This is a genomic window from Pseudomonas sp. F01002 (assembly GCF_004402115.1).
Classification (GTDB): Bacteria; Pseudomonadota; Gammaproteobacteria; order Pseudomonadales; family Pseudomonadaceae; genus Aquipseudomonas; species Aquipseudomonas frigoris.
The window spans coordinates 1-115,096 of the sequence record NZ_SOPU01000013.1 but is presented as its reverse complement, the minus strand read 5'-3'; the positions used below and the strand labels follow the sequence as shown (position 1 = coordinate 115,096).

105 protein-coding genes and 1 pseudogene are annotated in these 115,096 nt (G+C 59.5%); 60 read left to right on the top strand and 46 right to left on the bottom strand.

Features of this window, described 5'->3' with window-relative positions; translation table 11 throughout:
- Window positions 1–204: 204 nt before the first annotated feature.
- On the top strand, window positions 205–462 hold the full coding sequence (locus tag E3W21_RS07640) for a hypothetical protein (RefSeq protein ID WP_007943495.1): 258 nt from the start codon (window positions 205–207) through the stop codon (window positions 460–462).
- A 142-nt stretch (window positions 463–604) separates the two neighbouring features.
- Entirely contained in the window at window positions 605–1,744 is a 1,140-nt protein-coding gene (locus tag E3W21_RS07635) for a transporter substrate-binding domain-containing protein (RefSeq protein WP_134418955.1), read from the top strand.
- Window positions 1,745–1,804: 60 nt separating this feature from the next.
- Here E3W21_RS07635 and E3W21_RS07630 read toward each other — a convergent pair whose 3' ends face one another.
- The 5 genes from E3W21_RS07630 to norR form a co-directional block, all read right to left on the bottom strand.
- Window positions 1,805–2,554 (bottom strand): YkgJ family cysteine cluster protein, encoded by a 750-nt coding sequence (locus E3W21_RS07630; protein WP_134418954.1) that lies wholly within the window; start codon window positions 2,552–2,554, stop codon window positions 1,805–1,807.
- 83 nt (window positions 2,555–2,637) lie between these two features.
- Window positions 2,638–2,964 carry a hypothetical protein gene (locus E3W21_RS07625; RefSeq protein ID WP_134418953.1) on the bottom strand — a complete coding sequence of 109 codons (327 nt, stop codon included), beginning with the start codon at window positions 2,962–2,964 and terminating at the stop codon, window positions 2,638–2,640.
- 157 nt (window positions 2,965–3,121) lie between these two features.
- A complete protein-coding gene (locus E3W21_RS07620) occupies window positions 3,122–3,580 on the bottom strand; it encodes an N-acetyltransferase (protein ID WP_134419038.1) in 459 nt (152 codons plus the stop codon).
- A gap of 27 nt (window positions 3,581–3,607) precedes the next feature.
- Window positions 3,608–4,510 (bottom strand): chemotaxis protein CheV, encoded by a 903-nt coding sequence (locus tag E3W21_RS07615; RefSeq protein WP_008147551.1) that lies wholly within the window; start codon window positions 4,508–4,510, stop codon window positions 3,608–3,610.
- Between the two features lie 272 nt (window positions 4,511–4,782).
- Window positions 4,783–6,333, bottom strand: a complete 1,551-nt coding sequence (gene norR / locus E3W21_RS07610; protein WP_134418952.1) for a nitric oxide reductase transcriptional regulator NorR — start codon at window positions 6,331–6,333, stop codon at window positions 4,783–4,785.
- A gap of 156 nt (window positions 6,334–6,489) precedes the next feature.
- Here norR and hmpA point away from each other — a divergent pair, with 156 nt between their 5' ends.
- A complete protein-coding gene (gene hmpA, locus E3W21_RS07605) occupies window positions 6,490–7,671 on the top strand; it encodes an NO-inducible flavohemoprotein (protein WP_129441405.1) in 1,182 nt (393 codons plus the stop codon).
- 52 nt (window positions 7,672–7,723) lie between these two features.
- Here the strand turns inward: hmpA and E3W21_RS07600 are convergent, their stop codons facing one another.
- The 5 genes from E3W21_RS07600 to E3W21_RS07580 all read right to left on the bottom strand — a co-directional run bounded on the left by E3W21_RS07600 (window position 7,724) and on the right by E3W21_RS07580 (window position 13,064).
- On the bottom strand, window positions 7,724–8,380 hold the full coding sequence (locus E3W21_RS07600) for a transcriptional regulator (protein ID WP_129441407.1): 657 nt from the start codon (window positions 8,378–8,380) through the stop codon (window positions 7,724–7,726).
- Between the two features lie 92 nt (window positions 8,381–8,472).
- A complete protein-coding gene (locus E3W21_RS07595) occupies window positions 8,473–9,600 on the bottom strand; it encodes an FAD-binding oxidoreductase (protein WP_134418951.1) in 1,128 nt (375 codons plus the stop codon).
- A gap of 147 nt (window positions 9,601–9,747) precedes the next feature.
- On the bottom strand, window positions 9,748–10,695 hold the full coding sequence (locus tag E3W21_RS07590) for an ornithine cyclodeaminase family protein (protein WP_134418950.1): 948 nt from the start codon (window positions 10,693–10,695) through the stop codon (window positions 9,748–9,750).
- 126 nt (window positions 10,696–10,821) lie between these two features.
- A complete protein-coding gene (gene rhlB / locus E3W21_RS07585; protein WP_134418949.1) occupies window positions 10,822–12,309 on the bottom strand; it encodes an ATP-dependent RNA helicase RhlB in 1,488 nt (495 codons plus the stop codon).
- Window positions 12,310–12,407: 98 nt separating this feature from the next.
- Window positions 12,408–13,064 (bottom strand): alpha/beta hydrolase, encoded by a 657-nt coding sequence (locus E3W21_RS07580; protein ID WP_134418948.1) that lies wholly within the window; start codon window positions 13,062–13,064, stop codon window positions 12,408–12,410.
- Window positions 13,065–13,530: 466 nt separating this feature from the next.
- On the opposite strand from E3W21_RS07580, the gene E3W21_RS07575 reads away from it, so the two are divergent.
- The 4 genes from E3W21_RS07575 (at window position 13,531) to E3W21_RS07560 (ending at window position 17,690) form a co-directional block, all read left to right on the top strand.
- Window positions 13,531–14,559 carry an amino acid ABC transporter substrate-binding protein gene (locus tag E3W21_RS07575; protein ID WP_123365710.1) on the top strand — a complete coding sequence of 343 codons (1,029 nt, stop codon included), beginning with the start codon at window positions 13,531–13,533 and terminating at the stop codon, window positions 14,557–14,559.
- A 65-nt stretch (window positions 14,560–14,624) separates the two neighbouring features.
- A complete protein-coding gene (locus tag E3W21_RS07570) occupies window positions 14,625–15,806 on the top strand; it encodes an amino acid ABC transporter permease (protein ID WP_134418947.1) in 1,182 nt (393 codons plus the stop codon).
- 10 nt (window positions 15,807–15,816) lie between these two features.
- On the top strand, window positions 15,817–16,914 hold the full coding sequence (locus tag E3W21_RS07565) for an amino acid ABC transporter permease (protein ID WP_134418946.1): 1,098 nt from the start codon (window positions 15,817–15,819) through the stop codon (window positions 16,912–16,914).
- A gap of 11 nt (window positions 16,915–16,925) precedes the next feature.
- Complete coding sequence (locus tag E3W21_RS07560; protein WP_129441418.1) at window positions 16,926–17,690, top strand: amino acid ABC transporter ATP-binding protein; 765 nt, start codon at window positions 16,926–16,928, stop codon at window positions 17,688–17,690.
- Between the two features lie 64 nt (window positions 17,691–17,754).
- Here E3W21_RS07560 and E3W21_RS07555 read toward each other — a convergent pair whose 3' ends face one another.
- On the bottom strand, window positions 17,755–18,243 hold the full coding sequence (locus E3W21_RS07555) for a type II toxin-antitoxin system MqsA family antitoxin (RefSeq protein WP_134418945.1): 489 nt from the start codon (window positions 18,241–18,243) through the stop codon (window positions 17,755–17,757).
- Complete coding sequence (locus E3W21_RS07550) at window positions 18,240–18,551, bottom strand: type II toxin-antitoxin system MqsR family toxin (protein ID WP_134418944.1); 312 nt, start codon at window positions 18,549–18,551, stop codon at window positions 18,240–18,242. The genes E3W21_RS07555 and E3W21_RS07550 overlap by 4 nt, the downstream gene beginning before the upstream one ends.
- Window positions 18,552–18,716: 165 nt before the next feature.
- Between E3W21_RS07550 and E3W21_RS07545 the strand changes: the two genes are divergently transcribed.
- From E3W21_RS07545 to E3W21_RS07525, 5 genes are all read left to right on the top strand, one after another.
- Window positions 18,717–19,376, top strand: a complete 660-nt coding sequence (locus E3W21_RS07545; protein ID WP_134418943.1) for a FadR/GntR family transcriptional regulator — start codon at window positions 18,717–18,719, stop codon at window positions 19,374–19,376.
- On the top strand, window positions 19,366–20,673 hold the full coding sequence (locus E3W21_RS07540) for a CynX/NimT family MFS transporter (RefSeq protein ID WP_134418942.1): 1,308 nt from the start codon (window positions 19,366–19,368) through the stop codon (window positions 20,671–20,673). Before E3W21_RS07545 ends, E3W21_RS07540 begins: the two co-directional genes overlap by 11 nt.
- A gap of 127 nt (window positions 20,674–20,800) precedes the next feature.
- A complete protein-coding gene (locus tag E3W21_RS07535; protein ID WP_129441428.1) occupies window positions 20,801–21,271 on the top strand; it encodes a nuclear transport factor 2 family protein in 471 nt (156 codons plus the stop codon).
- Between the two features lie 39 nt (window positions 21,272–21,310).
- Window positions 21,311–21,631: a GIY-YIG nuclease family protein gene (locus E3W21_RS07530; RefSeq protein ID WP_129441430.1), complete on the top strand. Its 321-nt coding sequence runs from the start codon at window positions 21,311–21,313 to the stop codon at window positions 21,629–21,631.
- Between the two features lie 88 nt (window positions 21,632–21,719).
- Window positions 21,720–22,658, top strand: a complete 939-nt coding sequence (locus E3W21_RS07525) for a glutathione S-transferase family protein (RefSeq protein ID WP_134418941.1) — start codon at window positions 21,720–21,722, stop codon at window positions 22,656–22,658.
- A gap of 105 nt (window positions 22,659–22,763) precedes the next feature.
- Here the strand turns inward: E3W21_RS07525 and E3W21_RS07515 are convergent, their stop codons facing one another.
- Window positions 22,764–23,114, bottom strand: coding sequence for a glutaredoxin family protein (locus E3W21_RS07515; protein WP_134418940.1), 351 nt, complete (start codon window positions 23,112–23,114; stop codon window positions 22,764–22,766).
- Window positions 23,114–24,118, bottom strand: a complete 1,005-nt coding sequence (yejK, locus tag E3W21_RS07510; RefSeq protein WP_008147593.1) for a nucleoid-associated protein YejK — start codon at window positions 24,116–24,118, stop codon at window positions 23,114–23,116. The genes E3W21_RS07515 and yejK overlap by 1 nt, the downstream gene beginning before the upstream one ends.
- A 395-nt stretch (window positions 24,119–24,513) precedes the next feature.
- Between yejK and E3W21_RS07505 the strand changes: the two genes are divergently transcribed.
- Window positions 24,514–24,795 carry an HU family DNA-binding protein gene (locus E3W21_RS07505; protein WP_007905514.1) on the top strand — a complete coding sequence of 94 codons (282 nt, stop codon included), beginning with the start codon at window positions 24,514–24,516 and terminating at the stop codon, window positions 24,793–24,795.
- Between the two features lie 182 nt (window positions 24,796–24,977).
- On the opposite strand, the gene rlmF is transcribed toward E3W21_RS07505, so the two are convergent.
- The 5 genes from rlmF to E3W21_RS07470 form a co-directional block, all read right to left on the bottom strand.
- The gene (rlmF, locus tag E3W21_RS07495; protein ID WP_129441436.1) at window positions 24,978–26,000 is read right to left on the bottom strand and encodes a 23S rRNA (adenine(1618)-N(6))-methyltransferase RlmF; all 1,023 of its coding nucleotides are present in this window, start codon (window positions 25,998–26,000) and stop codon (window positions 24,978–24,980) included.
- A gap of 267 nt (window positions 26,001–26,267) precedes the next feature.
- Complete coding sequence (locus E3W21_RS07490; RefSeq protein ID WP_134418939.1) at window positions 26,268–29,114, bottom strand: valine--tRNA ligase; 2,847 nt, start codon at window positions 29,112–29,114, stop codon at window positions 26,268–26,270.
- Between the two features lie 217 nt (window positions 29,115–29,331).
- On the bottom strand, window positions 29,332–29,727 hold the full coding sequence (locus tag E3W21_RS07480) for a DNA polymerase III subunit chi (protein ID WP_129441440.1): 396 nt from the start codon (window positions 29,725–29,727) through the stop codon (window positions 29,332–29,334).
- A gap of 8 nt (window positions 29,728–29,735) precedes the next feature.
- Window positions 29,736–30,164 (bottom strand): DNA polymerase III subunit chi, encoded by a 429-nt coding sequence (locus tag E3W21_RS07475; RefSeq protein ID WP_134418938.1) that lies wholly within the window; start codon window positions 30,162–30,164, stop codon window positions 29,736–29,738.
- Between the two features lie 60 nt (window positions 30,165–30,224).
- Entirely contained in the window at window positions 30,225–31,715 is a 1,491-nt protein-coding gene (locus E3W21_RS07470; RefSeq protein WP_134418937.1) for a leucyl aminopeptidase, read from the bottom strand.
- A gap of 305 nt (window positions 31,716–32,020) precedes the next feature.
- Between E3W21_RS07470 and lptF the strand changes: the two genes are divergently transcribed.
- The 8 genes from lptF (at window position 32,021) to pdxJ (ending at window position 40,597) form a co-directional block, all read left to right on the top strand.
- Window positions 32,021–33,139 (top strand): LPS export ABC transporter permease LptF, encoded by a 1,119-nt coding sequence (gene lptF, locus E3W21_RS07465; protein WP_134418936.1) that lies wholly within the window; start codon window positions 32,021–32,023, stop codon window positions 33,137–33,139.
- The gene (gene lptG, locus E3W21_RS07460) at window positions 33,132–34,193 is read left to right on the top strand and encodes an LPS export ABC transporter permease LptG (RefSeq protein WP_129441446.1); all 1,062 of its coding nucleotides are present in this window, start codon (window positions 33,132–33,134) and stop codon (window positions 34,191–34,193) included. The genes lptF and lptG overlap by 8 nt, the downstream gene beginning before the upstream one ends.
- A 171-nt stretch (window positions 34,194–34,364) precedes the next feature.
- Window positions 34,365–36,164 carry a translation elongation factor 4 gene (gene lepA, locus E3W21_RS07455; RefSeq protein WP_129441448.1) on the top strand — a complete coding sequence of 600 codons (1,800 nt, stop codon included), beginning with the start codon at window positions 34,365–34,367 and terminating at the stop codon, window positions 36,162–36,164.
- 5 nt (window positions 36,165–36,169) lie between these two features.
- Window positions 36,170–37,024 carry a signal peptidase I gene (gene lepB, locus E3W21_RS07450; RefSeq protein WP_134418935.1) on the top strand — a complete coding sequence of 285 codons (855 nt, stop codon included), beginning with the start codon at window positions 36,170–36,172 and terminating at the stop codon, window positions 37,022–37,024.
- Window positions 37,025–37,208: 184 nt separating this feature from the next.
- Window positions 37,209–37,898, top strand: a complete 690-nt coding sequence (rnc, locus tag E3W21_RS07445; protein ID WP_033053426.1) for a ribonuclease III — start codon at window positions 37,209–37,211, stop codon at window positions 37,896–37,898.
- Window positions 37,891–38,793: a GTPase Era gene (gene era, locus E3W21_RS07440; protein ID WP_008151577.1), complete on the top strand. Its 903-nt coding sequence runs from the start codon at window positions 37,891–37,893 to the stop codon at window positions 38,791–38,793. The genes rnc and era overlap by 8 nt, the downstream gene beginning before the upstream one ends.
- 167 nt (window positions 38,794–38,960) lie before the next feature.
- A complete protein-coding gene (gene recO / locus E3W21_RS07435; RefSeq protein WP_129441452.1) occupies window positions 38,961–39,644 on the top strand; it encodes a DNA repair protein RecO in 684 nt (227 codons plus the stop codon).
- A gap of 209 nt (window positions 39,645–39,853) precedes the next feature.
- Window positions 39,854–40,597, top strand: a complete 744-nt coding sequence (pdxJ, locus tag E3W21_RS07430; RefSeq protein ID WP_129441454.1) for a pyridoxine 5'-phosphate synthase — start codon at window positions 39,854–39,856, stop codon at window positions 40,595–40,597.
- A 126-nt stretch (window positions 40,598–40,723) separates the two neighbouring features.
- On the opposite strand, the gene mltF is transcribed toward pdxJ, so the two are convergent.
- Complete coding sequence (gene mltF / locus E3W21_RS07425) at window positions 40,724–42,184, bottom strand: membrane-bound lytic murein transglycosylase MltF (RefSeq protein WP_134418934.1); 1,461 nt, start codon at window positions 42,182–42,184, stop codon at window positions 40,724–40,726.
- A 274-nt stretch (window positions 42,185–42,458) separates the two neighbouring features.
- On the opposite strand from mltF, the gene purL reads away from it, so the two are divergent.
- Together purL and E3W21_RS07415 are read left to right on the top strand one after the other, a co-directional pair.
- Entirely contained in the window at window positions 42,459–46,355 is a 3,897-nt protein-coding gene (gene purL / locus E3W21_RS07420; protein ID WP_134418933.1) for a phosphoribosylformylglycinamidine synthase, read from the top strand.
- Window positions 46,356–46,375: 20 nt separating this feature from the next.
- Window positions 46,376–46,687 carry a YqfO family protein gene (locus E3W21_RS07415; protein WP_129441460.1) on the top strand — a complete coding sequence of 104 codons (312 nt, stop codon included), beginning with the start codon at window positions 46,376–46,378 and terminating at the stop codon, window positions 46,685–46,687.
- 197 nt (window positions 46,688–46,884) lie between these two features.
- Here E3W21_RS07415 and nagE read toward each other — a convergent pair whose 3' ends face one another.
- The 7 genes from nagE to E3W21_RS07380 all read right to left on the bottom strand — a co-directional run bounded on the left by nagE (window position 46,885) and on the right by E3W21_RS07380 (window position 55,624).
- Window positions 46,885–48,600: an N-acetylglucosamine-specific PTS transporter subunit IIBC gene (nagE, locus tag E3W21_RS07410; protein ID WP_134418932.1), complete on the bottom strand. Its 1,716-nt coding sequence runs from the start codon at window positions 48,598–48,600 to the stop codon at window positions 46,885–46,887.
- A 46-nt stretch (window positions 48,601–48,646) separates the two neighbouring features.
- Window positions 48,647–51,163: a phosphoenolpyruvate--protein phosphotransferase gene (gene ptsP / locus E3W21_RS07405; protein ID WP_134418931.1), complete on the bottom strand. Its 2,517-nt coding sequence runs from the start codon at window positions 51,161–51,163 to the stop codon at window positions 48,647–48,649.
- Window positions 51,164–51,334: 171 nt separating this feature from the next.
- Window positions 51,335–52,357, bottom strand: coding sequence for an SIS domain-containing protein (locus tag E3W21_RS07400; protein ID WP_134418930.1), 1,023 nt, complete (start codon window positions 52,355–52,357; stop codon window positions 51,335–51,337).
- Window positions 52,338–53,444, bottom strand: a complete 1,107-nt coding sequence (gene nagA / locus E3W21_RS07395; protein WP_134418929.1) for an N-acetylglucosamine-6-phosphate deacetylase — start codon at window positions 53,442–53,444, stop codon at window positions 52,338–52,340. The genes E3W21_RS07400 and nagA overlap by 20 nt, the downstream gene beginning before the upstream one ends.
- A 21-nt stretch (window positions 53,445–53,465) precedes the next feature.
- Window positions 53,466–54,197 (bottom strand): GntR family transcriptional regulator, encoded by a 732-nt coding sequence (locus E3W21_RS07390; RefSeq protein WP_134418928.1) that lies wholly within the window; start codon window positions 54,195–54,197, stop codon window positions 53,466–53,468.
- A 307-nt stretch (window positions 54,198–54,504) separates the two neighbouring features.
- Window positions 54,505–55,008, bottom strand: coding sequence for a murein L,D-transpeptidase family protein (locus E3W21_RS07385; RefSeq protein ID WP_129441472.1), 504 nt, complete (start codon window positions 55,006–55,008; stop codon window positions 54,505–54,507).
- A 64-nt stretch (window positions 55,009–55,072) separates the two neighbouring features.
- The gene (locus E3W21_RS07380) at window positions 55,073–55,624 is read right to left on the bottom strand and encodes an NUDIX hydrolase (protein ID WP_033056401.1); all 552 of its coding nucleotides are present in this window, start codon (window positions 55,622–55,624) and stop codon (window positions 55,073–55,075) included.
- Window positions 55,625–55,928: 304 nt separating this feature from the next.
- Between E3W21_RS07380 and E3W21_RS07375 the strand changes: the two genes are divergently transcribed.
- From E3W21_RS07375 to purT, 5 genes are all read left to right on the top strand, one after another.
- Entirely contained in the window at window positions 55,929–56,528 is a 600-nt protein-coding gene (locus tag E3W21_RS07375; protein WP_134418927.1) for a CoA pyrophosphatase, read from the top strand.
- 68 nt (window positions 56,529–56,596) lie between these two features.
- A complete protein-coding gene (locus E3W21_RS07370) occupies window positions 56,597–57,121 on the top strand; it encodes a gamma carbonic anhydrase family protein (RefSeq protein WP_007954617.1) in 525 nt (174 codons plus the stop codon).
- Window positions 57,118–57,333, top strand: coding sequence for a DUF1289 domain-containing protein (locus E3W21_RS07365; protein WP_129441480.1), 216 nt, complete (start codon window positions 57,118–57,120; stop codon window positions 57,331–57,333). The genes E3W21_RS07370 and E3W21_RS07365 overlap by 4 nt, the downstream gene beginning before the upstream one ends.
- A 135-nt stretch (window positions 57,334–57,468) precedes the next feature.
- Window positions 57,469–57,936 (top strand): preQ0 transporter, encoded by a 468-nt coding sequence (locus E3W21_RS07360; RefSeq protein ID WP_134418926.1) that lies wholly within the window; start codon window positions 57,469–57,471, stop codon window positions 57,934–57,936.
- A gap of 99 nt (window positions 57,937–58,035) precedes the next feature.
- Window positions 58,036–59,217 (top strand): formate-dependent phosphoribosylglycinamide formyltransferase, encoded by a 1,182-nt coding sequence (gene purT, locus E3W21_RS07355; protein ID WP_134418925.1) that lies wholly within the window; start codon window positions 58,036–58,038, stop codon window positions 59,215–59,217.
- 115 nt (window positions 59,218–59,332) lie between these two features.
- Here purT and E3W21_RS07350 read toward each other — a convergent pair whose 3' ends face one another.
- The 3 genes from E3W21_RS07350 to E3W21_RS07340 form a co-directional block, all read right to left on the bottom strand.
- Window positions 59,333–60,649 (bottom strand): MFS transporter, encoded by a 1,317-nt coding sequence (locus E3W21_RS07350; RefSeq protein WP_056743381.1) that lies wholly within the window; start codon window positions 60,647–60,649, stop codon window positions 59,333–59,335.
- 243 nt (window positions 60,650–60,892) lie between these two features.
- Entirely contained in the window at window positions 60,893–62,137 is a 1,245-nt protein-coding gene (locus E3W21_RS07345) for a transporter associated domain-containing protein (RefSeq protein ID WP_129441488.1), read from the bottom strand.
- A gap of 12 nt (window positions 62,138–62,149) precedes the next feature.
- The gene (locus E3W21_RS07340) at window positions 62,150–62,962 is read right to left on the bottom strand and encodes an inner membrane protein YpjD (RefSeq protein WP_046053341.1); all 813 of its coding nucleotides are present in this window, start codon (window positions 62,960–62,962) and stop codon (window positions 62,150–62,152) included.
- Window positions 62,963–63,172: 210 nt separating this feature from the next.
- Here E3W21_RS07340 and ffh point away from each other — a divergent pair, with 210 nt between their 5' ends.
- The 11 genes from ffh to E3W21_RS07285 all read left to right on the top strand — a co-directional run bounded on the left by ffh (window position 63,173) and on the right by E3W21_RS07285 (window position 73,729).
- Window positions 63,173–64,549: a signal recognition particle protein gene (gene ffh / locus E3W21_RS07335; protein ID WP_134418924.1), complete on the top strand. Its 1,377-nt coding sequence runs from the start codon at window positions 63,173–63,175 to the stop codon at window positions 64,547–64,549.
- A gap of 249 nt (window positions 64,550–64,798) precedes the next feature.
- On the top strand, window positions 64,799–65,050 hold the full coding sequence (rpsP, locus tag E3W21_RS07330; protein ID WP_007944872.1) for a 30S ribosomal protein S16: 252 nt from the start codon (window positions 64,799–64,801) through the stop codon (window positions 65,048–65,050).
- A gap of 5 nt (window positions 65,051–65,055) precedes the next feature.
- Window positions 65,056–65,592 (top strand): ribosome maturation factor RimM, encoded by a 537-nt coding sequence (gene rimM / locus E3W21_RS07325; protein WP_008014731.1) that lies wholly within the window; start codon window positions 65,056–65,058, stop codon window positions 65,590–65,592.
- Window positions 65,574–66,347: a tRNA (guanosine(37)-N1)-methyltransferase TrmD gene (trmD, locus tag E3W21_RS07320; RefSeq protein WP_154503229.1), complete on the top strand. Its 774-nt coding sequence runs from the start codon at window positions 65,574–65,576 to the stop codon at window positions 66,345–66,347. The genes rimM and trmD overlap by 19 nt, the downstream gene beginning before the upstream one ends.
- A 45-nt stretch (window positions 66,348–66,392) precedes the next feature.
- The gene (rplS, locus tag E3W21_RS07315) at window positions 66,393–66,743 is read left to right on the top strand and encodes a 50S ribosomal protein L19 (protein ID WP_063322826.1); all 351 of its coding nucleotides are present in this window, start codon (window positions 66,393–66,395) and stop codon (window positions 66,741–66,743) included.
- Window positions 66,744–66,940: 197 nt separating this feature from the next.
- The gene (xerD, locus tag E3W21_RS07310) at window positions 66,941–67,837 is read left to right on the top strand and encodes a site-specific tyrosine recombinase XerD (RefSeq protein ID WP_008151625.1); all 897 of its coding nucleotides are present in this window, start codon (window positions 66,941–66,943) and stop codon (window positions 67,835–67,837) included.
- Between the two features lie 303 nt (window positions 67,838–68,140).
- Window positions 68,141–68,872, top strand: coding sequence for a bifunctional protein-disulfide isomerase/oxidoreductase DsbC (gene dsbC, locus E3W21_RS07305; protein ID WP_129441493.1), 732 nt, complete (start codon window positions 68,141–68,143; stop codon window positions 68,870–68,872).
- Window positions 68,873–69,006: 134 nt separating this feature from the next.
- Window positions 69,007–70,311 (top strand): homoserine dehydrogenase, encoded by a 1,305-nt coding sequence (locus E3W21_RS07300; protein WP_134418923.1) that lies wholly within the window; start codon window positions 69,007–69,009, stop codon window positions 70,309–70,311.
- A gap of 66 nt (window positions 70,312–70,377) precedes the next feature.
- Complete coding sequence (gene thrC, locus E3W21_RS07295) at window positions 70,378–71,787, top strand: threonine synthase (RefSeq protein ID WP_134418922.1); 1,410 nt, start codon at window positions 70,378–70,380, stop codon at window positions 71,785–71,787.
- 133 nt (window positions 71,788–71,920) lie between these two features.
- Complete coding sequence (locus E3W21_RS07290) at window positions 71,921–73,279, top strand: transporter substrate-binding domain-containing protein (protein ID WP_134418921.1); 1,359 nt, start codon at window positions 71,921–71,923, stop codon at window positions 73,277–73,279.
- A 162-nt stretch (window positions 73,280–73,441) separates the two neighbouring features.
- Window positions 73,442–73,729 carry a DUF3509 domain-containing protein gene (locus E3W21_RS07285; RefSeq protein WP_129441500.1) on the top strand — a complete coding sequence of 96 codons (288 nt, stop codon included), beginning with the start codon at window positions 73,442–73,444 and terminating at the stop codon, window positions 73,727–73,729.
- Window positions 73,730–73,899: 170 nt separating this feature from the next.
- On the opposite strand, the gene E3W21_RS07280 is transcribed toward E3W21_RS07285, so the two are convergent.
- Both E3W21_RS07280 and E3W21_RS07275 read right to left on the bottom strand, forming a co-directional pair.
- Window positions 73,900–74,841 (bottom strand): TIGR02285 family protein, encoded by a 942-nt coding sequence (locus E3W21_RS07280; protein ID WP_371927049.1) that lies wholly within the window; start codon window positions 74,839–74,841, stop codon window positions 73,900–73,902.
- Complete coding sequence (locus tag E3W21_RS07275) at window positions 74,822–76,021, bottom strand: CaiB/BaiF CoA-transferase family protein (RefSeq protein ID WP_129441504.1); 1,200 nt, start codon at window positions 76,019–76,021, stop codon at window positions 74,822–74,824. Before E3W21_RS07275 ends, E3W21_RS07280 begins: the two co-directional genes overlap by 20 nt.
- Window positions 76,022–76,168: 147 nt before the next feature.
- Between E3W21_RS07275 and E3W21_RS07270 the strand changes: the two genes are divergently transcribed.
- The 3 genes from E3W21_RS07270 to E3W21_RS07260 all read left to right on the top strand — a co-directional run bounded on the left by E3W21_RS07270 (window position 76,169) and on the right by E3W21_RS07260 (window position 79,873).
- Complete coding sequence (locus E3W21_RS07270; protein WP_007897614.1) at window positions 76,169–76,711, top strand: YaeQ family protein; 543 nt, start codon at window positions 76,169–76,171, stop codon at window positions 76,709–76,711.
- A gap of 66 nt (window positions 76,712–76,777) precedes the next feature.
- A complete protein-coding gene (recJ, locus tag E3W21_RS07265) occupies window positions 76,778–78,487 on the top strand; it encodes a single-stranded-DNA-specific exonuclease RecJ (protein WP_134418919.1) in 1,710 nt (569 codons plus the stop codon).
- Window positions 78,488–78,766: 279 nt separating this feature from the next.
- Window positions 78,767–79,873 (top strand): NADH:flavin oxidoreductase/NADH oxidase, encoded by a 1,107-nt coding sequence (locus tag E3W21_RS07260; RefSeq protein WP_134418918.1) that lies wholly within the window; start codon window positions 78,767–78,769, stop codon window positions 79,871–79,873.
- A gap of 140 nt (window positions 79,874–80,013) precedes the next feature.
- On the opposite strand, the gene E3W21_RS07255 is transcribed toward E3W21_RS07260, so the two are convergent.
- Window positions 80,014–81,639 carry a glucan biosynthesis protein D gene (locus E3W21_RS07255; RefSeq protein ID WP_134418917.1) on the bottom strand — a complete coding sequence of 542 codons (1,626 nt, stop codon included), beginning with the start codon at window positions 81,637–81,639 and terminating at the stop codon, window positions 80,014–80,016.
- A gap of 391 nt (window positions 81,640–82,030) precedes the next feature.
- Here E3W21_RS07255 and E3W21_RS07250 point away from each other — a divergent pair, with 391 nt between their 5' ends.
- Window positions 82,031–82,216 carry a hypothetical protein gene (locus E3W21_RS07250; protein ID WP_129441512.1) on the top strand — a complete coding sequence of 62 codons (186 nt, stop codon included), beginning with the start codon at window positions 82,031–82,033 and terminating at the stop codon, window positions 82,214–82,216.
- Between the two features lie 10 nt (window positions 82,217–82,226).
- Here E3W21_RS07250 and E3W21_RS07245 read toward each other — a convergent pair whose 3' ends face one another.
- Together E3W21_RS07245 and E3W21_RS07240 are read right to left on the bottom strand one after the other, a co-directional pair.
- Entirely contained in the window at window positions 82,227–82,430 is a 204-nt protein-coding gene (locus E3W21_RS07245) for a hypothetical protein (RefSeq protein WP_134418916.1), read from the bottom strand.
- Window positions 82,431–82,527: 97 nt separating this feature from the next.
- The gene (locus E3W21_RS07240) at window positions 82,528–83,034 is read right to left on the bottom strand and encodes a Bro-N domain-containing protein (RefSeq protein ID WP_129441515.1); all 507 of its coding nucleotides are present in this window, start codon (window positions 83,032–83,034) and stop codon (window positions 82,528–82,530) included.
- A gap of 439 nt (window positions 83,035–83,473) precedes the next feature.
- Between E3W21_RS07240 and E3W21_RS07235 the strand changes: the two genes are divergently transcribed.
- Both E3W21_RS07235 and E3W21_RS07230 read left to right on the top strand, forming a co-directional pair.
- Window positions 83,474–84,727, top strand: coding sequence for an ATP/GTP-binding protein (locus tag E3W21_RS07235; protein WP_134418915.1), 1,254 nt, complete (start codon window positions 83,474–83,476; stop codon window positions 84,725–84,727).
- Between the two features lie 2 nt (window positions 84,728–84,729).
- Complete coding sequence (locus E3W21_RS07230) at window positions 84,730–85,356, top strand: RloB family protein (protein WP_134418914.1); 627 nt, start codon at window positions 84,730–84,732, stop codon at window positions 85,354–85,356.
- 44 nt (window positions 85,357–85,400) lie between these two features.
- Here E3W21_RS07230 and E3W21_RS07225 read toward each other — a convergent pair whose 3' ends face one another.
- The 8 genes from E3W21_RS07225 to E3W21_RS07185 form a co-directional block, all read right to left on the bottom strand.
- The gene (locus E3W21_RS07225) at window positions 85,401–86,885 is read right to left on the bottom strand and encodes an APC family permease (protein WP_134418913.1); all 1,485 of its coding nucleotides are present in this window, start codon (window positions 86,883–86,885) and stop codon (window positions 85,401–85,403) included.
- Between the two features lie 226 nt (window positions 86,886–87,111).
- Complete coding sequence (locus E3W21_RS07220) at window positions 87,112–88,536, bottom strand: gamma-aminobutyraldehyde dehydrogenase (RefSeq protein ID WP_129441521.1); 1,425 nt, start codon at window positions 88,534–88,536, stop codon at window positions 87,112–87,114.
- 179 nt (window positions 88,537–88,715) lie between these two features.
- Complete coding sequence (locus E3W21_RS07210) at window positions 88,716–89,558, bottom strand: ABC transporter permease (RefSeq protein ID WP_134418911.1); 843 nt, start codon at window positions 89,556–89,558, stop codon at window positions 88,716–88,718.
- The gene (locus E3W21_RS07205) at window positions 89,548–90,495 is read right to left on the bottom strand and encodes an ABC transporter permease (protein WP_134418910.1); all 948 of its coding nucleotides are present in this window, start codon (window positions 90,493–90,495) and stop codon (window positions 89,548–89,550) included. The genes E3W21_RS07210 and E3W21_RS07205 overlap by 11 nt, the downstream gene beginning before the upstream one ends.
- Window position 90,496: 1 nt before the next feature.
- On the bottom strand, window positions 90,497–91,534 hold the full coding sequence (locus E3W21_RS07200) for an ABC transporter ATP-binding protein (RefSeq protein WP_129441529.1): 1,038 nt from the start codon (window positions 91,532–91,534) through the stop codon (window positions 90,497–90,499).
- 183 nt (window positions 91,535–91,717) lie between these two features.
- Entirely contained in the window at window positions 91,718–92,869 is a 1,152-nt protein-coding gene (gene ydcS / locus E3W21_RS07195; RefSeq protein ID WP_134418909.1) for a putative ABC transporter substrate-binding protein YdcS, read from the bottom strand.
- Window positions 92,870–92,951: 82 nt separating this feature from the next.
- Window positions 92,952–94,439 (bottom strand): gamma-aminobutyraldehyde dehydrogenase, encoded by a 1,488-nt coding sequence (locus E3W21_RS07190; RefSeq protein ID WP_129441532.1) that lies wholly within the window; start codon window positions 94,437–94,439, stop codon window positions 92,952–92,954.
- 100 nt (window positions 94,440–94,539) lie between these two features.
- On the bottom strand, window positions 94,540–95,454 hold the full coding sequence (locus tag E3W21_RS07185) for a LysR family transcriptional regulator (RefSeq protein WP_008151654.1): 915 nt from the start codon (window positions 95,452–95,454) through the stop codon (window positions 94,540–94,542).
- 187 nt (window positions 95,455–95,641) lie between these two features.
- Here E3W21_RS07185 and E3W21_RS07180 point away from each other — a divergent pair, with 187 nt between their 5' ends.
- From E3W21_RS07180 to E3W21_RS07105, 15 genes and pseudogenes are all read left to right on the top strand, one after another.
- The gene (locus E3W21_RS07180; protein WP_134418908.1) at window positions 95,642–96,361 is read left to right on the top strand and encodes a tellurite resistance TerB family protein; all 720 of its coding nucleotides are present in this window, start codon (window positions 95,642–95,644) and stop codon (window positions 96,359–96,361) included.
- 237 nt (window positions 96,362–96,598) lie between these two features.
- Entirely contained in the window at window positions 96,599–98,221 is a 1,623-nt protein-coding gene (locus E3W21_RS07175; protein ID WP_134418907.1) for a methyl-accepting chemotaxis protein, read from the top strand.
- Window positions 98,221–98,757 (top strand): chemotaxis protein CheW, encoded by a 537-nt coding sequence (locus E3W21_RS07170; protein WP_134418906.1) that lies wholly within the window; start codon window positions 98,221–98,223, stop codon window positions 98,755–98,757. The genes E3W21_RS07175 and E3W21_RS07170 overlap by 1 nt, the downstream gene beginning before the upstream one ends.
- Window positions 98,754–100,025 carry a protein-glutamate O-methyltransferase CheR gene (locus E3W21_RS07165; protein ID WP_134418905.1) on the top strand — a complete coding sequence of 424 codons (1,272 nt, stop codon included), beginning with the start codon at window positions 98,754–98,756 and terminating at the stop codon, window positions 100,023–100,025. Before E3W21_RS07170 ends, E3W21_RS07165 begins: the two co-directional genes overlap by 4 nt.
- The gene (locus tag E3W21_RS07160; protein ID WP_134418904.1) at window positions 100,022–100,705 is read left to right on the top strand and encodes a chemotaxis protein CheW; all 684 of its coding nucleotides are present in this window, start codon (window positions 100,022–100,024) and stop codon (window positions 100,703–100,705) included. Before E3W21_RS07165 ends, E3W21_RS07160 begins: the two co-directional genes overlap by 4 nt.
- Window positions 100,702–102,990 (top strand): hybrid sensor histidine kinase/response regulator, encoded by a 2,289-nt coding sequence (locus tag E3W21_RS07155; protein WP_134418903.1) that lies wholly within the window; start codon window positions 100,702–100,704, stop codon window positions 102,988–102,990. Before E3W21_RS07160 ends, E3W21_RS07155 begins: the two co-directional genes overlap by 4 nt.
- Window positions 102,987–103,997 carry a chemotaxis response regulator protein-glutamate methylesterase gene (locus tag E3W21_RS07150; protein ID WP_134418902.1) on the top strand — a complete coding sequence of 337 codons (1,011 nt, stop codon included), beginning with the start codon at window positions 102,987–102,989 and terminating at the stop codon, window positions 103,995–103,997. The genes E3W21_RS07155 and E3W21_RS07150 overlap by 4 nt, the downstream gene beginning before the upstream one ends.
- A gap of 47 nt (window positions 103,998–104,044) precedes the next feature.
- A pseudogene (locus E3W21_RS07145) lies at window positions 104,045–105,047 on the top strand (diguanylate cyclase domain-containing protein).
- Between the two features lie 239 nt (window positions 105,048–105,286).
- Window positions 105,287–106,382 (top strand): peptide chain release factor 2 gene (prfB, locus tag E3W21_RS07140; protein WP_129441551.1). Its coding sequence is split into 2 segments (ribosomal slippage): window positions 105,287–105,358 and window positions 105,360–106,382, totalling 1,095 coding nucleotides; the frame shifts between segments, so codons are not numbered across the junction.
- A gap of 71 nt (window positions 106,383–106,453) precedes the next feature.
- Window positions 106,454–107,956: a lysine--tRNA ligase gene (gene lysS, locus E3W21_RS07135; RefSeq protein ID WP_134418901.1), complete on the top strand. Its 1,503-nt coding sequence runs from the start codon at window positions 106,454–106,456 to the stop codon at window positions 107,954–107,956.
- A gap of 102 nt (window positions 107,957–108,058) precedes the next feature.
- Window positions 108,059–108,775: a TetR/AcrR family transcriptional regulator gene (locus E3W21_RS07130; RefSeq protein WP_046048164.1), complete on the top strand. Its 717-nt coding sequence runs from the start codon at window positions 108,059–108,061 to the stop codon at window positions 108,773–108,775.
- Between the two features lie 137 nt (window positions 108,776–108,912).
- Window positions 108,913–109,467 (top strand): hypothetical protein, encoded by a 555-nt coding sequence (locus E3W21_RS07125; RefSeq protein ID WP_134418900.1) that lies wholly within the window; start codon window positions 108,913–108,915, stop codon window positions 109,465–109,467.
- Between the two features lie 37 nt (window positions 109,468–109,504).
- Entirely contained in the window at window positions 109,505–110,782 is a 1,278-nt protein-coding gene (locus E3W21_RS07120) for a flavohemoglobin expression-modulating QEGLA motif protein (protein ID WP_129441557.1), read from the top strand.
- Window positions 110,783–110,930: 148 nt separating this feature from the next.
- The gene (locus E3W21_RS07110) at window positions 110,931–111,845 is read left to right on the top strand and encodes an alpha/beta hydrolase (protein ID WP_134418899.1); all 915 of its coding nucleotides are present in this window, start codon (window positions 110,931–110,933) and stop codon (window positions 111,843–111,845) included.
- The gene (locus tag E3W21_RS07105) at window positions 111,842–112,171 is read left to right on the top strand and encodes a hypothetical protein (protein ID WP_033056344.1); all 330 of its coding nucleotides are present in this window, start codon (window positions 111,842–111,844) and stop codon (window positions 112,169–112,171) included. The genes E3W21_RS07110 and E3W21_RS07105 overlap by 4 nt, the downstream gene beginning before the upstream one ends.
- Before the next feature lie 165 nt (window positions 112,172–112,336).
- Here the strand turns inward: E3W21_RS07105 and E3W21_RS07100 are convergent, their stop codons facing one another.
- From E3W21_RS07100 to E3W21_RS07090, 3 genes are all read right to left on the bottom strand, one after another.
- Window positions 112,337–113,125: an OmpA family protein gene (locus tag E3W21_RS07100; RefSeq protein WP_134418898.1), complete on the bottom strand. Its 789-nt coding sequence runs from the start codon at window positions 113,123–113,125 to the stop codon at window positions 112,337–112,339.
- Window positions 113,126–113,173: 48 nt separating this feature from the next.
- Window positions 113,174–113,587, bottom strand: coding sequence for a DUF4398 domain-containing protein (locus tag E3W21_RS07095; RefSeq protein WP_129441563.1), 414 nt, complete (start codon window positions 113,585–113,587; stop codon window positions 113,174–113,176).
- A 273-nt stretch (window positions 113,588–113,860) separates the two neighbouring features.
- On the bottom strand, window positions 113,861–114,205 hold the full coding sequence (locus E3W21_RS07090; RefSeq protein WP_129441565.1) for a pilin assembly protein: 345 nt from the start codon (window positions 114,203–114,205) through the stop codon (window positions 113,861–113,863).
- Between the last annotated feature and the right edge of the window lie 891 nt (window positions 114,206–115,096).

Sequence of the window (115,096 nt, the reverse complement as noted above, 5' to 3'; positions counted from 1 at the left end):
GTTGGACCTCTGCGGATCGACGCCTATCCCCCCGTAGTTGCCGGAGGCTGCGATCTTTTGATCTTGGCGCCAGGTAGCCGACCAAGACACAAAACCCGACGGACTCGCTTGCGGCGTGAAGCTTGCGGCTCCCGACACAGGTATACTGCCGCCTTTCGCGGCTCGCTGACCGGGCCCGACTCTATGGCATCACCCGGAGCTTTCATGACTTCCCCGACACAACCGCCGGTTGCCGACGCTTTGAGCGACGACCAGGCAGACCTGCCAGACAGCGTCGACTCCAGCGCAGACAGCGAAACCAAGGCCGCGATCCCGGCGTTCAAGTTCCCGTTCAAACCGGGTGACCTGGCCGCTGCCAAGAACGCCAGCCAGCCTTGGTACAAGAATGGTGCCAAGAATGGCCATACCAAGACGCCGGGGGCGGCGCCTCCCGGCACTCGTCGCTCCATGGGTAAACGCTGACTGTCAGGTATTTTGTTGAGCGGTAATTGTCCTTCCTGTCATTGAGACATTTCCCACAAGGATGAGCGATTCGTCCTCTGGGAAGGTCGGCGGCCACTCGTCAAAGATTCATACCCCTGAATTTTTGATGAAGGCCGCCAAAATGTCTCTTGTAAAAACCCTCTCTCTCCTTTCGCTAGTGGCCCTAACCACCGGCTGCATGTCGTTTGTGCCCGATCCGCAGATCCGTTTCGGTGTCGAAGCCCTGGTTCCACCGTTCGAGAGTCGTAACGACAAGGGTGAGCTGGTCGGATTGAATATCGAGTTGGGCAATGCACTGTGTGCCGAACTCAAATCCCGCTGTGTCTGGGTTGATCAGGATTACGCGACCAACATTCACGCCCTCGAATCCAACCTTTTCGACGTGATCATGCCGATGACGGCAACATCGGCGCGTCGAGAGCGGGTCGATTTCACCGATAATCTTTACCCCCTGAGCAGCCGTCTGGTGGCGCGCAAAGGGGCGAATCTTCAACCGGATGTGCAATCGCTCAAGGGTAAGCGTGTCGGCGTCCTGACAGGCACCAGCCGCGAAGCGTTCGCCAAGTCCCGTTGGGCCCCGGCCGGAGTGACGGTGCGCAGTTTCGATTTCAACAACCAATTGGTCGCCAGCCTGCTGGCGGGTGAGCTCGACGCGACCCTGCAAGACTCGATTGAAATCACCCAGGCGCTTTTAAGTCAGCCTCAGGGGCAAGGTTTCGATTTTGTCGGTCCGGCGCTCAAGGACCCCATGCTGGGCAGTGGCGTGGCCATGGCTGTGCGAAAAACCGACACCCTGCTGCGCGATAACCTGAATGCGGCGCTTGAGCGTCTTAAGCAAAATGGCCAGTACCAGGCGATTACCCAGCGTTATTTGCCACCCGCAGCACCAGACTCACCACGCTACTTTCCGAATGAGGAAGGTCTGCCATTCTCCGATGCGGTGCAGGTCGGCGAGACCCTTTACTTTTCCGGGGTGATCGGCCTCGGGGCTGATGGTGAACTGGTGAAGGGCGGCATAGGCCCGCAGACGACGCAGGCCATGGAGAACTTGCGTACCGCGCTGCAACGCAACGGTTCGTCCCTGGCTCAAGTGGCCAAATGCACGGTCATCCTTGCCGACATAAGGGATTTTTCCGCCATGAGTGCTGTGTATCGCAGTTTCTTTCCGGCGGATCGTTTGCCCGCACGTACGACGTTTGCCGGCAAGTTGGTCGAGAACGCGCGGGTAGAAGTGGAATGTCTGGCGGTGACGGCCAGCTAATTTTTTTGACGACGGGCCACTGCGCAACGGGATTGCGCAGTGGTTCCGAAGTCTTGCGTCTTAGGCTGCCCGCAACGAAATGAACGCGTAATTCTCGGGAGCATCAGTCGCCACGTGCGCCCCGGCCGCCTGCACTTGCCCGGCAATGTCCTCGCCCGACACATGAAACAACCAGTCAGCGCCTGACTCAGCCAATGGCTGCGCCGCAACCTGGTCGATGACCCTCGCAAACGCCGTCATGTCCGGCAGATAAGCGGTAAAGCCATCGCCCTTCAGTGCTGTAGTCCGAATCCCCAACAGCGCGCAAATCGCATCCTTGGTCCGAATGTCATCGCGATCCGCCTGGCGGGAGCGCTGGATTAATCCGACCAGTTCCTGATCCACCAATTCACCCCCCACAATCAGATCCGGTCCCTTTTCCCACGACTCGGACGGACATTCCTTTACGGCAGTGTTCAGGGGAATGTGTGGATTGATTTCCATCGGGTAGATGCGGCACACCAGCGGCCGGCGTTCGTAGATGCGGCAGAGGTTGTCTTCGTCAAGATTCCGGCAAGGACCGACGTTGTAGGCAGCAAAGGTGATGGCTATGTACGCGTCGGAGGCGCCGCTTCGAACACTCACCGAGCGGCGTTCGGCGTGTTCGCGTTGCTGCACTGGCAGGCCCAGGCCATTGCCCAGGAAACCTTCCACCAGCACGATCACCTGACCGCCATCGGCCGCCCACATCCGGGCTTCGGGCAGGGTCAGGGGCACGTGGTGGTCGTTGCAGCATTTGCCACAGCCTACGCAGGAAAACGTCGTATTCATTGAACGGCCAGTCGCATAAAAGGACATGAAACGGCGACAGAATGCCGCCGCAAAGGCCGCTATCAAAGCAAGTTATGCGCCAGTCACTGTGCCTTGGTGGTTGGGCGGATGGAGTCCCATTCGGTGACGTAAGCGGTTTTGCTTTTCTTGTTGTAGATACACAGTTCGGTGCCTTGCTGGCCTTTCATGTGTTTTTGCGGGTATTGGCCTTGCAGCAGAAGTGCGGTGTAGCCAACCCGGTCATCAAACTGCGCGGCGTTGCCCACGGGTTTGGCATTCTTCAAGCCGCTGGCGTTGGTGCAACTGGCGAGCACGGCTTTGTCGTAAGCGGCCCAGGCGTCGGGGCTGGATGCGTGGGCTTGGGTGGCGAGGGCGGTGAGGCAGAGGAGGGTCAGGGTGACAGCTTTCATGGGACAGGCATCCTTGGGCTCGTGTTGGCCGAGGTTGGAGTATGCCTCAAGACGTTTGGTTTGGCCGATATCGCCAAAAGATCGCAGCCTTCGGCAGCTCCTACGGTTGGAATGCGTTCTCCTATAGGAGCTGCCGAAGGCTGCGATCTTGGCGATGTCAGGCCGGAACCGGTTCCCGGCGGATCACACGCATTCCGGCGTTTTCATACAAACGCTGCGCCCGAAGGTTGTCTTCCAATACCTTCAAATCCACAAAACCTTCGCGCCGTTGCTGAAATATGTTGAAAGCATGTAGCAGCAACGCGCGTCCTAATCCTTGCCCCTGAGCCCGTGGATGCACCACCAGGTTCTTGATATAGGCGCTGGTCCAGCACTGGCACACGCCGACGATACCTTCGGCATCCAGAGCGATAAAGCACAGGCTCGGATCATATTCAGGATCGGTTTCAAAACGCTGTTGCCAGACATCCAGTGCCGGCACGCGACCGCCACCTTGCTGATAACCCAGTTCCATCAAATGATGAACGGCTTCTGCCCGTTCGGGGCGGTATTCGCTGAGGACAATTCCCTGAGGCCAAGTGATCGCAGGCACAACTTCAGCGAGGTTGCGCCGCATCAGAAAGCAGAACTTCTCGGCCAAGACTCAATGACCTTGTTCAGCGACAGCCTTGGCTGCTTCGATCAGGCACTTGGTCAGTTCCGGAGAGGAGAACTTGGTCAATACCGCGTTCGCGCCGGCAAGACGGGCCTTTTCGCTGTTCATCGCACTGTCCAAAGAGGTGTGCAGCAGAACATAAAGGTGCGAAAAGTCCGGGGTTTCGCGCAGGGTTCGAGTAAATGCGTAGCCGTCCATCTCCGACATTTCGATGTCCGAGACGATCAGGTTGATCTGCTGGGCCGTGCCTTGCAGGTCCAGCAGGCAGTCGATGGCTTCCTTGGCACTGCGGGCGGTGTGGCATTGCAGGCCGAGGTTGCGCAGCGTGTGCACTGATTGCTGCAACGCCACCTGGCTGTCATCGACCACCAGAATCCGCGCGTTGCCGAGTACTTCGGCGTCTTCCATGCTCAGTTCGGTCGGGGCCGTTTCGATTTGTGCCGGGGCGATGCCATGAATCACTTTTTCGATGTCCAGCACCTGTACCAACGTGCCGTCGACCGAGGTCACGCCGGTGATGTACGAACGCACGCCGCCAGAGCCAAAGGGCGGCGGACGGATGTCGGTGGTCAGGCAGTGGACGATCTTGCTCACGGCTTGAACGTGCAAACCCTGCTTGGAGCGGCTGACATCGGTGACGATCAGGCAGCCACCGTTCGGGTCTTCCAGCGGCCGTTCACCGATGGCACGGCTGAGGTCGATCACCGACAGCGAGGCACCGCGCAGGGTGGCGATGCCTTTGACGTGGGGATGTGACTCCGGCAGCTTGGTCAGCGGCGGGCAGGGAATGATTTCACTGACTTTCAGCAGGTTGATCGCCATCAGCTTGCCGCTGCGCAAGGTAAACAGCAGAAGCGAAAGTGAATCTGCGCGGGCTTTGTTTGAAGACATAAAAACCTTCTGTGGAAAAAGGTGATGGGCGACCGCGAGGATCGCCAACAGCTATCGATGCCGGGTTATCGACTTGTTGCGGGCAGGCTTTAGGGTTATTCCCCGGTATTGCCGACCAACGCGATCCTGTGTAGCAGCTGCCGAAGGCTGCGTCCGGCTGCGAAGCAGTCGTAAATCCCGATCCCTCGGTGCACCAGATATAGCGCGGTGAATGGTTTGGCGAAGACTTCGTCCTCGGACGCAGCCTTTGGCAGCTGCTACAAGGGATCGCGTTATTTCATTCCCAGGCGTTTGGCCATCCGCCCAAGATTCGCCCGATCCAAGCCTAGCTCACGCGCCGCACTTGCCCAATTGTTATGGTGCCGTTCCAGACAGGCGTTGATCAGTCGACGCTGATAGTCCTCGGTCGCGGCCCGCAAGTCTCCCGAGACCAAAGCAGCAGGGCTGACAGGGACTGGCTCGGTTGCAAGCTCAACGCTGCCATTGGGCAAATCCAGATCCGCCGCGCTCAAACTCAGAATCTTCGGCCGCGCCTTGCAATTACCCAACGCCTTCAAGGCGCTGCGGCCAATCAAGTGCTCCAGCTCCCGCACGTTGCCCGGCCAACCATATGCCAGCAACGCCGCCTGCGCATCGCTGTTCAGGCGCAGGCTGTTGAGGCCCATGCGAGAACGGTTTTGCTCCAGAAAATAGCCGCTGAGCAGCAACACATCCCGCCCACGATCACGCAGTGCTGGCACCAGCAACGGATAAACGCTCAGGCGGTGATAGAAGTCGGCACGGTAGTGGCCGCTGCGCACTTCCTCGGCCAGGTCGCGATTGGTCGCGGCGATCAGACGTACGTCCACCTGATGTTCTTTATCCGAACCCAACCGCTGCAATTGACCGCTTTGCAGGACTCGCAACAATTTGGCCTGGACGGTCAGGGACAGCTCACCGACTTCATCGAGAAACAGCGTGCCGCCATTGGCCAGTTCAAACTTGCCGCGCCGATCGTTCATCGCGCCGGTGAAGGCGCCGCGAACGTGGCCGAACAATTCGCTCTCCACCAGCGTGTCCGGCAGCGCGGCACAGTTGAGGCTGATGATCGGCTTGTCGGCCCGGGGCGATGCGGCGTGGATGGCTTGGGCGACCAGTTCCTTGCCGACCCCGGTTTCGCCGGTGATCAGCACGGTAAGATCGCTGCCGCCCACCAGATTGATTTCTTCCACCAGCCGTTTGTGGGCCTTGCTCTGGCCAATCATCTCGCGGTTCTGCTGGCCGCTGGCTTGTCGGTAAACCTCGGCACGCTGATGTTCGTCTTCGACACGATTGGCCAGGCGTTCGATGCGCTCGGCGGCGTTGACGGTGGCGGCGGCGAGGCTGGCGAAGGCTTCCAGGGCGTCCAGCTCGATCGAATCGAAGCGCTCCGGATCGAGTGCGTCGAGGGTCAGCAAACCCCATGGACGCTCGTCGATAAACAGCGGGCAACCCATGCAGTCGTGGACTTCCAGATGATCGTCGAGGCCATCGACCAGTCCGTCGTAAGGGTCGGGCAAGTCGCTGTCGGCGGCGAAACGAGTCGGGCCGGGACTGCTGAGCAGCGCTTCGAAACGCGGGTGTTCGCTGACTTTGAAGCGTCGACCGAGGGTGTCGGTGCTCAACCCGTCGACGGCCAGTGGCACCAGCCATTCGCCATCAAGGCGCAGCAGGGCAGCAGCGTCGCACGGGAGCAAGGCGCGCATGGCTTCGAGCAAGCGCCGATAACGCTCGCCTTCGGGGAGTTCGCGGGACAGGTCGGAGACCAGTGGCAGCAGGGTGGTGAGCAAGGCTTTTGCAGTCATAGTGACTCCATGTAGTCGGTAGGACTATAAGTCAGTCTTTGTCGATATGACTATAAAGAATTTAACTAATTGATTTATAAGGTTTTATTTTGTGGCATGGAAACTGATAAGTACAAGGCAGTCAGTTAGCAATCCAAGTAGATCAGGAGTCGCCTTATGCTTAGCGTTCAAGACCGTGCAATCGTCAAATCCACCGTGCCCTTGCTGGAAAGCGGTGGCGAAGCATTGATCACTCATTTCTACCGCATGATGCTGTCCGAGTACCCGGAAGTCCGCCCGCTATTCAACCAGGCTCACCAGGCCAGCGGTGATCAGCCGCGCGCCCTGGCAAACGGTGTCTTGATGTATGCGCGGCACATCGACCAGCTCGATCAGTTGGGCGACCTGGTGGCCAAGATCATCAACAAGCACGTGGCCCTGCAAATCCTCCCGGAACATTACCCGATTGTCGGCGCCTGCCTGCTGCGAGCCATCTCCGAAGTGCTGGGCGATGAGATCGCCACACCTGAAGTGATGGCCGCCTGGGGGGCTGCTTACGGTCAATTGGCCGACATCCTGATCGGTGCCGAAACCAGCATCTACGACCAGAAGGAACAGGCACCGGGCGGCTGGCGCGGGGCGCGGGAATTCATCGTGGTGGCCAAGGTCGAGGAAAGCGCGGAAATCATCTCGTTCTACTTCGAACCGGCGGACAAAGGCCCGATTCTGGCGGCAGAACCCGGCCAGTACATCGGCATGAAACTGATCCTCGATGGCGAAGAGATTCGTCGTAACTATTCGCTGTCGGCCCTGGCCAACAAGGGTCAATACCGGATCAGCGTCAAACGTGAAACCGGTGGCCGCGCCTCCAACCATCTTCACGATCAATTGCATGTGGGCTCCAGCATCCAGCTGTTCCCGCCATCGGGTGAATTCACCCTGACCGACAGCGACAAACCGTTGGTGCTGATCAGCGGCGGCGTCGGCATCACTCCGACGCTGGCGATGCTCGAAGCGGCGCTGGCGACCGAACGGCCTGTGCACTTTATCCACTGCGCGCGTAACGGTAGCGTTCATGCTTTCCGCGACTGGATCGATGGCTTGGCCGAGCGTCATCCGCAGCTCAAACGCTTCTATTGCTATGACGAAGATGATGGCGTGAGCCCGGCGGCGCACCAGGTTGGCCTGTTGAGCCAGGAGCAACTGGGCGAGTGGTTGCCGCAGCAGCGTGACCTGGACGCTTACTTCCTTGGACCAAAAGGCTTCATGGCGGCGGTCAAGCGTCACCTGAAAGCGTTGGGTGTGCCGGAGAAGCAAAGCCGTTACGAATTCTTCGGGCCGGCTTCGGCGCTGGAGTAACGCTAACGCCGGGTACTCTGTGGCGAGGGAGCAAGCTCCCTCGCCACAGGTTTCAGCCCTTCAGTTCTTTCAAATGTTTGTACACCGTTGCCCGCCCCATGTTCAGCACGTTCGCCACATAGTTGGAGGCGCTTTTGCCTTTGAAGGCGCCCTCGGCGTGCAGTGCCAGCACCAGTTCGCGTTTATGGTCACGGGTCAGCAGGTTCAGGCTCAGCTGACGTTCGCGCAGCCAGGCGTGGAGGAAGGTGTTGATGCGCTCCTGCCAGTCATCGCGAAACAGCGAGTCCGGTTGCGGAATCAACTTGCTCGGCGACAGGAACAGGTCCAGCGCGGCTTTGGCATTTTCGAACAACGAAATATTCAAATTAATGCACAGCACCGCCAGCGGATGACCTTCGCTGTCGCGCAGCACGCTGCTCAGGCTGCGAATCTTCTGGCCATCCCAGTTGAGCTTTTCGTACGGCCCGATGTTTCGTTCGCTGATATCGTCGCTGAGCATGTCCTCCAGCGCCGAGTCGTCACCGATTTCCCGTTTGGACAGGTTGTTGGCGATGTAGTCGACCTTCTGGGTACGCAGGTCGTGCAGCACCACCTCGGCGTGAGGAAAGAACAACGTGGCGATGGCATCGGCGATCGCGCGGAAGTTATCCAGCGGTGAGCTCTTCAATGCAGAGTCATCACCGGCCGGTTCTTGTTCTTGGGCGTTCATAAAGTGGAGCTCCAGACAGCATCAGCGCCCCGTCAAAAAAGGGCGCTGGAAGTTTGCCGCAATCGTGTCGACACGTCACCTGCGTCCAAAGGTCAGCCCAGTCGCGAAGGGGAGAGCATTTGGGTGTTCAGACCGAAGCGAGTCAGTTGCTCGGGCAAGGCTTCACCGCGCACCAGTGCGGCGCTGGCCTGGCCCATGGCCGGCGAGGTCTGGATGCCATAACCGCCTTGTGCCGCTACCCAGAATAACCCCGGCACCTGCGGATCGAAACCGGACAGCAAATCACCGTCGCTCACAAAACTGCGCAAGCCGGCCCAGGTGCGGGTCGGACGGCGGATGGTCAGGGTGGTGGCTTCTTCGATCTGGTAGATGCCCATCGCAATGTCCAACTCTTCGGGCTGCACGTCGTGCGGTTCCACCGGGTCGGCGTTGGCTGGCGAGCCGAGGAACATTCCGGCATCGGGCTTCATGTAGAAGGATTCGTCGAGGCTGACCAGCATTGGCCAATGGTGGATGTCCACGCCCTCGGGACCGGCGAAGATGAACGCCGCGCGGCGCTTGGGTTGCAGGCCCAGTGGTCTGGCACCGGCCAGCTCGCCGATTTTGTCGGCCCAGGCGCCTGCCGCGTTGATGATGATCGGGGCGCGGAAGGTTTGACCGTTGGTTTGCACGTGCCACACACCTTCGGCGTCACGGGTCAGGCTCAGGACTTCGCTATCGGTATGAACTTCGCCCTTGTTGCGTCGGATACCGCGCAGGTAGCCCTGATGCAAGGCATCGGTGTCGATGTCGCTGGCGGTCGGGTCGTAAATCGCACCATGGACTTTTTCCCGGCGCAGGATCGGCAGGCGCACGCAGGCCTCGTCGGCGCTGAGTCGCTGCATCTCCGGCACCGTGGCTTTGGCGCTCAGGTATTGATAGTTCAGCTCGTCCGGGTCGCCGGTGAAGTCCACGGTCATCTCGCCACGCGGGGTCAGCAGCGGGTGTTCGCAGAAACCAGGCGGCGGTGCGTCGAAGAAGTCGCGACTGGCTTGGGTCAGCGCCCGAACCTGCGGTGTGCCGTAAGCGGCGGTGAACAATGCGGCCGAACGTCCGGTGGAGTGGTAAGCCGGATGGGATTCGCGTTCGAGCACGATCACTCGGGCGTGCTGCGACAACCAGAAACCGGTGGAAGCGCCGGCAATCCCGCCGCCGATGATGATGAAATCTGCCTGGCTCATGAACGTCTCCTGTGGGGCGTAAATGCCGAATGTGTGGATGACCCTTGTGGGAGCGGGCTTGCTCGCGAAAGCGGTGTGTCAGTCGACGTCGTCGGTGAATGTCAGACCGCATTCGCGAGCAAGCCCGCTCCCACAGGGTTCGTGGTGTCAGGGCTGCAAGCGGTAAAGGGCATTGGCCAGTGCGATGTCTTCCAGGCCCAGGCCAATGGAGCGGAAGAACACATGACGGTCGTAGCCAGGGCGCTGGACTTTTTCGCTGAGCAGGTCAGGCAGGTCGCCGATGATCGCGCCCTTGTCCCAACCATGCTGTTCACCGGCAATCAGCATCTCGCCGGCCGAGCCCGGGGTGGTCAGACGATAGTCGCAGAACACTTGCATGTCATTGAGGCTCTGCGGCGGCACTTCGTGGGCACGCGGTGCGTTGGTGCTGATGGAGGTGATCAGTGCCGGTTTGCTCAAGCTTGACGGGTCGATCACCGGGGCTGCGGACGAGGTGCAGAGCATGATCACGTCGGCGTCTTGAACCGCTGCTTCACGACTGTCGACGATGGTCAGGCGTGGATCGAGACTTTGGAGCTGTGCCAATACTTCGGGATTCTTGTCGCTCAGGCTCGGCGAGTAGAGGCTGATGCTCTGCCAGTCGCGCAGGCCTTTGACGTAGTGCAAATGCGCCTGGGCGACCTTGCCGCTGCCGATGATCGCCAGGTGTCGGGCCTTCAGCGGGGCGAGGGCGTCGACCGCCACTGCGGTTGTTGCGGCGGTGCGTGCCGTGGTCAGTTCACCGGCATCGCAGAGCAGCAACGGCTGGCCGGTCTGCATCGACATTAGCAGCGTCCAGGCGGTCACCAGCGGGCCTTGTTCTCGAACGATGTACGGCGAGGTCTTGACCCCGTACACGCCGTCTTCGGCCAATACGCCCAAGTAGTTGATGAAATCGCCAGCGCCCTGCGGGAACTCCACCAGTTGCTGCGCCGGTTGCACAGCTTGCCCGGCGGCCAAGTCGCGGAACAGTTTGCGCAGGATCTGCGGCACGTCGACCTGCACCAGCAACTCGCTGGCCTGGGCTTGGGTGATCACGTAAGGCGTACTGGTCATGGTCGGCTCCGGGAGCTGGAAGTAAACTAATTTGTCCATTATGGACTTTTAGTTGTCTTGATCAATGTCCGGACGAAAAAAAAGCGCAGTCCGTTTCCGGCTGCGCCTCTTTTAGTGCGACCCGCGTTACGGGCGCTTGCGCTCAACCGCCCGCAGCAGATGCGTCGGTGGCGTTTCACAGCTGATCTTGCGACCCAGCAGCGCCTCGATGGACGGTAGCTGGTAGGAGTCGTCTTCACCGGCAAAACTGATGGACACGCCATCGGCGCCGGCACGACCGGTGCGGCCGATACGGTGCACGTAATCGTCCGGGACTTCCGGCAGGGTGAAGTTGATCACGTGGCTGATGCCGTCGATGTGAATGCCGCGACCGGCCACATCGGTGGCGACCAGTACGCGGATCTTGCCTTCGCGGAAACCTTCCAGGGTCTTGATGCGCTTGTGCTGCGGCACGTCGCCGGACAGTTGCGCGGCGTTGACGCCATCACGCACCAGGCGTTCTTCGATGCGCCGCACTTCATCCTTGCGGTTGGCGAACACCATCACCCGCTCCCAACCGTTGTCGTTGACCAGGTTGTAGAGCAGTTTGTATTTGTCGGCACCGGCGACGGCGTAGATGTGTTGCTCGACGTTTTCGCTGGCCACGTTCTGCGACTCGATCTCGACGATCGACGGGTCGGTGGTCCATTGCTTGGCCAGGTTCATCACGTCTTCGGTGAAGGTCGCGGAGAACAGCAGCGTCTGACGCTCGTTTTTCGGCGGGGTCTGGCGAATGATCTGACGCACTTGTGGGATGAAACCCATGTCGAGCATTCGGTCGGCTTCGTCCAGGACCATGACTTCGACCATGTCCAGGTGCACGTCGCCGCGCTGGTTGAAGTCCAGCAGACGACCCGGCGTGGCCACGAGGATGTCGCAATGACGAGCTTCGAGGTTTTTGAGCTGCTTGTCGAAGTCCATGCCGCCGACAAACGTCATGACGTTGAGGCCGGTGTATTTGGTCAGGTCGGCTGCGTCCTTGGCGATCTGCACCACCAGTTCACGGGTCGGTGCAATGATCAGCGCCCGTGGCTCGCCCATGTAACGCTCTTTCGGCGGCGGGGTTTCCAGCAACTGAGTGATGATCGAAATCAGGAACGCTGCGGTTTTGCCGGTGCCGGTCTGGGCGCGGCCAATGGCATCTTTGCCGGCCAGGGTGAAGCCGAGGACTTGTGCCTGGATCGGTGTGCAATACGGGAAGCCCAGGTCCTGGATGGCGTGCATCAGTTCGGGGGCGAGTTTGAAATCGTGGAAACGGGTTTTGCCTTCCTGGGGTTCGACGGCGAAGTCTTCGAGTTTCCAGGGGATAACCGGTGCTTTTGGCTTGGGTTCGCGACGCGGTTTGGCAGGTTTCGCAGCTTCGCTGCTCGGTTCTTCAGAGGCCTGAGCCTCAACGGGTTGGACGGCCGGTGTGGTCATCGGCTCGTACTTCGGTACCGCTACGGTTGCGGTCCGGCCAGACTGATTACCGTCGGTGCGGTGGCTGGGATGGTGAGACGGAGCGCTGGAGACTGGCGCGAGCTGCTCAGTCTCGCTTTTACCGAACATTTTCTTGAGTGCTTTGAGCACGGTCATCTCATCAATTGGTTAAGGAATATACGCCGGCCAGTGTAATGCAAGAATCGGGCGCGGCGTAGTGGGATGGATCAATGGGCTGCTTTTCACATAAACAGTTAACGCAAGCGCTCGGCGAGCCAGACACCAATGTCGCGAATTTCCTCGGGTAACACTTCGTGGCCCATTGGGTATTCCTGCCATGTGACGGTGACACCATGCTGCTTTAAATACTCGTAGGCGGTTCGGCCCATGGAGTTTTGAACGACGTCATCGTACTGGCCGTGTAAAGACAGAACGGGAATGCGCTGCTGGCTGGCGGAAAGCTCCAGTTCATCGCTGAAGGTCGGTGCATAGGTCGAGAGGGCAAGTACGCCACCCAACGGCCCCTGCCATTTCAGAAAAGCGGCGTGTAACGCCACCGCGCCACCTTGGGAAAAACCTGCCAGAAATATCCGCGAGGCGTCTATTCCGCTGGCGCGCTGCACGTCGATCAATTTAATGATCCTGTCTGCCGACTCTTCCAGCTGCTCGCGGTTGATCGCGCGCGCGGGGCTCATGGCCAATATGTCGTACCAGCTCGGCATCTCGTAACCACCATTGATGGTCACGGCGCAGGTCGGTGCCTGAGGGAGAACGAAGCGGGTGGTCAGCAGGCTTTCCTGCAACGCCTCGGCCACCGGCAAGAAGTCGTAGCGATCGGCGCCCAGGCCGTGCAGCCAGATAACGCAGGCGTCTGCAGGCTTGACGGGCTGAAGAATCAAGGGCTCGGTCATGGTTGCTCCAATGTTGTGCAGGCGCTCTCATTGAGTGCGAGGTCTGAGGGCGTGCCTGGTTGATCAGTTAAGAAGATGTCGCAAGGCTACAAGTTTTGCTATTGACCTGTAGCGCAATCGCTTCAGCGAGCGGTCTGGTACGGGCTTTGCTATGGGAAAACGGTGCAACCCATCTCGCGCCTTGCGGTAACACTATCAGTGTACTGCTGGCGATGGGATAGCAAAGAATCCGGTGATGGATGTTCGCCAGTGGCCGCTACGGGCTTCGCGAACGTGAAAGGGCTACAGCCCGTTCGGCCGATTGGTGAGAAGTGAGTTGTCCATGATGTGGATTTTCTCCTAATAGACTCATAGCGCAGGTCTTACGTCGGTTGACCCCAAAAAAAGCCAACACGGGTCAACAACGCCTCATAAGGGTGCGACTGGACTCAGCTCCGACACAACAAGAGCAAAACTGGAGGTTTGAATGAAGATGTTGAAATCCACCCTGGCTATCGTGACTGCAGCCGCAGTACTCGGTGTCAGTGGGTTCGCTCAGGCGGGTGCAACCCTGGATGCAGTGCAGAAGAAAGGTTTCGTACAGTGCGGCGTAAGTGATGGTCTGCCGGGCTTCTCGGTTCCGGACTCCACTGGCAAGATCATCGGCATCGATGCTGACGTCTGCCGCGCTGTGGCCGCTGCCGTTTTCGGCGACGCGACCAAGGTCAAATTCAGCCAGTTGAACGCCAAAGAGCGTTTCACCGCGCTGCAGTCCGGCGAAATCGACGTGCTGTCGCGTAACACCACCTGGACCAGCTCCCGCGATTCGGGCATGGGCCTGGTGTTTGCTGGCGTGACGTACTACGACGGCATCGGCTTCCTGGTGAACAACAAGCTGGGCGTGAAGAGCGCGAAAGAGCTCGACGGCGCCACCATCTGCATTCAAGCCGGTACCACGACCGAGCTGAACGTTTCCGACTACTTCCGCGGTAACGGTCTGAAATACACCCCGATCACCTTCGACACCTCCGATGAAAGCGCCAAGTCGCTGGAATCCGGTCGTTGCGACGTGCTGACCTCCGACAAATCCCAGCTCTACGCACAGCGCAGCAAGCTGGCGACCCCGACCGACTACGTCGTTCTGCCGGAAACCATCTCCAAGGAGCCTCTGGGCCCGGTCGTGCGTAAAGGCGACGAAGAGTGGTTCAGCATCGTCAAGTGGACCCTGTTCGCGATGCTCAACGCTGAAGAAATGGGCATCACCCAGAAAAACGTTGAAGCTGAAGCCAAAGCCACCAAGAACCCGGACGTCGCTCGTCTGCTGGGCGCTGACGGTGAATACGGCAAAGACCTGAAAGTGAAGAAAGACTGGGTCGTGCAGATCGTCAAGCAAGTGGGTAACTACGGTGAAGTGTTCGAGAAAAACCTCGGCAAAGGCACTCCACTGGCCATCGACCGCGGGCTGAACGCTCTGTGGAACAACGGCGGCATTCAATACGCACCACCAGTGCGCTGATGGTTCTATCACCCGGTGGGCCAACCGCCGGGTGATGTTCTGTTCCATTATTTGCGGGGCACTTCATGCAAAATTCAATCGGCGAACCAAAGCAGAGGCTCAGCCTCAGCGATCCAAAAGTGCGTGCGTGGCTATTTCAGATCATCACCATTGTGGCGGTGGTCTCGATGGGCTGGTATCTGTTCGACAACACACAGACCAACCTTCAACACCGGGGCATTACCTCCGGCTTCAGCTTTCTGGAGCGCAGTGCCGGTTTCGGCATCGCTCAACACCTGATCGACTACACCGAATCGGACACGTATGCCCGGGTGTTTGTCATCGGCTTGCTCAACACCCTGCTGGTGACCTTCATCGGCGTGATCCTGGCGACGATCCTCGGGTTCATCGTTGGTGTGTCACGGCTGTCGAAGAACTGGATCATCAGCAAGCTGGCGACTGTTTATGTGGAAGTCTTCCGCAACATTCCGCCGCTGCTGCAAATCCTGTTCTGGTACTTCGCGGTGTTCCTGACCATGCCGGGGCCACGCAACAGCCATAACTTCGGCGACACTTTCTTCGTCAGCAGCCGTGGCCTGAACATGCCGGCCGCGTTGACGGCGGACGGTTTCTGGCCGTTTGTGGTCAGCGTCGTCGTGGCCATTGTCGCCATCGTGCTGATGAGCCGCTGGGCCACCAAACGCTTCGAAGCGACCGGCGTACCGTTCCACAAGTTCTGGGTGGGCCTGGCGCTGTTCCTGGTGATCCCTGCGCTGTGCGCATTGATCTTCGGCGCGCCACTGCACTGGGAAATGCCGAAGCTGCAAGGCTTCAACTTCGTCGGTGGCTGGGTGCTGATCCCGGAACTGCTGGCGCTGACCTTGGCCCTGACGGTGTACACCGCGGCGTTTATCGCCGAGATCGTGCGTTCGGGCATCAAGTCGGTCAGCCACGGCCAGACGGAAGCGGCGCACTCGTTGGGATTGCGCAACGGTCCGACGCTGCGCAAGGTGATCATCCCGCAAGCCCTGCGCGTGATCATTCCACCGCTCACCAGCCAATACCTGAACCTGGCGAAGAACTCCTCGCTGGCGGCCGGTATCGGTTATCCGGAAATGGTCTCGTTGTTTGCCGGTACGGTGCTGAACCAGACCGGGCAGGCGATCGAGGTGATTGCCATCACCATGAGCGTGTACCTGGCGATCAGTATCAGCATTTCCCTGCTGATGAACTGGTACAACAAGCGCATTGCGCTGATCGAGCGGTAAGGAAAAGCGCATGACGACTCATACTTTCAAACCTGACATGCCACCCCCGAGCCGCAGCATCGGTGTCGTGGCGTGGATGCGCGCGAACATGTTCTCCAGCTGGCTCAACACCCTGCTGACCCTGTTCGCGTTCTACCTGATCTACCTGGTGGTGCCGCCGATCCTGCATTGGGCGATCCTCGATGCCAACTGGGTCGGCACCACGCGCACCGACTGCACGAAGGAGGGCGCCTGCTGGGTGTTCATCCAACAACGCTTCGGCCAGTTCATGTACGGCTATTACCCGACAGACCTGCGCTGGCGCGTGGACCTGACCGTGTGGCTGGCGGTCATCGGCGTGGCACCGTTGTTTATCTCGCGCTTTCACCGTAAAGCGGTGTATGGCCTGAGCTTCCTCTTCCTGTACCCGATCATTGCCTACTTCCTGTTGCATGGTGGTCTCTTCGGTCTGAGCACCGTGGCGACCAGCCAGTGGGGCGGGCTGATGCTGACTCTGGTGATCGCCACCGTCGGTATTGCCGGTGCGTTGCCGCTGGGTATCGTCCTGGCGCTGGGCCGTCGTTCGAACATGCCGGCGATTCGGGTGGTCTGTGTGACCTTCATCGAATTCTGGCGCGGCGTGCCGCTGATCACGGTGCTGTTCATGTCCTCGGTGATGCTGCCGTTGTTCCTGCCTGAAGGCATGAACTTCGACAAACTGCTGCGGGCACTGATCGGCGTGATCCTGTTCCAGTCGGCCTACGTCGCCGAAGTGGTGCGTGGCGGTCTGCAAGCGATTCCCAAAGGTCAGTACGAAGCGGCTGCAGCGATGGGCCTCGGTTACTGGCGCAGCATGGGCCTGGTAATTCTGCCGCAAGCCCTGAAGCTGGTGATCCCCGGTATCGTCAACACCTTCATTGCGCTGTTCAAGGACACGAGCCTGGTGATCATCATCGGCCTGTTCGACTTGCTCAACAGCGTCAAACAAGCCGCCGCCGACCCGAAATGGTTGGGCATGGCCACCGAAGGCTATGTGTTCGCGGCCCTGGTGTTCTGGATTTTCTGTTTTGGTATGTCCCGCTACTCCATGCATTTGGAACGTAAGCTGGACACTGGCCACAAGCGTTAGGAGCGTAGTTTATGAGTGAAGCGATCAAACAGCCTGTGAGCCCTGAAGGCATTATTCAGATGCAGGGCGTGAACAAGTGGTACGGCCAGTTCCACGTGTTGAAAGACATCAACCTGAACGTTAAACAGGGCGAGCGTATCGTCTTGTGCGGCCCGTCGGGTTCCGGCAAATCCACCACCATTCGTTGCCTCAATCGTCTGGAAGAGCACCAGCAAGGTCGCATCGTGGTCGATGGCGTGGAGCTGACCAACGACCTCAAGCAGATCGAATCGGTTCGCCGTGAAGTCGGCATGGTGTTCCAGCACTTCAATCTGTTTCCGCACCTGACCATCCTGCAGAACTGCACCCTGGCGCCGATGTGGGTACGCAAGATGCCCAAGCGCCAGGCCGAAGAAATCGCCATGCATTACCTTGAGCGCGTACGCATTCCGGAGCAGGCGCATAAATTCCCGGGGCAACTGTCTGGCGGTCAGCAACAGCGTGTGGCGATTGCCCGCGCCCTGTGCATGAAACCGAAAATCATGCTGTTCGACGAACCGACCTCGGCACTCGACCCAGAGATGGTGAAAGAAGTTTTGGACACCATGATCGGCTTGGCTGAAGACGGCATGACCATGCTCTGCGTGACCCACGAAATGGGCTTCGCCCGCACCGTGGCCAACCGTGTGATCTTCATGGACAAGGGCGAAATTGTCGAACAGGCCGCGCCAAACGACTTCTTCGATAATCCGCAGAATGAGCGTACCAAGCTGTTTTTGAGCCAGATTTTGCATTGATCCTGCGTAGGCGTTGAAATGAGCCCGGACTTGATCCGGGTTTATTTTTGTCTGGGGTTTGAGGTCAGGAGGTTAATGCCGCTTCCAGTTCCGGATGGCGGGTGGCCAATAGTTGTTTGAGGGCGGCACCTTCGTTCAACACCTGAATTTCCGCCAGCAAATAGGGATGACGATCCAACAGCTGCATCAGTGTTAGTAACGGTTTGGGCGCAGGCAGCTCTCCACGCTCATACCGCGAAAAGGCATTGTTCCCACCGCCGGACAGCAACTTCACTGCGTTTTTTTGCGTGAGGTGGAGTTTGCGGCGGATACGCTTGATCTCCGCGCCGATCAGTTGCAGGCAGTCCTGAAGCAATTGATCGCTGGCATCTGCATAACGCTCGGCGCTGTCGGTGTCATGATCGAATTCGATTTCACCGCAAACTCTGCATTCCCAACCCGCAAGCTCGTCAACAAATCGCGACATCTGTTTGTAATTGACTGAGAGTGTGCGGCCTTCGAAGTGCCCCATCCCATCGTGTGTGCCACAGTTGACGCATTGCTGCGTTCTCATAGGTCTTTCTCCTTGAAGGAGACTACTGGATGTCCACCGCCGGGGCGGTAAGACACTTTTATGTAAATCTCCAATCCGTGAAATGTTGTGTGATAAACGTCCTGCCAAACCCGGTGGTCGACATAGGTGGTCATGGATTTGAAAAGCATTCGGCGTTCCAGTGCACAGATCACCTCGATCATTTGCCGGACGTTGAAACCCATGTAGCTGCCCGATTCCACAGCCCGTCGGGTGAATGCCTTTCTACCCAGCCTGACCACCTCAGCCTTGATCACCGCCAAGTCGTAATGGGGTGTGCTCTTTTCCATAAGAAACCAAAACCCTGCCCCTGAAATTACCCTTAAAGGGTAATTTTGACTAATCGAAAATCCCGCTTCATTCCCTCTCTCTGACCGTAGGCGGTTGCCGTCCTACTTGAAGCTGACTAACATGTCAGAAAATTCATCCTATGATTGGATGAAAGGGCGAATCCTATGTCAGACATTTCTCCGCTAGTTAAACGGTCCCTGGTCGACCAGGCACTGGACCAGCTACGCCTGCGCATCACCGAAGGCGTCTGGACGGTCGGCCAGCGTTTACCGACCGAGCCTGAGCTGTCCGCCGAGCTGGGCATCAGCCGCAATACCGTGCGTGAAGCCATGCGTGTATTGGCGTTTTCCGGGTTGATCGAAATCCGTCAAGGCGACGGCAGCTATTTGCGGGCGGTGGTCGATCCGCTCGACACCATGAAGGCGTTGTCCCGCTGCTCCCATGAACAGGCCCGGGAAACTCGGCACATTCTGGAAGTCGAGGCCATCGGCCTGGCCGCGTTGCGTCGTACCGACGAAGACCTGGTGGCATTGCGTGAGGCGTTGGGCGTCAGTGGCAGTCACTACCACGGCGATCTCGACACGTATATCGCCTGCGATCTGGTGTTCCACCGCCGCTTGGTTGACGCCGCACACAACCCGACCCTCAGTGAGTTGTACCGCTATTTTTCCAGCGTCATCGGGGCGCAGTTGCGCGAGACCCTGAACATTTGCCCTCGACGCCAAGAGGTGTTCGACCTCCATATCGAACTGCTTGATGCCGTCGAGCAACGCGACCCGGAACGGGCCAAAGCCCTGTCGAGGCAGTTGATCAATGAACCTTGAAACCGAGAAGTCCATGTCCAGCAGCAACAGCAACATCACTCAGCCCAAGCGCACGGCGGAACTCGAAGAGCTGCTGATCGACGCGGAGGCGGATGACGAACAGGTCCAGCAAAGTCACCCGATCCTGCGGCGGCCGTGGCTGCTGTTGCTGGGCCTGATTCTGGTGGCGCTGAACCTGCGTCCGGCGCTGTCGAGCATGGCGCCGATGCTCAGCGAGGTGTCGAAAACCCTCGGTTTGTCGGCAGCCCAGGCCGGTTTGTTGACGACGTTGCCGGTGCTGTGCCTCGGCTTGTTTGCACCGCTGGCGCCCGTGCTGGCACGACGTTTTGGCGCCGAGCGAGTGGTGCTGGGCATTCTCTTGATGTTGGCCGGCGGGATCATCCTGCGCAGTTCGTTCGGCGAGATCGGCCTGTTTGCGGGCAGCGTGCTGGCCGGCGCGAGCATCGGTGTGATCGGCGTATTGCTGCCCGGCATCGTTAAGCGCGACTTCGCGAAACACGCGGGCACCATGACCGGCGTCTACACCATGGCCCTGTGCCTGGGCGCGGCGATGGCCGCGGGTGCGACCGTGCCGTTGAGCGAGCATTTCGACAAGAGCTGGGCCTTGGGCCTCGGCTTCTGGGTGGTTCCGGCATTGGTCGCGGCGATTTTCTGGTTGCCACAGGTCGGGCAGAAACACGGAGCGCACAACGTCGCGTATCGGGTTCGCGGTCTGTTGCGTGATCCACTGGCCTGGCTAGTGACGCTCTACATGGGCCTGCAATCTTCTCTGGCCTACATTGTGTTCGGCTGGTTGCCGTCGATCCTGATCGGTCGCGGCCTGACGCCGACCCAGGCGGGTCTGGTGCTGTCAGGCTCGGTCATTGTTCAGTTGGCGAGTTCACTGGCGGCGCCATGGCTGGCGACGCGTGGCAAGGATCAGCGTCTGGCGATCGTCATCGTCATGCTGCTGACCCTTGGCGGTTTGTTCGGTTGTCTTTACGCACCGATCGAAGGCTTGTGGGGCTGGGCGATCCTGCTGGGTCTGGGGCAGGGCGGTACGTTCAGTCTGGCGTTGACCCTGATCGTGCTGCGTTCGCGGGACGCCCATGTCGCGGCGAACCTGTCGAGCATGGCCCAAGGCTTCGGTTACACCCTGGCGTCCATGGGGCCGTTCGCGGTCGGCATCGTGCATGACTGGACCGGTGGCTGGAACGCCTTGGGCTGGATTTTCGGCATCATCGGCCTTGGGGCGATCATCGCCGGTCTCGGCGCCGGCCGTTCGCTGTACGTCCAGGTCGAAAGCGAAAAGGTCTGACACCCGCGCACTGTCGGTATTCGGCTCACGAATGCCGATAGTGTTTCGCGCCTTTGTTGACTATCGTGCAGGCAATCTTTTGAAACCACTTTGCGCATCTATTTGCACATCCAGAGGGAGCCTGCCCATGAGTGATGCCCACAACGCATTGATCACCCAGTTCTACCAAGCCTTCCAGCGTCTGGATGCCGAGGCCATGAGTGCCTGCTATACCGACGACGTGGTGTTCAGTGATCCGGCGTTCGGCGAGTTGCACGGCCGCGATGCAGGCGATATGTGGCGGATGCTTACCACTCGGGCCAAGGATTTTTCCCTGACGTTCGATAACGTGCGCAGTGATGAGCGCACAGGTGGCGCCCATTGGGTGGCGACGTACCTGTTCAGCCAGACCGGCAATACCGTGGTCAACGACATTCAGGCACGCTTCGTTTTTCGCGACGGCAAAATCTGCGAGCATCACGACAGCTTCGATATGTGGACCTGGTCCCGACAGGCGCTGGGTTTCAAGGGGCTGTTGTTGGGCTGGACGCCGGCGGTGAGAAACGCCGTGCGCGCTCAAGCCTTGAAGGGGCTCAAGGCATTCCAGGCCAGTCGCTGATAAGATCGCGGCTTGTTTCCTACAAGCCTTGATCGTCACGTGAACACCGCCAGCGAATCTTCCGTCATTGCCGCCGAACCGACGCTGCCTGTCAGCAAACCCTGGTTCGTCTATCTCGTTCGCGCGGCCAATGGTTCGCTCTACTGCGGGATCAGCGATGATCCCGTGCGCCGCTTCGCCACCCACCAGAGTGGCAAGGGCGCGCGCTTTTTTCTCTCCAGCCCTGCCGTGGCATTGGTTTACACCGAAGTCTGCCGCGATAAAAGCGAAGCGCTACGTCAGGAACGGCTGATCAAAAAACTCAAGAAAAGCGCCAAGGAATGCTTGGTAGCGAGCGCCGCTGCGGGCTTATCAATCTGATTGATAAGTGCCCATCAGGCAGATCGGTGGGATGCACATGGAATGCGCGCTAAGCTGCGGATTCCCTATCCGTGCGGCGGAGCCGAGCATGTCAGAGTTAATTCTTCATCATTACCCGACGTCCCCTTTTTCTGAAAAGGCCCGCTTGCTGCTGGGCTTCAAGGGGCTGTCCTGGCGCTCGGTGAAGATCTCGCCGGTGATGCCAAAACCCGATCTGACCGCGCTGACCGGCGGCTACCGCAAGACGCCGGTGTTGCAGATTGGCGCGGATATCTATTGCGACACGTCGCTGATCGCCCGTCGTCTGGAACAGGAAAAAGCCTTGCCGGCGTTCTTCCCGGAAGGTCAGGAAATGATCGCCGCGACCTTTGCCGCATGGGCGGATTCGGTAGTGTTCCAGCACGCGGTCAGCTTGGTGTTTCAACCGGAATCGATCGCCGTGCGCTTCGGCAATATGCCGCCGGAAGCGATCAAGGCGTTCATTGCCGATCGCGCGGAGTTGTTCAGCGGTGGCAGCGCCACACGGCTGCCGGCAGAGCAAGCCCGGCATCAATGGCCGACTATCATGGCGCGTCTGGAGCAACAGCTTCAGCGCGAGCAGGGCGACTTCCTGTTCGGCGAGCCGTCGATTGCCGACTTCGCCCTGGCCCATCCGTTGTGGTTTCTCAAGGCTACGCCCGTCACTTCACCGTTGGTCGATGCTTATCCGGCGGTTTCGGCGTGGCAGGGGCGCGTGTTGGGCTTCGGTCATGGCGCGTTCAGCGAGATGAGCTCCGAAGAGGCGCTGGAGGCGGCGCGCAATGCCACACCGGCCGCATTGCCGGATGAGCAATTCGACGAGCCAAATGGTTTTGAGGCTGGCCAGCAGGTGGTCATTGCCGCCATCGATTACGGCGTTGACCCGGTGGCGGGTGAGTTGCTGTTTGCAGGCAGTGAAGAATTGATTCTGCGTCGTGAAGACGAGCGGGGCGGTGTGGTGCATGTGCACTTTCCGCGATTGGGCTTCCGCATCGAAAAGCGCCGATGAACCCCTGTGGGAGCGGGCTTGCTCGCGAAGAGGCCATTACATTCAACATTGATGTTGACTGACAGGCCGCTTTCGCGAGCAAGCCCGCTCCCACAGGGTTTGTGTTTATTTCAGTGCGGCCAGGATTTCATCCGGGTCATACCCGCGAATCAACGTCCCGTTCACATCGATGATCGGAATCCCGCCGCCACCCAGCGCCTCGTAGTCCTTGCGCGCCTCGGCATCCTTCTCGATATCGAACTCCTTGTACGGAATGCCCTTCTGATCGAGAAAGCGCCGAGTCAGTTTGCAGTAACCACACCATTCAGTGGCGTAGAGCACGACGTTGGCCTTGGCCTGAGTCTGCTCCGACACCACCTGCGCCGGATGGAACACCCGCTCGATCTTGCCCCAGTTCTGGTAGATCACGACCACCAGCAGGATCAGCAGGAATTTCTTCAGTACGCCGCCGAGCATCAGTTACGCCGCTTGAGCTGATCGGTGAGTTGGGTCGGCAGACCTTTGATGATCAGCGTGCCGGCTTCTTCGTCGTATTCGATCTTCGAGCCCAGCAGGTGCGCTTCGAAGCTGATGGACAGGCCTTCTGCGCGACCGGTGAAGCGACGGAACTGGTTGAGGGTACGTTTATCTGCCGGAATCTCCGGCGACAAGCCGTAGTCCTTGTTGCGGATGTGGTCGTAGAAGGCTTTCGGGCGTTCTTCGTCGATCAGCTCCGAGAGTTCTTCCAGGCCCATGGGTTCGCCCAATTTTGCCTGGCTGCTGGCGTAATCCACCAGGGTCTTGGTCTTCTCGCGGGCGGACTCTTCCGGCAGGTCTTCGCTTTCGACGAAGTCACTGAAGGCCTTGAGCAGGGTGCGGGTTTCGCCGGGGCCGTCGACGCCTTCCTGGCAGCCGATGAAGTCGCGGAAATACTCCGAAACCTTTTTGCCGTTCTTGCCTTTAATGAACGAAATGTACTGCTTGGACTGCTTGTTGTTCTGCCACTCGGACACGTTGATCCGTGCCGCCAGGTGCAGTTGGCCCAGATCCAGGTGCCGGGACGGGGTCACGTCCAGTTGATCGGTCACTGCAACGCCTTCACTGTGGTGTAGCAGGGCGATCGCCAGGTAGTCGGTCATGCCTTGCTGATAATGCGCAAACAGCACGTGGCCGCCCACAGAGAGGTTCGACTCTTCCATCAGCTTTTGCAGGTGTTCCACCGCCACACGGCTGAACGCTGTGAAATCCTTGCCGCCATCGAGGTATTCCTTCAGCCAGCCGCTGAACGGGTGTGCCCCGGACTCGGCATGGAAGAAACCCCAGGCCTTGCCTTGTTTGGCGTTGTAGCTCTCATTGAGGTCGGCAAGCATGTACTCGATGGCGCTCGACTCGGCCAGTTCGGAGTCGCGGGCGTGGAGAACTGCAGGTGTACCGTCGGGTTTTTTGTCGATCAGGTGGACGATGCAATGACGGATCGGCATGGGCTTCTCGGCTGATTGAAGAGAGGAGGGCGTGCTCCCCCGAAAAAGCGCTCAGTGTACCGCAACCACTGGTTTTGGCGCGGCACGAAGGGCAATTCGCAGGTGTCCGACAGCGCTTATGCTGTTTTTTACAGTTTTAGAGCAATAAAGCTGACCAAATGGGTAGCTAGAGGCGGATATTTCCCCGTCTCTGTGCTAGTTTTGCCCGGTCTTACGCGAAGTCACTGCGTTAAGCGTGCATTCAGCATTTGTCAGGTCGAACCAAACCCAGATTTCGGTATCTATAACCCCGATCCCGTGGTTATTGGCCGAGGGTGCCAGATCCAGAAGATCGGGCTCGATGGCTGACACTGCACTCTGCAATCCATATGAATTTGATAGGGAAGGAACACTACATGGCTCTTACTAAAGACCAACTGATCGCCGACATCGCTGAAGCTATCGACGCGCCAAAAACCACCGCGCGTAACGCTCTGGACCAACTGGGCCAAATCGTTGCCGATCAGCTGGAAAACGGCGGCGAAATCACTCTGCCAGGTATCGGCAAACTGAAAGTGACTGAGCGTCCTGCCCGTACCGGCCGCAACCCTTCGACTGGCGCTGCCATCGAAATCGCTGCCAAGAAAGTTATCAAGCTGGTTGTGGCCAAAGGCCTGACCGACGCTGTTAACAAGTAAGACGCAGTAAAAAAAGCCGTGCTCCGGAGTGATCCGGGCACGGCTTTTTTGTGTCTGCGATTTACCACCTACACCGCTAAACCAATGTGGGAGCGAGCTTGCTCGCGATGGCGGCCTGTCAGTCAACACTTGTGCTGAATGTTATGGCCTCATCGCGAGCAAGCTCGCTCCCACAGGGTCACTCAGCTTTTGCGAGCCCAACGTTCGCGCCAGACCTGCTGCTCGGATTTGGTCTGGAAGGTCCAGGCGACGAAACGGCTTTGCTTCTGCCCCTGAGACATTTCCACGACCTGGCTTTCCAGTACGCCGGCCTTTTTCAGCGCAGTCTGGATCGCCGGCAGGTTGGAGGCTTTCGAGACCAGGGTGCTGAACCAAAGCACTTTGTGTTGGAAATGCGCGCTCTCGGCGATCAGTTGCGTCACAAACCGTGCTTCGCCACCTTCACACCACAATTCTGCCGATTGACCGCCAAAGTTCAGCACAGGCAGTTTGCGTTTTGGATCAGCACGGCCCAGCGCGCGCCATTTACGTTCGCTGCCCTTGGTCGCTTCGTCCATCGAGGCGTGGAACGGCGGGTTGCACATGGTCAGGTCAAAGCGTTCGCCGGGTTCGAGCAGGCCCAGCAGAATGTGCTTGGGATTGCTTTGCTGGCGCAACTGGATGGCTTTGTTTAGCCCGTTGGACTGGACGATGGCTTTGGCGGCGGCCACGGCCGTCGGGTCGATTTCCGAGCCGAGGAAGTGCCAGCGGTAGTCGCTGTAGCCGATCAACGGATAGACGCAGTTGGCGCCCATGCCGATATCGAGCACCTTGACCGGCGCACCGCGAGGGATCTCGCCGTCGTTGACGCTGGCCAGCAGGTCGGCCAGGAAGTGCACGTAATCGGCACGGCCCGGAACCGGAGGGCAGAGGTAGTCGGCCGGGATGTCCCAATGGGCGACGCCGTAGAACGACTTGAGCAACGCACGGTTGAACACCCGCACTGCGTCCGGGCTGGCGAAGTCGATACTTTCCTTGCCGTACGGATTGATGATCACGAACTTCGCCAGTTCCGGCGTGGTTTTGATCAGCGCCGGGAAGTCGTAACGACCCTGATGGCGGTTGCGCGGATGCAGGCTGGCCTTCTCGCGGGGCTCCACGGCTTTGGCCGGGGTGGCGGTGTCAGGCTTCTTGCGCGCGGGGCGGGGTGTGCGGGGGGCGTTCATGGGCGTGGTCGATTCGGGTATGGCTAAAAGTGGCGGGTATTGTCCCACATCCAGCCGTTGTGAACGCAATTGTGACAAACACCGCCATCCCCCCTGTGGGAGCGAGCTTGCTCGCGATAGCGGACTGTCAGCCAACGTCGATGTTGAATATTATGACCTCATCGCGAGCAAGCTCGCTCCCACAGGGGGGTGGGGTGTTTGGGAGAAAGCGTCGGGCATAAAAAAGGGAGGCCGTTTCGGGCCTCCCGTTTTCATTGCGATGTGCCGTTACAAACTGGCAATCCGCGCATGCTGCTCGGCCAACTTGCCCAAAGCCTGTTCTGCTTCAGCCAGTTTGGCGCGTTCCTTCTCGATGACTTCGGCCGGGGCCTTGTCGACGAAACCGGCGTTAGACAGCTTGCCGCCAACCCGCTGAACTTCGCCCTGCAGACGCAGGATTTCCTTGTCCAGACGGGCCAATTCGGCGTCTTTGTCGATCAGGCCGGCCATCGGCACCAGCACTTCCATCTCGCCGACCAGTGCGGTGGCGGACAGCGGTGCTTCTTCGCCAGCAGCCAACACGGTGATCGATTCGAGGCGAGCCAGCTTCTTCAGCAGGGCTTCGTTCTCCGTGAGACGACGCTGATCTTCGGCGCTGACGTTTTTCAGGAACAGGTTCAACGGCTTGCCTGGTCCGATGTTCATCTCGGCGCGAATGTTGCGCGTGCCAAGCATCAGCGTCTTCAGCCACTCGATATCGTCTTCGGCGCCCTGGTCGATGCGTGCTTCATTGGCCACCGGCCAAGGTTGCAGCATGATCGTCTTGCCTTCGATACCGGCCAGCGGCGCGATGCGCTGCCAGATTTCTTCGGTGATGAACGGCATGAACGGATGCGCCAGACGCAGCGCGACTTCCAATACCCGAACAAGGGTGCGGCGGGTGCCACGCTGACGTTCGACCGGCGCGTTTTCGTCCCACAGCACAGGCTTGGAGAGTTCCAGGTACCAGTCGCAATACTGGTTCCAGATGAACTCGTACAAGGCTTGTGCGGCCAGGTCGAAGCGGAACTGATCGAGTTGACGGGTCACTTCAGCTTCGGTGCGTTGCAGCTGCGAAATGATCCAGCGGTCCGCCAGCGACAGCTCGTAAGCCTCGCCGTTCTGACCGCAGTCTTCGCCCTTGTCCAGCACATAGCGCGCGGCGTTCCAGATCTTGTTGCAGAAGTTGCGATAGCCTTCGACGCGGCCCATGTCGAACTTGATGTCGCGACCGGTGGACGCCAGCGAGCAGAAGGTGAAGCGCAGAGCGTCGGTGCCGTAGCTGGCGATGCCGTCGGCGAACTCGTCGCGGGTCTGCTTCTCGATCTTCTTCGCCAGTTTCGGCTGCATCATGCCGGAGGTGCGTTTCTGCACGAGGTCTTCGAGCTCGATGCCGTCGATGATGTCCAGCGGATCCAGGACGTTGCCCTTGGACTTGGACATCTTCTGGCCCTGGCCATCACGCACCAGGCCGTGAACATAAACAGTCTTGAACGGAACCTGCGGCGTGCCGTCTTCGTTTTTCACCAAGTGCATGGTGAGCATGATCATCCGGGCAACCCAGAAGAAAATGATGTCGAAACCGGTCACCAGCACGTCGGTGGAGTGGAATTTCTTCAGGAATTCGGTCTGCTCAGGCCAGCCGAGCGTGGAGAAGGTCCACAGGCCCGAACTGAACCAGGTGTCGAGAACGTCGTTGTCCTGTTGCAGTGCAACGTCCGGGCCGAGGTTGTGCTTGGCACGTACTTCGGCTTCGTCGCGACCGACATAGACCTTGCCCGACTCGTCGTACCAGGCCGGAATCCGGTGGCCCCACCACAGCTGACGGCTGATGCACCAGTCCTGGATGTCGCGCATCCACGAGAAGTACATGTTTTCGTACTGTTTCGGCACGAACGCGATGCGACCGTCTTCAACGGCAGCGATGGCTGGCTCAGCCAATGGCTTGGTCGACACGTACCACTGGTCGGTCAGCCACGGCTCGATGATAGTGCCGGAACGGTCGCCTTTCGGTACTTTCAGGGCGTGGTCGTTGACGCTGACCAAGAGGCCGGCGGCGTCAAACGCAGCAACGATCTGCTTGCGCGCTTCGAAGCGATCCAGACCGGCGTATTCGGCCGGGATCTTGCCGTCGATGCTTTCGTTGAGCGTGCCGTCGAGGTTGAACACCTGACAGGCCGGCAATACGGCGGCGTTCTTGTCGAAGATGTTCAGCAGCGGCAGGTTGTGGCGCTTGCCGACTTCATAGTCGTTGAAATCGTGGGCCGGGGTGATTTTCACGCAGCCGGTGCCGAATTCTGGGTCGCAGTAATCGTCGGCGATGATCGGGATGCGGCGGCCGACCAGCGGCAGCTCGACAAATTTGCCGATCAGGGCATGGTAGCGTTCATCGTTCGGGTTAACCGCTACGGCGGCGTCGCCGAGCATGGTTTCCGGGCGAGTGGTCGCGACGATCAGGTAATCGTTGCCTTCAGCGGTCTTGGCGCCGTCGGCCAGCGGGTATTTCAGGTTCCACAGGAAACCTTTCTCGTCATGGTTTTCCACTTCGAGGTCGGAAATCGCCGTGTGCAACTTGGTGTCCCAGTTGACCAGACGCTTGCCGCGGTAGATCAGGCCGTCTTCGTGCAGACGCACGAAGGCTTCTTTAACGGCTTCCGAGAGGCCGTCGTCCATGGTGAAGCGCTCGCGGCCCCAGTCCACGGACGAGCCGAGACGGCGGATCTGACGGCTGATGTTGCCGCCGGACTGATCCTTCCACTCCCAGACTTTCTCGAGGAATTTTTCGCGGCCCAGATCGTGACGATTCTGGCCCTGAGCTTCGAGTTGACGCTCCACCAGCATTTGCGTGGCGATACCGGCGTGGTCGGTACCCGGCTGCCACAGGGTGTTACGACCCTGCATGCGACGGAAACGGATCAGGGCGTCCATGATCGCGTTGTTGAAGCCGTGACCCATGTGCAGGCTGCCGGTGACGTTCGGCGGCGGGATCATGATGGTGTAGGACTCGCCCGCGCCTTGCGGGGCGAAGTAACTCTCTGACTCCCAGGTGTTGTACCAGGAAGTTTCAATGGCGTGCGGCTGGTAGGTCTTATCCATGCGCGGCGGGACCCTATTGGCATTTATTCAGGAAAAGCCGGCAAGTATAGCGGGGCATGGGGCGCAGGGCGAGCAGGGGCAGACCGGGCGCATCATCAAAAACGACGCCAATCAAATGTGGGAGCGGGCTTGCTCGCGAAGGCGGTGTGTCAGTCAGCATTAATGTTGAATGTTGGACCGCATTCGCGAGCAAGCCCGCTCCCACAAGGAGGGTGGGTTATTCGTACTGGCTGAGGAGGCGTTCCATCCGCGCGCTGAGGCGGCGTTTGATTTCGGTTTCGATGTGCGGGGCGAAGTCGTCGATCACGTCTTGCATGATCAATTGCGCGGCGGCACGCAGTTCGCCATCCAGGTGCAGCAGCTCGTCGGGGCCCTTGCTGGCGACGGGCGCCGGTTGGGCGGCAGGGGCAGCAGGGGCGGGTGGCGCCGGTTCGAGGGTTGGCGGGCTGGCGCCGACCGTATCGAACAGCATCGGTATCTGTTCCTGATCACCTTCCTCGACCGTGTCGGTGAGCAAGGGCGGTTGCAGGTTGTCATCGCCGAGCAATTGACGGATCGACTCAAGGTCGTCCAGCAGATGCGCGGACTTTTGCAGCGGTTTTGGAGTGTCCATCGGAATGCTCAGAGTCGCTGTAAACGGTGATCTTGCAGAGGATAGCCCTGTTCGCGGTAGAAACGGAAACTCTCCCGCGCAGCCGTACGAATCGTCGGATCTTCCACCACCACTTCCGCCACGCGGGCGAACTTGTTGGCGAATGCCGGGACTTTCAGGGCGAGATTGACCAACAGGTCCTGATGCGGGCCGCAGTCATCGCCAAGACCCAACACAATCAAACCGTCCGGCTCATTTTCAGCAGGGCCGTGGGGCACGAAGCTTTCGCCCTTGAAGGTCCACAAACGCGCATCGAGATCGTCACGCTGGGCGGCATCGCTGCAATGCAGATAGATGCGGTGGCCCATGCGCCAGGCTTTTTCGGTGAGCTTGCAGGCAAAATCCAGCCGCGCTGAAGGATCTGCGCTGGGCAGGATATAGAAGTCGACTTTGGTCATTGCGGTTCCTGAGCCAAGGGCGGCGTCACCCGAAAGCAACGCCGCCCTGGGTCATCGGTTTCAGGCTTTGGCGCGGTCCAGCAGGTATTGGGTCAGCAATGGAACCGGACGGCCAGTGGCGCCCTTGTCCTTGCCGCCGCTGGTCCAGGCCGTGCCGGCGATGTCCAGGTGCGCCCAGTTGAGGTTCTTGGTGAAGCGCGACAGGAAGCAGGCGGCGGTGATGGTGCCGGCTTTCGGGCCACCGATGTTGGCCATGTCGGCGAACGGGCTGTCCAGCTGTTCCTGGTACTCATCGAACAGCGGCAGTTGCCAGGCGCGATCGTCAGCCGATTGGCCGGCGCTCAGCAGTTGGCCGATCAGTTCGTCGTTGTTGCCCAGCAGGCCCGACGTGTGGGAACCCAGCGCAACGACGCAAGCGCCGGTCAGGGTCGCGATGTCGATTACTGCTTGTGGCTTGAAGCGCTCGGAGTAGGTCAGGGCGTCGCACAGCACCAGACGGCCTTCGGCGTCGGTGTTGAGGATTTCCACGGTCTGGCCGCTCATGGTGGTGACGATGTCGCCAGGACGCGAAGCGTTGCCGCTCGGCATGTTCTCGGCGCAGGCCAGGATGCACACCAGGTTGATCGGCAGTTTCAGCTCGAGCACGGCGCGCAGGGTGCCGAATACGCTGGCAGCGCCGCCCATGTCGTACTTCATTTCATCCATGCCGGCGCCCGGTTTCAGGCTGATGCCGCCAGTGTCAAAGGTGATGCCTTTGCCGACCAGTGCATACGGCTTCTCGGATTTCTTGCCGCCGTTGTATTGCATGACGATCAGGCGCGGTGGCTGGGCGCTGCCCTGGCCCACGGCGTAGAACGAGCCCATGCCCAGGTCCTTGATCTTCTTCTCATCAAGGACTTCGACTTTCAGGCTCTTGAATTCTTTGCCCAGGTTCTTCGCTTGCTCACCGAGGAACGTCGGGTGGCAGATGTTCGGCGGCAGGTTACCCAGGTCGCGGGTGAACGCCATGCCGTTGGCGATAGCGGTGGCGTGGGCCACGGCGCGCTCGACTTCAGCCTGTGCAGCCTTGATGGTCACCAAAGTGACTTTCTTCAGGGTGCGAGGCTCGGCTTTCTGGCTTTTGAACTGGTCGAACGTGTATTCGCCGTCCACCAGGGTTTCCGCCAGCAGGCGGGTCTTGCCGTAGCTGTCGCGGCCTTTGACCACGACTTCGTCGAGGGCCAGCACCGCATCGCTGCCGCCCAGGCCTTTAAGGGTGTTGAGGATGCCGGCAATGATTTTACGGAACGGGCGGTCGCCCAGCTCTTCGTCCTTGCCAACGCCGACCAGCAGCACGCGCTCGGCCTTGAGGTTCGGCAGGCTGTGCAGCAACAGACTCTGACCGACTTTGCCAGCCAGGTCACCGCGCTTGAGCACGGCGCTGATGGCGCCACCGCTCAGTTCGTCGAGTTGCTTGGCGACGGCGCCGAGCTTGCGGCCTTCGCCGACGGCGACCACCAGAGTGGCGGTTTTCAACGTTTCTGGGCTAACGCTTTTTACAACCAGTTCCATGTCCGGGTCCCTGAATTAATGGTCAAAGGCAAGTGTTCGACGGCATGCGTTCGAGCTTGCTTATAAATAGAAAGACGCAGGTCACGGCCCGCGACAAAGGCCGCAGTTTGAACCTCGTGCCCCGAGCCTGACAACCCTCGGTTGTACGATCTTCAGCGCATTACCCGCCTGCTTGAGCATGCGCAGTGACAGGCGCACCCAATCACAGGATAATGCGCCATCTTTTTCGGCGGCTCTGCCCTGCGGGCTGTCTGATACGTTTGCTTGTTTGGCCGCCTTAGCCTGACAACCCTGGAGTGTCTGGTTTGATCGTCTTCCGTTATCTATCCCGCGAAGTCCTGTTGACCTTGAGCGCCGTCAGCGCCGTGCTGTTGGTCATCATCATGAGCGGTCGCTTCATTAAATACCTCGCCCAGGCGGCCTCTGGTCTCCTGGATCCGGGCTCGCTATTCCTGATCATGGGTTTCCGTCTGCCGGGCTTCCTGCAACTGATTCTGCCGTTGGGCCTGTTTCTCGGGATCCTGCTGGCTTACGGTCGCTTGTACCTCGAAAGCGAAATGACCGTGCTGTCGGCCACCGGCATGAGCCAGCAGCGTCTGTTTGCCATGACCCTTTTTCCGGCCACCCTCGTCGCACTGGTGGTGGCATGGCTGAGCCTGAGCCTGGCGCCACAAGGCGCCAATCAATTCCAGTTGCTGTTGAACAAGCAGGATGCCCTGACCGAGTTCGACACCCTCGAGCCGGGTCGCTTCCAGGCGCTGCGTGACGGGACACGGGTGACCTACACCGAAACGCTGTCGGATGACCGCATCAACCTTGGCGGCGTGTTCATTTCGCAGAAGAACGTCAATTCCGATAACAAGGATCGCGGGATTTCCGTGCTGGTGGCCGAGAAGGGCCGTCAGGAAATTCGCCCCGACGGTAACCGTTACCTGATTCTCGACAACGGCTATCGCTATGACGGCAATCCGGGACAGGCTGATTACCGGGCGATCAAGTACGACGAGTACGGCGTATTGCTGCCCAAGCCGGACGTCAGCGATGAAGTGACCGACCGTGACGCGATGGCCACCAGTACCCTGATCGCCAGCGATGACATCCGCTCCCGCACCGAACTGCAATGGCGTCTATCCCTGCCGTTGCTGGTGTTCATCGTGACCCTGATGGCGGTGCCGCTGTCGCGGGTCAATCCGCGTCAGGGCCGTTTCCTCAAGCTGCTGCCGGCGATTCTTCTTTATATGGCTTATCTGAGCATTCTGATTGCCGCTCGTGGCGCCCTTGAAAAAGGCAAGATTCCGCCTGTTCTGGGGTTGTGGTGGGTTCACGCGATCTTCCTGGCGATTGGCCTGGGCTTGCTCTATTGGGAGACAATGCAATTGAAGTTGGCGAGTCGCCGCAGCGCGCTGGAGGTGGCTCGTGGATAAGCTCGATCGCTACATTGGTAGCAGCGTTTTCGTGGCAATTCTGGCGGTACTGGGGATCATTCTCGGTCTGGCGACGCTGTTCGCGTTCATCGATGAGATGAGTGAGGTCAGCGATACCTACACCTTGATGGACGTGTTGAGCTACGTCTTGCTGACCGCGCCACGTCGGTTGTACGACATGTTGCCGATGGCGGCGCTGATCGGTTGCCTGATCGGCCTCGGCAGTCTGGCCAGTCACAGCGAGCTGACCATCATGCGCGCTGCGGGCGTGTCGATCGGGCGAATCGTCTGGGCGGTCATGAAGCCAATGCTGATCCTGATGGTGGTGGGTGTGCTGATCGGCGAATACGTCGCGCCGGCCACCGAAGTCACCGCTCAGGCCAATCGCTCGCTGGCCCAGGGCAGCGGCGATGCGCAAAGCGCCAAGCATGGCCTGTGGCACCGTCAGGGGGACGAGTTCATTCACGTCAACTCCGTGCAGCCAAACGGTTTGCTGTATGGCGTGACCCGTTATCGCTTCGACGATCAGCGCCACATGCTGTCCTCAAGCTTCGCCAAGCGCGCCGAATTCGACAAGGATCACTGGCAGCTCAGCGATGTCACGACCACGTTATTCCATGACAAGAACACCGAAGTGGTGACCGCTCCGGTCGAGCGCTGGAACGTGGCGTTGAGCCCGCAACTGCTGGATACCGTGGTGATGTCGCCCGATTCGCTGTCGATTAGTGGTCTGTGGGGGTACATCCACTACCTGGCTGACCAAGGCTTGAGCAATGGTCGTTACTGGCTGGCATTTTGGGTCAAGGTGTTGCAACCGCTGGTCACCGCCGCGCTGGTACTGATGGCGATTTCCTTCATCTTCGGTCCGCTACGCTCGGTGACCCTTGGTCAGCGAGTGTTCACCGGTGTGCTGGTGGGCTTCACCTTCCGTATCGTTCAGGATTTGCTCGGTCCTTCGAGCCTGGTCTTCGGTTTCTCGCCGCTGTTTGCGGTGCTTATTCCGGCGGGTGTTTGTGCCTTGGCCGGGGTCTGGTTGTTGCGCCGGGCCGGTTGATCAAGGGTTTCTCCTGACCTTGCAGGTCACTCAAAACGCCCCTGTCGCAAGACCGGGGCGTTTTTGTAGGCGCCGTCTGACCTGCGAACGTGACGCTTGCGCCGTGGATCAGGTACAATTCCCGGCTATTTTTCGGCGGGCTATGCCTGCAGCCTTTTTGAGTGTTGATCCGTGAGTGATTTGAGTCATATCCGCAATTTCTCCATCATCGCCCACATTGACCATGGCAAGTCGACGCTGGCCGATCGCTTCATCCAGATGTGTGGCGGCCTTGCCGAGCGCGAAATGGAGGCCCAGGTTCTGGACTCCATGGACCTGGAACGTGAACGCGGGATCACCATCAAGGCCCACAGCGTCACCCTGTATTACACCGCTCGCGATGGCATCAAGTACCAGCTGAACTTCATTGACACCCCGGGCCACGTCGACTTCACCTATGAAGTCAGTCGGTCGCTGGCGGCCTGTGAAGGCGCGTTGCTGGTGGTCGATGCCGGTCAGGGCGTTGAAGCGCAGTCGGTAGCCAACTGCTACACCGCGATCGAGCAGGGCCTGGAAGTGATGCCGGTCCTGAACAAGATCGACCTGCCTCAGGCCGATCCGGACCGCGTGAAAGAAGAAATCGAAAAAATCATCGGCATCGATGCCACCGACGCGGTCGAGTGCAGTGCCAAGACCGGTCTGGGCGTCGACGAAGTGCTGGAGCGTCTGGTCAAGACCATTCCTGCGCCGACCGGCAACTATGAAGATCCGCTGCAAGCGTTGATCATCGACTCCTGGTTCGACAACTACCTGGGCGTTGTTTCCCTGGTGCGCGTGCGCCACGGTCGCGTGAAGAAGGGCGACAAGATCCTGGTCAAATCCACCGGCAAGATCCACCTGGTGGACAGCGTCGGTGTCTTCAACCCTAAACACTCCGCGACCGTTGACCTGAAGGCCGGCGAAGTGGGCTTCATCATTGCCGGCATCAAGGACATCCATGGTGCACCGGTCGGTGACACCCTGACCTTGAGCTCCACGCCGGACGTCGACGTGTTGCCTGGTTTCAAGCGCATTCAGCCGCAGGTTTACGCCGGTCTGTTCCCGGTCAGTTCCGACGACTTCGAAGATTTTCGTGAAGCCCTGCAAAAGCTCACGCTCAACGACTCGTCCCTGCAGTACACCCCGGAAAGCTCCGACGCCCTGGGCTTCGGTTTCCGTTGCGGGTTCCTCGGCATGCTGCACATGGAAATCATCCAGGAGCGCCTGGAGCGCGAGTACGACCTGGACCTGATCACCACGGCGCCGACGGTAATTTTCGAGCTGCTGCTGAAAACCGGTGAAACGATTTACGTCGACAACCCGTCGAAGCTGCCAGACCTGTCCTCGATCGAAGACATGCGCGAACCGATCGTGCGGGCCAATATTCTTGTGCCGCAAGAGCACCTGGGCAACGTCATTACCCTGTGCATCGAGAAACGTGGCGTACAGCACGACATGCTGTTCCTCGGTACCCAGGTTCAAGTGACCTACGATTTGCCGATGAACGAAGTGGTCCTGGACTTCTTCGACCGTCTGAAATCCACCAGTCGTGGCTATGCTTCGCTGGATTACCATTTCGATCGTTATCAATCGGCTAATCTGGTGAAACTGGATGTGCTGATCAACGGTGACAAGGTCGACGCCCTGGCGTTGATCGTGCACAAGGATAACGCGCACTACAAAGGTCGCCAGTTGACCGAGAAGATGAAAGAACTGATTCCACGTCAGATGTTCGACGTCGCGATCCAGGCCGCCATTGGCGGGCAGATTATTGCGCGGACCTCTGTCAAGGCACTCAGAAAGAACGTATTGGCCAAATGCTACGGCGGTGACGTTAGCCGTAAGAAGAAACTGCTTGAAAAGCAGAAGGCCGGTAAGAAACGCATGAAGCAAGTCGGTAACGTGGAAATTCCACAAGAAGCCTTCCTTGCAGTGCTCAGGTTGGATAGTTAGGTCCTATGTCACTAAATTTCCCGCTGTTGCTGGTCATCGCCGTGTTCGTCTGCGGCCTGTTGGCGTTGCTCGATCTGGTTTTCCTGGCGCCGCGTCGGCGTGCCGCCATTGCCTCCTATCAGGGCAGTGTCAGTCAGCCTGATGGGATGGTGGTCGAGAAACTGAATAAAGAGCCGCTGCTGGTCGAATACGGCAAGTCGTTCTTCCCGGTGTTGTTCATCGTGCTGGTACTGCGTTCGTTCCTGGTGGAACCGTTCCAGATTCCTTCAGGCTCGATGAAACCGACCCTGGACGTTGGCGACTTCATTCTGGTGAGCAAGTTTTCTTACGGGATCCGCTTGCCGGTGATCGACAAGAAAGTCATCGAAGTGGGTGATCCACAGCGCGGCGATGTGATGGTGTTCCGCTATCCGAGCGATCCGAACGTCAACTACATTAAACGTGTGGTAGGCCTGCCGGGTGACCAGATTCGTTACACCGCCGACAAGCGTCTGTTCGTCAACGGTGAGTCGATTGCCGAACAACTGGTCGGCTCCGAGCCGGGCACGTTGGGCAGCGCCGAGCTCTACAAGGAAAAACTCGGCGCCGCCGAGCACCTGATCCGCAAGGAAATGAGCCGTTACCGCGCAACGCCGGACCATTCGTGGACCGTGCCTGCCGGGCACTACTTCATGATGGGCGACAACCGCGACAACTCGAATGACAGTCGCTACTGGGATGATCCGAGCATTCCCAAGGATCTGCTGGGCATGGTTCCCGACAAGAATATCGTCGGCAAGGCCTTCGCAGTCTGGATGAGCTGGCCGGAACCTAAACTCAGTCACCTGCCGAATTTCTCGCGGGTTGGCCTGATCAAGTAATCACACACGGCGCTGTTGAACACAGCGCCGAATGCATTTCTGGAGTCGGCACAATCGGCCCCGAAAGCATGAAGCCAATGATATTCAGGACGTTATTTTTGAACACAGCGTTAATTGTCCCAAGCCTGCGCCGCATCACGGCGATGGCGGTGGAATCCAACCACGAACTCAGCGTGGGTAAACCGTGAGCGTCTCCTTAAGCCGTCTCGAGCGTCAGCTCGGCTACACCTTCAAGGACCAGGAACTGATGGTCCTTGCCCTGACTCACCGCAGCTTTGCCGGGCGTAACAACGAACGCCTGGAATTCCTCGGTGATGCCATCCTTAACTTTGTCGCTGGCGAGGCGCTGTTCGATCGCTTCCCGCTGGCCCGCGAAGGCCAGTTGTCGCGGTTGCGCGCACGCCTGGTGAAAGGCGAGACCCTGGCCGTACTGGCTCGCGGTTTCGATCTGGGTGAATACCTGCGCCTGGGTTCCGGTGAATTGAAAAGCGGCGGGTTCCGTCGCGAGTCGATTCTGGCCGATGCCCTTGAAGCGCTGATTGGTGCGATCTACCTGGACGCCGGCATGGACATGGCACGCGAACGCGTACTGGCCTGGCTGGCCGGGGAGTTCGAAGGCCTGACGCTGGTCGACACCAACAAAGATCCAAAAACCCGCCTGCAAGAGTTCCTGCAGTCGCGGGGTTGTGAACTGCCGCGTTACGAAGTGGTGGATATCCAGGGTGAGCCGCATTGCCGGACGTTCTTCGTCGAATGTGAAATCACCTTACTGAATGAAAAAAGCCGAGGTCAGGGTGTGAGCCGTCGTATTGCCGAACAGGTAGCGGCCGCCGCAGCACTGATTGCCCTGGGCGTGGAGAATGGCCATGACTGATTCAACTGCAACTCGCTGTGGCTATGTCGCCATCGTCGGCCGTCCCAACGTGGGCAAGTCCACGCTGCTGAACCACATCCTCGGTCAGAAGCTGGCGATCACCTCGCGCAAGCCTCAGACCACTCGCCACAACATGCTCGGCATCAAGACCGAAGGCGCCGTGCAGGCGATCTACGTCGACACCCCGGGCATGCACAAAGGTGGCGAGAAAGCCCTGAACCGCTACATGAACAAGACCGCTTCGGCGGCGTTGAAAGACGTCGACGTGGTGATCTTCGTGGTTGACCGCACCAAGTGGACAGACGAAGACCAGATGGTCCTCGAGCGCGTTCAATACGTGACCGGCCCGCTGATCGTGGCGCTGAACAAGACCGACCGCATCGAAGACAAAGCCGAGCTGATGCCGCACCTGACCTGGTTGCAGGAACAGTTGCCGAACGCGCAGATCATGCCGATCTCGGCCCAGCACGGGCATAACCTCGAAACGCTGGAGCGCGTGATTGCCGGTTACCTGCCGGAAAACGATCACTTCTTCCCGGAAGACCAGATCACCGACCGCAGCAGCCGCTTCCTCGCCGCTGAACTGGTACGTGAGAAAATCATGCGCCAGATGGGCGCCGAGCTGCCGTACCAGATCACCGTTGAAATCGAAGAGTTCAAGCAACAGGGCAAAACCCTGCACATCCATGCCTTGATTCTCGTCGAGCGCGACGGCCAGAAGAAAATCATCATTGGCGACAAGGGCGAGCGGATCAAACGCATCGGCACCGAGGCGCGCAAGGACATGGAGCTGCTGTTCGACTCCAAGATCATGCTCAACCTTTGGGTCAAGGTGAAAGGCGGCTGGTCCGACGATGAACGCGCCTTGCGTTCGCTGGGTTACGGCGACCTGTAAGTCTCGGTTCCAGATACACCAGTGAGCCCCTGTGGGAGCGGGCTTGCTCGCGAATAGGATGTAACATTCAGCATTGATGTTGACTGTTACGTCGCATTCGCGAGCAAGCCCGCTCCCACATTGGTTTTGGGTTGTTTGTAAAATTGCGTTTCTCCATTGAGAACTCCATGTCCCAACCCATCGGCCAACCCGCCTTCGTGCTCCACAGTCGCGCCTACCGCGAAAATAGCGCGCTGGTGGATTTCCTCACGCCGCAAGGTCGGCTGCGGGCGGTGTTGCGTAGTGCTCGGGGCAAGGCCGGGACCCTGGCGCGGCCGTTCGTGCCGCTGGAAGTCGAGTTCCGTGGGCGTGGTGAGTTGAAGAACGTCGGTCGCATGGAAAGCGCCGGTGTTTCAACCTGGCTCAATGGTGAAGCGCTGTTCAGTGGTCTCTACCTCAATGAGCTGTTGATTCGGCTGTTGCCGTCCGAAGACCCGCATCCCGCTGTGTTTGACCACTACGCCGCGACCCTGCTTGCGCTTGCCGAAGGTCGTCCGCTGGAACCGTTGTTGCGTTCCTTCGAGTGGCGGCTGCTCGATGATCTCGGTTATGGCTTCGCCCTGGCCACCGACATCCATGGCGATCCCATCGCGCCGGACGGTCTCTACCGTTTGCAAGTGGATGCGGGGCTCGAACGGGTCTACCTGCTGCAACCCGGTCTGTTCAACGGCACCGAACTGTTGGCCATGGCCGATGCAGATTGGTCAGCCCCTGGCGCACTATCGGCAGCCAAGCGATTGATGCGCCAGGCACTGGCCGTTCATCTGGGCGGTCGTCCCTTGGTGAGTCGCGAGTTGTTTCGCAAGCCATAGGGTCTGTTGATGCTTGGCAGCGGCCGCGACGGATGACCACTTGGCGCAGGGCTGCGTTGCTCGGAACTTATTTGGAACAACCAAACTACGTTCCTCGCGCCTTGCCCTGCACCAAGTGGTCATCCGTCGCGGCCGCTGCCAAACATCAACAGACCCTATCTCCCCGTGTATGCTGTGCGCCGAACTTTTCCATTTTCAGGAGCGCTTCCGTGACCACCAGCAATCGCATTCTTCTTGGCGTGAACATCGACCATGTTGCCACCCTGCGTCAGGCCCGGGGCACGCGCTATCCGGATCCGGTCAAGGCAGCACTGGACGCGGAAGAGGCGGGCGCTGACGGCATTACCGTGCACCTGCGCGAAGACCGTCGGCACATTCAGGAGCGCGACGTGTTGCTGCTCAAGGATGTGCTGCAAACCCGCATGAACTTCGAAATGGGCGTAACCGAAGAAATGATGGCGTTCGCCGAACGCATTCGTCCGGCGCACATTTGCCTGGTGCCGGAAACCCGTCAGGAGCTGACGACCGAAGGTGGTCTGGACGTGGCGGGGCAGGAAGCGCGGATCAAGGCTGCGGTGGATCGCCTGGCGAAAATCGGCTGTGAAGTGTCGCTGTTCATTGATGCTGACGAGCGGCAGATTGAAGCGTCCCATCGTGTTGGTGCGCCGGCTATTGAGCTGCATACCGGTCGTTATGCCGATGCCGAGACGCCGACCGATGTGGCTGAAGAGCTCAAGCGTGTGGCGGATGGCGTGGCGTTTGGTCTGGCTCAAGGTTTGATCGTCAACGCTGGCCACGGTCTGCACTATCACAACGTTGAAGCTGTCGCGGCGATCAAAGGCATCAACGAACTGAACATCGGCCACGCGCTGGTGGCTCATGCGTTGTTCGTCGGGTTCAAGTCGGCGGTGTCGGAGATGAAGGCATTGATCCTGGCCGCCGCAAAAGCCTAAAGCCAAACACCAAACCCTGTGGGAGCGGGCTTGCTCGCGAATGCGGTTTAACATTCAACATCTTCGTTGACTGATACACCGCTTTCGCGAGCAAGTCCGCTCCCACATTGGATCTAGGTTGTTCTGTTAGAGCTGTGGGGTGTCCTGATTCGGTTTGGTCTTGTCGACCCCCGGCACATGCAGGTTGCCCTCGGCGACCTGATTGCCTTCCAGCTGCGGCTGCGTCACCCACGTCAGGATGTCGTAGTAGCGGCGGATGTTCGCCACAAAGTGAACGGGTTCGCCGCCACGGGCATAGCCGTAACGGGTTTTGCTGAACCACTTCTTCTCGGACAGGCGCGGCAGGATTTTTTTCACGTCCAGCCACTTGTCCGGGTTCAGTCCTTCCTTGGCCGCCAGTTTGCGCGCGTCATCCAGGTGACCGCTGCCAACGTTGTAGGCCGCCAGTGCAAACCAGGTGCGATCCGGCTCCTGGATCGACTCATCCAGCTGATCCTTCATGTAGGCCAGGTACTTGGCGCCCCCCATGATGCTTTGTTTGGGGTCCAGTCGATTGGACACGCCCATGGCCTGCGCGGTGTTCTGGGTCAGCATCATCAGGCCGCGCACGCCGGTCTTCGATGTGACGGCCGGTTGCCATAGCGATTCCTGATAGCCGACCGCTGCCAGCAGGCGCCAATCGACTTTCTCTTTCTTGGCGTACGCCTTGAAGTGCTGCTCATATTTGGGCAGACGTTGCTGCAAGTGTTGGGCGAAGGTGGTGGCGCCCATGTAACCCAGTACATCGACATGCCCGTAATAGCGGTCTTTGAGACGTTGCAGGGTGCCGTTTTTCTTCACCTTGTCTAGGTAGTCGTTGATCTCGTTGAGCAAGCTGTTGTCGTCGCCAGCGGCCACTGCCCAGCTCTGGTTGCTGGCGTCACCGAGGTCGAAGGCTACCCGTACGTTGGGGAAGTAGACCTGGTTCATCGCGACTTCGTTTGAATCGACCAGGGTCAGGTCTATCTGATCTTCATCGACCATCCGCAGCAAGTCGACGACTTCAACGGCGTCGGACTCTTCGTATTCAATGCCGGGATATTTCTTTTTCAGCTCCGCCAATTGCTCGGCGTGGGTGCTGCCCTTGAGCACCATGATCTTCTTGCCCACCAGATCCTTCGCTTCGGTGGGCCGCGATTGGCCGTTGCGATAGATGATCTGCGGGGTGACTTCGAGGTAAGAGTGGGAAAACCGCACCTGCTGTTTGCGTTTGTCGCTGCTGACCAGGCCGGCAGCAGCGATCACCGGGCCGTTGGGTTTGCCCACCTGATTAAACAAGTCGTCGAGGTTGTCCGCGGTTTCGATTTTGAGTTCCACCCCCAGATCTTCGGCGAAGCGCTTCACCAGCTCGTATTCGAAGCCGGTTTCACCGTTGCGATCCTGAAAGTAGGTGGCGGGGCTGTTACGGGTAACCACCCGCAGCACGCCATCCTCCTTTACGCGCTCCAGCGTGTTGGGTTTATCAACACAGCCACTGAGCATCAGGAAGAGTCCGGTTGCGATCAGCCATTTGGCGTACCGCGGACGCAAAGCCGTTGGGGAAAACATCTGCGCAGTATACGCAAAGGACCACGAGCGCCATATCTCGACAGCGAAGGGCTTGTCTGCTAGGCAACTGAAAACCGCTCCGGAGCCCGCAGGAATGGGCCCGAGCAGCATTTTGTGACAGAAAAAATAACGCTCGGCGCGCACCGGTTTGCTGTCCGAACACCCGGCCCGACGCCCGGGTGCAGCCGCCCGTACCGTTTCGGGTGATGTCGCGGCCTGTTTAGGCTAGAATGCACGGCCTCAAAGCACACCCCTTCCCGAGGCTGTCCCGAAGATGTTGATCCTGCGCGGCGCTCCTGCCCTTTCTGCCTTTCGCCACAGCAAACTCCTTGAGCAACTGAGCCAGAAGGTCCCGGCTGTCAGCGGCTTGTATGCTGAATTCGCTCACTTCGCCGAAGTTACCGGCGTCCTGACCGGCGACGAACAGCAGGTGCTCGCGCGCCTTCTGAAGTACGGCCCAAGTGTTCCGGTACAAGAGCCAACCGGTCGTCTGTTCCTGGTGTTGCCGCGGTTCGGCACCATCTCGCCATGGTCCAGTAAAGCCAGCGACATCGCTCGCAACTGCGGCCTGACGAAAATCCAGCGTCTTGAACGCGGTATCGCCTTCTACGTCGCCGGCCAGTTCAGCGACGCCGAAGCGCAGCTGATCGCAGGCGCGCTGCACGACCGCATGACCCAGATCGTCCTCGGCAACCTTGAACAAGCCGCCGGCCTGTTCAGCCATGCCGAGCCAAAGCCCCTGACCGCGATCGACGTGCTGGGTGGCGGCCGCGCCGCGCTGGAAAAAGCCAACACCGAGCTGGGCCTGGCCCTGGCCGAAGACGAGATCGACTACCTGGTCAACGCCTTCGTCGGCTTGAAGCGCAACCCGCACGACATCGAACTGATGATGTTCGCCCAGGCGAACTCCGAGCACTGCCGTCACAAGATCTTCAACGCCAGTTGGGATATCGACGGTCAGAGCCAGGAAAAAAGCCTGTTCGGCATGATCAAGAACACCTACGTGATGCACAGCGAAGGCGTTCTGTCGGCTTATAAGGACAACGCTTCGGTGATCGTCGGCAACGTCGCCGGCCGTTTCTTCCCGGACCCTGAAACCCGCCAATACGGTGCGGTGCAGGAGCCGGTGCACATCCTGATGAAAGTCGAAACACACAACCACCCGACCGCGATTGCCCCGTTCCCGGGCGCATCCACCGGTTCCGGTGGCGAGATTCGTGACGAAGGCGCAACCGGTCGCGGTGCCAAGCCAAAGGCTGGCCTGACCGGTTTCACCGTGTCCAACCTGCAAATCCCGGGCTTCGAACAGCCGTGGGAAGTGCCGTACGGCAAGCCTGAGCGCATTGTCACCGCGCTGGATATCATGATCGAAGGCCCACTGGGTGGCGCCGCGTTCAACAACGAATTCGGTCGTCCGGCCCTGACCGGTTACTTCCGTACCTTCGAACAGTCGATCACCACCCCGCGTGGCGACGAAGTTCGCGGATACCACAAGCCGATCATGCTGGCCGGCGGTATGGGTAACATTCGTGCCGAACACGTACAGAAAGCCGAAATCACCGTTGGCTCCAAACTGATCGTCCTCGGCGGCCCGGCAATGCTCATCGGCCTGGGCGGCGGCGCCGCTTCCTCCATGGCCACCGGCACCAGCTCGGCAGACCTGGACTTCGCTTCCGTACAGCGCGAAAACCCTGAGATGGAGCGTCGCTGCCAGGAAGTCATCGACCGTTGCTGGCAACTGGGTGACAAGAACCCGATCAGCTTCATCCACGACGTCGGCGCGGGCGGTCTGTCCAACGCCTTCCCGGAACTGGTCAACGACGGCAACCGTGGCGGTCGCTTCGAACTGCGCAACATTCCAAACGACGAGCCGGGCATGGCCCCGCACGAAATCTGGAGTAACGAATCCCAGGAACGCTACGTTCTGGCGGTCGGCCCGGCCGACTTCGAACGCTTCCAGGCGATCTGCGAGCGCGAGCGTTGCCCGTTTGCCGTCGTCGGCGAAGCCACTGCCGAGCCGCAACTGACCGTCACCGACAGTCACTTCGGCAACAGCCCGGTGGACATGCCACTCGAAGTGCTGCTGGGCAAAGCCCCGCGCATGCACCGTTCGGCCGTTCGCGAAAACGAACTGGGCGACGATTTCGATCCGTCGACCCTCGAGATTGCAGGCTGCGTCGAACGCGTTCTGCATCACCCGGCCGTGGCGAGCAAAAGCTTCCTGATCACCATCGGCGACCGCACCATCACCGGCCTCGTGGCCCGTGATCAGATGGTCGGCCCGTGGCAGGTTCCGGTAGCCGACGTTGCCGTCACCGCCACCAGCTTCGATGTTTACACCGGTGAAGCCATGGCCATGGGCGAGCGCACTCCGCTGGCTCTGCTGGACGCTCCGGCGTCGGGCCGTATGGCCATCGGCGAAACCCTGACCAACATCGCGGCTTCGCGCATCAACAAAATCTCCGACATCAAACTGTCGGCCAACTGGATGTCCGCTGCCGGTCACCCAGGCGAAGACGCGCGTCTGTACGACACCGTTAAAGCGGTCGGCATGGAACTGTGTCCAGAACTGGGCATTACCATTCCGGTGGGCAAGGACTCCATGTCCATGGCCACGCGCTGGAACGATGAAGGCGTCGACAAGACCGTGACCTCGCCGATGTCCCTGATCGTGACCGGTTTCGCGCCAGTGGCTGACATCCGTCAGACCCTGACGCCGGAACTGCGCATGGACAAGGGCACCACCGACCTGATCCTGATCGATCTGGGCCGCGGCCAAAACCGCATGGGCGCCTCGATCCTGGCCCAGGTTCACGGCAAACTCGGTTCGCAAGCGCCGGACGTCGACGATGCCGAAGACCTCAAAGCCTTCTTCGCCGTGATCCAGGGCCTCAACGCCGACGGTCACCTGCTGGCTTACCACGACCGTTCCGACGGTGGTCTGCTGACCAGCACCGTGGAAATGGCCTTCGCCGGCCACTGCGGTCTGAGCCTGAACCTCGACGGTCTGGCAGAAACCTCCGCCGACATCGCAGCAATCCTGTTCAACGAAGAACTGGGTGCCGTGATCCAGGTTCGTCAGGACGCTACTCCAGACATCCTTGCGCAGTTCAGCGCTGCCGGTCTGGGCGAGTGCGTGTCGGTGATCGGTCAGCCGATGAACAACGGCCAGATCAACATCACCTTCAACGGCGAAACCGTGTTCGAAGGCCAGCGTCGTCTGCTGCAACGTCAGTGGGCTGAAACCAGCTACCAGATCCAGCGTCTGCGTGATAACGCCGACTGCGCCGAACAAGAGTTCGACGTGTTGCTGGAAGAAGACAACCCGGGCCTGAGCGTCAAGCTGAGCTACGACGTCAACCAGGACGTCGCCGCGCCTTACATCAAGAAAGGCATTCGCCCACAAGTTGCCGTGCTGCGTGAGCAGGGCGTCAACGGTCAGGTGGAAATGGCGGCCGCGTTCGACCGCGCCGGTTTCAACGCGATTGACGTGCACATGAGCGACATTCTGGCCGGCCGTGTCGACCTGAACGAGTTCAAAGGCCTGGTGGCGTGCGGTGGTTTCTCCTACGGCGACGTTCTCGGTGCCGGCGAAGGTTGGGCCAAGTCCGCGCTGTTCAACAGCCGCGCTCGCGATGCGTTCCAGGGCTTCTTCGAACGTAACGACAGCTTCACCCTCGGCGTGTGCAACGGTTGCCAGATGATGTCCAACCTGCACGAGCTGATCCCGGGCAGCGAGTTCTGGCCGCACTTTGTGCGTAACCGTTCCGAGCAGTTCGAAGCCCGTGTGGCGATGGTTCAGGTCCAGGAATCGAACTCGATCTTCCTGCAAGGCATGGCCGGTTCGCGTATGCCGATCGCTATTGCTCACGGTGAAGGTCATGCCGAGTTCGCCAGCGAAGAAGCGTTGCTGGAAGCCGATCTGTCGGGTTGCGTGGCGATGCGTTTTGTCGACAACCACGGCAAGGTCACCGAAAACTACCCGGCCAACCCGAACGGCTCGCCGCGCGGGATCACCGGTTTGACCAGCCGCGACGGTCGCGTAACGATCATGATGCCGCACCCGGAACGTGTGTTCCGCGCGGTGCAGAACTCGTGGCGTTCGGAAGACTGGAACGAAGACGCACCTTGGATGCGTATGTTCCGTAATGCGCGCGTCTGGGTAAACTAAAAGCGGGTTAACTAAGCGCCGTGTACAAGCTCAGCTTTTTTGTTCCAACCAGTCACGTCGAAGACGTGAAAAGTGCCGTATTCGCCGCCGGCGGCGGACGAATCGGCGCTTACGACCATTGCGCCTGGCAAGTGCTCGGCCTCGGCCAGTTTCGCCCGTTGGATGGCAGTCAGCCGTTTATTGGTGAAGCGGGGCAGGTCGAGCAGGTTGAGGAATGGAAGGTTGAGCTTGTCGTGGCGGATGAGCTGATTCGCGCTGTGGTGATGGCTCTGAAGCAGAGTCATCCCTATGAGACGCCGGCTTATGAGGTGTGGCGGTTGGAGGATTTCTAGTCTTCCTGGCCGCTGAAATGAAAAACCCGCTGAATTTGCGTTCAGCGGGTTTTTTGTTGCCTGAACAATCAATGAATGCATACACCCCTTGTAGGAGCTGTCGAGTGAAACGAGGCTGCGATCTTTTGATTTTGATTTTTCAAGATCAAAAGATCGCAGCCTCGTTTCACTCGACAGCTCCTACAGAGGGCGTGGGTTTAAACCTTGGCACTCACCTCACTGCGATTCACCAACGCATTCAGCGCATCATTCAAACTCGACGCCTTGTCGCCAACCAACAGATGCCAAACCCCACCTTCCAACTGACTCATACCCTGGCATCCCAGCGCCTTCAGATCACATTCCGACAACGCCTTGCCATCCGCCAGTTGCAATCGAATCCGGGTCATGGCGATGCAATCCATCTGCAACACATTCTCGCCGCCACCCAAAGCGTTCAGCCATTGCTGTGCTTCTGAATTCGCCACCACCGCAGGTTTCGGCGCATCGATCACCGCAGCGGGGGAGGAAATGATCGCGCGCCCCAACGCAGGCATCGCCAAGCGAATCTCATCGGCAATGCTGTCGGCCATCGGCCCGACCACGACCTGCAAACTCCCACCCTTGCCCGGACGCACCACCGCCATCGCACCCAGCGCTTTCAACTCCGCATCGTTTGCCTTGTTGCGATCCACCATGTCCAGCCGCAACCGGGTGGTGCACGCACCCACGGTGATCAAATTCTGCGCACCACCCAGCGCCTTGATGTAAGCCCCGGCCCGTTCATTCTCGGCGATGACTACTTTGTCGCCCTTCAGAACATCTTCGCGCCCTGGCGTCTTCAAGTTGAAACGACGAATGCAGAAATCAAACACCACGTAGTAGATCACCGCATACGCCAGGCCGACCGGTACCATCAACCAGCCGTTGGTGGATTTTCCCCAGCCGAGAATCATGTCGATCAAACCACCGGAAAACGTAAACCCGAGGTGAATGTTCAGCAGGTTGGTGATCGCCATCGACAGGCCAGTCAGCAACGCATGCACGAGATAAAGCAGCGGCGCGAGGAACATGAAGGCGAATTCTATCGGCTCAGTCACACCGGTTAAAAACGACGTCAGCGCCATCGACAGGAAGATCCCGCCCATGACTTTGCGGCGCTCCGGCAAAGCATTGCGGTACATCGCCAGGCAGGCGGCCGGGAGGCCGAAGATCATCATCGGGAACATGCCAGTCATGAACTGGCCGCCCTTCGGGTCACCGGCGAAGTAGCGCGACAGGTCGCCGGTGACGATGGCGCCCGTGGTCGGATCAGTGAAGTTGCCGAAGACGAACCACGCCATGTTGTTGAGGATGTGGTGCAGCCCGGTGACGATCAGCAGGCGGTTGAAAACGCCAAAGACGAACGCGCCGAAGCTGCCGCTTTCCATCATCAACGTGCCGAAACTGTTGATGCCATGCTGGATGGGTGGCCAGATCAAGCCGAAGATGACGCCCAGGCCGACGGCGGCGAACCCGGTGACAATCGGCACGAAGCGCCGGCCGCCAAAGAACGCCAGGTACTCCGGCAGTTTGATGTCCTTGAAACGGTTGTACAGCGCGCCCGCCATCAGGCCGCTGACGATCCCGGCGAGCATGCCCATGTTGATGCTCGCGTCGAGCACCTTGAGGGTGGAGATCATCACCAGATAGCCAATGACTCCGGCGAGGCCTGCGGTGCCGTTGTTGTCCTTGGCGAAACCGACCGCGATGCCGATGGCGAAGATCATCGCCAGGTTGGCGAAGATGACTTGGCCGGCGTCGTGGATGATCGCGATGTTCAGCAGGTCGGTGTCGCCCAGGCGCAGCAACAGGCCGGCGATCGGCAGGATCGCGATCGGCAGCATCAGCGCGCGGCCGAGGCGTTGCAGGCCTTCGATGAAGTATTGGTACATGGCGGTTCTCCCTGTGTTCTTTTTGTTTTAGAGCTGTTGTAGTTGTTCAGCTCAGAGGCCATTGCTGGTGACAGGCGTGACGCACAGCTGCGGCGCTGCTCAACTTGAGCAGGTTCTGGCTGATGCGTCGGCATTCGGCGGCGTCGAGGTGACGGACGCGGTCCTTGATTTCTCCGATCTGCACCGGGCTGACCGACAACTCGCTGACGCCCAGGCCGATCAGTACCGGCGTGGCCAGCGGATCGGAGGCCAGCGCGCCGCAGACACCGACCCAACGGTTATGCACCGCAGCACCGGCGCAGGTCTGGGCGATCAGCCGCAGCAGCGCCGGGTGCATGGCGTCGACCCGCGAAGCGAGGCCAGCGTGGTCGCGGTCCATGGCCAAGGTGTATTGCGACAAGTCGTTGGTGCCGATGGACAGGAAGTCCGCATGCTCTGCAAGCTGCTCGGCCAGCAGTGCGGCGGCGGGGACTTCGATCATCACGCCCAGCTCCGGGCGCTCACTCACACCAAGTTCAGTGCACAACGCGTCGAGACGCTGACGGATGTGCAGCAACTCATCGACTTCGGTCACCATCGGCAACAGGATCCGGCAGCGCGACAGCGGGCTGACATGCAGCAAGGCGCGCAGTTGCTGATCGAGAATTTCCGGACGGACCTGAGCCAGGCGAATACCGCGTAGGCCAAGCACTGGATTGGCCTCAGCCGGTAATGGCAAATAGTCGAGTTGCTTGTCTCCGCCGACGTCGATGGTGCGGATGATCACCGACTTGTCGCCCATGGCATCGAGTACGGCTTGATAGGCAAGACGCTGTTCTTGTTCGTCTGGCGCGGTGTTGCGATCCACAAACAGAAACTCGGTACGCAGTAAGCCGACGCCGTCGGCGCCATTGGCCAGGGCATCAGCCGCTTCGGCGCTGGAAGCCACATTGGCGGCGACTTCAATCTGCAAACCGTCGAGCGTCAGCGCCGGGGTGTGTGCCTGAGCCTGTTGCTCGGCGCGGCGCTGTTGATGATCGAGTTGTGCTTGATGCACTTCGGCCAAACGTTCGGCATTTGGCATCAGTTCGAGGCGAGCACCATCGGCATCCAGCACAACCGCTTGGCCTTGCTGCTGATCCAGCAGCGTAGAACCCAGCGCGACCATGCATGGCAAGCCTTTGCCTCGCGCGAGAATCGCCACGTGGGAAGTCGCGCCGCCCTCGGCCATGCACAACCCGGCGACACCTTGCTGGCTCAGTTGCAGCAGATCGGACGGCGTCAGTTCATGGGCGGCGACGATGGCGCCGGCCGGCACGTCGTAGTGCCAGGTTTCGCCGAGCAGGGCACGCAGCACGCGTTGTTTGAGGTCGCGCAGATCGTTGGCGCGTTCGGCCAACAACGGGCTGCTGAGTTGCTGGAGCACCTCGCACTGCACGTCGATCGACTGGCTCCAGGCGTGGGTTGCGGCCATGCCCTGATCGATGGAAGTGTTCGCTGCGTTCAGCAGCGCGGGGTCTTCGAGCAAGGCGAGGTGCGCGGCAAAGATCGCTTCTTCGTCGGTGTTTTTATGTTTCCTGGCTTGGGCCAGCGTGTGGTCGATTTCACTGCGCACAACGGTCAGCGCGGCGTCGAGAACGTGTAGCTGTTGCTCGGGATCATGGTTGCCGGCGTCCACCGGCAGGCTGATAGCGGTCAAGCGGAACAACGGCCCGCCAACCAGACCGGGAGCGGCGCAGACGCCGTGCAGCACACCCGCTTCGGCCGCTCGAGTGCGTTGGGCAATCGGTGTCGGTGCGGCGGCGTGGCTGTCTTCGGCCAGTGCTGTGGATAACGCGATCAGCAACGCTTGCAACGCGGCTTCGGCGTCCGGGCCCTGGCAGCTGACCTGAACCTCGTCCTGCTCGCCGACGGCCAAACCCATCAGTCCGATCAAGCTGTCGCAGGTCGCCGATTTGCCAGCGAAGTGCAGCTGCGATTTGCTCTTGAAACCTTGTGCCGTCTGACGAATCAGCGCTGCCGGACGGGCATGCAAACCGCCACGATGGGCGATGCGAACGTAGCCGTGAATTTCTTCCCCGGAGAGCTCCGCTTCAGCCTGCGCGCCCGACGCGTGCCGACGAATGATGTGCAGCAATGGCTCGCCAACTTTCACCGACTTCAGCGTGATCGGCCGCGCCTGAAAGTCCTGGCTGTTGGTCAGGATCATCAGGCTGACCAGGCTTTTGCACTGTTGCGCGACCTTGTCCAGGTCATAGCGCAACAGCGGCTGGCCGTTGCTGACCCGCGCACCTTCCTTGACCAGCATCGAGAAGCCTTCGCCCTGCAACTCGACGGTGTCGAGGCCCAGGTGCAGCAGCAATTCGGCGCCGTTGTCGGCACGCAATGTGACGGCGTGGCCGGTGCGGGCAACGTGCACCACGATGCCGGCGCACGGGGCGTGGAGGGTGTCGTTCAGCGGATCGATGGCGATCCCGTCGCCCATGGCGCCGCTGGCGAACACCGGGTCCGGGACTTTGGCGAGCGTGAGCACCGGGCCGCTGAGCGGGGCGCTGAGGGTCAGCTCTTTATTATTGTTGTGCATGGCTCGGTCTCATCAGTAAAAACGGTTCGGATCAACTCGCCCCCCCTGTAGGAGCTGTCGAGTGAAACGAGGCTGCGATCTTTTGATCTTGTTTTTAAAAATCTAAAGTCAAAAGATCGCAGCCTCGTTTCACTCGACAGCTCCTACAGAAGTTTTCGTGCGGCCTTCGAGTTAGTGCGTGCGCGTCACTTTGCTCAAATGCCGCGGCTGGTCCGGGTCCATGCCTCGGGCGACGGCCAAACCGGCGGCCATGACGTAGAAACTCTGGATCGCCAGAATCGGGTCGAGGGCCGGGTGTTCGGCGCCGCTCAGGGTGAGGTCGCGTTCGGCAATGTCATCCGGTGCGGCCAGCAAAACGCGGGCACCGCGCTGGCGCATGTCGGCGGCGAGGCTCAGCAAACCGGCCTGCTCGGCACCGCGCGGGGCGAAGATCAGCAGTGGATAATTTTCGTCGATCAACGCCATCGGGCCGTGACGAACCTCGGCGCTACTGAAGGCTTCGGCCTGGATCGCCGAGGTTTCCTTGAATTTCAACGCAGCTTCCTGGGCGATGGCGAAACCGGCGCCACGGCCAATTACCATCAGGCGCTGGCAATCACGCAGGGCATCGATGGCCAGGCTCCAGTCCTGTTTCGCCGCCTCGCGCAAACCTTCCGGCAGCGCGAGACCGGCCTCCAGCAATTGCGCATCCTCTTTCCAGTGGGCGATCAAACGGGCGCTGGCGCTGAGGGTGGCGATAAAACTCTTGGTCGCGGCGACGCTGCTTTCGGTGCCGGCGCACAGCGGCAGGCTGAACTCACACGCGGCCTCCAGCGGCGAACTCTCGGCGTTGACCATCGAGATGCTCAGGGCGCCGCGCTTGCGCAGCAGACGCATGCTGTTCACCAGATCGGGACTTTGCCCGGACTGCGAGAAGGCGAACGCCACTTGGCCGCTGACCTTCAGCGGTGCTTGCAGCATGGTCACCACCGACATCGGCAACGACGCCACCGGGAAGCCCAACTGCTGCATGGTCAGGTAGGCAAAATAACTGGCGGCATGATCGGAGCTGCCGCGAGCGACGGTCATCGCCACTTGCGGTGGCTGACGACGCAGGCGCCCGGCGATCTCGATCATCTGCGGGTCGAGTTGCTGCAATTGGGCTTGCACGGCCTCGAATGAGGACAGCGCCTCTTCAAGCATTTTTGAAGTCAATGTCTTCTCCTTCGACCATGACGGCGGTCAGTGTGAGTGAGCGATCCAGCCGCACGCAGTCGGCCCAGCTGCCGGGTTGCAGGCGCCCGCGTTCGTTGAGGCCGAGGTAGTCGGCGGGGAATTGCGAAAGACGTTGCGAGGCCTCGGCGATCGGCAAACCGATCTTCACCAGATTGCGCAAAGCCTGATCCATGGTCAGCGTGCTGCCGGCCAGAGTGCCGTCGGGCAAGCGCACGCCGCCCAGGCATTTGGTCACGGTGTGGCTGCCAAGCTTGTATTCACCGTCGGGCATGCCGGCGGCGGCGGTGGAGTCGGTGACGCAATACAGGCACGGGATTGAACGCAGGGCCACACGGATGGCGCCGGGGTGCACGTGCAGCAAGTCCGGAATCAACTCGGCGTATTTGGCGTGGGCCAGTGCCGCGCCGACGATGCCCGGCTCGCGGTGATGCAGCGGGCTCATGGCGTTGTAGAGGTGAGTGAAGCTGCTGGCGCCGGCGTTCAGCGCGGCAACGCCTTCCTCGTAACTGCCGAGGGTATGGCCGATTTGCATGCGTACGCCACGAGCGCTGAGGTTGCGGATCAAGGCGTCGTGGCCGGCGATTTCCGGGGCTATGGTGATCACCCGGATCGGCGCCAGTGCCAGATATTCTTCGACTTCGGCCATCAACGCGGTGTGGGCGAAATTCGGTTGGGCGCCGAGTTTGCCGGGGTTGATGTACGGGCCTTCCAGGTGCACGCCGAGGACTCGGGCGCTGCCTTTCAGGCGCTGCTCGCAATACTCGCCGAGGGCTTTAAGCACGCTGGAAATTTCTGCAGGCGGCGCGGTCATGGTGGTCGCCAGCATCGACGTCGTGCCGAAACGCACGTGGGTTTTGGTGATGGTCTCGAAGGCTGGCGCACCTTCCATGATGTCTTTTCCGCCGCCGCCATGAACGTGCAGGTCGATGAAACCCGGCAGCAGGTAAGGCAGGTCGTTGTCGGCCGGATCGCACGGTTGGCCTTCGATCGACACGACCTTGCCGTGTTCGTGAATCAGCCGGCCGCGAACCCAGCCGCGGGCGGTGAGGATGTTGTCTTCGGACATGATCGGTTCTCGTTTGCTTGTCTAGCGACGAAGCTCTGCGACAAAGTCGTAGTAGTCGTTGCGGCAATAGGTGTCGGTGACTTCGATCGGCGTGTTGTCTTCCAGGTACCCGACCCGGGTCATCAGCAGCATGGCGGTGCCGGGCGCGATGCCGACCAGTGCGGCGAATTCGTCCGAGGCGTTGATCGCCTGAATGTGTTGCAGCGCGCGGACGATCGGCTTGCCGATGCCGTCGAGGTATTCGTAGAGGGAGTCGCCCACGGCTTGCGGCTTGGGAATGATCGAGGCGGGCAGGGTGCTCATCTCGATCGCCATCACCGTGTCGTCGGCTTTACGCAGACGTTTGAGCCGCGCGACCTTGTCGTTCGGCGAGAGGCCCAGGCGGATCAGTTCTTCGTGGGTCGGCGGAGTGATTTCACGCTCCAGCCATTGCGAGCCGGGGATGAAGCCCTTCAACCGCAGCATTTCGCTGAAACCCGAGAGGCGCGACAGCGGTTGTTCCAGGCGCGGGGTAATAAAGGTGCCGGAACCCTGGTTGCGGCGGATCAGACCTTGCTCGAACAGAACTTCCAGCGCCTTGCGGGCGGTGACGCGGGAGATGCCCAGCATTTCGCTGAGGTTGCGCTCCGACGGCATGGCCTGTTCGGCTTTCCACTGGCCGGCATGGATCGCCGCTTCCAGATTGCGCGCCAGTTGCAGGTACAACGGCGTGGGCTGGGTGTCGTCAGGGCGTAGGGCCTGGAGGTCATTCATGTAGGTTTGGTCCGATGCGGATATTGGAGAGTTGTCGCCCGGTGGTGGGGTGAAAACTAATACCACTTAAATACCATGTCAATGAGATCACATTGCTGTTGGCGCGGGAAAGCCTGCCCGGATTGATGGGTAATAGAATTTCTGGTTTGAAGTGGTATTAGAGGTGGGAGTTTTGAAAGCAAAGATCGCAGCCTGCGGCAGCTCCTACTGACGGGAGTGGTATCTACCCGGTAGGAGCTGCCGCAGGCTGCGATCTTTTGAATTTATTTTTCGAGGAGCGACCAACGGTAGCCAATTTGCGGGGGGATTACGGACGGATTTCGATCATCGTTCCGTCCGGCACCAAACCCCAGACCTCGCGCATGTCCATGTTGCGCATGGCAATGCAGCCGTCGGTCCAGTCCAGCGTATGGAACAGGTCTTCTGGGTTTTCTTCAGTGTCCGGGGTGCCGTGGATCATGATCATGCCACCGGGTTCGACGCCTTCACGCCGGGAGCGCGCGGAGTCACTGATGTTCGGGTAGGAGATGTGCATCGCCAGATTGAAACGGTCACTGACCTTGCGCCAGTCCAGCCAGTAAAAACCTTCAGGCGTGCGTTTGTCGCCTTCCATGAGTTTCGGGCCGATGGGTCTTTTTCCCAATGAGATGCGATAGGTCTTGATCGGCTTGCCGTCATTGATCAATTGCATTTGGTGGGCGGACTTGAGCACCAGAACTTTTTCGATGACTTTGCCGTCCAGGGTTTCAGCGACGGAAGCCTGGGAGATAGCAACGAACGACAAGCAAAACACGGCAAGCAACCAGCGCATTGAAACGATATCCCTAAGAGGTGTCGCGACTATTTAGTTATAGGTGATTTTAGATCAAGGAGCTTTATGTAATGGCAGGCTGAGCAAGCGGCGGGATCGACTCGGACCGCACGGGGTAGACCTCGGTCCGCCGGTCAGCGAAGAAGCATTCTAAGGTACGGCCCACCGTGCGGAAAGCCAGCTCGGACCAAGGGATGTCGGCTTCTTCGAAAAGCGCTACTTCCAGGCTCTCGGGACCAGCGCAAAAGTCCAGGTCCACCAGCTCGGCGCGGAAGAACACATGCACCTGGCTGATGTGCGGCACGTCGATCAACGTATAGATGCTCAGGTTGCGCACCCGCGCGCAGGCTTCTTCGGCCGTCTCGCGAATGGCCGCCTGCTCGATGGTTTCACCGTTTTCCATGAAACCGGCGGGCAGGGTCCAATAACCGAGCCGAGGCTCGATGGCGCGGCGGCACAGCAAGACCTTGGAGCCCCAGGTCGCCACGCAACCGGCGACGATATTGGGGTTCTGGTAGTGAATCGCCTGACAGCTGTCACAGACAAAACGCAGGCGCGAATCGCCCTCTGGAATGCGCTGGGTCACCGGGTTGCCGCACTGACTGCAAAATTTCATGCTTGGGTTCCTGAATGCTGCGCCTATCTTGGCGTGCGGCGGTGTCTGTCGGCAAGTTGTCGTTTAGCGACATGCAGTGGTTATGGGGTTGGGTGGTCGGTTCGATTGGTGCATGATGCATAGGGTCTGTTGACGTTTGCTGGCGAACTGCGTTGCAGTGCCAACGCGTGCGAGGCAAGGCGCGGGATGCAGCTAATGGCTGTTCCCTTGGCAAATCCCGCAACGCAGCATCGCGCGCGTTGGCGCGCAACGCGGTTGTCAGCAAACGTCAACAGACCCTACGGCCAACAGATCGAGAAGACTCATGCTGGACGAGCTACTGCATCGAGTAAGCAACCACACCCCATGCACATTGGAAACCGATAAACGTTTCCCCGAGGCCGCAGTGCTGGTGCCCATCACTCGCAGTGACGAACCGGAACTGGTTCTGACCCTGCGCGCCAGCGGGCTCTCGACCCATGGCGGCGAAGTCGCCTTTCCCGGCGGGCGGCGCGACCCCGAAGACCCTGACCTGATTTTCACCGCCCTGCGCGAAGCCGAAGAAGAAATCGGCCTGCCGCCGGGGCTGGTCGAAGTGATCGGCCCGCTGAGCCCGTTGATCTCCCTACACGGCATCAAGGTCACACCCTATGTCGGTGTGATTCCGGACTTTGTCGAGTACCGGGCCAACGATGCCGAGATCGCCGCAGTCTTCAGCGTACCGCTGGAGTTCTTCCGCAAGGATCCGCGCGAACACACCCATCGAATCGATTACCAGGGTCACAGTTGGTACGTGCCGAGCTATCGTTATGGCGAGTACAAAATCTGGGGCCTGACGGCGATTATGATCGTCGAGTTGATCAACCTGCTCTATGACGCCAAAATCAGTCTGCATCAACCACCCCAAACGTTTATCAACACCTGAAGCCATCGCTCGTAGGGTGTGAACCCCGCTTTTTGCAAGTGAGCCTGCCTGGCCTTGAGGACAATAAGATGAAATATCGCCTGGGCGACGCCCGCGTCGAAACCCATCCGCAGAGCTGGGTCGCACCCAATGCCGTGCTGGTGGGTAAGGTCAAACTGGAGGAGGGCGCCAACGTCTGGTTCAACGCTGTGCTGCGTGGCGACAACGAACTGATCCTGATCGGCAAGAACAGCAACGTCCAGGACGGCACGGTGATGCACACCGACATGGGTTACCCGCTGACCATCGGCACCGGCGTGACCATCGGCCATAACGCCATGCTTCATGGCTGCACGGTGGGCGATTACAGCTTGATCGGGATTAACGCGGTGATCCTCAACGGCGCGAAAATCGGCAAGAACTGCATCATCGGCGCCAACTCGCTGATCGGTGAGGGCAAGGAGATTCCAGACGGTTCGCTGGTCATGGGTTCCCCCGGCAAAGTGGTGCGCGAGCTGACCGAGCCGCAGAAAAAAATGCTGGAGGCCAGCGCTGCTCACTATGTGCATAACTCGCAACGGTATGCCCGCGATCTGGTTGAGCAGGAAGAATGAGCACGCCCGAGCGCCCGGTTCGATCGCCTTGCGTGAATATCTGCGCGCTGGACGAGGACGATATTTGCACCGGGTGTCAGCGCACAGTGGAAGAGATCACGCGCTGGAGCCGGATGGAAAACGAAGAGCGCCGCAAGGTGTTGGGGTTGTGTCATGAGCGGGCGAAGTCGAGCGGGTTACTTTGGATGATTAACAAAACGCCTGACCTGTAGGAGCTGACGAGTGCAACGAGGCTGCGATCTTTTGATCTTGCCTTTATAAAACAACGTCAAAAGATCGCAGCCTCGTTGCACTCGTCAGCTCCTACGGTACTCTGTGCGCCAAATTGACAGGTATCCCGCCGCCTCATGTTCTTCCTGATCGCTTACATCAGCAGCGTCGTGCTGATCAACTACGCCTTTTCCACTGCCCCGCACCTGGACATCATCTGGTCGGCCTGGGGTGGTTTGGTGTTCGTTTTGCGCGATATGGTGCAAACCCGTTTCGGCCATGGTGCGATCGCGGCGATGCTGGCAGCGCTGGTGTTGTCTTACGTGACGTCCGATCCCTCCATCGCGCTGGCCAGCGCCACGGCGTTCGCGGTATCCGAATGCATCGATTGGCTGGTGTTCAGCATCACCAAGCGTCCCTTGCACGACCGCCTGTGGATAAGTTCGGCCCTGAGCATTCCGCTCGATAGCTTCATTTTCTTCGGCATGATCGATGCGTTCACCCCGGGTGTGATCCTCACCGCCATGGGCTCGAAGTTCGCCGGCGTGACTACCGTGTGGTTGATCATGGCCTGGCGCTTGCGCAAGCAGGCCGTCGTCAGCTGAAGCCAAACCCGCAGGTTCATGTAAAATGCCGCGCTTTCTCCCCATGGGAAGCGCGCCAGGCGCAGCTACCCTCGATGATCCGCTTCTTGAGGACCTGAGATGACCCGTATCGGAACTCCATTGTCGCCAACCGCGACCCGCGTATTGCTGTGTGGCTGTGGCGAGTTGGGCAAGGAAGTGGTGATCGAGCTGCAACGCCTGGGCGTTGAAGTGATTGCCGTGGATCGCTACGCCAATGCGCCTGCCATGCAGGTCGCCCATCGCAGCCATGTGATCAACATGCTCGACGGCGCCGCTCTGCGTGCGGTGATCGAAGCCGAAAAACCGCATTTCATCGTGCCGGAAATCGAAGCCATTGCCACCGCGACCCTCGTGGAGCTGGAAGCCGAAGGCTTCACCGTGATCCCGACCGCTCGCGCCGCGCAGCTGACCATGAACCGCGAAGGCATCCGTCGCCTGGCCGCTGAAGAGCTGGACCTGCCGACCTCGCCGTACCACTTCGCCGACACCTTCGAGGATTACAGCAAGGCAGTCCAGGACCTGGGCTTCCCGTGCGTGGTCAAGCCAGTCATGAGCTCCTCGGGCAAAGGCCAGAGCCTGCTGCGTAGCGTCGATGACGTGCAGAAAGCCTGGGATTACGCTCAAGAAGGCGGCCGCGCCGGTAAAGGCCGCGTGATCGTCGAAGGCTTTATCGACTTCGACTACGAAATCACCCTGTTGACCGTGCGTCACGTTGGCGGCACTACGTTCTGCGCGCCAGTCGGCCACCGTCAGGAGAAGGGCGACTATCAGGAATCCTGGCAGCCACAAGCGATGAGTCCGATTGCCTTGGCCGAATCCGAGCGCGTTGCCAAAGCCGTCACTGAAGCCCTCGGTGGCCGTGGTCTGTTTGGTGTTGAGCTGTTCATCAAAGGCGATCAAGTCTGGTTCAGCGAAGTCTCGCCGCGTCCACATGACACCGGTCTGGTGACGTTGATTTCCCAGGACCTGTCGCAGTTTGCGCTGCACGCACGGGCGATTCTGGGCCTGCCGATTCCATTGATCCGCCAGTTCGGCCCATCGGCTTCGGCGGTGATTCTGGTGGAAGGGCAGTCGACTCAGACGGCTTTCGCCAATCTTGGTGCTGCGTTGAGCGAGCCGGATACAGCGTTGCGTCTGTTCGGCAAGCCTGAGGTCAATGGTCAGCGTCGGATGGGTGTGGCGTTGGCGCGTGATGAGTCAATTGACGCGGCTCGTGCTAAAGCGACCCGTGCTTCTCAGGCTGTTGTTGTAGAGTTGTAAACCGAGTCGCGGCTATCGCGAGCAAGCTCGCTCCCACATGGGAATTGGGGTGTACACACAATCTGTGGCCAACCAAGAACCCTGTGGGAGCGAGCTTGCTCGCGATGGCGATCTGTCAGGCAACCCGATTCAGATCGTTATTGCGCGTTTCCTTCAGGCACAGCACAGCAATCAAACTCAGCACAGCCGCCCCCGACACATACCCGCCGACATAACTCAAACCACCCATCGCCACCAGCTTCTGCGCGAAAAACGGTGCCGCCGAGGCCCCGACAATGCCGCCCAGGTTGTAGGCCGCCGACGCACCGGTATAGCGCACGTGGGTTGGAAACAGCTCCGGCAGCAGCGCGCCCATCGGCGCAAACGTCACGCCCATCAGAAACAGCTCGATGCACAGGAACAGCGCCACGCCCCAGGTCGAACCTTGGGTCAGCAGCGGTTCCATCAGGAAGCCGGACAGAATCGCCAGCACACCGCCGATGATCAGCACCGGTTTGCGCCCGTATCGATCACTGGCCCAGGCCGACAGCGGCGTAGCGGCGGCCATGAACAGCACGGCGAAGCACAGCAGCGCGAGGAAGGTCTCGCGGGTGTAGCCGAGCGTCGACACGCCATAACTCAGCGAAAACACTGTCGAGATATAGAACAGCGCGTAGCACACCACCATCGCCCCGGCACCCAGCAACATCGGCGCCCAGTATTGGCTGAGCAGCTCGACCAGCGGGATCTTCACCCGCTCCTGGCGTGCCATTGCATTGGCAAATACTGGCGTTTCGTGAAGCTTGAGCCGCACGTACAGACCGACCATCACCAGCGCGGCACTGAGCAGGAACGGAATCCGCCAGCCCCACGAGCGGAACTGCTCGTCGTTCAGGGTCATGGCCAGCGTAAGAAACAGCCCATTGGCCGCGAGGAAGCCGATCGAGGGGCCAAGCTGCGGGAACATGCCGAACCAGGCGCGTTTGCCCTTCGGCGCATTCTCCGTCGCCAGCAACGCAGCGCCGCCCCATTCACCGCCCAGTCCCAGGCCTTGGCCGAAGCGCAGCACGCAGAGCAGAATCGGCGCCCAGGCCCCGATGCTGTCGTAACCCGGGAGCACGCCGATCAGCGTGGTGCATACGCCCATCAGCAGCAGCGAGGCAACCAGCGTCGATTTGCGCCCGATGCGGTCACCGAAGTGGCCGAAAAGCGCCGATCCTAGCGGTCGAGCAAGGAAGGCGATGCCGAAGGTGAGGAACGCCGACAGCATCTGGGCCGTGCCGGAGGTCTGCGGAAAAAATACCGGACCGATCACCAGCGCAGCGGCAGTGGCATAGACGTAGAAGTCGTAGAACTCGATGGCGGTGCCGATGAAACTCGCGGTGGCCACTCGGGTGGCGGAGTTCGTCGGTTGCGCAGGCGCGGTGTCGTTATAAGTCGTGCTGGTCGTCATGCAGTTATCCCTGACAGTCATGTGCCCCAGTGGAGCGAATTATTATGGTCGAACACCCAGGGATGTGGGCTTAACGCAGAGTGCGGGTAGCACTTGGGTATGGCGGGGCTTGGGTAAGCGGCTTGATTATAGGAAGGCGGCTAACGATTCAACAAGGGCAAAAAGATCGCAGCCTTCGGCAGCTCCTACAGGGGAGCGCATTCCAGATGTAGGAGCTGCCGAAGGCTGCGATCTTTTAGCGATCTATCGTGCAGGTACAACCGCTGGGGCCGAACTCGTATGCCAGATCAGTACCCGGCTGACCCGATTGTCTTCCGTCTCCAGAATCTCCAGCCGATAACGCCCGATCTTCAGGCATACCGCACTTTCCGGAATCGTCTCCAGCGCCTCGGTCACCAACCCGTTGAGGGTTTTCGGACCGTCGCTCGGCAAGTGCCAGCCCAGGCTCTTGTTCAATTCGCGAATCGACGCTGCACCTTCGATCACCAGGCGGCCATCGGCCTGTGGATGGATGTGCGGGTTATCCAGGCTGTGCTGGCTTTCGAACTCGCCGACGATTTCTTCGAGAATGTCTTCCAGAGTCACGACACCGAGCACTTCGCCGTACTCGTCGACCACCATGCCCAGGCGTCGCTGTTGTTTGTGGAAATTCAACAGCTGCAGTTGCAACGGGGTGCTTTCCGGCACGAAGTAGGGGTCGTGACAGGCTGCCAGCAGTGCTTCTCGGGTCAGACTGGCGTCGGACAGCAGATGGCGGATCTGCCGGGTATTGAGCACCGCCTCGACGTGGTTGATGTCGCTGTGGAAAACCGGCAAGCGCGTGCGTTTATTGGCGCGAAGCTGCTCGATGATTTCCTCGAGGGAGTCGTCCAGATTGACCCCATCGACGTCACTGCGTGGCACCAGAATGTCGTTGACCGTGATGTTGTCCAGCGCATGGATGCCTGACAGTGGGTGTGGGCGGCAGACGGCGTGTTCGTGATCATCGAGCCGATCGTTCGGGGCTTCGTCTTCGCTCTGCTGCACCACTTTGACTTTGCGGGCGAACGGTCGCATCAGCAACTGGCTTATGCCATTGAGCAACCAGGCGGCGGGATAGATGATTTTCAGTGGCGCACCAAGCAAGGTGTTGCCCAAGGCCAGGACAGCGTCGGGATAACGGACGGCGAGGGTGCGCGGCAGGTAGTCGGCGAACACCAGAAGCACGGCGCCAGCCCCCAGGCAGGCCACCCATGGACCGTTTTCCGCCCAGGTGAAAATCGCCAGCAAGGTGCTGATGACCACGACCAGTGCGCGGCACAGGGTGTTGCAGAGGATCAGGCTATTGAGCGAAAAGCTCAGCTTTGCCACCGGCTTGTCGCTCGAACGCGAAGCTGTCCGCTGGGCGAGCAAGTGCTGTTGCGCAGCTTCGATGGCGGTAAACAGTCCCGACCATAAAATCAGCAGGGCCACTACCGCGAGCATCGGCCCTATGGGCAAGTCGTCCATTAATGCCGCCCGTCAGATATGCAGGATGTATTCACGAACCAGCTTACTGCCGAAATACGCCAGCATCAGCAGGCAGAAACCGGCGAGGGTCCAGCGAATGGCTTTGTGTCCGCGCCAGCCGAGGCGGTTACGGCCCCAGAGCAGCACGCTGAAAACGATCCAGGCGAGGCATGCCAGCAAGGTTTTGTGCACCAGGTGCTGGGCGAACAGGTTGTCGACGAACAGCCAGCCGGAGATCAGCGACAGCGACAGCAGGGTCCAGCCGGCCCAGAGGAAACCGAACAGCAGGCTTTCCATGGTTTGCAGCGGCGGGAAGTTCTTGATCAGGCCGGACGGATGCTTGTGCTTGAGCTGATGGTCTTGAACCAGCAGCAGCAACGCCTGGAATACCGCGATGGTGAACATGCCGTAGGCGAGGATCGACAGCAGGATGTGGGCGAGGATGCCCGGTTCTTCGTCGATGATCTGCACTGTGCCGGCGGGGGCGAACTGTGCGAGCAGCACGGTGGCGGCGCCGAGCGGGAACAGCAATATAAGCAGGTTCTCCACCGGGATCCGCGAGCAGGCCAACAGCGTCAGGGCAATCACCGCGGCGGCAATCAGGCTGGCGGCGCTGAAAAAATCCAGGCCCAGGCCAATCGGTGTCAGCAGGTGGGTGAACAGGCTGGCGCTATGAGCCAGCACGGCGAGCACGCCGAGCGTGACCAGCAGGCGTTTGTTCGCCTTGGCGCCGGTGGCCAGACGAGTGCCCTGATAGAGGGTCGCAGCGGCATATAAGCAGGCGGCGGCGAGGGTAGTTAGCAAACTGGGTGACAAGGGGAGCATAAATCCTGTTAGGCAAGCCCGAAAGGCGCTGAGTTTGGCATAGAATCCCCGCAGCACGAAAGACCATGCAACCTGACGACGAGGTGTCCGCCAGACGCAGTCTTCGCTATAATCCGCGACCTGCCCACGCCGCAGGCTCGCCGAGCACATGTTTATTCCGGTCTGGGCCGCCATTATCCCGGTCTACACAGGGCCTGAAAGGATCGCGCAATGTTTGAAAGCTTAACCGACCGTCTCTCGCAGACGCTGCGCCATGTCACCGGCAAGGCCAAGCTGACCGAAGACAACATCAAAGACACCCTGCGTGAAGTGCGCATGGCGTTGCTCGAAGCTGACGTCGCCTTGCCGGTGGTGAAAGACTTCGTCAATTCGGTCAAGGAACGCGCCGTCGGCACCGAGGTGTCGCGCAGCCTGACGCCGGGCCAGGCCTTCGTGAAGATCGTCCAGGCCGAACTCGAAAGCCTGATGGGCGCGGCCAACGAAGACTTGAACCTGAGTGCCGTTCCTCCGGCCGTCGTGCTGATGGCCGGTTTGCAGGGTGCGGGTAAAACCACCACCGCCGGCAAACTCGCGCGCTTCCTTAAAGAGCGCAAGAAGAAGTCGGTCATGGTCGTGTCTGCGGACGTTTACCGTCCGGCGGCGATCAAGCAGCTGGAAATGCTCGCGGGTGAAGTCGGCGTTACCTTCTTCCCGTCCGACCTGAGCCAGAAGCCGGTCGACATCGCGCAAGCGGCTATTAAAGAAGCAAAACTGAAATTCATCGACGTGGTCATCGTCGATACCGCCGGTCGCCTGCACATCGATGAAGAGATGATGGGTGAGATCAAGGCGCTGCATGCCGCGATCAACCCGGTCGAAACCCTGTTCGTGGTCGACGCCATGACCGGTCAGGACGCCGCCAACACGGCCAAGGCCTTCGGCGACGCGCTGCCGCTGACCGGTGTGATCCTGACCAAGGTCGACGGCGATGCCCGTGGCGGTGCCGCGCTGTCGGTTCGCGCCATCACCGGCAAGCCGATCAAGTTCATCGGTATGGGCGAGAAGAGCGACGCGCTCGAGCCGTTCCATCCTGAGCGTATTGCTTCGCGCATCCTCGGCATGGGCGACGTGCTCAGTCTGATCGAGCAGGCCGAGCAGACCCTCGACAAGGACAAGGCCGACAAACTGGCCAAGAAGCTGAAGAAGGGCAAGGGCTTCGACCTCGAAGACTTCCGCGATCAGCTGCAACAGATGAAAAACATGGGCGGCCTCGGCGGCCTCATGGACAAACTGCCAAACATCGGCGGCATGAACCTGGCGCAGATGGGCAACGCCCAAGGCGCGGCAGAGAAACAATTTAAGCAGATGGAAGCCATCATCAATTCCATGACCCCGGCCGAGCGCCGCGACCCTGAGATGATCAGCGGTTCGCGCAAACGCCGGATCGCCATGGGTTCCGGCACTCAGGTGCAGGACATCGGTCGCTTGATCAAGCAGCACAAGCAGATGCAGAAGATGATGAAGAAGTTCTCCGCAAAAGGCGGAATGGCCAAAATGATGCGCGGCATGGGCGGTATGTTGCCCGGCGGCGGCATGCCGAGAATGTAAATAATTTACGCGGGGGCTTGCCCTTGCACCTCCCACACGGAAGTGGGATCTCCAGCAAACCCGCACTTGGCGGGAGCTGACTGGCCGTTTTCAACGACGGCTCTATAGCAAATCTTGATGGCGACTGAAAGGCCGCCGGAAAAAGTCATTTGCAAAAGTCCGGATATTCCTTAGAATATGCGGCCTTTCGGGCACCTATGCCCGCTGTGCCTTTAGATTTGCAGCACCGACTACAGGAACGATGTTCACATGCTAACAATCCGTCTTGCCCTTGGCGGCTCCAAAAAGCGCCCGTTTTACCACTTGACCGTAACCGACAGCCGCAACCCGCGCGACGGTTCGCACAAGGAACAGGTTGGTTTCTTCAACCCTGTTGCTCGTGGTCAAGAAGTCCGTCTGTCCGTGAACCAAGAGCGCGTAGCCTACTGGCTGAGCGTTGGTGCACAACCTTCTGAGCGCGTTGCTCAGTTGTTGAAGGACGCGGCTAAGGCTGCGGCCTGAGCAATATGAACGCGACGCCAGCTGTTGCTGATGATTTGATCGTTATCGGCAAAATTTATTCGGTTCATGGCGTTCGCGGCGAAGTGAAGGTGTATTCCTTTACTGATCCGACTGAAAACCTGTTGCAGTACAAAACCTGGACGCTCAAGCGCGAAGGTAATGTGAAACAGGTCGAGCTGGTCAGCGGACGTGGGAACGACAAGTTCCTGGTCGCAAAGCTCAAGGGTCTTGATGATCGTGAAGAAGCGCGTCTTCTGGCCGGTTATGAGATCTGCGTGCCGCGCAACCTGTTCCCTGAATTGACCGACGGCGAGTACTACTGGTACCAGCTGGAAGGTCTGAAGGTCATTGATCAACTCGGGCAATTGCTCGGGAAAATCGATCATCTTCTGGAAACCGGCGCCAATGATGTAATGGTGGTCAAGCCTTGCGCTGGCAGCCTGGATGATCGCGAACGCCTGTTGCCCTATACGGAGCAATGCGTGTTGGCCGTCGACCTTGCCGCAGGCGAGATGAAGGTGGAATGGGATGCGGACTTCTAAGCGTGGCTAACTTGCGCGTAGAAGTGATCAGTTTGTTTCCCGAGATGTTCTCCGCCATCAGCGAGTACGGCATCACCAGTCGTGCGGTGAAACAGGGGCTCTTGCAGCTCACCTGTTGGAATCCGCGAGACTACACGACGGATCGACATCACACTGTGGACGATCGCCCATTTGGCGGTGGTCCGGGCATGGTGATGAAGATCAAGCCCCTGGAAGATGCGTTGGTTCAGGCCAAGGCAGCAGCCGGGGAGGCGGCGAAGGTAATTTACCTGTCCCCCCAAGGCCGTCAACTGACTCAGTCGGCGGTACGCGAGTTGGCGAATCTGGATGCATTGATCCTGATTGCCGGCCGCTATGAAGGCATTGACGAGCGTTTTATAGAGGCTCATGTCGATGAAGAGTGGTCGATTGGCGACTATGTACTGTCTGGCGGCGAGCTGCCGGCGATGGTCCTGATCGATGCGGTTACACGACTGCTGCCTGGAGCTTTAGGGCATGCGGACTCCGCCGAGGAAGATTCCTTTACGGATGGTTTGCTGGATTGCCCGCACTACACCCGACCGGAGGTGTATGCGGATCAGCGTGTTCCCGACGTGTTGCTAAGTGGCAATCACGCGCATATCCGGCGTTGGCGTTTACAGCAGTCCCTTGGTAGGACCTTTGAACGACGCGCCGATCTTCTGGAAAGCCGCTCGCTTTCTGGAGAAGAGAAGAAGCTGCTCGAGGAATACATCCGCGAGCGGGACGATAGTTAACAACGTATCGATGGTAGATCCGACGATTTACCTTAGGAGCACAGCATGACTAACAAAATCATCCTTGCACTCGAAGCAGAGCAGATGACCAAAGAGATCCCTACCTTTGCCCCGGGCGACACTGTTGTCGTTCAGGTGAAAGTGAAGGAAGGCGACCGTTCGCGTCTGCAAGCGTTCGAAGGTGTTGTTATCGCCAAGCGTAACCGCGGCGTAAACAGTGCATTCACCGTTCGCAAAATCTCCAACGGTGTTGGCGTAGAGCGTACTTTCCAGACCTACAGCCCGCAAATCGACAGCATGGCCGTTAAACGTCGCGGTGACGTACGTAAAGCCAAGCTGTACTACCTGCGTGACCTGTCCGGTAAAGCAGCTCGCATCAAGGAAAAACTGGCTTAAGTCCAGCTTCCGATGCAGAAAAAAGCAGCCTACGGGCTGCTTTTTTGTTGCCTGCAATTTACCTGTGGGAGCGTGCGGTGCGGCGATCCGACTTGCCCGCGAATCGATCTAACAAGCACCGCGTTTACATCAGGCTCTATAAAGCCTCAGCAGGCTATGAAAGACTTGCCGTCAGTTTTCCAGTGACCTGAGCCTTTATGCCTGCCATCGATCATCCCCTGATAGACCAATTCCTCGACGCTCTGTGGCTGGAGAAAGGTCTTTCCGATAACACCCGTGATGCCTATCGCAGCGACCTGGCCCTGTTCAACGGCTGGCTGCAGGAAAAAGGGTTGGAGTTGATCAATGCCGGCCGCGAATTGATCCTCGATCACTTGGCCTGGCGTCTGGAGCAAAACTACAAACCCCGCTCGACGGCGCGATTCCTCTCCGGCGTGCGTGGCTTTTATCGCTATTTGCTGCGGGAAAAGTTGATTGCAGTCGATCCGACCTTGCGTGTCGATATGCCGCAGCTGGGTCGACCACTGCCTAAATCCTTGTCGGAAGCGGATGTGGAGGCCTTGTTAAAAGCCCCCGACCTGAGCGAAGCCATCGGCCAGCGCGACCGCGCCATGCTCGAAGTGCTTTATGCCTGTGGCTTGCGTGTGACAGAGCTGATCAGCCTGACACTGGAGCAGGTCAATCTGCGCCAAGGTGTGCTGCGAGTGATGGGCAAGGGCAGCAAGGAGCGGCTGGTGCCGATGGGCGAGGAGGCGATTGTCTGGGTCGAGCGTTACCTGCGCGATGGCCGCCAAGAGCTGCTTGGCGGGCGTCCCAGCGATGTCATGTTCCCCAGCCAGCGCGGCGAGCAGATGACTCGGCAGACCTTCTGGCATCGCATCAAGCACCAGGCCAAGGTTGCCGGGATCGGCAAGTCGCTGTCGCCGCACACCTTGCGCCATGCCTTCGCCACTCACCTGCTCAACCACGGCGCCGACCTGCGGGTGGTGCAAATGCTGCTCGGTCACAGCGATCTGTCGACCACGCAGATCTACACCCACGTCGCCCGCGCCCGCTTGCAAGACCTGCACGCCAAACACCATCCCAGAGGCTAACCGCAACCCTTGTAGCAGCTGGCGAAGCCTGCGTTCGGCCGCGCAGCAGTCGTAAAATCAAGCGCTGTGGTGTTTCAGTTAAAACGCGGACTCAGGATTTACGGCTGCTACGCAGCCGAACGCAGGCTTCGCCAGCTGCTACAAAGGTCCGGAGCCATTTGAACTAGGTATCCTGCATCACCCGCATTCGGCCACAGGGGCCTTATGTGGTAGGCTTTGCCGGTTTGCACGATGGGCGTTTATGACCCGGTGTTTCGGTACGGGCGTTCTGATCGTCCCATTTGTCCGCCTTCAGGAGTTCTCATGCGTCTGACCCAGATTTTCGCCGCCGCAGCCATTGCGTTGGTCAGCACCTTTGCCGTCGCCGATGACGCGGCCGACAAAGCCATTCGTAAAAGCCTGGAAAACCTCCAGCTCGACGTACCGGTAGAAACCATCACTGCCAGCCCGCTGCCAGGTCTGTACGAAGTCAAACTCAAGGGCAGCCGCGTACTCTACGCCAGCGCCGACGGCCAGTACGTCGTTCAGGGTTACATGTTCCAACTCAAGGACGGCAAGCCGGTCAACCTGACCGAGAAGACCGAACGCCTGGGCGTTTCCAAACTGGTCAACGAGATTCCAGTGGCTGAAACCGTGGTCTACCCAGCGATCGGCGAAACCAAATCGCACATCACCGTGTTCACCGATACCACCTGCCCGTATTGCCACAAGCTGCACGCCGAAGTGCCTGAGCTGAACAAGCGCGGCATCGAAGTGCGTTACGTCGCGTTCCCGCGCCAGGGTCTGGGCTCGCCGGGTGACGAACAGCTGCAAGCGGTCTGGTGCTCGAAAGACAAGAAAGCCGCCATGGACAAGATGGTCGACGGCAAGGAAATCAAGGCCGCCAAGTGCGATAACCCGGTTTCCAAGCAGTTCGCCCTCGGTCAGTCGATCGGCGTGAACGGTACACCGGCCATCGTTTTGGCCGACGGCCAAGTGATTCCGGGCTACCAGCCTGCGCCACAAGTCGCCAAACTGGCACTGGGCGCGAAGTAAATTCGCATCGTCACGGTCAGCCATTGACGATCATGGTTCGGCGGCAGCATTCGCCGGGCCATTAATAGAGAACCGCGAGCATGCGGTTGTTTTCACGGCCGGCCTTGAGTCGGCCGTTTTATGGGGAGTTCACAGTGAAACCGGTCAAAGTAGGCATCTGTGGGTTAGGGACCGTCGGTGGCGGTACCTTCAACGTACTTCAGCGTAACGCCGAGGAAATTGCTCGTCGTGCCGGGCGTGGAATCGAAGTGGCACAAATTGCCATGCGCACGCCAAAGCCTCAGTTCCAGACGACCGGTATTGCGATTACCAACGATGTCTTCGAAGTGGCCACGAACCCTGAGATCGACATCGTCATAGAGCTGATGGGCGGCTACACCGTTGCCCGCGAGCTGGTACTCAAAGCGATCGAGAACGGAAAACATGTTGTGACCGCGAACAAGGCGTTGATCGCCGTTCACGGTAATGAAATTTTCGCCAAGGCCCGGGAGAAGGGCGTGATTGTGGCGTTCGAAGCCGCCGTGGCCGGTGGCATTCCGGTGATCAAGGCGATCCGTGAAGGCCTGTCGGCCAACCGCATCAACTGGGTCGCCGGCATCATCAACGGCACCGGCAACTTCATCCTCACCGAAATGCGTGAGAAGGGCCGGACTTTCGAAGACGTACTCGCCGAGGCGCAAGCCCTGGGTTACGCCGAGGCCGATCCGACCTTCGACGTTGAAGGCATCGATGCGGCCCACAAGCTGACGATCCTGGCCTCCATCGCCTTCGGCATCCCGCTGCAATTCGACAAGGCCTACACCGAAGGCATCACCAAGCTGACCACCGCTGACGTGAACTACGCCGAAGCGCTGGGCTACCGCATCAAGCACCTCGGTGTGGCGCGCAGCACAGCGGCCGGTATCGAACTGCGCGTGCACCCGACGCTGATTCCGGCCGATCGCCTGATCGCCAACGTCAACGGCGTGATGAACGCGGTGATGGTCAACGGTGATGCCGCCGGTTCGACCCTGTACTACGGCGCTGGCGCTGGCATGGAGCCGACCGCTTCGTCGGTGATCGCCGACCTGGTGGACGTGGTTCGCGCCATGACTTCCGACCCGGAAAACCGCGTACCGCACCTGGCCTTTCAGCCGGATTCGCTGTCGGCCCACCCGATCCTGCCGATCGAGGCCTGCGAAAGCTCCTATTACCTGCGGATTCAGGCCAAGGACCATCCGGGCGTGTTGGCGCAGGTGGCGAGCATCCTGTCGGAGCGCGGCATCAACATCGAATCGATCATGCAGAAGGAAGTCGAAGAACACGACGGCCTGGTGCCGATGATCCTGCTGACTCACCGCGTGCTGGAACAGCACATGAACGACGCGATCGCCGCCCTGGAAGCCTTGACGGGCGTCGTCGGTCCGGTCGTACGGATCCGCGTCGAGCACCTGAACTAAGCCGTTATCGTTCACCGGGCTCGCCTGCGAGCCCGGGTTTGCGAACACTGTCTATTGGAGCCAGTCATGCGTTATATCAGTACCCGCGGCCAGGCACCGGCCCTGAATTTCGAAGACGTCCTGCTGGCCGGTCTGGCCACGGACGGTGGCCTGTACGTCCCGGAAAACCTGCCACGTTTCACCCAGGAAGAAATCGCTTCCTGGGCCGGCCTGCCGTATCACGAACTGGCCTTCCGGGTGATGCGCCCGTTCGTCACCGGTAGCATCCCCGATGCCGATTTCAAAAAGATTCTTGAAGAAACCTACGGTGTGTTCTCGCACAACGCCGTGGCACCGTTGCGTCAGCTGAATGGCAACGAATGGGTGCTGGAGCTGTTCCACGGCCCAACCCTCGCGTTCAAAGACTTCGCCTTGCAGCTGCTTGGTCGTCTGCTCGACTACGTGTTGGAAAAACGCGGTGAGCGCGTGGTGATTGTCGGCGCTACGTCCGGCGACACCGGTTCGGCCGCTATCGAAGGCTGCAAGCACTGCGAAAACGTCGACATCTTCATCCTGCACCCGCACAACCGCGTGTCCGAAGTGCAGCGTCGCCAGATGACCACCATTTTCGGCGAGAACATCCACAACATCGCCATCGAAGGCAACTTCGATGACTGCCAGGAAATGGTCAAGGCGAGCTTCGCCGACCAGAGCTTCCTCAAAGGCACGCGTCTGGTGGCGGTGAATTCGATCAACTGGGCGCGAATCATGGCCCAGATCGTTTACTACTTCCATGCAGCCCTGCAGCTGGGCGGCCCGGCACGTTCGGTATCGTTCTCGGTACCGACCGGCAACTTCGGTGACATTTTCGCCGGTTATCTGGCGCGCAACATGGGCCTGCCGATCAACCAACTGATCGTCGCCACCAACCGCAACGACATCCTGCACCGCTTCATGAGCGGCAATCAGTACGTCAAGGACACCCTGCACGCCACGTTATCGCCGTCGATGGACATCATGGTGTCGTCGAACTTCGAACGCCTGCTGTTCGACCTGCACGGTCGCAACGGCGCAGCGATTGCCGGGTTGATGGACACCTTCAAGCAAGGTGGCGGTTTCAGCGTCGAACAGGAACGTTGGACCGAAGCCCGCAAGCTGTTCGATTCGCTGGCCGTGGATGACGCTCAAACCTGCGAAACCATTGCTGAAGTTTTTGAGCAAACCGGCGAACTGCTGGATCCGCACACCGCTATCGGCGTGAAGGCTGCGCGCGAGTGCCGTCGCAGCCTGGATATCCCGATGGTGATCCTCGGTACGGCGCATCCGGTCAAATTCCCGGACGCAGTGGAAAAAGCCGGCGTAGGAAAAGCGCTCGAACTACCTGCACATCTTTCTGAATTGTTTGAGCGAGATGAGCGCTGCACCGTGCTGCCAAATGACCTGAAAGCCGTGCAGGCCTTTGTCAGTCAGCATGGCAACCGCGGCAAGCCTCTGTAACCGATTAAAACTGTCACATTTTGAAGCCCGTTTCCTGACGGGCTTTCTCATTTCTGCATGCCACACTTGTCGGGTTTCGTAAATGAAGAGCCGCCCATGAAGGGCGGGCGAGACGATCACCAAGGAAGTGGCAATGCTGTTTTTCAGAGGGTTAAAACCAGCCGCGTGCTGGATGTTTTTTTTAGTCGGCACCCTGGGCTTTGCTCAATGGGGGAGCGCGTCGCAATTGGCGGCGACCGATTCCAAAGGATCGATTGCTGGCCCAATGATCGAGCTGGATGCTCAGGAGTTGAAATGGATTGCCGAGCATTCGAAAGTCATCGTCGCATCGGTGCAATATCCGCTGTACCTGTTCAAGGATGAGCACGGCCAATGGAACGGCTTGAACAATGATCTGCTCAACCGCATCAGCGCGATGACGGGATTGCAGTTTGTTCACGAAGAATCGTTTTCCACCGATCAGTTGCTCGGGCGACTGGAAAGTGGCGCAGCGGACATGAGCACGACGCTGGCGATGAATGACGAACGCAAGACGTTTCTGGATTTCAGTCATGCGTTCGGTGGCGCTGGCTGGGTGTTCGTCGGGCGGGCCGGGGCGCCAGAGGTGCAATCCCTGGAGCAGCTGTCGGGAAGGGTTCTGGTGTTACCGACCCGGCATGCGCTGGAGGCCACGATTCGCCGCGACCATCCGGACATCGAGCTGCGCTCGGTTAAAACCTACGCGGAGGCCCGGGCGCTGGTCGAGAGCGGTGAGGCCTATGCCACCATCGAAAACGAAACCGGAGCACAACTCTATCCGTCCGGGCAGCTCAAGGTCGGGTATACGGTGGAGGGCAAATGGGAAGCGGACCACTTGGCCGTACGCAAAGGTCAGCCTCAGCTGTCGAGCATCCTCAACAAGGCGCTTGAGGCGCTTGATCCTGCCGAATTGCGCGCCATTCGCCTGAAATGGCTCAATGGGATTGCCCCCGTCAAGGTGCCCGGCGTCTGGCACCGACTCGCCGAGTGGGGCTGCTGGGGAATGTTTATCGTCAGTCTGTTCGGCCTGATGTCCTTGCTCTGGAACCGCCGGCTCACGGTATTGATCCAGCAGCGCCTGGATGCCGAGAAAAGTCTGAGCGATCAGCTCGCCTTCCAGCATGCGTTGATGGACGCCATGCCCGATCCGATGTTTGTTCGTGATCTGGAAGGGCGTTTGATCATGTGCAACAAAAGCTATGAGGAGGGCTTGTCGACCCGTTTCGATCAGGTTCAGGGACGACAGCTGATTGAACTGGACGTCTTGCCCAAAGAGACCGCCGAACTGCTGCATGCAGAGTTCATGGCCCAGCTCGGTACGCGCAAGACGCGCTTCAGTGAGCGTCAATTGATGTTCAACAACGGCGTCAGGCATGTCTATCAGTGGACGGTGCCTTTTTACGGTGCCGACGGACAACTGCGGGGCCTGCTGGGAGGATGGACCGATATTGGCAAGCGTAAGCAGCAGGCGTGAGGCGGCTGTTTTTTCTCTGTCATCTTGGCCGTGCATGCTCTATTGACCCGCGGCGCAGGTTCACTAGCAGTCGGTATCCAGAACTTTCTTCTCGAGCCAGTGGTCATTTATTGTAGGCACGCCCCAGGCACTTTGTTTTCGGACTAATGAGTGGGGATCGAGATGGAAAGTATCAGTCTATTGCTCGGTGAAGCTCTGAGCCCGTATCAGGTAACGTTGACCCCGTCGGGAAACCATGGCGAATGCCTGGTGACACTGAAAAATGCGACCGGCGCGATCGTGGTCGAGCGGGCGTTCAATCAGGCCCAGTTGACCAGCAAACGTCTGCTGACGGATGTCGTCGACGGTTTGCATCGCGACGTGCTGATCGCCGAAGGCAGGCTGGAGCCCTGCGTCATCGCGGCGTTGCGTAATGCTGCTCAGGACAAGATCCTGGCCAACCGAAATTGAATTGTTTTTTGTGGGAACCTTCCTGCGCTTAGGTCAGTCAGACCATGTAACAGCAGGATCAAGCATTGTGCTCCGGTGCTTGTAGCTTGCTGCCACTGGTCTTAATGTAGGCCACGTTTAACCCCGAGTCGTCTCCCCACTTCTCGGGGTTTCTTTTTGCCTGCGATTTGTCATTGCTCGGCCTGCTGCAGGAAAAATGCCCGGCTGGCTTCCAGGTAGTCGCTGCGACTCTCGAGGTCCAGCCAGGCGGCGTATGCTTCGCTCAAGTGATCGTGGGGCAGGGTGCGCAGCAGTTGGTTGATCTCGATGATCGCCTGCCGGCCCTGGGGAGTGTCACTACAGCCGATGTAACCGGACAGGTATTTGCCCGTGCCGCGAATCGGGTAGAACTGCAATTCATCTTCCGCGATCCCTTGCTGCTGGGCCTGGTAGCGGATCTCCGAGCGGTACCCCAACAGCATCCGCAAGCGCCCCAGGCGTTGCATTTGCAACAGGCTGCCCAAAGCATCGTTACCGTAGTGGAGGGTCAGTGAGTTGGCTGGCGCTTGTTTGAGGAGCGCGTCGAGATATTCGCCGTAGTTGCGCTCGGCAATAATGCCCAGTTTCTCGCGGCCACTGGCCAGCAGGGCCGCCAGGTCCACTTCGCCATCATTGATAAAGGGCGTCAGCATCTCCCGATCAACGCGGCGCACGGCCAGGCCGTTACTCATGGCCCGAAAGACCGGGATGGAAAATGCGATCCAGTCATCGCGCTCCTTGCTCCAATTCAGCGCCGCATCGCACGTGAGGGATGGCTCGTGGAGCATTTGCAAGCCGCGAGCGCGATTGACTCGCATCAGGGTGTGTTCGTATTGCGGCATGCGGGCGATCAGCAGCGGCAGCAGTTGATCGATGACGCCCTGGCCCTTTTTCGATCCTTCGAAAATCATCAGCGGAGGAAGGTCGCGCAATAACCAGACCAGGGTTTCCTTCGGTTGCGCCAACGTTGGCTGAGCCTGGCCGGCGAGCAACAGGAAAAACGCGCACGCGCACAATGCTCGTCCGCCGCGCGTCAGGCAGTGGTTGATGGGCCGCGCAAGCAGACGCCTCAGCTTAGATGGCCCCGTCTTCACGCAGCTTTGCGATCTGTTCCTTGTCGTAACCAAGATCGTTGAGTACCTGCGCATTGTGTTCGCCCAACTGCGGCCCGACCCATTCCGAAGTGCCGGGGGTCTCAGAGAGTTTCGGCACAATTCCCGGCATCTTGAAATCTTTGCCGTCCGGCAGCTTGGCCTTCAGGAACATTTCCCGGGCCAGGTACTGTGGATCACTGAACATGTCTTCAGCGCTGAAGATCCGGCTGGCCGGTACGTCGGCCTGATTCAACTGCTCGATGATGGTGTCCAGAGGCAGCGAGTTGACCCAGCGATCAATCACCCCATAAATTTCGTCGCGACGGCTATCGCGTCCGTCGTTGCTCGCCAACGCAGGGTCGTTGGCCAGGTCCTCGCGACCCATGATCAGCATGAAGCGTTTGAAGATCGCATCGCCATTGGCGCCGATCTGCACATGTTTGCCGTCGGCACTGGTGTGGATCGAGGAGGGCGTAATGCCCGGCATGATGTTGCCGGTGCGCTCGCGGATGAAGCCGAACACGTCGAACTCCGGGACCATGCTTTCCATCATGGCGAAAATCGCTTCATACAGCGCCACATCCACCACTTGGCCGAGTCCACCGTTAACCTCGCGATGACGCAACGCCATCAGCGCACCGATCACGCCCCAGAGCGCGGCAATCGAGTCACCGATGGAAATACCGGTGCGCACCGGTGGCCGGTCTTCGAACCCGGTGATGTAGCGCAGACCGCCCATGGATTCACCGACGGCGCCAAAGCCTGGTTGATCTTTCATCGGCCCGGTCTGGCCGAAACCCGAGAGGCGCACCATCACCAGTTTCGGGTTCAGAGCGTGCAAGACTTCCCAGCCCAGACCGAGTTTTTCCAACACGCCCGGGCGAAAATTCTCAATCAGAATGTCCGCTTCGCTGAGCAGTTTTTTCAGGATCGCCAGGCCGTCGGGGTGTTTGAGGTTCAGGGTCAGGGACTTCTTGTTGCGTGCCTGGACGAACCACCACAGCGAGGTGCCTTCATACAGTTTTCGCCATTTGCGCAACGGATCGCCGCCATCGGGGGACTCGATTTTGATCACCTCGGCACCGAACTCGCCGCAAATGCGCGAGGCAAACGGCCCGGCGATCAGCGTACCCAATTCAATGACTTTCAGACCTGAGAGCGGTTTTCCGGTGAGCGGCATACTGGATCCTGTAGGACAAAGGTTGAGCGAATACAGGGTTTTAACATAGCCGAACGTCAGACGACCAAGGTTGATCGCCTTCAATTCGTGGATTGTCTACCGCATCGGTTAGACTTGCCGCCTTTCCCCGTATCAAGAAGCCCGTTCATGGCCCAGCCGTCCACGACCTACAAGTTTGAACTGAACCTTACCGACCTCGACCGCAGCGTGTACGAGAGCGTGAAGCAGACCATCGCCCGTCACCCTTCGGAAACCGAAGAGCGCATGACCGTGCGGCTGCTGGCCTACGCCTTTTGGTACAACGAGCAGTTGTCGTTCGGTCGCGGTCTGTCAGACGTGGACGAACCAGCCCTGTGGGAAAAGAGCCTGGACGACCGTGTTCTGCACTGGATTGAAGTCGGCCAGCCAGACGCCGATCGCCTGACCTGGTGCTCTCGTCGCACCGAGCGCACCAGCCTGCTGGCTTACGGCAGCCTGCGCGTCTGGGAGACCAAAGTGATCCCGGCGATCAAGAACCTGAAAAACGTGCACATCGCTGCTGTTCCACAGGAAGTGCTGGAAACCCTGGCCAAGGACATGCCCCGCGTTATCAAGTGGGACGTGATGATCAGCGAAGGGACGATTTTTGTCACCGACGACCGTGGTCAGCATGAAGTCCAGTTGCAATGGCTGAGCGGCGAGCGCGGCTGATTATTCGCTGCTGGTCCGCGTTATCCGCTTTTATCCTACGTATTCAAGAGAAGCACCTGTCACCCCATGCGCATCGAACCTCGCCTGTTGCCCGACACCCTGCCATTCCTCGGTGATCTGCCGCCGCTGCTGACCCGTCTGTACGCGGCGCGGGGCGTGCAGTCCGAGGCTGAACTGGACAAGAGCCTGGCGCGGTTGATTCCATTCCAGCAACTCAAAGGCATCGATGCAGCGGTGGATTTGCTGGTGACGGCGCTGGAGCAGCGTCAGCGGATTCTGATCGTCGGTGACTTCGACGCCGATGGCGCGACGGCCAGTACCGTGGGCATGTTGGGCTTGCGCCTGCTGGGCGCGGCGCACGTCGACTATTTGGTGCCGAACCGATTCGAGTATGGCTACGGCCTGACGCCGGAAATCGTCGAAGTGGCGCTGACCCGTACACCCCAGTTGCTGATCACTGTGGACAACGGTATCTCCAGCGTTGAAGGCGTGGCGGCGGCGAAAAAGGCCGGGCTCCAGGTGCTGATCACCGACCACCACTTGCCCGGTGACGAATTGCCGCTGGCCGATGCCATCGTCAATCCGAACCAGCCAGGTTGCGAGTTCCCGAGCAAGGCGCTGGCCGGCGTCGGGGTGATTTTCTATGTGCTGATGGCCCTGCGTGCGCGTTTGCGCAGCCTCGGCTGGTACGAGAGCAAGCCGCAGCCGAACATCGGCGAGTTGCTGGACTTGGTGGCGCTGGGCAGCGTCGCCGACGTGGTACCGCTGGATGCCAACAACCGGATACTGGTGCACCAAGGCCTGGAGCGGATTCGCGCCGGGCGCGCGCGGCCGGGGATCAAGGCGATCCTCGAAGTCGCCAAGCGTGACCACACGCGCATCACCTCTACTGACCTGGGTTTCATTGTTGGCCCGCGTCTGAATGCGGCGGGGCGTCTGGATGACATGAGCCTGGGCATCGAATGCCTGCTCACCGAAGACGCTGGTCTGGCGCGTGAAATGGCCGCTCAACTCGACGGCATGAACCAGGACCGTAAATCCATCGAGCAGGGCATGCAGCGTGAAGCGCTGGCTCAACTGAAGGATTTGCCGGTCGAGTCGATGCCGTTCGGCTTGTGCCTGTTCGATCCCGAGTGGCACCAGGGTGTCATCGGAATCCTCGCATCGCGTATGAAAGATCGCTATTTCCGTCCGACCATTGCCTTTGCCGATGCCGGCGATGGCTTGCTCAAGGGCTCGGGGCGTTCGGTTCAGGGGTTTCATATTCGCGACGCGTTGAGCGTGGTGGCGGCGCAGCATCCGAATCTGATCAGCAAATACGGCGGCCATGCCATGGCCGCCGGCCTGACGCTGCCGGAAGCGAATTTTCCGTTGTTCGCCGAAGCCTTTGACGCGGAAGTGCGTAGGCAATTGCGCGAAGAAGACCTGACCGGGCGCCTGCTGTCGGACGGCACCCTGGCGGTCGAGGAATTCCACCTGGAACTGGCCCGCGCCCTGCGCCATGCCGGACCTTGGGGGCAGCACTTCCCGGAGCCGCTGTTCCACGGCGTGTTCCAGTTGGTCGAGCAGCGAGTGGTCGGCGAGCGGCACCTCAAAGTGGTGCTGAAGAGTGAATGTGGTTCGGTGAAGCTGGATGGCATTGCCTTCGGAATCGACCGCGACATCTGGCCGAATCCGACCATCAAATGGGTGGAATTGGCCTACAAACTCGACCTCAACGAGTTCCGTGGCAACGAGACGGTGCAGTTGATGATTGCCCACATCGAACCGCGTTGACCCCATCGCGAGCAAGCTCGCTCCCACATTGGTTTTGTGAACAACGCAGATCCACTGTGGGAGCGAGCTTGCTCGAGATGGCGATCTCCCAGGCGCCAAATCTCCCCGGAACCCTCCACCTTCCCCCGTTGTCGACTAGGCTCTAAGCACTGCTTGATTATCCTTGTGACGTCTTGTCGAATTTTTTCCCGCGGGGGCGGGTGTTGCACCTTTTTCCTGTCACTCGTCGACTTTTCAAACAGAACCCTGGAGCCTGCCCACTGATTCGAGAGGTGCCCCATGAGTCTGCTGCTTGAACCCTATACCCTTCGCCAATTGACCCTGCTCAACCGCATTGCGGTGTCGCCGATGTGCCAGTACTCCAGCGTCGATGGACTGGCCAATGACTGGCACCTGGTCCACCTCGGCAGCCGCGCTGTCGGCGGGGCCGGCCTGGTGTTTACCGAAGCCACGGCGGTCACGGCCGACGGGCGCATCACCGCCGAGGACCTCGGCCTGTGGAACGATGAACAGATCGAACCGTTGCAACGCATCACTCGCTTCATTGCGGCACAAGGCGCTGTGGCCGGCATTCAGTTGGCTCACGCCGGGCGTAAGGCCAGCACCCATCGGCCGTGGATCGGTAAACATGGCAGCGTCAAACCCGAAGACGGTGGCTGGGTTCCGGTGGGCCCTTCGCCGATTGCTTTCGACCCGCAGCACACCCACCCCAAGCAGCTCGATGATGGCGAGATCGCTGAGGTCATTCAGGCCTTTGTCGCTTCGGCCAAACGGGCGCTGACCGCCGGTTTCAAAGTGGTGGAAATACACGCCGCCCACGGTTACCTGTTGCATCAGTTTCTTTCGCCCTTGAGCAATCAGCGGCGCGATCAATATGGTGGTTCGTTCGAGAATCGCATCCGGCTGGTGCTGCAAGTCACCGAAGCGGTTCGTGCGGTGTGGCCTGAAGAGCTACCGCTGTTCGTGCGGGTGTCGGCCACCGATTGGGTGGAAGACGGCTGGAACCCCGATGAAACGGTCGAGCTGGCGCGACGCCTCAAGGCGTTGGGCGTAGACCTGATTGACGTCTCGTCGGGCGGTACGGCGGCGAACGCCGAGATTCCTACAGGTCCCGGTTATCAAACCCGCTTCGCTGAACGTGTGCGCAAAGAGTCAGGTATTGCCACCGGCACGGTAGGAATGATCACCGAGCCGGCACAGGCCGAGCACATTCTGCGCACCTGCCAGGCTGACATCATCTTTCTCGCCCGTGAACTGTTGCGCGATCCGTACTGGCCACTGCATGCCGATGATGACCTGGGGGGACGCAAGGCCATCTGGCCGGCGCAGTATCAGCGGGCCACCCATCGTGAACAGCCGATTCACGAGTCGGATTTGCGCGACTGATTGACGCTGTAAAACCAAAAAGCCCCGATCAATAGATCGGGGCTTTTTAACATCAAACGATCGCAGCCTTTGGCAGCTCCTACAAAGGAATGCAATCCCATGTAGGAGCTGGCGCAGCCTGCGATCTTTTGATCTTGTCTTCAGGTGTACTTGCGCTTCTCAGGCGCAGGCGGGAAGTACTGGTACAACCAGGTTTCACTCAACGTGCGATCATGGGTGCGAATGAACAACCGCAGCTCCACCGGCGCCACACTGTCATTGGTTGGGTACCAGTCAAAGGTAATGCGGTAACCCTTGATGTCATCCAGCACCAGCACGTTGAAATCCTTGACCTGCCCATTCGAGCACGTGACCACCGGCTCGATCCCCGCGCCTTCAGGCAAGCGGTCCAGACCGCCACCCGTGAAGTCCACGGCAAACCGTCGAGCCCAAACTTCCGGGTAATGCTCGCCAGGTGCCCAACCTTCGATGAAACCGCCCATGCCCGAACGAGTGGCGTTGACCCGCGCCAACGGCGTGCCGACCGGTGGCAGTGCGCTCCAGTACAGCTTGTAGCCGTAGTTCAGTGAGTCCCCGGCCGCGACCGGTTTTTTCGGGGTCCAGAACGCGACGATGTTATCCAGGGTTTCGCCGGTTGTAGGAATTTCCATCAGATCAATAGAGCCTTCGCCCCACGCGGTCGTAGGTTCTACCCACAGGCTCGGACGCTTGCTGTACCAGTCAACGGTGTCTTGATAGCTGTCGAACTCATGATCGGTCTGCACCAGGCCGAAACCTTTCGGGTCGGTGTCGGCGAAGGCATTGAATTGCAGGGTGGACGGGTTGTTCAGCGGGCGGCAGATCCACTCGCCGTTGCCACGCCACATGGCCAGGCGATCAGAGTCGTGGATTTGCGGGTGAATCGTGTCGCACATGCGCCGTTCATGGGTGCCGCAGCTGAACATGCTGGTCATCGGCGCGATGCCCAGTTGTTCGATGGCGGTGCGCGCATTGATGTGTGCGTCGATGCCCATGACGACCTGGCTGGCCTGACAGTCGATGTCGAAACGGTAGGCACCGGTGGCGCTCGGTGAATCCAGCAGGGCGTAGACCACGAAACGGGTACTGTCCTTGTCCGGAGTCTCGAACCAGAATTTGGTGAAGTCCGGGAATTCTTCACGCTTCTTGGCATAGGTATCAATCGCCAGACCGCGTGCCGACAGACCGTACTGGCCTGAGGCATCGACGGCACGGAAATAGCTGGCGCCGAGGAAGGACAGCACGTCGTGCTGGTCCAGCTCCGGGGCCTTGAACAGCTTGAACCCGGAAAACCCCAGGTCGCCCGTGAGCTGTTTGGTATCGACCGTGGTTTTTTCATAGTTGAACAGGGACGGGCGGAAATGCACCTCTCGCGCCTGACGTGTCTTGGGGTCGACGCTGTACATGCGCACCGGTTGTTTGAAACCCATGCCCACGTGGAAGAACTGCACATCCAGCTGACCGTTGAGGTCATTCCACAGCGAGTGGTTGCCGTCGTAGCGGATCGCGTTGAAGTTCTGCGGCGTCATGGTCGCCAGGGTCGGCGGCAGCACCTGCTTGGTGTCCTGATAGCGATTGCCGGCGAGCTGCTTGGCCTGGATCTTCAGCGCTTCGAAGTCGAACGCCTGAGCTTCGCCATCCGCCGCGCCGGTACCGGCCCAGGCCCACGAAGCCAGCAGGCCGGTGGCTGATAATCCGGTATAGGCAGCGATGGCCATGGATGCTTTGAGCAAATTCCTGCGGTGCATAAGTTCAACCTGTCGTGAACAATCCCGCGCCGTTCCTGGCACGTGCTGGATCAAAAATAAAGGTTCGGACATGCCTTCGGCCAAACGCAACGGACATTAAACAGATAACAAATAGCTTAAACCGTTCGGTTGTGTAGAAAAAATGATTGGTAGCACTTTGGCTTCGTGGCAATGAAACAAGAAATGTCGGTTAAGTTTTCCGACAGTACTTTCTGATTTATAGGGCATTCCTGCTTTTTTCGACTAATTACTCTAAAAATCGCTTTTCAGCGCTGCGATAGTTCCTATTCTGTGTTCATGACCGACCTCTGCCCTTCAGGCCGGCGACTACAAAAAGGAGAGGGCGATGCGGTTTTTGAAGTTTTCTCGGGCTTATAGAAGGACATCGTCCATGACGAAAGTACAAGGCATCACCCAGTTGCTGGGAATCTTTCCTTGCCTGACCACTGTGCGCCGAAGGCGTAGGCTCAGTTCGGATGAGATGAAGTTGCTTGAGCGCTATCGGGAGCTGTCGGAAAGCGACCAGATTGCGATGCGGTACCTGGTGGATGCGATGAGGAGTGTTTCGAGGTTTTGACCGGGGATGGTTACCGTGAAGGCCATTTGGCTTTTACGGTGGCCAGGCTGGTCAGCTTGCCAGTATCGGCGTCGATGATGCCTTCGTGGATTGCTTGGCGACGAGCCGCGATATTTTTTTGCTCGATGGTTTGTTGCAGATACTTTTCTGAAAAGGCGCTATCACTTGGAATCACTTCAGTGACGCTTTGGCTGGTGATGCGCGGTTTGCTCATGGCTGCGGATTGCTCTTGCGGGAGATTGAACAGGCGTATTCAAACCAAAAGGGGCGGACTGTGAAGTCCGCCCCTTTTTCATTTTTTCACTCTACCTTCAACTGCAAGTGCCCACGATCGTGAACGGCCGTTGTGCCTGCATCAGATCAGGCATGTCCCGCCACTTGATCCACGCTTGATGCTGCCAATGCAACAGCGGCACCGAGATGCCTGCCCACTGCAATGAACTCAGGCTTGGAATGTTATCCACAGATGTCGCTTTCGACTCACGCAGCGAAGGTATGACTTCGTTGCTCAGCCATTGGCGCAGGTTTCGGTTTTCCGGGACAAAATGGTGAATCAATAGGGCGTACATCCCTGATTCGCTGACCATCAGCGATTCGACCGTTTTGCCGTTCTTGAGCAGCCAGACGTATCGACGCTGGTCCGGATCGAGTTTCAGGGTGAGGCGTTGGTCCATCGGGCGGCCCATCAAGCGACCGAGATCCTGGACGCAGAACCAGGCTTGGTTGTCCTGCATGAAGGCATGGAGGAAGCGGTTGTGGCGGGTGAAGATGGTTGGGGTGAAGTAAGGTAGAAGCGAGTTTTGAGCGTGTGCTGACATGAAGTGACTTCCGTTTTGAGTAGGAAAGTCGCCACCAACCCTTCGACAGGTTGGGTGGCGGACCGAGTGGCGTTCGAAGTCGGGACACTTCCAATCAAAACGGAAGCCGGAAGGCCCGCGCCACACGGCCCGCCATAAATCAGAACTGAAGACATAAAACTGCCTCAATCCTATGGGGGGCGCGTAAGCACCGTTTTGAAATTTCCCGGCTTCGACCCCGGGTCGCTGATTTGACAGCGACGAGGTAAAGCCTATCGTTCAGGCGCTCGCGGCGCCAAGTCTACCTTGGCGCCGCATGCTGTAGGAATCGGTGTCTATGCCGGAAGGTTCGATCTGTAGGAATTGCCTGTTTTTGCATGAGGTGCAGTCAAGCAGCATCACAGCCGTGGTTTTTCCTATAGTTTTTCCTGCATTCAGGAACGAACTGCAGGTTTGCTACATGTTGATCGAATTTTCAGTTTCCAATTATCGCTCCTTCCGTGACAAACAAACCCTGTCCATGGCTGCGACGCCGCGCTTGAGCAAAAAGCGCAACGTGTTCACACCTATCGTAAATGGAGAAAAACTGCCTGATTTATTGAAGGTGGCGGCGATTTACGGACCGAACGCATCCGGTAAGTCTTCGCTTATCCGGGCGATGGGGATCATGGGGAGTTTGCTCGCTTCGATACCTTCATCAAATGATGAGCCGCTACCGGTCTCGCCATTTCGTTTTGACCCGCAACTTCAAAACGAACCCAGTTCTTTTGAGTACAACTTCATTCAACGCGGGATCCGATATCGGTTTGTTCTGCGCATGACTGCACAGCGGATTATCGAGGAACAATTGGTTTCCTATCCCAAAGGTAAGGAAACGCTGTTGTATTCACGTCGTTTTGTTGATGAGGGGGAGCATTATGTTTTTGGCTCAAGCCTTGAGGGCGGTAAAGAGGTGCACAACGCTTGGCGGCGTCTGACGAGTCCCAAGATGTTGTTTATTTCGCAGGCGGTTGCGAACAGTAGCGAAGAGTTGACTCAGTTGCGGGCGCCGTTTAGCTGGTTTCAAACCGGTCTACTCGTTATTGAGCAGAACAACATGATGGGGTTGTCAGCAGCGTCCATCAGATTTCTTCGGATGGCATCGGATTACACACATGATTTACGAGACTTTCTAAAAGAAGTGGATATCCCGGTGTCAGCGATCCGGCTCAACACCGAAGACGCAGAGTCTGTTCAACGCACCAAAAAACTCACACTGAAAGAGTTCTTCGCAGCAGCCCAAAAAGACAAAGTGACCCTGACGCATACGAGTCTTTTAGGCCAGGCGGAGTTTGATTTTTCCGAGGAGTCAGGCGGTACGAAAAACCTGGTTGGATTCTGGCTGCCCTGGATCATGATCAATCACGCCGATGGTAGCGGGATACTGTCTGTCGATGAGTTGGACAGCAGCCTTCATCCCTCAATAGTCGCGGACTTGATTGAGAAACACCTGGACAGTGGGTTGGAGAATCAACTGATCTTTACCACTCACGACACTCATCTAATGAACGCCAAAGCGCTTCGCCGCGATCAGTTCTGGATCACCGAAAGAGACGCTAACGGTGCAACCTGCCTTTTTTCTGTTTACGACTTTGAAGGACGGGAAGGGGAGGATGTCGAGAAACGCTACTTTGAAGGCCGTTATCGCGGGTTACCACTGATAAGGCGGGGTTGATCATGGCGCGTTCGATACGACTATTTGATCGAAAGGCACCGCGGTTCAAGCCTCAGCCCAAAGTGTTGATCCTCTGTGAAGACAGCAAGTCAGGAAAACGATATCTGGAGGAGGCTGCATTTCATTTTCGCGCCAAAGCTCAAGTGGAAATTTCCCACTGTGGCGTCACACACCCAAGCGGCATTGTAGAAACAGCAATAGCCCGCCAGAAATGCTTCGACAAGGTGTTTTGTGCATTGGATCGCGATACACATCTGTGTTTTGAACGAGCAATAAATCTGGCGAGGCCTCATCCGAAAATCAAAGTCATCGCTTCCTACCCCTGTTTTGAGTTTTGGCTGCTTCTGCACTTCGGTTTCAATCGAAAGCCATTTCGAGCGGTTGGAAAGCACTCTCCAGGCGACTTGCTGGCCAAGAGCCTCAGAGAGAAACCCAACATGGATAAGTACGAAAAAGGCGAAGACACCAACTATTTCGCACAACTTTTAGGTGAGCCCTTCCAAAGGGCGAGAGATTTAGCACCAAAGATTATCGAGGACGTTGCTATCAGCGGCGAACCTAACCCCAGCACCGAAATCCATCTGCTGATGGACGAATTCGAAATTCTCTCCAAACCCCTACCGATCTAACACCTCAAACCCAGCCCGCATCACTGCGGGCTGGGTAATTACCCTTATCGACCAACCTTCCAAGCGTCCCCCGCAGGCGCAGTCCCATGGTCATACGGCTTGGCAAGCCACATGTAAACCAGCCCCAACCCAATCACGATCGCAGTACTCAACACCATCGCGTAGTTGATGTACCACGCCGCATCCGGCGTGCGCGGCCAGGCCATGTTGATGATCGCGCCGACGCCATACACCAGCGCACTGATGTTCACGGCCCAGCCCCAGGCGCCAAGGGTGAATTTGCCACTTGGTTTCCAGCCCTTCAAACGCGCATACAACGCGGCGAGCACGATCATCTGGAACGCCAGGTAGATGCCGATGGCCGCGAAGCTGACGATGGTTGCCACGGTATCCTGCAGGAAGAAGCCCAGCACAATGATCAGCGCCGGCAGGACGCCGGACACGAACAGCGCCGCAACCGGAACTTGAGTCGTAGGGGAAATCTTCTTCAGCAGTGAGCTGCCGATGACCATTTCATCCCGAGCGTAGGAATACAGCAGACGACTCGCCGCCGCTTGCAGGCTGATGACGCAAGAGATGAAGGAAATCATCACCACACCCATCACCACTTTCGAACCGACCGGGCCGAAGGCGTTGTTGAGGATGGTGGTGACCGGGTCCTTGTCGGTGCCGTTGATCACCGCTTGCATGTCCGGCACCGCGAGGATCAGCGCCAGGCAGGCGAACATCGCCGCGATGCCGCCGATGTAGATGGTCATGCGCATGGCCACCGGGATCTGTTTGCTCGGGTTCGGGGTTTCTTCGGCCACATCGCCGCAGGCCTCGAAGCCGTAGTACAGGAACATCCCCGCCAGCGAGGCGGTGAGGAACGCCGGCAGATACGAGCCATCGACGCTGATATCGAAGGTGTTGAACAACACACTGATCGATTGATGACGCTCGAAGATCAGCAGGTATAGGCCGACGATCACCGCGCCAACCAGCTCGCAGAGGAAGCCGAACATGGCAATCCGCGCCAGCACTTTGGTGCCGCTGAGGTTGACCAGGGTAGCGAACAAGGTCAGGAACAGTGCGATGACGATGTTGGTGGTGTTGCTCGGTTCAAAGCCCATCATGGCGGCCAGGTACGGACCGGCGCCCACCGCAACGGCGGCGATGGTGACGCACAGGGCGATGGAGTAGATCCAGCCGACCATCCACGCCCAGCGCTTGCCCACCAAGCGACGAGCCCACGGGTACACGCCACCGGAAATCGGGAACTGCGAGACCACTTCACCGAAGATCAGGCACACCAGCAACTGGCCGCATCCGACCAGCAAATAAGCCCAGAACATCGGTGGCCCACCCGCGGCGAGACACAGGCCGAACAGGGTATAAACCCCTACGACCGGGGAGAGATAAGTGAAGCCCAGGGCGAAGTTTTCCCACAGGCTCATGCTGCGATTGAAGTTCGAGGTGTAACCCAGCTTGCGTAGTTGCTCGGCATCGCTGTCGGCAACGGCTGCGGAGAGTTCGGGTGATGCACTCATGGTGTGTTAGCTCCGGAAAATCGGCAGATTTCGGATGTCCGAAACCGTGGCAGGGCCATGACGGCGCTGCCCGGATCGGTGGTTATTGTTTTGGTTGCTTTGGTGTGGAACCTGGAGGTGCTGGGTGCCGGTTTCTTCCTTGATGTTGCGGTGAGGCCATCGCGAGCAAGCTCGCTCCCACAGGGGAATGCGATCAAATGTGGGAGCGAGCTCGCTCGCGATGCTTTTAATGCTTGAACATCACATGCCGAACGACGGTGTAGTCCTCCAGCCCGTACATGGACATGTCCTTGCCATAACCGGACAGTTTCTGACCGCCGTGCGGCATTTCGCTGACCAGCATGAAGTGCGTATTCACCCAGGTGCAGCCGTACTGCAAGCGTGCGGACAAGCGATGCGCACGACCGACGTCCGAGGTCCAGACCGACGAGGCCAGGCCGTAGTTCGAATCGTTGGCCCAGCCCAGCACCTGTGCTTCATCGGTGAATTTGGTCACCGACACCACCGGCCCGAACACTTCGCGACGGACGATTTCGTCGTCCTGTTGCGCGTCGGCCAACACCGTTGGTTCGAAGAAGAAGCCATTACCTTCAACAGCTTTGCCGCCGGTGATCAATCGGATATGCGGCTGCGCCACAGCGCGCTCGACAAACCCGGCCACGCGGTCGCGGTGTTGAGCGGTGATCAACGGACCCAACTCGGTCGCCGGATCATCCTGCAAACCGTACTTGATGCTGCTGACCGCTTCGCCGAGCTTCTCGACGAACTTGTCGTAGATACCTTCCTGCGCGTAGATGCGGCAGGCGGCGGTGCAGTCCTGGCCGGCGTTGTAGAAACCGAAGGTGCGGATGCCTTCCACGGCGGCGTCGATGTCGGCGTCGTCGAAGATAATCACCGGCGCCTTGCCGCCCAGTTCCATGTGCATGCGTTTGACGCTGTCGGCGGTGCTGGAAATGATGTTCGAGCCGGTGGCGATCGAACCGGTCAACGAGACCATGCGCACTTTCGGGTGTGTGACCAGTGGGCTGCCAACCGTAGGACCACGACCGAACACCAGGTTAAGCACGCCGGCCGGGAAAATCTCCGACGCCAGTTGCGCCAGACGCAGCGCAGTCAGCGGGGTTTGTTCCGACGGCTTGAGCACCACGGTATTACCCGCCGCGAGGGCCGGCGCGATTTTCCAGGCGACCATCATCAGCGGGTAGTTCCACGGTGCGATGGACGCGATCACGCCGACCGGGTCGCGACGGATCATCGAGGTGTGGCCGTGCAGGTATTCACCGCCCGCCGAACCGCTCATGCAACGGCTGGCGCCGGCAAAGAAACGGAACACGTCGGCAATCGCCGGGATCTCGTCGTTCAGCGCGGCGCTGTAAGGCTTGCCGCAGTTGTCCGACTCCAGTTTGGCCAGCTCTTCGCCGTGGGCTTCAATGGCGTCGGCGAGTTTGAGCAGCAGCAGCGAGCGTTCTTTCGGCGTGGTTTGCGACCAGCCTTCGAAGGCGCTGTCGGCGGCACGCACGGCGGCATCGACCTGGGCTTCACTGGCTTCGTTGATTTCCACCAACACACGACCGAGGGCCGGGTTGAACACCGGTTGGGCGGGGCCTTCGCCGTCGATCAGTTGGCCATTGATCAAGAGTTTGGTTTGCATGGCTTTGTCCTCTTCGGAACTGTTGTTTTTCCTCTATAGGAACCGGCTCTAAATGTGGGAGCGGGCTTGCTCGCGAAGGGGCCATCACATTCAAAATTGATGTTGGCTGATACACCGCTTTCGCGAGCAAGCCCGCTCCCACATTTGAACCGGTTCCTACAGGGAGTAGTCGTTGTTCGTTATTTCCCGCCACTGCCCGCAACGCTTTCGCCGCCACGGGTCAGGTAATAGGCGCCGAGGATCGGCAGCATGGTCACCATCATCACCAGCATCGCGACGACGTTGGTCACCGGCACGTCCCGTGGGCGGCTGAGCTGGTTCAACAACCACAGCGGCAGGGTGCGTTCATGGCCGGCGGTGAAGGTGGTGACGATGATTTCGTCGAACGACAGGGCAAACGCCAACATGCCGCCGGCCAGCAACGCCGAGCCGAGGTTCGGCAGGACGATGTAGCGGAAGGTCTGCCAGCCGTCGGCGCCGAGGTCCATCGAGGCCTCGATCAAACTGTGAGACGTGCGACGCAAGCGGGCGATGACGTTGTTGTAGACGATCACCACACAGAAGGTCGCGTGACCGACGATGATGGTGAACATCCCCGGTTCGATCCCCAGCGTCTTGAAGGTCGCCAGCAAGGCGATACCGGTGATGATCCCGGGCAAGGCAATCGGCAGGATCAGCATCAGCGAGATGCCTTGCTTGCCGAAGAAATCCCGGCGGTACAACGCCGCCGATGCCAGTGTGCCGAGAACCAACGCAATCAACGTCGCGGCGGAGGCAATCTGCAGCGACAGCTTGATTGCTTCCAGTACGTCGGGACGGGAGAACGCCACGCCGATCCACTTCAGGGTGAAGCCCTTGGGCGGAAAACTGAACGCCGCGTCTTCGGTGTTGAAGGCGTACAGGAAGATGATCAGGATCGGGAAATGTAAAAACACCAACCCCCCCCAGGCTGCGATGCGCAGGCCGAGCGAGGCTTTCTCCCCGTGCGTTTCTGGTCTTTGTTTTTTTGCATCAGAGCGCATCGAAGGCCCCCAGTCGTTTCACGATAGTCAGGTAAATGGCGATCAACACCATCGGCACCAACGTGAAGGCCGCGGCCATCGGCATGTTGCCGATCGCGCCTTGTTGGGCGTACACCATGCCGCCGACGAAGTAGCCCGGCGGACCCACCAGTTGCGGCACGATGAAGTCGCCCAGGGTCAGCGAAAAGGTGAAGATCGAACCGGCCGCGATGCCCGGAATCGACAGCGGCAAAGTCACTTGCATGAAGGTCTGGCGTGGCTTGGCACCAAGGTCGGCCGAAGCTTGCAGCAACGAGGGTGGCAGGCGTTCCAGCGAGGCCTGGATCGGCAGGATCATGAACGGCAGCCAGATGTAGACGAATACCATGAACCGGCCCAGGTGTGAGGTCGACAAGGTGCTGCCGCCGACGCCCGGAATGCCCAGAATGAACTGCAAAACCGGCTCAAGACCCAGGTGCTGAACGAACCACTGCGCCACGCCGCCCTTGGCCAGCAGCAAGGTCCAGGCATACGCCTTGACGATGTAACTGGCCCACATCGGCATCATCACCGCGATGTAGAAAAACGCCTTGGTTTTGCCAGTGGTGTAGCGCGCCATGTAGTAGGCGATCGGGAACGCGACGATGGCGCTGGCGATCGAGACGACGACGGCCATGCTCAAGGTGCGCAGGATGATGTCGAAGTTCGACGGCTGGAACAGGGCAGCGAAGTTCGCCAGGGTCAGGTCGGGCGTGACCGCCATGGTGAAGTCATCGAAGGTGTAGAAGCCTTGCCACAGCAGAACCAGCAGCGAGCCGAGGTAGATCGCGCCAAACCAGAGCAGCGGCGGCACCAGCAGCAGTGACAGGTAAAAGTTCGGCCGGCGATACAGCAGGTTGGAAAACCTGCGCAGCGGCGAGCCGCCGGCCGGGGTTTGAGGGATAACCACGCTGTTCATCTCACACCCCGCCGACAACGTTGTCGTGCAGCGGGATCATCGCTTCCCGTGCCCAGCGTGCGCTGATGCGTTGGCCGGTCTGATGTTGCGCGCTGACGTCCAGCCACTGGACGTTGGCCTGGCTGATGTTCAGGGTCTGGCCGTTCTCCAGTTTCAGTTCATAGCGCGTGGCGCTGCCCTGGTACTGAATGTCATGGAGCAAACCGCTGACTTCGATTTCATGACTGGCCAGCGGACCTTCGGCGAAACGCACGTGTTCCGGGCGAATCGAAAACGGCTGTGGATTGCCGCTCAATTGTTTCGCCAGATCGCCGCGAATCACGTTGGAGGTGCCGACGAATTCGGCGACAAAGGTTGTAGCCGGTTTCATGTAGAGATTGCGTGGGGTATCGACCTGCTCGATGCGCCCCTTGTTGAACACCGCCACACGATCCGACATCGACAGCGCTTCGGTCTGGTCGTGGGTGACGAAGATGAAAGTGATGCCGAGCTGGCGTTGCAGCTTCTTCAGTTCCCCCTGCATTTGCTCGCGCAGTTTTAAATCGAGAGCGCCCAACGGTTCATCGAGCAGCAGCACTCGCGGACGATTGACCAGGGCGCGGGCCAGGGCCACACGCTGGCGCTGTCCGCCGGACAGCTGCACCGGTTTACGCTCGCCGTAGCCGCCGAGGGCGACCATGTCGAGGGCTTCTTCGGCGCGTTTCTGGCGTTCGGTTTTGCCGACGCCTTTGACTTTCAAACCGTAGGCGACGTTGTCGAGTACGTTCATGTGCGGGAACAGCGCGTAATCCTGGAACACGGTGTTCACGTCACGCTGATACGGCGGCAGCCCGGCGGCCTCGAAGCCGTGAATACGGATAGAGCCTGCACTCGGTTGTTCGAAACCGGCGATCAGGCGCAGACAGGTGGTTTTGCCCGAGCCGGAAGGGCCCAGCATGGAAAAGAACTCGCCGTCCTGGATATCGATGGAAACCCGGTCAACGGCCTTCACTTCGCCGAACTGACGGGAAACGTTGGTGAACTGGACTGCAAGCGTCATGGTGCGGTGCTCCAAAAAGGCGCGCTTTCTATCAATTGAATCGGGTGTGCCCTGAAAAGATCGCAGCCTGCGGCAGCTCCTACAGGTTTTGCATAGGGCGCCACATTTGCGGTGCAAGCGATCGGCGTAGGAGCTGCCGAAGGCTCGGGCTGCGATCAGACGATCTTTTGATCTTAAAAGGACTTAACGGCCGCCCATAATCGCGATGTAATCCTGGGTCCAGCGGCTGTACGGCACGAACTTGCCGCCTTCAGCTTGCGGGGTTTTCCAGAAGGCCAGGTTGTCGAATTGATCGTAACCATTGGTTTTGCAACCTTCGGCGCCGAGCAACTCGCTTTCCTTGCACCCCGCCGGAACCGCCGGCAACGAACCAAACCAGGCCGCCAGGTCACCCTGGACTTTCGGTTGCAGCGACCAGTCCATCCACTTGTAGGCGCAGTTCGGGTGCTTGGCTTCGGCGTGCAACATGGTGGTGTCGGCCCAACCCGTTGCACCTTCTTTTGGAATGACCGAGGCAACCGGCTGCTTGTCTGCCACCAGGCCGTTGACCATGTAACCCCAGGTGCTGGACGCCGCGACGCCTTCGTTTTTGACGTCACTCATCTGGACCGTTGCGTCATGCCAGTAGCGGTGGATCAAGGGCTGTTGCTGGCGAAGCAGCTCCAGCGCCGCTTTGTATTGCGCTTCGTTGAGCTGGTATGGGTCTTTGATGCCCAGTTCCGGCTGTTTCGATTTGAGATAAAGCGCCGCATCGGCGATATAGATCGGGCCGTCGTAGGCCTGGACCCGACCCTTGTTGGACTTGCCGTCCGGCAGGGTTTGCTCTTCGAACACCACGCTCCAGCTGTCCGGCGCCGTTTTGAAGATATTGGTGTTGTACATCAACACGTTCGGGCCCCATTGGTACGGGGTGCCATAGGTTTGCTTATTGACGACATACCAAGGGCCATCCTTGAGGCGAGGGTCAATGTTCTTCCAGCTCGGGATCAACGCCGTGTTGATCGGCTGCACACGCTTGCCGGCGATCAACCGCAGGGAGGCGTCTCCGGATGCAGTCACCAGGTCATAACCACCCTTGGACATCAGGCTGACCATCTCATCGGAAGTGGCGGCAGTCTTGACGTTGACCTTGCAGCCGGTTTCCTTTTCAAAGCCGGTGACCCAGTCGTAGGCCTTGTCGCTTTCGCCACGTTCGATGTAGCCAGGCCAGGCCACAATATCCAGCTGACCTTCGCCGGCGCCAACGGCTTTCAGCGGTTCGGCGGCCTGGATACTGGCACTGGCCAGCAGCGCCGTGGTGATTGCACTGAGCAGTGCGGTCTTGTGCACGAACATTGGGTTTCCCTCTTCTTTAATTATGGTCGGGGCAGTTTTGAACGTGGTGAAGCATGCCGTTAGCGGCTTGTTATAAGCGTAGTCAGAGATGCTGGCCGTGACGGGCCATGATGTGCCGCACCACGCTGTAGTCCTGAAGCGAATCGCTGGATAAGTCTTTGCCGTAGCCCGAACGCTTCAGGCCGCCGTGGGGCATTTCGCTGACCAGCATGAAATGGCTGTTGATCCAGGTGCAGCCGTACTGCAAGCGCGCCGCGACCTGCATCGCCTTGTCCAGGTTCTGGGTCCAGACCGAGGAGGCGAGGCCGTATTCCGAGTCGTTGGCCCAGTCCACGGCTTGTTCGAGCTGATCGAAACGGGTCACGGTGACCACCGGCCCGAACACTTCGCGCTGGACGATCTCGTCGGTCTGTTTGCAACCGGCCAGCAAGGTTGGCTGGTAATAGAAGCCGGCACCGGAATGCACTGCCGCGCCGGTCACCCGCTCGATATGCGGCTGGCCAAGGGCGCGCTCGACGAAACTGGCCACGCGGTCGCGTTGGCGGGTGCTGATCAGCGGGCCGATCTCGTTGTCGGCGTCGCGCTTGCCGGCAAACCGCAGGCTGCTGACCGCCGCGCCGAGTTCGGCCACCAAGCGATCATGAATCCCGGCCTGTGCATAAATTCGGCAGGCCGCGGTGCAATCTTGGCCAGCGTTGTAATAGCCGTAAGTACGTACTCCTTCGACCACGGCTTGAATGTCCGCATCGTTGCAGACAATCACCGGGGCCTTGCCGCCGAGTTCGAGGTGAGTACGCTTCAGGGTTTTCGCCGCGGCTTGGAGGATTTTTTGCCCGGTGACGATATCGCCGGTCAGCGACACCATGCGCACTTTAGGATGACTGACCAAGTGACTGCCGACGCCTTCACCACCACCGCAAATGATGTTGATCACACCACGCGGCAGGATCTCGGCCAGCGCGGGCGCCAGGGCCAGAATCGACAGCGGCGTGTGTTCGGAGGGCTTGAACACCAGCGTGTTGCCGGCGGCCAGTGCCGGGGCGATTTTCCACGCGGCCATCATGATCGGGTAGTTCCACGGCGCAATCGAGGCGACCACGCCAATCGGATCGCGGCGGACCATGCTGGTGTAGCCCGGCAGGTATTCGCCGCTGAGCTGGCCGATCTGGCAACGCACGGCACCGGCGAAGAAGCGGAACACATCGACCGTGGCGCTCAAGTCATCCTGACGCGCCAGGTGCAACGGCTTACCGCAGTTCAGGGATTCGAGGCGGGCGAGGAGGTCGGCCTGTTTTTCGATGGCGTTGGCGATGTCCAGCAACAGGTTCGAGCGTTGTTGCGGCGTGGTCCGCGACCAGCCGGCGAAGGCGCGGTGGGCGGCGAGGATCGCGGCTTCGACTTGTTCGGTGCTGGCTTCGGCAATGTGCGTCAGCACTTCCCCGGTGGCCGGGTTGAGGATCGGTTCGACAAACCCCTGGCCCGCGACCAATTCGCCATCGATCAACAAGGCGGTGAACAACGGGGTCTGCGCGCCAGCCATTTTTCGGGTTCTCTTTTCTTGTGTGGCCATGCTGCTCCCTGTGACCGGGGCGCGGCCGTCTTATAGATGTACCAAGACTAGGCGCCGCCCCCGAGGTCGACAAATACTAAATACTGAAGGTGGCGTTCGATTAAATAGATGGCTTGCGTCCGCCGTGGGGTTGCTCGCGGGCGACGGTCAGGAATGGGTCCACCAGCGCTGGGCGCGCGGTGCCACGACGCCAGGCCAGGCCGACGTCGAGGGTCTGACTAAGGTCGGCGATCGGGCGGGCTTCGATGATGTCGCCCTCCAATGACCATGGGCGATAGGTCATGTCGGGCTGGATCGACACGCCCAAACCCGCGGCCACGAGGCTTCGCACCGCTTCCGTCGAGGCCGTTCTCAAGGTGATGCGCGGTTGTAGGGAGGCCGCTGTCCACATGCGCTGGGCGTTGCGGTCCATTTCATCGACGTTCAGCTGAATCAGCGGCTCACGGGCCACGTCGGCGAGGTTGATGCTGTCGTGCTCCAGCAGCGGATGCTGGGCTGGCAGCCATAACCGATGGGGCGAGTGGGTCAGCACTTCGGTCTGCAAGGCGTGGCGGTCCTCGAGGTTGGAGAGGATCAACACCCCGACATCGATCTCACCGCTGACCAGCAAATGCTCGATGTACGGCCGCTCGTCCTCCATCACGCGGATCTCGACGTTGGGGTAGGCGCGCTGGAAACGGGTGAGTAGATCCGCAAGGTAGTAACCGGCCACCAGGCTGGTCACGCCGATGATCAACTGCCCGGCGACCTGATCGGTGCTCTGTTGCAGGCTGCGTTTGGCGTTGTCCACCGTCGCCAGAATCAGGTGCGCCTGACGTAGGAATTGGTGGCCCTGGTGGGTCAGCGTCATGCCCTTGGCGTGACGGTTGAACAGGCCGACGCCGATTTCCTGCTCCAGTTGCTGGATGGCCAGGGTCAAGGTGGACTGAGAAATGAACGCGGTTTGCGCGGCGGCGGAGATTGAGCCGGTCTCGGCCACGGCGATGAAATGGCGGATCTGACGCAGGGTCATCATGGGGAAGTACCCGGTGGGCGGTTTTTATCGATTTTTCTGAGTGTATATCTTTTTTTCTGAATGGCTGCGGTCAGCTAAAGAGCGCTGCGCAACATCTCGAAGCACTCTCGCTCCCGGACACCGGGCACTTTCGATCTAGGCTGGTGGCCTTAAAGATCTGGTTAACCCGAATGCGTGGAGGCAGCAAATGAACACCCGTGGATTGCTCGATCAGCTACTCAAGTCCGGTCAGGACATGTTGCAGAACAAGGCCGGCGGCTCACAAAACAAGACCGCTGGGGGTGGCTTGGGCGGATTGCTCGGCGGCAGCGGTGGTTCGGGCGGCCTTGGCAGCCTGCTCTCTGGCGCGGGCGGCGGAGCGTTGGCGGCGGGTGCCATGGGTTTGCTGCTGGGCAGCAAGAAAGGGCGCAATGTCGGCGGTAAGGTCCTTACTTATGGTGGCCTCGCCGCATTGGGCGTGATTGCCTACAAGGCGTATGGCAACTGGCAGGCCCAGCAGGGCACTGCGCCGACTGAACCGCAAACCATCGACCGCTTACCGGCGGCGCAAGTTGAACAGCACAGCCAGGCGATTCTCCAAGCGTTAGTGGCTGCGGCTAAAGCTGATGGTCATGTCGACGATCGCGAGCGTGCGCTGATTGAAGGTGAATTCACCAAGCTCGATAACGATCAGGAGTTGCAGCACTGGCTGCACGCCGAACTCAACAAGCCGCTGGACCCGGCCGACGTTGCCCGCGCTGCCAGTACGCCGGAAATGGCCGCTGAGATGTACATCGCCAGCGTGATGCTGGTGGATGAGGAGAGCTTCATGGAGAAGTCCTACCTCGATGAACTGGCGCGGCAACTGAAGCTTGAGCCGGGGTTGAAGGCTGAGTTGGAGAAGCAGGTGCGTCAGGCTTCTATCTAAGCGTTGTCCTAAAAAAATCGCAGGTTTCGCCAATGCCTACATCGACCGTAGGCACTGGCGGAGCCTGCGATTTTTTTTGCATCACAACAGCGCGTTCCGAAACGAAACTAGCCCCTCGCCACACAGGTTTTTCAGCAATTTGCACCGAGATGAGACGTGGTGCGCACCCGTCTTATAAATGAAACACCGCCCTCAGCTATACTCCGCAACATTTGAACTGCACCCCGAGGACTGACTGTGAAGAACTGGACGTTGCGCCAACGCATCTTGGCGAGCTTTGCTGTGATTATCGCCATCATGTTGCTGATGGTCGTCGTCTCGTATTCCCGGCTGTTGAAGATTGAAATCAGCGAAACCAGCGTCCGTGAAGACGCGCTTCCCGGGTTGTATTACAGCTCGATGGTTCGCAGCGCCTGGGTCGACACTTATGTTCGCACCCAGGAAATGCTGGGCTTCAAGGCGGGGCAGGGCTTCAGTGCGGAAGAGGCCGAAAGCTTCAAAAACTTTGAGGTGCGTCTGCAAGAGCAGATGAGAAACTACCAAGGCACCGTCATCAGGGATGAAGACAAGGTCGAGTACGCCGTTTTTGAAAAACTTCATGAGAATTACAACAAGGCGCTGGCGGCCGTGCTCGATTTGCATAAGCGCAATCAGGAAGCCGAAGCCATCAAGATGTTCAACGAGCAACTGACCCCGACATGGACCGCCGGTCGCATGAAACTCAATGACATCATCCGCGACAACAAAGCGGTGGCCGACCAGGGCATCGCGAACATCGATGACGCCGTGGTCACCGCGAAAGTCATCATGGGCATTTCCCTGCTGGTCGCGGTGCTGGCCGCCAGCCTCTGCGGTCTGCTGCTGATGCGCGCGATCATGGCGCCGATGAACCGGATCGTCGAAATTCTCGACGTCATGCGCACCGGTGATCTCAGCAACCGCCTGAACCTGGCGCGCAAGGACGAATTCGGCGCCGTGGAAACCGGCTTCAACGACATGATGACCGAGCTGACGTCCCTGGTGTCCCAGGCCCAGCGTTCCTCGGTGCAGGTCACCACCTCGGTGACCGAGATCGCTGCCACCTCCAAGCAACAGCAAGCGACCGCCACCGAAACCGCCGCCACCACAACCGAAATCGGCGCGACGTCCCGTGAGATTGCGGCCACTTCGCGGGATCTGGTGCGCACGATGACCGAAGTCTCCACCGCCGCCGATCAGGCCTCGGTGCTCGCCGGTTCCGGGCAGCAAGGCCTGGCGCGGATGGAAGAGACCATGCACTCGGTGATGGGCGCGGCTGATCTGGTCAACGCCAAACTGGCGATCCTCAATGAGAAGGCCGGCAACATCAATCAAGTGGTGGTGACCATCGTCAAGGTCGCCGACCAGACCAATCTGCTGTCGCTCAACGCGGCGATTGAGGCCGAAAAGGCCGGTGAATACGGCCGCGGTTTTGCCGTGGTCGCCACCGAAGTGCGGCGTCTGGCGGACCAGACCGCCGTCGCCACGTACGACATCGAGCAGATGGTGCGCGAGATCCAGTCGGCAGTGTCGGCCGGAGTGATGGGCATGGACAAGTTCTCTGAAGAAGTGCGCCGCGGCATGTCCGAGGTGCAGCAAATCGGCGAGCAGCTGTCGCAGATCATCCATCAGGTTCAGGCATTGGCGCCGCGGGTGTTGATGGTCAACGAAGGCATGCAGGCCCAGGCCACGGGCGCCGAACAGATCAACCACGCGCTGGTGCAGTTGGGCGATGCCAGCAGCCAGACCGTCGAGTCCCTGCGCCAGGCCAGTTTCGCCATCGACGAACTGAGCCAGGTGGCCGTAGGGCTGCGTAGTGGCGTATCGCGATTCAAAGTCTGATGAGCGAACTCACGGCCAAACGCACCGCCGTGAAGCCGGCGCTGCAATCATTGTTTCTGGTGTTCCGCATCGGCAACGAGCGCTATGCCTTGCAGGCCATCGAGGTGGCGGAAGTGCTGCCGCGTCTGCCGTTGAAGCCGATTCCCCGCGCACCGGACTGGGTCGCCGGGGTGTTCGCCTATCGCGGCGCGGTGGTGCCGGTGATCGACCTGAGTGCGCTGACGTTCGGCCAACCGGCCCAGGCCCGCACCAGCACGCGCCTGGTGCTGGTCAATTACCGTCCGGATGAGTTCGCTGAGGCGCAATTGCTCGGGCTGATTCTGGAACAGGCCACCGATACCTTGCGCTGCAACCCGGCGGATTTTCAGCCCTATGGCCTGGACAATCGTCAGGCGCCGTACCTCGGGCCGGTACGTGAAGATGCCCTGGGTTTGCTGCAATGGGTGCGGGTCGCCGACTTACTCGACGATCAGGTTCGCGCGCTGCTGTTTCCGTCGCAGCCGTTGGACCTGGCATTGCTTGAGGAGCGGCCATGAGCAGCGATCAGCGGTTTTTCGATTTCCTCAAAGAGCGCATCGGTCTCGACGTGACCTCGGTGGGCCCGGCGATCATCGAGCGTGCGGTGCGCCAGCGCAGCACGGCGTCCAACGCGCTGACGGCCGATGAGTACTGGCACACCTTGCAGGGTTCGCAGGACGAGCAGCAGGCGCTGATCGAAGCGGTGATTGTCCCCGAGACCTGGTTTTTCCGTTACCCGGAATCCTTCGCCACGTTGGCGAAACTGGCCACCAAACGCCTGGCCGACATCAACAACATGCGCGCGCTGCGGATTCTCAGCCTGCCGTGTTCCACCGGTGAAGAACCGTATTCCATCGCCATGGCATTGCTCGATGCCGGGTTGCAGCCGCACCAGTTCAAGGTCGAAGGCATGGACGTCAGCCCGTTGTCGGTGGAAAAAGCCCGGCGCGCGTTGTACGGCAAGAATTCGTTCCGGGGTCAGGACATCGCCTTTCGCGACCGGCATTTCACCGCCGAAGGCGAGGGCTATCGCCTCAGCGGGCGAGTGCTCGAACAAGTGCGTTTGCAGGTCGGCAATCTGCTGGATCCGATGTTGCTGGCCAACGAGTCACCCTATGACTTTGTGTTTTGCCGCAACCTGCTGATCTATTTCGATCAGTCGACCCAGCAGCAAGTGTTCGAAGTGCTCAAGCGTTTGACCCATGTCGACGGCGTGCTGTTTATCGGCCCGGCCGAGGGCAGTTTGCTTGGTCGTTTGGGCATGCGTTCGATCGGCATCGCGCAGTCCTTTGCGTTCAGTCGTCAAAGCGCACCAGAGCCTGCGCCCATTGCGACGTTCGTTCCGACGCCTCTGCCCGTGCACCAACCGGTGGGCAGCGTGACACCGCCGCCCGTTCGCAACCGGCCCTTCGCAACGGTGGCACCGCTACCTGTCGTGACGAAAGTCGCCAACCCGGACACTGCCGTGCTGCTGGCGAACATCGCCGCGCTGGCCAACGAAGGCAAAAGTGCCGAGGCCCGCGCCGCGTGCGATAGCTATTTGCGCAGTCATGAACCCGTGGCTCAAGTCTTCTACTGGCTGGGCTTGCTCAGCGATGTCGCCGGCAGAGTCCTTGAGGCTCAGGGTTTTTATCGCAAGGCGTTGTACCTCGACCCGCAACATCCCGACGCGTTGATGCACCTGGCGGCGTTGCTGCAATCCTTGGGCGACACGGCGGGAGCCAGACGATTGCAGGACCGCGCCGCCCGCAGTGAGCGCGCCGCTGACAGTGAGCGTAACCGATGAACGCCGTCGACACCTTTAGCCTCACCCATGAAGATGCCCAGGCCATCGACGACTGCTGGAACCGCATCGGTATCCACGGCGACAAGTCCTGCCCGCTACTGAGCGATCACATTCACTGCCGCAATTGCGCGGTGTATTCGGCCGCTGCAACGCGATTGCTTGACCGCTACGCGTTGCAGCAGGAAGACCGCGGGCAAGTCTCCACGACGGTCGAGAGCGAAGTGAAAACCCGCTCGCTGTTGATGTTCCGTCTCGGCGAAGAATGGCTGGGCCTGGCCACTCGCAGTCTGGTGGAAGTGGCGCCGCTGCAAGCGATTCATTCCCTGCCGCACCAACGCTCCCGGGCGTTGCTCGGCGTGGCGAATGTGCGCGGCGCGTTGGTGGCGTGCCTGTCGCTGGTGGAATTGCTGGGGCTCGACGGCGCCAGCAGCGTGGCGTCCGGCGCGCGGGTCATGCCGCGAATGCTGATCATCGCCGCCCACGGCGGGCCGGTGGTGGTACCGGTGGATGAGGTGGACGGTATTCACGCCATCGACGAAAGCATCCTCGAGGCGGCGTCCCGCTCCGGCACGCAGGCCAGCGCCAAATACACCCGTGGCGTGTTGCAATTCCAAGGTCGCAGCCTGCGTTGGCTGGATGAAGAACAGCTGCTGTCCGCCGTGACCCGGAGCCTTACATGACCCCCGAGCAAATGCGCGACGCCTCTTTGCTGGAACTGTTCAGTCTGGAAGCCGAGGCCCAGACGCTGGTGCTGAGCGCAGGTCTTTTGGCGCTGGAGCGCGACCCGACCCAGGCCGATCACCTTGAATCGTGCATGCGCGCGGCGCACTCGCTCAAGGGCGCGGCGCGGATCGTCGGTGTCGACGCCGGGGTCAGCGTTGCACATGTGATGGAAGATTGCCTGGTCAGTGCCCAGGAGGGGCGCCTGTACTTGCGGCCCGAGCACATCGATGCCTTGTTGCAAGGCACCGATTTGCTGATGCGCATTGCGACGCCGGACAACAACCCTGAACTGGCGGAAATCGAGGCCTATGTGGTGTTGATGGCGTTGTTGCTTGATCCAATGGCGGCGCCTGCACCGGTCACTGCGCCTGTCGCCCCAGTGATGGCGGAACTTCAGCTCCAACCACCGACGCCCAAGGTCGAGGCGCCAATCCCGGTCGCCGAACTGCAACCCGCAGAGCCGCCGCGCAAGGCCAAGCGCACCACCGAAAACGGCGAGCGGGTACTGCGAGTCACGGCCGAACGCCTGAACAGCCTGCTTGATCTGTCGAGCAAATCCCTGGTGGAAACCCTGCGGCTCAAACCGCACCTGGCCACCATGCAACGCCTCAAGCGTATGCAGAACAACGGCCTGCGGGCCCTGGAAAACCTCAACGTCCACCTCAAGGAACATGCCTTGAGTCTGGAAGCACAGGAAGCTCTCGAAGTCGCTCGTCGGCTACTGGCCGAGTCTCAGCAATTGCTGGTGGAAAAGAACGCCGAACTGGATGAGTTCGCCTGGCAGGCCAGTCAACGGGCGCAATTGTTGTACGACACCGCGCTGGCCTGCCGCATGCGGCCGTTTGCCGATGTGTTGGCCGGGCAAGAGCGCATGATCCGCGACCTCGGCCGCAGCCTTGGCAAACAGGTACGACTGGAGATCGAGGGTGAGAAAACCCAGGTCGACCGCGACGTGTTGGAGAAACTTGAAGCGCCGCTGACTCACCTGCTGCGCAATGCCGTGGATCACGGCATCGAATCCCCGGAGCAACGGCTATTGGCGGGTAAACCCGCTGAAGGCCTGATCCGTTTGCGCGCTTCCCATCAGGCCGGTTTGCTGGTGCTGGAGCTGAGCGATGACGGCAACGGCGTCGATCTGGAAAAGGTCCGCCGCAGCATCATCGAGCGCCAATTGTCCCCGGCCGAAACCGCCGCGCAATTGAGTGAAGAAGAGCTGCTGACGTTCCTGTTTCTACCGGGTTTCAGCCTGCGCGACACGGTCACCGAAGTCTCCGGGCGCGGCGTCGGTCTGGACGCGGTCCAGCACATGGTCCGCCAGGTGCGCGGCGCGGTCGTGCTGGAGCAGGCAGCGGGCGAGGGCAGTCGTTTCCATCTCGAAGTGCCGCTGACCCTGTCGGTGGTGCGCAGCCTGGTGGTGGAGGTCGGTGACGAGGCGTATGCCTTCCCGCTGGCCCACATCGAACGGATGTGCGATCTGGAGCCGGCGGACATTGTCCAGGTCGAAGGCCGTCAGCACTTCTGGCACGAAGGCCGGCATGTCGGGCTGGTCGCGGCCAGTCAGCTGTTGCAGCGTCCGGCGAGCCAGAACAGTCAGCAAACCCTCAAAGTGGTGGTGATCCGCGAGCGCGAGGCGATTTACGGCGTGGCGGTCGAGCGTTTTATCGGCGAGCGGACGTTGGTCGTTTTGCCGCTGGACGAGCGACTGGGCAAGGTGCAGGACATTTCCGCCGGGGCCCTGCTCGACGACGGTTCGGTGGTGTTGATCGTCGACGTCGAAGACATGCTGCGTTCGGTGGATAAACTGCTCAATACCGGGCGTCTTGAGCGCATTGCCCGTCAAGGCAGCCAGGCGGTTGAAGCGGCTCGAAAAAGGATTCTGGTGGTCGACGATTCGCTGACCGTACGTGAGCTGCAACGCAAGTTGTTACTCAATCGCGGCTACGACGTGGCGGTGGCGGTGGATGGTATGGACGGCTGGAACGCCTTGCGTTCGGAGGACTTCGATCTGCTGATCACCGACATCGATATGCCACGCATGGATGGTATTGAACTGGTGTCTTTATTGCGCCGGGACAATCGCCTGCAATCCCTTCCGGTTATGGTGGTGTCTTACAAGGATCGTGAAGAGGACCGTCGCCGTGGACTGGACGCTGGAGCCGACTATTATCTAGCCAAAGCCAGTTTTCATGACGACGCCCTGCTTGACGCGGTGGTTGAGCTCATTGGAGGAGCGCGTGCATGAAAATAGCGATCGTCAACGACATGCCCATGGCGGTAGAGGCTCTGCGCCGCGCCCTGGCATTCGATCCGGCACACGAGGTGGTCTGGGTCGCCAGTAATGGGGCCGAGGCGGTGCAGCGTTGCGCTGAAAATACGCCGGATCTGATCCTGATGGACCTGATCATGCCGGTGATGGATGGCGTGGAGGCGACCCGGCGGATCATGGCTGATACGCCGTGCGCGATTGTCATCGTGACGGTCGACCGCGAGCAGAACATGCATCGGGTGTTTGAGGCCATGGGCCACGGAGCGCTGGATGTGGTCGATACGCCGGCCATCGGTGCCGGCAATGCCCAAGAGGCAGCGGCCCCGTTACTGCGCAAGATCATTAACATCGGTTGGCTGATCGGTGACCGGGGCAATCGGGAGCGATCGGCTCCGAGCCCGCTGCGCAGTTCGGCTTCGCGCCAGCGCCTGATCGCCATTGGCTCATCCGCCGGTGGGCCGGCCGCGCTGGAAGTATTGCTCAAGGGGTTGCCGCTAGATTTTTCGGCCGCCATCGTACTGGTGCAGCATGTTGACCAGGTGTTCGCCGCCGGCATGGCCGAATGGCTTAGCAGCGCCAGCGGCCTGAACGTGCGCCTGGCCCAGGAAGGTGAGCCTCCGCAGGCCGGCACGGTGCTGCTGGCGGGTACCAATCACCATATTCGCTTGTTGAAAAACGGTACGTTGGCCTACACCGCCGAACCGGTTAACGAGATCTACCGGCCCTCGATCGATGTGTTCTTCGAGAGCGTGGCCAATTACTGGAACGGCGATGCCGTGGGTGTTTTGCTCACTGGTATGGGACGCGATGGCGCGCAGGGGCTTAAACTCATGCGCCAACAGGGCTACCTGACCATCGCTCAGGATCAGAACAGCAGTGCGGTGTACGGAATGCCAAAGGCGGCAGCGGCCATCGATGCCGCTGTGGAGATTCGCCCACTGGAAAAGATAGCGCCACGATTGCTGGAGATTTTCCCCAAATGAAGTCTTTTCACAGCAATCTGGCCCAAGTAGTACTCAGGTGACTGCCCATGAATGATTTACAGCTCGACGACTTCAAAACCGACGAAGACGCCGCCATGGTGTTGTTGGTGGACGATCAGGCAATGATCGGCGAGGCGGTGCGCCGCGGGTTGTCGAACGAAGAAAATATCGACTTCCACTTCTGCGCCGACCCGCACCAGGCCATCGCCCAGGCGATCCGCATCAAACCGACGGTGATCCTCCAGGATCTAGTGATGCCCGGTCTTGACGGCCTGAGCCTGGTGCGCGAGTACCGCAACCATCCGGCGACCAAGGACATCCCGATCATTGTCCTGTCGACCAAGGAAGACCCGCTGATCAAGAGTGCGGCGTTTGCGGCTGGGGCCAATGATTACCTGGTCAAGTTGCCGGACAACATCGAACTGGTGGCGCGCATCCGCTATCACTCGCGCTCCTACATGACGTTGCTGCAGCGTGACGCAGCGTATCGCGCGTTGCGGGTCAGCCAGCAGCAGTTGCTCGACACCAACCTGGTGCTGCAACGCTTGATGAACTCCGACGGCCTGACCGGGCTGTCGAACCGCCGGCATTTCGACGAATACCTGGAGCTTGAGTGGCGCCGTTCGCTGCGTGACCAGAGTCAACTGTCGCTGCTGATGATCGATGTCGATTACTTCAAGTCCTACAACGACAGCTTCGGCCACCTTGAAGGCGATGAGGCCCTGCGCAAAGTGGCCACGGCGATCCGTGATGCCAGCGCGCGACCTTCGGACCTGCCGGCCCGTTATGGCGGCGAAGAATTCGCCCTGGTGCTGCCCAATACTTCGCCGGGCGGCGCGCGACTGGTCGCGGAAAAACTGCGCCAGACCGTGGCTTCGCTAAAGATTCCGCATATTTTCCCGGTCGAAGGTTCGAGCCTGACCATCAGCATCGGCCTGTCGACCATGACCCCGCAACNCGGGCGGCGATTGCCGTCAATTGATCTCGGCGGCGGACAAGGGGCTGTATCTGGCGAAGAACAATGGGCGTAATCAGGTGGGGATTGAGTAACCCGTTGAAACACAATGCCCTGTAGGAGCTGCCGAAGGCTGCGATCTTTTGATGTTGCTTTAAAGGCGAAGATCAAAAGATCGCAGCCTTCGGCAGCTCCTACAGTTCNGGAGCGCAACCTCTACATGGTGTTCAGCCAAAAACCATTCGCCCCTAAAGCCGCCAGGCGGGCTGCCGTGACAGCCTGATTACGTTATACTCGCCGGCTTTCAAAAGTTCGCCAACGAGTGCTGCCCGCCATGGAAATCAACCCGATCCTTAACAGTATCAAGGACCTGTCCGAGCGCTCCGAAACTATTCGGGGGTATCTTTGACTACGATCAAAAGCATGAGCGTCTGACTGAAGTCAATCGCGAGCTTGAAGATCCGTCTGTCTGGAACAACCCGACGTACGCTCAGGAGCTGGGCCGCGAGCGGTCCCTGCTGGCTCAGATCGTCGAAACCCTCGACGAAATGCACACAGGCCTGGCCGACGCCAAAGACCTGCTGCTGATGTCCGCCGAAGAAGAAGACCAGGCTGCCGTCGATGACGTCGCTGCCGAAGTCGAGCGTCTGCGCGAGTCCCTGGAAAAACTCGAATTCCGTCGCATGTTCAGCGGTGAGATGGACGCCAACAACGCTTACCTGGACATCCAGGCCGGCTCCGGCGGTACCGAGGCCCAGGACTGGGCCAACATCCTGCTGCGCATGTACCTGCGCTGGGCCGACAAACGCGGTTTCGACGCGACCATCATGGAACTGTCGGCCGGTGAAGTCGCCGGGATCAAGGGTGCCACAATCCACATCAAGGGCGAATACGCCTTTGGCTGGTTGCGTACCGAAATCGGCGTGCACCGTCTGGTGCGCAAGAGCCCGTACGACTCCGGTAACCGCCGCCACACCTCGTTCTCGGCCGTGTTCGTGTCGCCGGAAATCGATGACAACATCGAAATCGACATCAACCCGTCGGACCTGCGCATCGACACCTACCGCTCCTCCGGTGCCGGTGGTCAGCACGTAAACACCACCGACTCGGCCGTACGTATCACCCACGTACCGACCAACACCGTGGTCAGCTGCCAGAACGAACGCTCCCAGCACGCCAACAAAGACACCGCGATGAAAATGTTGCGGGCGCGCTTGTACGAGCAGGAAGTGCAGAAACGCAACGCCGCCTCCCAGGCCCTGGAAGACACCAAGTCCGACATCGGCTGGGGTCACCAGATCCGCTCTTATGTGCTCGATGCGTCGCGAATCAAGGATTTGCGCACTAACATCGAACGCAGTGACTGCGACAAGGTGCTCGACGGCGACATCGACGAATACCTGGTGGCCAGCCTGAAACAAGGCCTGTAAACCACCAGTCAAGACCTCAAGTCCCCTGCCACCGGTGGGGGCAACGAACCTGTGATGGAATTTTTAAAGACATGAGCGACCTAGAACTCGACCCGCAAGCCCTGCAACAGGAAGAAAACTCCCTGATCGCCCTGCGCAAGGAAAAGCTGGCTGCCGAGCGCGCCAAGGGCAATGCCTTCCCGAACGACTTCCGCCGCGACAACTACTGCGAAGACTTGCAGAAGCAGTACGCGGACAAGACCAAGGAAGAGCTGGCAGAGGCTGCGATCCCGGTCAAGGTTGCCGGTCGCATCATGCTCAACCGTGGCTCGTTCATGGTGATCCAGGACATGACCGGTCGCATTCAGGTCTACGTCAACCGTAAAACCCTGTCCGAAGAAACCCTGGCCTCGGTGAAAACCTGGGACATGGGCGACATCATTGCTGCCGAAGGCACCCTGGCGCGTTCCGGCAAGGGCGACCTGTACGTTGAAATGACCACCGTGCGCCTGCTGACCAAGTCGCTGCGCCCGCTGCCGGACAAACACCACGGCCTGACCGACACCGAACAGCGCTATCGTCAGCGTTACGTTGACCTGATCGTCAACGAAGAAGTGCGCCAGACCTTCCGCGTGCGTTCGCAAGTGATTGCGCACATCCGCAGCTTCCTGATGCAGCGTGACTTCCTGGAAGTGGAAACGCCGATGCTGCAAACCATTCCGGGTGGCGCGGCAGCCAAGCCGTTCGAGACTCACCACAACGCGCTGGACATGGAAATGTTCCTGCGTATCGCGCCGGAGCTGTACCTCAAGCGTCTGGTAGTCGGTGGTTTTGAAAAAGTGTTCGAGATCAACCGCAACTTCCGTAACGAAGGCGTTTCGACCCGTCACAACCCTGAATTCACCATGTTGGAGTTCTACCAGGCTTACGCCGACTACGAAGACAACATGGACCTGACCGAAGAACTGTTCCGCGAACTGGCACAGCTGGTTCTGGGCAGCACCGACGTGCCTTACGGCGAAAAAGTGTTCCACTTCGGCGAACCGTTCGTGCGTCTTTCGGTGTTCGACTCGATCCTCAAGTACAACCCTGAGCTGACCGCTGACGACCTGACCGACATCGACAAGGCCCGTGCTATCGCCAAGAAGGCCGGTGCCAAAGTGCTGGGCTTCGAAGGTCTGGGCAAATTGCAGGTGATGATTTTCGAAGAGCTGGTCGAGCATAAGCTGGAGCAGCCGCACTTCATCACTCAGTACCCGTTCGAAGTGTCGCCGCTGGCCCGTCGTAACGACGAGAACCCGAATGTCACCGACCGTTTTGAGCTGTTCATCGGTGGCCGCGAAATCGCCAACGCCTACTCCGAGTTGAACGACGCGGAAGACCAGGCCGAGCGCTTCATGGCTCAGGTGGCCGACAAGGACGCCGGCGACGATGAAGCCATGCATTACGACGCCGACTTCGTTCGCGCGCTGGAGTACGGGATGCCGCCAACGGCCGGTGAAGGTATCGGCATCGACCGTCTGGTGATGCTGCTGACCAACTCCCCGTCGATCCGCGACGTGATCCTGTTCCCGCACATGCGGCCACAAGCGTAAGTGTTTCAATAAAAAAGCCGCCTAAAACAGGCGGCTTTTTATTGCCTGTCTGGTACAAACGTATCAATTGGTTACTTTTGAAGTAAGAGAGGAATACCTGTCGTGAACCGTGCAATTGCTCAAGAGGGTGCAGCGGACGTCGCCACTGCGGTCGCTGAAAGTGTTCAGTACCAGGGTCGCAAGGCCAGCCGACAGGGCAGTGAGCAGCGTCGACAGGACATTCTCGATGCGGCGATGCGCATTGTCGTGCGCGATGGCGTGCGGGCCGTGCGTCACCGTGCGGTGGCCGCCGAGGCTGGTGTGCCGCTGTCGGCCACCACTTACTATTTCAAGGACATCGATGACCTGCTCACCGATACCTTTGCCCAATACGTGGAACGCAGCGCGGCGTTCATGGCCAAGTTGTGGGCCAGCAACGAAGGCCTGCTGCGCGAGATGGTTGCTTATGGCGATGGCAGCCCCGAGTCCCGTTCACAGCTGGCTGACGATATCGCACGGCTGACCGCCGATTACGTGCAGCGCCAATTGCACAACCGTCGGGAACACTTGATGGCCGAGCAGGCGTTCCGCCAGGAGGCCCTGTTGAACCCGCGTTTGGCGGAGTTGGTGCGCTCGCATCAGCAAATTCTTCTGCAAGGCACCTGCCATTTTTTCGAGGTGTTGGGTTCCCGCGAGCCACAACAGGATGCCAAAGTGTTGACGGCGATTATCGGACGGATGGAATATCAGGGCCTGCTCAACGACGCCGAGCCTGTCGCCGAAGCCGAAATGCTCGGCATCCTCACGCGGTATATGCACTTGGTTTTGGCGTCGGTGTAACCCTGTCCCCAGTAGGAGCTGCCGAAGGCTGCGATCTTTTGATCTTGATCTTCTTGATACCGCAGCGAAGCAGGATCAAAAGATCGCAGCCTTCGGCAGCTCCTACAGGTCCGCGTGTGTTCATAGGGAGTTGTTGAATGAAAGCCTGGCGTGTCGTTGTGATCGCCTTGTCGTTCCTGCTGCTCAGTGGCTGTCTGGTGACCTTCAAGGAGCCGCTGCCCTCGAGCGAGCCCGCGCCTAAAGGGTTGCTCGGCAAATGGACCAGCACCAACGCCTGGGGCGAGCCGCTGAATCTGGAGCTGACGCGCCTGGGCGACAATCACTATCAGGCCGTCAGCTACTTCAAGGCTAAGCCCAAGGAGCGTGAAGCCTTTCCCTTCACGGTGACCCGCCATGGCAGTCGCTGGTACCTGTCGGCCAGGGTGCCGGCGCAATTCGGTGGGCATTTCACTCTCTTGGGTTTTGAACTCACCGATAAGCATGAGCTGGTGGTCTACAACCTCGACCTCGAGCAGATCAACCAGGCCCTGAGGCAAAAAGTCCTCAGCGGCGAAGGCTTCCAGACCGACGACGGCGACGGCGTGTTGATCAACAACAATCTGGACCAGGTCTTCGCCTACCTAGACGACCCGGCCAATTCCGATGTGTTCGTCGAGGCTGTGCGCTATCAGCGCCTGGCCAAAGCCAAATAAACCCAGCACGTAAACGGTTTTTCTACAGGAGTTTCGGGTGGACGATTACCAGCAGTCGATACGCATTTTGTCCGATCGCATTGTGCTGGCGCAGACGCCGATTCGCGTCCTCGATGCAGTCAAGTGGGACGACAACATCCGCAAGGGTTTCCTCAAGGCCAAGGGCAAGGAAATGCCGGCGGTGGACCGCGATTACTACCTGAACCGGCCGCTGGCGTTCGATTCCAGCAAGGTAAAGCTGGAATTCCAGAACATAGAACGCGACATCACCCGTCAGCTCGGACAGTTCAACCCGGTTGGCCAGATCATGCGCCGCATGTGCAAGGAATACCGGATGGTGGTGCGCATGCTCGAAGCGCGCGGCACCGAGGACTTCGGGCTGATTTCACAGGAGCTTTACGGTGCCGCTTCCGACGCGTTCCACGCCGGCGACCCGACCCTTTCCGACCTGGGCCTGATGCTCTCGGATTACCTGAACAATATCGATGGCCGTGGCGACCTGAAGGACGAACCGAAAATCCTCACCGCCAAGGAAGCCGTCCACCTGCTGCAAACCCGCTTGAACAAGGTATTCGGCGAAGCCGAGGAAACCATTCGCGTATTCGAGTCCGACGGGATCGTCGCCGATGCGGCGGCTGGCGCCGACTACATCAAGATCCGCGCCGACGCGATGTTCAACGACCGTGACGTGCGCGCCCTGGAAGTCCACGAAGGGCTGGTGCATGTGGGGACCACGCTCAATGGCCTGAACCAGCCGATCTGCACCTTCCTCTCCAAAGGTCCGCCGTCGTCGACAGTGACTCAGGAAGGCCTGGCGATCCTGATGGAAATCATCACTTTCGCCTCGTACCCGAGTCGCCTGCGCAAACTGACCAACCGCACCCGTGCCATTCACATGGTGGAGGAGGGAGCGGACTTCCTGCAGATCTTTGAGTTCTTCCGCGAGCAAGGTTTTGAAATGGCGGAAAGCTACGGCAACGCCAGTCGGGTTTTCCGTGGCTCGGTGCCGACAGGTCTGCCATTTACCAAAGACTTGTCCTACCTCAAGGGCTTTATCATGGTTTACAACTACATTCAGTTGGCCGTGCGTAAAGGCAAGCTTGAGCAGATACCGCTGCTGTTTTGCGGCAAGACCACGCTGGAAGACATGCGGACCTTGCGCCAGTTGGTGGATGAAGGGCTGGTGGTGCCACCGAAGTATCTGCCGGATCAGTTCCGTGACCTGAACGCGCTGTCGGCGTGGATGTGCTTCTCCAACTTCCTCAACCACTTGAGCCTGGACCGGATCGAAGCGGATTACTCCAATATCCTCTAACGTGTACGCCGTCCAAATGTGGGAGCGGGCTTGCTCGCGAATACGGTGTGTCAGTCGACATTAATGTTGAATGTTCAACCGCATTCGCGAGCAAGCCCGCTCCCACATTTGGTCCGTATTCCAACCAAACTTCACGAGGTTTCATCGGATGAGAATCCTCGGCTTCTTCTGCCTTCTCCTGACCTTGAGCGGCTGCAGCTCGCTGCTGTTCTACCCCGAGCCCGGCCAGCTGTTTACCCCGGAAAAAGCAAAACTCGAATACCGCGACATCACCCTAACCACCGCCGACGGCCTCAAGCTGCACGGCTGGTGGTTGCCGGCCAAAAGAGGTGTCGAGGTCAAAGGCACGGTGCTGCATCTGCACGGTAACGGCGGCAATCTGCCCATGCATCTTGGGGGGAGCTGGTGGTTGCCCAAAGAAGGGTATCAAGTGCTGCTGCTGGACTATCGCGGTTATGGATTGTCCGAGGGTGAAGCGACGCTGCCGGAGATCTATCAGGACATCGACGCCGCGTTCAAATGGCTCGATCAGGCGCCGGAGGTCAAGGGCAAGCCGCTGATCCTGCTCGGCCAAAGCCTCGGTGGTTCGATGGCCGTGCACTATCTGGTTCAGCACCCTGAACGCCAAAAACAACTCAAGGCCTTCGTCCTCGACGGCGTGCCCGCCAGCTACCGCAGTATCGGTCAATTTGCCCTGAGTCAATCCTGGCTGACCTGGCTGTTTCAGGTGCCACTGTCCTGGCTGGTGCCGGACGGCGACAGCGCGATCCATTCCATGGAGCAGCTGGGCGGCGTACCGAAACTGATCTACCACAGCATCGACGATCCGATCGTGCCCCTTTCCAACGGCATCCGTCTGTATCAAGCTGCGCCGCCGCCGCGGGTGCTGCAACTGACCCGTGGCGGTCATGTGCAGACGTTCGCCGACCCGGTCTGGCGCAAAGTCATGCTGCGTTTTCTCGATGACCCGCAGCATTTCAACGGTCTGCGCCGCATGGGTGAAATCCCGAATTACCCGGCGCCGAAAAATTCTGAAGATGAACCACCAGAGAGTCCGCAATGAGTGAAGAACGTAACGCCATCCCGCTGATCATCACCGGTATCTGCAGCATCCTCGGCACCGTCGGGGCCCTGTGGTTCTACGGCTACCTGCACTTCGCCAAACCCGAAGATGCGCTGCTGCTCAGCGACTTCACGATGCTCAAGACTGTGCCGGGCGAAGACTACAAAGTCTCCCTGGAACCGGCCCCGCAAGTCGCGCAGTGCATCGATGGCGTGCTGGTGATGTTCGACACCGAACAGAAAGGCCTGAGCGGCGTGTTGGTCAACAACAAGAAAAAAGCCGTGCGCTGCATGGGCGAGGAAACCCCGCAGAAGCTGCAACCGTAGCGCGCCCGAAAAGATCGCAGCCTCGTTTCACTCGACAGCTCCTACAGAAGCACGCGGTCTATGTAGGAGCTGTCGAGTGAAACGAGGCTGCGATCTTTTGATCTTAAAAACAAAAGCCCCGCCTGATCAGATCAGGCGGGGCTTTTGCGTTACAGCAGGTTCAACTCAGTTCGAGCTGACCGCAGAACGCGGGATCACCGGCTGGTTGTCGTTGGAAATGGTCACTTCCACCCGACGGTTCATTGCACGACCCGAGACGCTGCTGTTCTCGGCCACCGGGTATTCTTTGCCATAACCCTGCGACACGATACGCGCTGGATCAACGCCCATTTTCACCAGCGCCGTTCGCACGGAACCGGCACGACGCTCGGACAGCGACTGGTTGTGGTTCGCGGTGCCCGTGCTGTCGGTGTAGCCCTCGACGATCACTTTGCGATCAGGGTTTTCCGAGAGGAATTGCGCCAGTTTGTTGATATTCACCAGACCGCTGGACTTCAGATCAGCCCTGTCAGTGGCAAACAACACATCACCGAATGTCACCAAGGTGCCGCGATCAGTCTGCTTGGCGTTCAGGCTGTCCTGCAATTGCTTGATCTGCGCGTCGCGGGCATCCAGACGAGCTTGGGCGCGCTGCGCGGAAGCATTTTTCAGATTGGCTTCGGCGTTGCGCAGGGCGATGGTCTGCTTCGCCACTTCAACACGTTGATTGGTCAGGTAAGCCAGTTGATCGACCTTGGCCTGGTCCTCTTTGTCCTGGTAAGCCTTGTCAGCCTTGTCCAGGTAATCGCTGGCTTCTTTGGTTTCCAGCGCCGCGACTTTGCTGGCTTGCGGGTTGGTTTGCAGGCCGGTGTAGTTGGTGCGGGCCTGTTCCAGGTTCGCGTTTGGCGGCGTGGAGCAGGCGGCCAGTGCAACGCTTGCGGCCAGCAGGGCAGGGATCATCAATTGTTTACGCATGGTGGTTTCGTCCTTTTAGTCGAGTAAGAAGTGCGTCGTGCCGGCCGCTTATTGAACGGTGCGCTGGCTTTCCTGACGCAGTTCTTGAACACCTTTCTGAGAGTCCTTCACAGCCTGTTCAGCTTTCAACGCCTGGGCTTTGCGTTCAGCCACGCGAGCGTCCCACTCGGCCTGTTCGGCCAGGACTTTGGCTTCGTCATATTTTTTGTCGTGCATGGCGATTTCGGCTTGTTTGAGCTTGTCCTGCGCGGACTTCATTTCCACTGCCGCGAATTCGGTACCGCCGGCACTGACGGCGCTGTTGACCGCCGATTCCGTCACGGCGAATTGCTCGCTTGGCGGGTTACCGGCACAACCGGCCAGGACGAAGCTGCTGCCGATGGCCAGTGCAGCCAGTTTCAGGCTACGCAGAGGGGGGAACGAGGATTTGGCAGTTCGGGTCTTCATGGTCTTCAACTCCATTGGAAAAACTCCTGAAAAACTTAAAAATCCATCCTGGGCAAGGAGCCGCAACCTTCAATTTCCGGGGGTGTTTTGAAACGGCCGTCCCAGGCGTGGTTAATGGGTGTGACCCGAGGCGTTTTTCAAAAGTTCAGAGAATATGGCTCATTGCCCAAAAAACTTTGACCGGGCGGACAAGGCTCTAAACCGGGTATTTTTACCGCAAGCAGCAGTACTCCCGGCCCTGTAGTGGGCTGGGAGTACGCATTTTTGGAGGGGGAGGAAGTGCGGTAATCAGTGTTTCTGTTTGTCGTCGATGGCCGACAAATCGTGCAAATGACGACGGGACAATGCGAGAAAACGCGGAGTCGGACCGACGTCTTCGTACAGCGGATCACCTTCTTCGTCGGTGGCCACGACGGTCGAGCCCTTCACATACGGAAAGCTCTTTTCGAGCTCTTCCAGGGCGGCGCCGATCAGCTCGCCGAGCAGTTCTTCGGGCTGCCGTTTGGGGTACATATCGATAATGGCCGCCAGCCGTGCGGCGGCCTCCACATCCAGATGAATCGAGTATCCGGTGTCGGTCAGGCGACCCTTGGCGTTTTCTTCCCAGTGATGGGCAAGCTCGCGGATTTTCATAGTGACCTCAATGCGCACCTGCTCGTGGCAGGCAGTGTCAGTGTCCGGCAAAGGCCGGCGGCAGCCGTTGTACGGCTTACTCTTCAGACTAGCTTTAACGCCCAAGGTTTAAAGTCCCTTCGTCGTCTAATGGTGAACGTTGGGGGGGATTGGGTGTATATCCGTTTTTGCGGTAGCGGCGGCTATCGGTTTCGCTTTTACAGCGAGTCACTTGGAAAAGCCCCAAGTAACCAAGGGCTCTTGCCCCTTTCGTTCGGTGCCTCGCCTAGGCTCGCNCGCTCCGGTCCTGCTCCGTGGGCCCGCCGCCATCGGCCATCCATGGCCGGGGGCGGCTAACCCGGCATCCATGCCGGGTTGCCCACTGCGCAGAACCTCCACTCGGCCTCTCGAGGGGGCGGTGCATCAAGATCAAAAGCTGCAGGCGAGCTAACGCTCGACCTGTTGAGTGGTGAGGAGCGTGCGTACACCCCCTCCCCCCGGTAGGAGCTGTCGAGTGAAACGAGGCTGCGATCTTTTGATCTTGCTGTGGCTGTGGCTGTGGCTGTGGCTGTGGCTGTGGCTTTTGATTTTGATCTACTGCCCCTTTCCCAGAGGCCGAACGCAGGCGTTGCGCAGGGGGCACCGCGGCAAGGATGCCGCGGTAGCCGCCCCCGGCCATGGATGGCCGATGGCGGCGGGCCCCCGGAGCAATGCCGGAGTGAGGGCATGCCGAGCCCAGGCGAGGCACCGAATGGAGGGGCAAAGCCTTTTGCTTACTTTTCGGCGTTTGGAAATCGGCATAGGGGACGGCCATCTGGCCGTGCCCCTGCCACACCACCCGGCATGCGGGTCCGCACCGGGCGGTTCGAGAAGTTGAGGTCAGCAGAGTCGAGGTAGACCCAACCGGTCGAA

Coding starts and splice junctions, on each gene's coding strand:
- E3W21_RS07640 (WP_007943495.1), top strand. CDS start 205: ATGACTTCCCCGACACAACCGCCGGTTGCCGACGCTTTGAGCGACGAC.
- E3W21_RS07635 (WP_134418955.1), top strand. CDS start 605: ATGTCTCTTGTAAAAACCCTCTCTCTCCTTTCGCTAGTGGCCCTAACC.
- E3W21_RS07630 (WP_134418954.1), bottom strand. CDS start 2,554: ATGAATACGACGTTTTCCTGCGTAGGCTGTGGCAAATGCTGCAACGAC.
- E3W21_RS07625 (WP_134418953.1), bottom strand. CDS start 2,964: ATGAAAGCTGTCACCCTGACCCTCCTCTGCCTCACCGCCCTCGCCACC.
- E3W21_RS07620 (WP_134419038.1), bottom strand. CDS start 3,580: ATGCGGCGCAACCTCGCTGAAGTTGTGCCTGCGATCACTTGGCCTCAG.
- E3W21_RS07615 (WP_008147551.1), bottom strand. CDS start 4,510: ATGTCTTCAAACAAAGCCCGCGCAGATTCACTTTCGCTTCTGCTGTTT.
- norR (WP_134418952.1), bottom strand. CDS start 6,333: ATGACTGCAAAAGCCTTGCTCACCACCCTGCTGCCACTGGTCTCCGAC.
- hmpA (WP_129441405.1), top strand. CDS start 6,490: ATGCTTAGCGTTCAAGACCGTGCAATCGTCAAATCCACCGTGCCCTTG.
- E3W21_RS07600 (WP_129441407.1), bottom strand. CDS start 8,380: ATGAACGCCCAAGAACAAGAACCGGCCGGTGATGACTCTGCATTGAAG.
- E3W21_RS07595 (WP_134418951.1), bottom strand. CDS start 9,600: ATGAGCCAGGCAGATTTCATCATCATCGGCGGCGGGATTGCCGGCGCT.
- E3W21_RS07590 (WP_134418950.1), bottom strand. CDS start 10,695: ATGACCAGTACGCCTTACGTGATCACCCAAGCCCAGGCCAGCGAGTTG.
- rhlB (WP_134418949.1), bottom strand. CDS start 12,309: ATGACCGTGCTCAAAGCACTCAAGAAAATGTTCGGTAAAAGCGAGACT.
- E3W21_RS07580 (WP_134418948.1), bottom strand. CDS start 13,064: ATGACCGAGCCCTTGATTCTTCAGCCCGTCAAGCCTGCAGACGCCTGC.
- E3W21_RS07575 (WP_123365710.1), top strand. CDS start 13,531: ATGAAGATGTTGAAATCCACCCTGGCTATCGTGACTGCAGCCGCAGTA.
- E3W21_RS07570 (WP_134418947.1), top strand. CDS start 14,625: ATGCAAAATTCAATCGGCGAACCAAAGCAGAGGCTCAGCCTCAGCGAT.
- E3W21_RS07565 (WP_134418946.1), top strand. CDS start 15,817: ATGACGACTCATACTTTCAAACCTGACATGCCACCCCCGAGCCGCAGC.
- E3W21_RS07560 (WP_129441418.1), top strand. CDS start 16,926: ATGAGTGAAGCGATCAAACAGCCTGTGAGCCCTGAAGGCATTATTCAG.
- E3W21_RS07555 (WP_134418945.1), bottom strand. CDS start 18,243: ATGAGAACGCAGCAATGCGTCAACTGTGGCACACACGATGGGATGGGG.
- E3W21_RS07550 (WP_134418944.1), bottom strand. CDS start 18,551: ATGGAAAAGAGCACACCCCATTACGACTTGGCGGTGATCAAGGCTGAG.
- E3W21_RS07545 (WP_134418943.1), top strand. CDS start 18,717: ATGTCAGACATTTCTCCGCTAGTTAAACGGTCCCTGGTCGACCAGGCA.
- E3W21_RS07540 (WP_134418942.1), top strand. CDS start 19,366: ATGAACCTTGAAACCGAGAAGTCCATGTCCAGCAGCAACAGCAACATC.
- E3W21_RS07535 (WP_129441428.1), top strand. CDS start 20,801: ATGAGTGATGCCCACAACGCATTGATCACCCAGTTCTACCAAGCCTTC.
- E3W21_RS07525 (WP_134418941.1), top strand. CDS start 21,720: ATGTCAGAGTTAATTCTTCATCATTACCCGACGTCCCCTTTTTCTGAA.
- E3W21_RS07515 (WP_134418940.1), bottom strand. CDS start 23,114: ATGCTCGGCGGCGTACTGAAGAAATTCCTGCTGATCCTGCTGGTGGTC.
- yejK (WP_008147593.1), bottom strand. CDS start 24,118: ATGCCGATCCGTCATTGCATCGTCCACCTGATCGACAAAAAACCCGAC.
- E3W21_RS07505 (WP_007905514.1), top strand. CDS start 24,514: ATGGCTCTTACTAAAGACCAACTGATCGCCGACATCGCTGAAGCTATC.
- rlmF (WP_129441436.1), bottom strand. CDS start 26,000: ATGAACGCCCCCCGCACACCCCGCCCCGCGCGCAAGAAGCCTGACACC.
- E3W21_RS07490 (WP_134418939.1), bottom strand. CDS start 29,114: ATGGATAAGACCTACCAGCCGCACGCCATTGAAACTTCCTGGTACAAC.
- E3W21_RS07480 (WP_129441440.1), bottom strand. CDS start 29,727: ATGGACACTCCAAAACCGCTGCAAAAGTCCGCGCATCTGCTGGACGAC.
- E3W21_RS07475 (WP_134418938.1), bottom strand. CDS start 30,164: ATGACCAAAGTCGACTTCTATATCCTGCCCAGCGCAGATCCTTCAGCG.
- E3W21_RS07470 (WP_134418937.1), bottom strand. CDS start 31,715: ATGGAACTGGTTGTAAAAAGCGTTAGCCCAGAAACGTTGAAAACCGCC.
- lepB (WP_134418935.1), top strand. CDS start 36,170: ATGTCACTAAATTTCCCGCTGTTGCTGGTCATCGCCGTGTTCGTCTGC.
- era (WP_008151577.1), top strand. CDS start 37,891: ATGACTGATTCAACTGCAACTCGCTGTGGCTATGTCGCCATCGTCGGC.
- recO (WP_129441452.1), top strand. CDS start 38,961: ATGTCCCAACCCATCGGCCAACCCGCCTTCGTGCTCCACAGTCGCGCC.
- mltF (WP_134418934.1), bottom strand. CDS start 42,184: ATGTTTTCCCCAACGGCTTTGCGTCCGCGGTACGCCAAATGGCTGATC.
- purL (WP_134418933.1), top strand. CDS start 42,459: ATGTTGATCCTGCGCGGCGCTCCTGCCCTTTCTGCCTTTCGCCACAGC.
- nagE (WP_134418932.1), bottom strand. CDS start 48,600: ATGTACCAATACTTCATCGAAGGCCTGCAACGCCTCGGCCGCGCGCTG.
- ptsP (WP_134418931.1), bottom strand. CDS start 51,163: ATGCACAACAATAATAAAGAGCTGACCCTCAGCGCCCCGCTCAGCGGC.
- nagA (WP_134418929.1), bottom strand. CDS start 53,444: ATGTCCGAAGACAACATCCTCACCGCCCGCGGCTGGGTTCGCGGCCGG.
- E3W21_RS07390 (WP_134418928.1), bottom strand. CDS start 54,197: ATGAATGACCTCCAGGCCCTACGCCCTGACGACACCCAGCCCACGCCG.
- E3W21_RS07385 (WP_129441472.1), bottom strand. CDS start 55,008: ATGCGCTGGTTGCTTGCCGTGTTTTGCTTGTCGTTCGTTGCTATCTCC.
- E3W21_RS07380 (WP_033056401.1), bottom strand. CDS start 55,624: ATGAAATTTTGCAGTCAGTGCGGCAACCCGGTGACCCAGCGCATTCCA.
- E3W21_RS07375 (WP_134418927.1), top strand. CDS start 55,929: ATGCTGGACGAGCTACTGCATCGAGTAAGCAACCACACCCCATGCACA.
- E3W21_RS07370 (WP_007954617.1), top strand. CDS start 56,597: ATGAAATATCGCCTGGGCGACGCCCGCGTCGAAACCCATCCGCAGAGC.
- E3W21_RS07365 (WP_129441480.1), top strand. CDS start 57,118: ATGAGCACGCCCGAGCGCCCGGTTCGATCGCCTTGCGTGAATATCTGC.
- E3W21_RS07360 (WP_134418926.1), top strand. CDS start 57,469: ATGTTCTTCCTGATCGCTTACATCAGCAGCGTCGTGCTGATCAACTAC.
- purT (WP_134418925.1), top strand. CDS start 58,036: ATGACCCGTATCGGAACTCCATTGTCGCCAACCGCGACCCGCGTATTG.
- E3W21_RS07350 (WP_056743381.1), bottom strand. CDS start 60,649: ATGACGACCAGCACGACTTATAACGACACCGCGCCTGCGCAACCGACG.
- E3W21_RS07345 (WP_129441488.1), bottom strand. CDS start 62,137: ATGGACGACTTGCCCATAGGGCCGATGCTCGCGGTAGTGGCCCTGCTG.
- E3W21_RS07340 (WP_046053341.1), bottom strand. CDS start 62,962: ATGCTCCCCTTGTCACCCAGTTTGCTAACTACCCTCGCCGCCGCCTGC.
- ffh (WP_134418924.1), top strand. CDS start 63,173: ATGTTTGAAAGCTTAACCGACCGTCTCTCGCAGACGCTGCGCCATGTC.
- rpsP (WP_007944872.1), top strand. CDS start 64,799: ATGCTAACAATCCGTCTTGCCCTTGGCGGCTCCAAAAAGCGCCCGTTT.
- rimM (WP_008014731.1), top strand. CDS start 65,056: ATGAACGCGACGCCAGCTGTTGCTGATGATTTGATCGTTATCGGCAAA.
- trmD (WP_154503229.1), top strand. CDS start 65,574: ATGGGATGCGGACTTCTAAGCGTGGCTAACTTGCGCGTAGAAGTGATC.
- rplS (WP_063322826.1), top strand. CDS start 66,393: ATGACTAACAAAATCATCCTTGCACTCGAAGCAGAGCAGATGACCAAA.
- xerD (WP_008151625.1), top strand. CDS start 66,941: ATGCCTGCCATCGATCATCCCCTGATAGACCAATTCCTCGACGCTCTG.
- dsbC (WP_129441493.1), top strand. CDS start 68,141: ATGCGTCTGACCCAGATTTTCGCCGCCGCAGCCATTGCGTTGGTCAGC.
- thrC (WP_134418922.1), top strand. CDS start 70,378: ATGCGTTATATCAGTACCCGCGGCCAGGCACCGGCCCTGAATTTCGAA.
- E3W21_RS07290 (WP_134418921.1), top strand. CDS start 71,921: ATGCTGTTTTTCAGAGGGTTAAAACCAGCCGCGTGCTGGATGTTTTTT.
- E3W21_RS07285 (WP_129441500.1), top strand. CDS start 73,442: ATGGAAAGTATCAGTCTATTGCTCGGTGAAGCTCTGAGCCCGTATCAG.
- E3W21_RS07275 (WP_129441504.1), bottom strand. CDS start 76,021: ATGCCGCTCACCGGAAAACCGCTCTCAGGTCTGAAAGTCATTGAATTG.
- E3W21_RS07270 (WP_007897614.1), top strand. CDS start 76,169: ATGGCCCAGCCGTCCACGACCTACAAGTTTGAACTGAACCTTACCGAC.
- recJ (WP_134418919.1), top strand. CDS start 76,778: ATGCGCATCGAACCTCGCCTGTTGCCCGACACCCTGCCATTCCTCGGT.
- E3W21_RS07260 (WP_134418918.1), top strand. CDS start 78,767: ATGAGTCTGCTGCTTGAACCCTATACCCTTCGCCAATTGACCCTGCTC.
- E3W21_RS07255 (WP_134418917.1), bottom strand. CDS start 81,639: ATGCACCGCAGGAATTTGCTCAAAGCATCCATGGCCATCGCTGCCTAT.
- E3W21_RS07250 (WP_129441512.1), top strand. CDS start 82,031: ATGACGAAAGTACAAGGCATCACCCAGTTGCTGGGAATCTTTCCTTGC.
- E3W21_RS07245 (WP_134418916.1), bottom strand. CDS start 82,430: ATGAGCAAACCGCGCATCACCAGCCAAAGCGTCACTGAAGTGATTCCA.
- E3W21_RS07240 (WP_129441515.1), bottom strand. CDS start 83,034: ATGTCAGCACACGCTCAAAACTCGCTTCTACCTTACTTCACCCCAACC.
- E3W21_RS07235 (WP_134418915.1), top strand. CDS start 83,474: ATGTTGATCGAATTTTCAGTTTCCAATTATCGCTCCTTCCGTGACAAA.
- E3W21_RS07230 (WP_134418914.1), top strand. CDS start 84,730: ATGGCGCGTTCGATACGACTATTTGATCGAAAGGCACCGCGGTTCAAG.
- E3W21_RS07225 (WP_134418913.1), bottom strand. CDS start 86,885: ATGAGTGCATCACCCGAACTCTCCGCAGCCGTTGCCGACAGCGATGCC.
- E3W21_RS07220 (WP_129441521.1), bottom strand. CDS start 88,536: ATGCAAACCAAACTCTTGATCAATGGCCAACTGATCGACGGCGAAGGC.
- E3W21_RS07210 (WP_134418911.1), bottom strand. CDS start 89,558: ATGCGCTCTGATGCAAAAAAACAAAGACCAGAAACGCACGGGGAGAAA.
- E3W21_RS07205 (WP_134418910.1), bottom strand. CDS start 90,495: ATGAACAGCGTGGTTATCCCTCAAACCCCGGCCGGCGGCTCGCCGCTG.
- E3W21_RS07200 (WP_129441529.1), bottom strand. CDS start 91,534: ATGACGCTTGCAGTCCAGTTCACCAACGTTTCCCGTCAGTTCGGCGAA.
- ydcS (WP_134418909.1), bottom strand. CDS start 92,869: ATGTTCGTGCACAAGACCGCACTGCTCAGTGCAATCACCACGGCGCTG.
- E3W21_RS07190 (WP_129441532.1), bottom strand. CDS start 94,439: ATGGCCACACAAGAAAAGAGAACCCGAAAAATGGCTGGCGCGCAGACC.
- E3W21_RS07185 (WP_008151654.1), bottom strand. CDS start 95,454: ATGATGACCCTGCGTCAGATCCGCCATTTCATCGCCGTGGCCGAGACC.
- E3W21_RS07180 (WP_134418908.1), top strand. CDS start 95,642: ATGAACACCCGTGGATTGCTCGATCAGCTACTCAAGTCCGGTCAGGAC.
- E3W21_RS07170 (WP_134418906.1), top strand. CDS start 98,221: ATGAGCGAACTCACGGCCAAACGCACCGCCGTGAAGCCGGCGCTGCAA.
- E3W21_RS07165 (WP_134418905.1), top strand. CDS start 98,754: ATGAGCAGCGATCAGCGGTTTTTCGATTTCCTCAAAGAGCGCATCGGT.
- E3W21_RS07160 (WP_134418904.1), top strand. CDS start 100,022: ATGAACGCCGTCGACACCTTTAGCCTCACCCATGAAGATGCCCAGGCC.
- E3W21_RS07155 (WP_134418903.1), top strand. CDS start 100,702: ATGACCCCCGAGCAAATGCGCGACGCCTCTTTGCTGGAACTGTTCAGT.
- E3W21_RS07150 (WP_134418902.1), top strand. CDS start 102,987: ATGAAAATAGCGATCGTCAACGACATGCCCATGGCGGTAGAGGCTCTG.
- lysS (WP_134418901.1), top strand. CDS start 106,454: ATGAGCGACCTAGAACTCGACCCGCAAGCCCTGCAACAGGAAGAAAAC.
- E3W21_RS07125 (WP_134418900.1), top strand. CDS start 108,913: ATGAAAGCCTGGCGTGTCGTTGTGATCGCCTTGTCGTTCCTGCTGCTC.
- E3W21_RS07110 (WP_134418899.1), top strand. CDS start 110,931: ATGAGAATCCTCGGCTTCTTCTGCCTTCTCCTGACCTTGAGCGGCTGC.
- E3W21_RS07105 (WP_033056344.1), top strand. CDS start 111,842: ATGAGTGAAGAACGTAACGCCATCCCGCTGATCATCACCGGTATCTGC.
- E3W21_RS07100 (WP_134418898.1), bottom strand. CDS start 113,125: ATGCGTAAACAATTGATGATCCCTGCCCTGCTGGCCGCAAGCGTTGCA.
- E3W21_RS07095 (WP_129441563.1), bottom strand. CDS start 113,587: ATGGAGTTGAAGACCATGAAGACCCGAACTGCCAAATCCTCGTTCCCC.
- E3W21_RS07090 (WP_129441565.1), bottom strand. CDS start 114,205: ATGAAAATCCGCGAGCTTGCCCATCACTGGGAAGAAAACGCCAAGGGT.